Origin of the sequence: Acidovorax sp. SUPP2825 (genome assembly GCF_030158995.1) — a bacterium.
GTDB lineage: Bacteria > Pseudomonadota > Gammaproteobacteria > Burkholderiales > Burkholderiaceae_C > Paracidovorax.
Map to the genome: position 1 here is coordinate 222,128 of NZ_BQXK01000003.1, position 111,103 is coordinate 333,230.

The window sequence follows — 111,103 nt, forward strand, 5'->3', positions numbered from 1 at the left end:
GGCCGGCAAGGCCTCCATGCACGCCGGCGGGACCCCTTCCGAAGCCCTTGAAGCCGGTTGACCACGCAATGACTTTTTCGCCCCCCTCCCCTGCGCGACTCGGCCGACGTGGCTTCCTGGGCGCCTCCGTGTCCACGGCAGCGACCGTGGCCTGCGCCGCCGCGCCGGCCCTGGCAGCGCCGACGGACCAGCAGCCCCTGGCGCGACACGGCATCCGGCGGACGGTCGGCGTCCTGCTGCCGGAATCGTCGCGCTACCCCACCCTTTCCGCGGAGTTCCTGGCCGGCCTGCAAGTGGGCGCCGAAGCCTCGGAACACCCCCCGCGTTGGCTGCCGCTGCCCTACGGGCGCAGTCCCCAGGCCGCGCTGCGGCAGGCGCGTGACGCCGTCGGATCCGGTGCGGTCGACGCGCTGGCAGGATGGCTGCCGATGCAGTCGGCCCGGGATCTGGTGCCGCTCCTGGAAGCGAACCAGGTGCCTTTTCTGGCCAGCGACACGGGGGCCGACCGGCTGCCCACACGGCTGGCCGCCCGCTCGCCGTGGCTGATTGCGCACACGTTGGGGCTGTGGCAGTCCTGCGCGGTGCTGGGGCAGGAAGCCCCGCGGCGCTGGGGCAGCCGCGCCCTGCTGTGCATGGGCTTTCTGGAAAGCGGCTACGACTTTCCGCATGAATTCCGCCGCGCGTTCGAGGCCGCAGGCGGCACGGTGTCCGCAGTGCACGTCTCCGGCCTGCCCGACGGCTCCGACGAGTTCGCCGGCCTGCGTTCGGCCTGGCATTCCGCCCGCGCCGACTTCGTGGTGGCCCTGTATTCCGGCGCGCAGGCCTTGCGCTTTCAGCGGCAGTGGAGCCAATTGCAGCCGCACAGCCCGCCCCCCGTGGTGGGCACCCTCTTTTCGCAAGGGCCGGCGGACGCTGTCCAGGCGCTGCCGAGAGGCTGGGCCAGCGTGGCCTCCTGGAACGCCGGGTCCGATGCCTGCCGGTCGATCGCCGCCCGTTGCACGCCTCGGGGCGCCGGTTCGCTGACGGACCTGAGCGGCCCGGCCCTGCTCGGCTTCGAGGCCGGGCAGCGCTTCGCGCAGTGGCAGAGCAACGGCGCGGGGGTTGAACAACTGGCCCTCCTGCGTGCGGCCCCGGACAATGGCCCCCGCGGCGCCCAGCCCCACGATCTGGCGAGCGGCGAGCGCAACGGCACCCACTGGCTTCGCGGCGGCACGCCCGCAACGGGCGTTGCCACCGAGCTGGCATGGGCCACGCGCGGCACCCCAGCACCGCTCGGAGCCCCCGGCTGCAGCGGCTGGGCCACCCCTTATCTCGTGACTTAATGGAAGAACATCATGGCTGCAGACCCATTCCTCGGTGAAATCTCCGTGTTCGCAGGCAACTACGCGCCCCGAAACTGGGCTTTCTGCTGGGGCCAGCTGCTGGCGATCTCCAGCAACAGCGCATTGTTCTCGCTGCTGGGCACCACCTACGGCGGCAATGGCCAGACCACCTTCGCGCTGCCCGATCTGCGCGGCCGCATACCGCTGGGCATGGGCCAATTGCCTGGCGGAAGCTTCTACAGCCAGGGGCAGATGGGCGGGCAGGAGAGCGTCACGCTCAACATCAACAACATGCCGATGCACAACCACACCACGACCGTGGCGGTGAACAGCGGCGCGGGCAACTCGGCAGCGCCCAACGGCCGGTATCTGGCCGCTTCCGACCGGCGCGACAACCAATACACCAACCAGGCCCCCGACGGCAACCTGGCCGGCATTACGACGGGGCTGGCCGGAAACAGCGTGCCGCACGAGAACATGCAGCCTTATCTCTCCCTCAACTTCATCATCGCGCTCGTAGGGACCTTTCCGGCGCGAAATTGAGGCACGCCGCGGGGCAGCGCATGCTGGCCCGCCCCACGGTTCGCAATCAATCCACCACGGTCAGCTTGGCCACCGACAGCGCCAGCCATTTGGTGCCATGCCGGGGAAAGTTCACCTGCGCGCGCGCATCGTCGCCGGTGCCCTCCAGCGCCAGCACCTTGCCCTCGCCGAACTTGGTGTGGAACACGCCCAGCCCCACGCGCAGCCCGTGCGACGGAGCGGCCTTCTGCACCGGGACCGGTGGGCTGGCGAACGATTCCGACCTGGATCCGAATCCACCTCTCGCGCTAGATCCATATGCACCGCCAGCTCCTGAATTAGGAGCAAACGTGCCGAACCCCTGCTGCTTGGGCGTGATCCATTTCAACGCGGCTTCGGGCAGTTCGTCGAAGAACCGGCTCTTGATGTTGTAGCGCGTCTGGCCGTGCAGCAGCCGGGTCTGCGAATGGCTCAGGTACAGGCGCTTTCGCGCGCGGGTGATGGCCACGTACATCAGGCGCCGCTCTTCCTCCAGCCCTTCGCGATCGCTCATGGCGTTCTCGTGGGGGAACAGGCCCTCTTCCATGCCGCCGATGAACACGGCGTCGAACTCCAGGCCCTTGGAGGCGTGCACGGTCATGAGCTGCACGGCATCCTGGCCGGCCTGCGCCTGGTTGTCGCCCGCCTCCAGCGCCGCGTGGGTCAGGAAGGCGGCCAGGGGCGAGAGCGTTTCGCCGGTATCGGTGTCCACGATGCCCGCCACGCCGCCGGCCAGCGGCTCGTCCGTCGTGGGCAGCGAGGGGTCCAGGCCCTGGCTCGCCGGGCTTTGCGTGAGCGGCGTGCCGTGCTCGTCCACCGGCAGCGCGATGGCGTCGCGCCCGAAGCCTTCCTGCGTGACGAAGCTCTCGGCCGCGTTCACCAGTTCCTGCAGGTTTTCGATGCGGTCGGCGCCTTCCTTCTCGGAGCGGAAGTGCTCCAGCAAACCGCTCGATTCCAGCATCTGCTCGATGATGCCGCGCAGGGTCATGCCCTGCGTCTGCTCGCGCAGCACGTCGACCAGGGCGACGAAGCTGCCCAGGTTGGCGCCGGCCTTGCCCGGCACCGCGGTGACGGCATCGTGCAGCGAGCAGCCCGCGCTGCGCGCCGCGTCCTGCAGCACCTCGACCGTGCGCGCGCCGATGCCGCGCGGCGGGAAATTGACCACGCGCAGAAAGCTCGTGTCGTCGTGCGGGTTCTCCAGCACGCGCAGGTAGGCCAGCGCGTGCTTGATTTCGGCCCGCTCGAAGAAGCGCAGGCCGCCGTACACGCGGTAAGGCACCGCGGCATTGAACAGGGCCGACTCGATCACCCGGCTCTGCGCATTGCTGCGGTAGAGCACGGCCACTTCCTTGCGCTCGAAGCCGTCGCTGCGCACGAGCTGGCGGATCTCCTCCACCATCCACTGCGCCTCGGCCAGGTCGGTGGTGGCCTCGAACACGCGCACCGGCTCGCCGGGGCCCTGCGTGGTGCGCAGGTTCTTGCCCAGGCGCTTGCTGTTGTGGCTGATGAGGGCGTTGGCCGAATCGAGGATGTTGCTGTAGCTGCGGTAGTTCTGCTCCAGCTTGATCTGGCGCTGCACGTCGAACTCGCGCACGAAGTCGGCCATGTTGCCCACGCGCGCACCGCGGAAGGCATAAATGCTCTGGTCGTCGTCGCCCACGGCGATCACGCTGCCGCGCGCCTGGAACTGGCCGTCCGCCACGTCGCCCGCGAGCTGCTTGAGCCAGGCGTACTGCAGCTTGTTGGTGTCCTGGAACTCATCCACCAGGATGTGCTGGAAGCGCCGCTGGTAATGCGCGCGCACCGGGTCGTTGTCGCGCAGCAGTTCGTAGCTGCGCAGCATCAGTTCGCCGAAATCGACCACGCCCTCGCGCTGGCACTGCTCTTCGTACAGCTGGTACAGCTCGACCTTCTTGCGGGCATCGGCATCGCGTGCGTCCACGTCGCCCGGGCGCAGGCCCTCTTCCTTGCAGCCGCTGATGAAGTACTGCACCTGCTTCGGGGGAAAGCGCTCCTCGTCGATGTTGAACTGCTTGCACAGCCGCTTGACGGCCGAAAGCTGGTCCTGCGTGTCCAGGATCTGGAAGGCCTGCGGCAGCCCGGCCAGCTTGTAGTGCGCCCGCAGCAGGCGGTTGCACAGCCCGTGGAAGGTGCCGATCCACATGCCGCGCACGTTCACCGGCAGCATGGCCGACAGGCGCAGGACCATCTCCTTGGCGGCCTTGTTGGTGAAGGTGACGGCCAGGATGCCGCCGTGCGTGGCATAGCCGTTCTGCAGCAGCCAGGCGATGCGGGTGGTGAGCACCCGGGTCTTGCCCGAGCCCGCGCCCGCAAGGATCAGGGCATGCCCGGCGGGCAGCGTGACCGCGGCCAGTTGCTCGTCGTTCAGGTTCTGCAGCAGGGGCGAGGCGGCATCGGACTGGGGCGCGGGGCCGGCGTCGCCAGCACCGAAAGGCGCTGGCGCGCCGGAAAACAGGTCGTGTGGGAGCATGGCGCCATTGTAGGAACCTCCACCGGCCGCCCTCCGCCGTGGGGCTGCTCGGCGCTACCCCCCGCTGCGCGGCCGGGCCGGGTGCGGCGGCATGCGGCGCAGGCCGTCCACCGCGTCGGCCTCGAAGTCCTTCCACAACGCGTCGCGGCGCTGCAGGGTCTGCGCCACCTCGCCATGCCGCTGCTGCGCCACGGCGGACACCAGCGCGTTGCACAGGAAGAACGCGGCGGTGTAGGAGTCGAACGGGGACGCGTTCGCCGTGCCCACCAGCAGGCTGTGGTGGGCGCAGGCCACGATGGGTGCCGCCGCGCTGTCGGTGATCGCCACCACGGTGCATCCCTGCTGCCGGAAATGCTGCGCGGCCAGCAGCGCGCCGTTGGAATAGCGGCGGATGGTGAACACCAGCAGCACGTCCTGCGGCTCGGTCCACAGCAGCCGGTCCACCGCGAAGGGCGCGCCCGCGCCCAATTCCAGCACCTGCGGCCGGCACATGTTCAGGTGGGTGGTGAGGTAGGAGGACACCGGCACGCTGTTTTTCTCGGCCATCACGAAGACGCGCCCCTGGCAGCCGCTGATGGCCTGCACCACCGCCCCGAACACGCCCATGTCCAGCCCCTGCCGGGTGGCGGTGAGATTGTGCTGGTCGTGCAGCAGCGCATCGTCCACGCACTCGGCCAAGGTGCGGTCGCTCCCGATGGTGGCGCGCGTGCGCTGGGCGGGCGTCTGCAGCAGCACGGTCACCTCGCTGCGGGCTTCGCGGCGCACCTCGGCCAGGCTGGCATAGCCCAGCTTGGCGAACAGCCGCACCACGGTGGAGGCGCTGGTGCCCGCGCGCGCGGCCATGGCGCTGGCCGAGTCGAGCAATCCGTCGGGGTAGTGGCGCTGCAGGTCGTCCGCCAGCGCACGTTCGCTGGCCGTCAGGGTGGGGGCGTGGAGGACGAGCCGTTCGGTCAGGAGCATGGCAGGGATGGAGAAATCGACGGGGATGGGTGAGCGTAATCCAGCGCAGCCCCGCATGGCGAAGCACCGCGAGCACATTGCAATGACTGTTTCATGAATATATGATTATTGAAATATTCATTTCACTCGCGATGCCCATGACCACTACCATCGAAGCCGCCTCCCCTGCCACCGGCCAGGCCTTGCCGCCGGCTGCGCAACCCCTGCTGGCCTGGCTGGCCTCGCAGGAAAGCGCCATGTTCGATCTGCTGCGGCAGGTGGTGGACACCGACAGCGGCAGCGGCCATGTGGAGGGCGTGCAGCAGGTCGCGGCCCTGCTGCGCGGGCGGCTGGAAGCGGCTGGCATCGCGGTGCAGACCCTGCCGCAGCCGGGCTGGGGCGAATGCATGCTGGCCCGCATTCCGGGCAGCGATCCAGCGGCCGCAGGCCACCTGCAGCTCATGGGCCACATGGACACGGTGTTCCCCCTGGGCACGGCCGCCGAGCGCCCCTGGCGGGTGGAAGCCGGCAAGGCCTTCGGGCCCGGCGTGGCGGACATGAAATCCGGCCTGGTCATGAACGTCTTCGTGGCCGAGGCGCTGGCCCGGTTCGGCGGCAACGCCTCGCCCGTGCACCTGTTCTTCTCATGCGACGAAGAAGTGGGCTCGCCCGCCTGCCGCACGGTGATCCGCGAAATCTCCCAGGGCGCGCGCGCCGTGCTCAACGCCGAGCCCGGCCGCATCACGGGCAACGTGGTGGTCGAGCGCAAGGGCTCGTACCGCATCGATTTCGAGGTGCAGGGCGTGGCCGCGCATGCGGGCATCAACCCCGCGCAAGGGGCCAGCGCCATCGAGGCCCTGGCGCGCAAGACGGTGGCCCTGCACGCGCTCAACGGCTGCGAGCCGGGCGTGACGCTCAACGTCGGCTTCATCCAGGGCGGCATGGCCTCCAACGTCGTCGCGCCGCTGGCGCGGGCCCATCTGGACCTGCGCTACACGGCCGAGAACGACCTCGAAGCCGTGCTGGCCCGCATCCGCGCGGTGATCGAAGAAGAATCGCTGCCCCGCACCAGTGGCCGCATCGTGGAGCAGACCGGCACGCTGCCCATGGCCAAAACCCCGGCCGACCTGCTGGCCGCCTACCAGCGCAGCGCGGCGCAGGTTGGCTTCGCGGTCGAGGGCGAATTCACCGGCGGGGCCGCCGACAGCGGCATCACCTCGTCGATGGGCATTCCCTCGCTGTGCGCGCTGGGCCCGGTGGGCGGATACGCCCACAGCGAGCGCGAGTTCTGCGACCTGACCACCTTCGTGCCACGGGCCCAGGCGCTGGCCCTCACCCTGCTCGCGCTGGGCTGACGGCGGGCCAGGCCGCGCCCTGTTTTCACCTTTGTCTCTTTTCATTTGCCATTGCCCCTGCCATGCCTGTTCGCACCGCCCCTTCCTCGCCTGACGCCTGCCACCTGACCCGCCGCCAGATCCTGGCCTCCAGCCTCGGGCTGGGCTTGGCCGGCCTGCCCGCCGTGGCCAGCCACGCGGCAGAGACCTACCCCGCGCGCCCGATCACGCTCGTCGTGCCCTTCCCGCCCGGCGGCTCGGTGGACGTGATGGCGCGGCAATACGCCGAGCCGCTCGGCCGCATCCTGGGCGTGCCCATGGTCATCGACAACAAGCCCGGCGCGGGCGGATCGATCGGCGCGCAGTTCGTGGCCCGCTCCAAGGCCGACGGCTACACGCTCGTGGTCTCGTCGCAAAGCAGCCACCTGGCCAATCCGCTCGTGCAGCCCAATCTGGGCTACGACCCCATCAAGGACTTCGACAACATCGCCATCCTGGGCCGCCAGCCCAACGTGCTCGTCGTGCACCCCAGCCTGCCGGTGAAGACCTTCGCCGAGTTCGTGGCCTACGCCAAGCAGCGCCCGGGCCAGCTCAACTTCTGCAGCGCCGGCGCCGGCAGCATGGGACAGCTCAATGTCGAAATGATGCAGCTGGCCATCGGCACACAGGCCGTTCACGTGCCCTACCGCGGCGGCTCTCCGCTCATCACTGCCGTGCTGGCCAACGAGGTGCAGTTCACGCTCGACAACCTGGTCATCTTCCTGCCGCACATCCAGGCCGGCAAGCTGCGCGCGCTGGCCGTGGCGTCGCCCCAGCGCCTGCCGCAACTGCCCGACGTGCCCACCTTCGCCGAACTGGGCCAGGCCCCGCTCAACCAGACATCGTGGACCGGCATCGCCGCGCCCGCCAACACGCCTCCCGCCATCGTGGCCACGCTGCACAAGGCCATCCGCACGGCAGCCATGGAACCCTCCATGCTGGAGAACCTACGCGGCCGCGGCGTGATCGCGCCGGAAGACATGGCACCGGCCGGCTTCGAGAAGATGATGGCCGAGCGCCTGGTGGCCTACGGCGACGTGGTGCGCCGCGCCAACGTCAAGCCCGATTAGGCCGCACACCCGGCCTCCCGCCCCACCCCGCTTCGGGGCCGGGGCCCCACATGCACGGGCGGCTCCCAAGCCGTGCGCATCTGTGGGAACATGGCGCGCAACACCACTGCCGCTGCTCCGCTGCCCATGCGCCCACCCCTTCACTCCCTGACCGCCCTGGCCTTGCTGGCCACCTTCGGCGGCGCCCCGCTGCTGGCCCAGGCCCAGGCGTCCTGTTCCAGCGACGGCGTGGCGCAGCCCGTGGCGCTGTACGAGCGCTTCATCAACGCCGACTGCGAATCGTGCTGGGCCGGGCCGCCTGCGCACGCACCCGGCGCCAGCGCACTGGTGCTCGACTGGATCGTGCCCGGCGGGCTGGCAGACGATGCCCCCCTGTCCGCCGCCGCCACGCGCGACGCCCTGCAGCGCCTGCAGGACCTCGGCCGCGGCGTGCCGCCATTTTCAGACACCCACACCGCCGAGGTGCAGCCCCTGCCCGGCCGGCTGCGCGTGGCCAACGGCCTGGCGATGAACGACTACCTCGGCACGGGCATCGCCTTCCAGCCCGCGCCCCGCAATCTGCTGCCGGCTGGCCGCTACGCGTACACGCTGGTGCTGGTGGAGCGGGTGCCCGCGGGCACCGCAGGGACGCCGGTCGAACGGTATGTGGTTCGAAATGCCCTCCAGGGCAATTGGAACGCCGGCATTCCGCTATCGAAAAAGGAGCAATCCGCCTGGATCGACAACCGCTCCATGCGCACCCCGGAAGGCACCGACGCCGAGCGCCTGTTCGTCGCCGGCTGGCTGCAGGATGCGCAGGGCCGCATCGTGGCCGCGGCGCAGTCCCGCTGCGCAGCAGGGTCTTGAGCGGCGGGTAGAATCAGTCACCGGGCCCAAGTTTCTTGACGCCCGGTTTTTTTGTGCCTGCGCACAGCAGGGTCCGGTGCCGTCCATTGCGGCGGCACCCGCAGAGCCGGTCAGCAAGCCAAGCGCCCACCGTGGCGGAAATCCTTCCGCCGCGTCCTTCAATGGAGCTTGGAAATCTGATGGAAATCTTCGACTACGACAACGTCCTGCTGCTGCCGCGCAAATGCCGCGTGGAAAGCCGCTCCGAGTGCGATGCCAGCGTGACGCTGGGCCAGCGCAGCTTCCGCCTGCCCGTGGTGCCGGCCAACATGAAAACGGTGGTGGACGAGAAAATCTGCCGCTGGATGGCGCAGAACGGCTACTTCTACGTCATGCACCGCTTCGATCTGGACAACGTGCAGTTCGTGCGCGACATGCATGCGGCGGGATGCTTCGCCTCCATCTCGCTGGGCGTGAAGCAGCCCGACTACGACACCGTGGACCAACTGGCCGCCGCCGGCCTCGTGCCCGAGTACGTCACCATCGACATCGCTCACGGCCACGCCGACACGGTCAAGAACATGATCGGCTACCTCAAGGACAAGCTGCCCGGCGCGTTCGTCATCGCCGGCAACGTCGGCACGCCCGAGGCCATCATCGACCTGGAAAACTGGGGCGCCGATGCGACCAAGGTGGGCATTGGCCCGGGCAAGGTGTGCATCACCAAGCTCAAGACCGGCTTCGGCACCGGGGGCTGGCAGCTGTCGGCGCTCAAATGGTGCGCGCGCGTCGCGACCCGGCCCATCATCGCGGACGGGGGCATCCGCGACCATGGCGACATCGCCAAGAGCATCCGCTTCGGCGCGACCATGGTCATGATCGGCTCGCTGTTCGCCGGCCATGAAGAGTCCCCGGGCCAGACGGTGGAGGTGGACGGCGCGCTGTTCAAGGAGTACTACGGCTCGGCCAGCGACTTCAACAAGGGCGAGTACAAGCACGTGGAGGGCAAGCGCATCCTCGAGCCCATCAAGGGCACGCTGGCCAGCACGCTGGTGGAGATGGAGCAGGACGTGCAAAGCTCGATCAGTTACTCTGGCGGCCGCAAGCTCATGGACATCCGCAAGGTGAACTACGTGATCCTGGGTGGCGACAACGCAGGCGAGCATCTGCTCATGTGAAAGACCGCCGGACGGCCGGCGATCAGCACGTGATGACGGCAATTTTTTCTGCGGGACTTGCAGACGCCTCAAATCTTGGTGCATAATTCGAGGCTCTGCAGCAATGCAGACAACTTTTCAAAAGTGGGTTCTTAGCTCAGTTGGTAGAGCAGCGGACTCTTAATCCGTAGGTCGAGTGTTCGAGTCACTCAGGACCCACCACTTATACAAGCCGCAAGGCAAAAAAAGCCGACGCTATCAAACATAGCGCCGGCTTTTTGCATTTCCGCCGCCGCTTCGTGGAAAGCACCCAGCACCTCTGCATTCCATGCACGCCACGGCGTCCTGTCGGGCAATCCCTCCGGCAGTGGGCGCGTTCTGCCTACAGCCGCCGCTGCTGTGTGCACCTTAGGTTCATGTCTTCCCCCCCTTCTTTTTTTCAGGAGACCGACATGAACCAAGCCGCAGGTGTACAACCCGATCGCATCGACGTCAACGACGCCGCCCTCGTCACCCAATGGGCCGACAAGCTCGCAGTGAGCGAACTGCAACTGAAAGAGGCCGTGCAAGCCGTCGGCGACAAGGCGGCTGATGTGGAAATGCACCTCAAGGGTTCACGCAGCATCACCAACGATGACCGCGTGGAACAGCTCGGCGCTGACCGCTGAACCCCGCCGATCGCCCTCCATGACCCAAAAGACCCTGGCCGATCTGGCCGAGAAGATGCGCGACATCGACATCGCCATGCTGTCCACCCACACCGACGGCGGCACCATTGCCGGCCGGCCGATTAGCAACAACCGCGAGGTCGATTACGACGGCACGTCGTGCTATTTCACCTGGGAGCAATCCCGCATGGTGGCCGACATCGAACGTGCGCCCCAGGTATCGCTCGCCTTCCAGGGCGCCAAGGCCTTCCTGGTGGCCGTGCAGGGGAACGCCGAACTAGTGCGCGACCGGGCCGCCTTCGCCGAGCACTGGACGCCCGACCTGGACCAGTGGTTCAAGGACGGCATCAACACCCAGGGGCTCGTGATGATCCGGGTGAAAGCCTCCCGCATCCACTACTGGGATGGCGAAGACGGCGGCGACATCACCGTCTGACGCCATTGCGCCATCACTTGGCGCACCCGGGCGGTTCTGCACACGCAGGGCGCGTGCACCAGCCCATCAGCGTGCAGGCCCTGGCGGGCATCAGCCCCCGTCGCCCGCCGTGCCGGTGATCGGCAGCACGATGCCGGTGATGTAGCTGGAGCACACGGGCGAGGCCAGGAACACGTAGGCCGGCGAAATCTCTTCCGGCTGCGCGGGCCGACCCAACTGGGTCTTGCTGCCGAATTCGGCGATGCCCTCTTCGCTGCGGTCCGCCGGATTCAGCGGTGTCCACACGGGGCCGGGCGCCACGGCGTTGACGCGGATGCCTTGCTCGGCCAGGTTGCTGGCCAGCGCTTTGGTGAACGCATGGATCGCGCCTTTGGTGGCGGAATAGTCCAGCAGTTCCTTGCTGCCGCGCAGCCCGGTGACCGAGCCGGTGTTGATGATCGCGGCCCCGCGCTGGAGGTGCGGCAGCGCCGCCTGGGCCATGTGGAAATAGCCATAGACGTTGGTCTTGAAGGTTTCGTCGAAGCGCTCCTCAGTCAGGTCCGCCAGGGATTCGGCATGCTCCTGGAAGGCCGCGTTGTTGACCAGCACATCCAGTTTGCCGAACGCCGACACCGTCTTGCGCACGGCCCGCTGGCAGAAGGCCGCACTCTTCACATCGCCCGGAATCAGGATGCAGCGGCGCCCTTCCTGCTCGACATGCTGGCGCGTGGCCTCGGCATCTTCGTGTTCGTTGAGATAGACGATGGCCACGTCGGCGCCTTCACGGGCAAAGAGGACGGCCACCGCCCGGCCGATGCCGGAATCGCCGCCCGTGATGATGGCGGAGAAACCGTCGAGCTTGCCACTGCCCCGGTATTGGGGCGCCTCGAACTGCGGCGCCAGTTCCATGTCGGCCTCGCGCCCCGGCTTTTCCAGGTGCTGCTGCGGCATGGGCGGCACGGGGGCTGCACGGCCGGCGCCGGGGGCGGCGGTCTTGGCGGCAGCGCCCTTCTTGGCTGGGGCGGCGGATCGAGAGGGTTTGGCCTGGTCCTTCGCGTCCTGCTCGCGCTGGATTCGCACCTGCTTGCGTGCGACCGCTTCGGTGTCCGGGCTCTCCGCCGTGCCGGCGTTGCCCCGGGCTTTGGTGGCACCGGGTGTGCCGTTGCGGGTCTTGGCTTTGGAGGAGGGAGAGGTGGGCATGAAAGACTCCTGAGGGAATGGCGGACCGTGGCACGGCGCGCCCGCTGAAGGGCGGGCCGGCCGACGAAGACGCCCAAGGCTGCGTGCGCAGCGCAGGCGGTCGCGTCGGAAAACGCGCCGTCCGAATGCAAGAGGTCCCTCGGGGACGGGCTTGCGATCGACGGGGTGCCCGCTTCGGGGGGCGCACCAGCGCCTGGACCCAGCGCTGTGAAGGCCGGGAAAGCACGCGGCGATAATGCAGCGCACATGCCTGCCCTGCGCCACGTCCGCTTCCTCGCCCGCCTGATCCTGGCGTGGTTCGTGGCGTCGCTCGGCGTGGCGGTGGCCGCACCACTGGTGCATCCGCAGCGCATCGAATGGGTGTGTTCGGTGGGTGGCGAGCCGCGGTGGGTGGTGACCGGCGTGGGCGAAGATGCCGCCGTGCCTGCGCACCACGGCCTGGAGTGTCCGCTGTGCCTGCCGACGGTCCTGCCGCCGCCCTCGACCCATGCGGGCGCGCATGCCCAGGCGCTGCCGACGCACCTTCCCGCGCCCCTCTACCGCGCTCCGCCGACCACGCTGGCCGGTGCGCCCTTTCCCCCTCGGGCACCGCCGCTGGCGGCATGAACACCGGGCCGGTCCCCAGCGCGCTGACCGGCCCGTCGCCTTGCCCCCGCCCCCGTTAACGGACCGCTGCGGGCATTGGCCTTCTGCGCAGCCCCGCGCAGGCCGTTGATCCGTTTTCCGCATTCAAGGAGCTTTCATGCCCAAGACCCCCTTTTCCGCTTTCGCCATCGCCATGGCCCTTCTGACGGCCACGGCCGCCCATGCCCAAGTCACCGTGCAGGACGCCTGGGTGCGCGCCTCGGTGCCGAACCAGAAGGCCACCGGCGCCTTCATGCGGCTCAATGCCGCGAAGAGCACGCGCCTGGTATCGGTCAGCTCGCCCGCCGCGCCGCTGGCGGAAATCCACGAGATGAAGATGGAAGGCGACGTGATGAAGATGCGCGAGGTGACCGCGATCGACCTGCCCGCGGGCAAGGCCGTGGACCTCAAGCCCGGCGGCTACCACGTCATGCTGATGGACCTGACCAAGCCCGTGAAGGAAGGCGACACGGTGCCGCTCACGCTGGTCTTCGAGGGCCAGGACGGCAAGCGCGAGTCCCTGGAGGTGAAGGCCCAGGCGCGCGCGGTGAGCGCCAGCCAGACACCGGCGGCCCACGGCGACCACAAGCACTGATCTGGCGAGCGGCATGGCGTGCAGTGCGCAGCACGCCATGCCTTTTTGGGCCGCCCGCTCGGCCAAGGCGCGGGCCAGGGCCGCGGACCGGCACAATACCGCGCTCCCCCACGATGCCGCCCCACCCCTTGCCTACCGCCTTGCGCCCTTCCCACCCCTTTCGATCGCCCGCTGTGCGGTGGTGCCTGCTGGCCTGGTGGATGGCGGGCGCCGCGCACGCGGGCATCCGCATCGCCGACGACCGGCAGCAGACCGTGGAGTTGCCACGGCCGGCCGCTCGCATCGTGTCGCTGCAGCCCTCGCTCACCGAGACGATTTGCGCCCTGGGCGCCTGCGATCGCCTCGTCGGCGTGGACCGGCACTCCAACTGGCCCGAGTCGGTGCGCCAGCTGCCGCAGGTGGGCAGCCTGGCGGACGCGCACGTGGAGCGCATCATCGCGCTGCGGCCCGATCTGGTGCTGGTGCGCCCGCGCAACCGCGTGGTCGAGCGGCTGGAGGGCCTGGGCATCAAGGTACTGGCGCTGGACGCCAAAACGCATGCGGACATGCGGCGCAACATGGAGGCGGTGGCACAGGCCATCGGCAAGCCGGGGGCGGGCGAAGCGCTGTGGCACCGCACCGACGTGCGGCTGGACGAAGCCCGCGCCCGGGTCCCGGCCGCATGGCAGGGCCGGCGCGTGTACTTCGAACTGCACGGCGGCTCGGCGGCGGCGAGCGAGGCCTCATTCATCGGCGAAACGCTGGCCCGCCTGGGACTGCGCAACGTGGTGCCCGGCAGCCTGGGCGCGTTTCCCAAGCTGGGCCCGGAATATGCGGTGCGCGCCGAGCCCGATCTGCTCATCACCAACGAAGGCCGCGGCACGCCGCCGATCGCCGCGCGCCCGGGCTGGGGCACCATGGAGGCGGTGCAGCGCGGTCGGTTCTGCCGCATCGCCGAATCGCACTTCGACGTGATGGTGCGGCCGGGTCCGCGCATTGACGAGGCGGCGCGGGAAATCCTGGATTGCCTGGCATCGGTGGACCGGCGCTCCACGCCGCCGTGAGGGCCGTGGCGGCAGCGATGATACGGACATGCAGGGGTGCTATTAAAAATATAGCGGTATGCCCTAGTATCAATTGTCCTCCAGGCCATTTTGGCACTGAGAACGACGCTGATTCAGCGGTGGCTCACCTTTCCATAGCGGCTGGAAGGTCCTCCACGCCATCCGCCCTCCAATAGCGCGCCTGCCACCACTGCGCCAGCCGCTCGGCCCGGTGCAAGGGCACGCGGGCCACGTCGAAGTCCACCACGCAGGCCTCGCGCGCCACCGCCGGCCGGCCCGGCTGCTCGCGCGTGCGGGCGTCGGTGAGCAGCCAGAGCCACCCCTGCCGGTCGCGCGCGCCCTGCAGCACCTGGGCCGCCCGGTCCACTGCGCCGTGCAGCGGCGTGCCGCCCCCGCCGCCGATGGGCGATACCCAGCCGTCGCTCCAGGCGGGTGCGCGCTGGGGCGGCACGCGCAACTGCACGCCGCCGCCACCGAAGCACAGCAGCGCCACGTCGTCGCGGTGACGGTAGGCCTCGCCCATCAACGCCAGCAGCACGCCCTTGGCGCGCGCCAGGGCACCGCTCGCCACCATGGAGGCCGAGCAGTCCAGCACGAAGCAATGCAGCCGCCCGGTGCGGGCCTGTGCGGGCTGGTGCCGCAGGTGCTCCCGCCGCAGTTGGGCGTCCGCACCCCGCGCCATGAAGGTGCGCGGCCAGTCCCAGGGCCCCGGCTCGCCCCCGCGCAGGTCAGGCGTTGCATCGCCCCGCCCCCGTTCTCCCTGGCGCGCCGCGGCACGCCCGGGGTGGGGGCTCAGGCTTTTTTTGGTGCGCTGTCCTGCCCGCCGCGCGGCACCAGCGGCCGCACGGGTTTGAAAGCCTGGGTGCCCACGGGCTCGGGGGGCAAGGCGCCCCAGTCCGCAGCCCCGGTGGAAAGGGCGCCGCCGCTGTCGGCAGGGCCATCTCCCTCGCTCCCATCCCCTGGTGTGGCGCTTTCGCTCGGGTGGCCCTCCCGCTGCGTGCCCGGGGGCTTCCCCGCGCTTGGCCCCGGGGCCGGCAGGGGCGGTGGCGGCAACTCGGCATCCGCATGGCGGCGGTGCGCGAGCACCAGTTCCGCGACCGGCGCCACATGGCAGGCCTCCACGGCGGGGGCGCCCTCCCAAGCGGCCAACGCGCGGGCGGCGCGCAGCATCACGATGTCCGCGCGCAGCCCGTCCACGCGGGCGGCGATGCAGCGCTCGCCGACATCGGCCAGCACCGCATCCGGCCACGGCAACGCGCCGGGCTGGGCGATGCGCTCGCGCGCCGCGCGCAGGCGCTGCGACAGGTCGGCCTGGGCGTCGGCAAAGCGCGCGCGAAAGCCTTCCGGGTCCATGTCGAACGCCAGGCGCGAGCGCACGATGGCCTGTCGCTCGGCCGGCTCCACCACGTTCGCCAGGCGCACGCAAAGGCCCAGCCGGTCCAGCAGCTGCGGGCGCAACTGGCCCTCTTCCGGATTCATGGTGCCCACGAGCACGAAGCGCGCGGCGTGGCGGTGCGAGATGCCGTCGCGCTCCACCACGTTGACGCCGCTGGCGGCCGCGTCCAGCAGCACGTCGACCAGCGCATCGGGCAGCAGGTTGATCTCGTCCACGTAGAGCACGCCGCCGTGCGCGCGCGCCAGCAGGCCGGGCGCAAAGCGCACCGCGTTGCCGGCCATGGCCTGTTCCAGGTCCAGCGTGCCGGCCAGGTGTTCCAGCGATGCGCCCAGCGGCAGCGTGACGAAGGGCGCGCCTTCGATCAGCTCGGCCAGGGCGCGCGCGGCGGTCGATTTGGCCGTGCCGCGCGGGCCTTCGATCAGCACGCCCCCCAGTTGCGGATCGATGGCGGCGAGCAGCAGCGCCTGGCGCAGTTGCGGCTGGCCGGCAACGGCGGCGAAGGGAAAAAGCGCGGGCAGGGAAGGAGTGGCGTCTTGCATGCGGAGGGGTGGGGAAGGCGATGTCAGCGCCGATCGCGGCCTTGGCCATGCGGTCCGGCTGGCAGGAGCGGTGTTGTGGGCCGTGTTGCGGCCTGTTGCGCAGATCGGGGTGCGTGGGGTGTCATCCGCGGGCGCCCTCCTGCGCTTGCTCGTGCTCCAGCAGCAGGTCTTGCAGCGCCTGGCGGTAGTCGCCCGGCGCCTGCCACAGACCGCGCTGCATGGCCTCCAAAAGGCGCTCGAGCATGTCGCGCAAGGCGGCGGGATTGTGGGTGCGCACGAAGTCGCGCGTGCCAGCGTCCAGCACATAGGCATCGGCCACCAGCGCGTAGTGGTGGTCGCTCACCTGGCGCGTGGTGGCATCGAAGCCGAACAGGTAGTCCACCGTGGCTGCCATTTCGAAGGCGCCCTTGTAGCCGTGGCGCTTGGCGCCGTCGATCCACTTGGGGTTGGTGACGCGCGCACGCACCACCCGGCCGATCTCTTCTTTCAGGGTGCGGATGCGGGGCGCCTGCGGGTTGGCATGGTCGCCGTGGTACAGGGCGGGCTGCCGGCCCGACAGGTGCCGCACGGCGGCGGCCATGCCGCCCTGGAACTGGTAGTAGTCGCTGGAGTCGAGCAGGTCGTGTTCGCGGCTGTCCTGGTTCTGCGCCACCACATCCAGGCCCTGCAGCCGGCGCGCGAGCGCATCGCCCGCGGGCTCGCCCGCGGCGTCCTGCCCGTAGGCATGGGCGCTCCAGCCCACGTAGGCGCGGGCCAGGTCGCCGTCGTCCTGCCAGTCGCCGGTCTGGAACAGGCCGTTCAGGCCCGAGCCGTAATGGCCGGGCGGTGCGCCGAACACGCGCCAGCCGGCCTGGCGGCGTGCAGCGGCCGCGTCAACGCCCCGCTGCTGCAGCGCGGCGCATTCTTCGAGGATGCGGGCGCGGATGGGGTTTTCCTCGGCGTCCTCGGCCTCCAGCGCCGCCACGGCCTGCACGGCCGCATCGAACATCTGCACCGTGCCGGGGAAGGCATCGCGGAAAAAGCCGGAGATGCGCAGGGTGACGTCGATGCGCGGGCGGCCCAGCCCCACGCGCGGCACCACCTCGAAATCGACCACGCGCTGGCTGCCCGCCGCCCAGCGGGGCCGCACGCCGATCAGCGCGAAGGCCTGGGCGATGTCGTCGCCGCCCGTGCGCATGGTGGCCGTGCCCCAGACCGACAGGCCCAGCGTGCGCGGGTACTCGCCGTGCTCCTGCAGGTAGCGCTCCATGATGCGCTGGGCGGACTGCTGGCCCAACTCCCAGGCGGTGCGGGTAGGAATGGCGCGCGTGTCCAGGGTGTAGAAGTTGCGCCCCGTGGGCAGCACGTCGGGCCGGCCGCGCGACGGCGAGCCGCTCGGGCCCGGCGGCACGAACAGCCCGCGCAGGCCGCGCAGCAACTGCCCCAGTTCTTGGCCACCGCAGGCGTCCAGCGCGGGCGCCAGCGTGCCCTGCACCCGCGCCAGCACGGCCTGGGTGCGCGGCCAGCCTGCGGCCGGCGCGCCGTCCTCCAGCAGTTGCTGGGCGAGCAGTTCCAGCCGCTCCCGCGTGTCGCCGTGGTGCCGCCAGGGGCTGGCGTCCACTGCCTGCAGCGCTTGGGGCCGCGGGCCCTGCCAGGGCTGCGCCGCCTCGATCTGCAGCGGGTCGAAGGGATCGCCGGGCAGCAGGTCGTCGGCCAGGGCCTGCAGCAGCCCGGCCTGCTCGCCCTGCCCGTCGCCGGCCGGGTAGCGGGCCAGCGCCAGCAGCGTGTCGCGCCGCTGGCGACCGGTCGGCGAAGCGCCGAAGACATGCAGGCCGTCGCGGATCTGCGTTTCCTTCAGCTCGCACAGGTAGGCGTCGATTCGCGCGAGGATGGCATCGTCGTCCGGCGCGCTGCCGGCCGAAGCGGCCAGATCCAGCTCTTCGAGCAGATGCTGGCGGCGCACCGCATCCAGGATCTGCCGGCGCAGCAGCGTGGCGCGGCGCGCATCCACCAGCAGCGCGTCGTAGTACTCGTCCACCAGGCGCTCCAGGTCCTGCAGCGGGCCGTGGTTTTCGGCGCGGGTGAGCGGCGGCATGAGGTGGTCGATGATGACCGCCTGGCTGCGGCGCTTGGCCTGCGCGCCCTCGCCCGGGTCGTTCACGATGAAGGGGTACAGGTGAGGCAGCGGCCCCAGGATCGCATCGGGCCAGCACGCCTGCGACAGCGCCAGGCTCTTGCCCGGCAGCCATTCGAGGTTGCCGTGCTTGCCCACGTGCACCACCGCGTCGATGGCAAACACGTCGCGCAGCCAGAAGTAAAAGGCCAGGTAGCCGTGCGGCGGCACCAGCTCGGCATCGTGGTAGCTCGCATAGTCCTGCGCACCGGCATTGCCCTGCCCTGGCGCCGCCCCATTGGCGCGCGCCGGCTGGATGCCGATGAACACATTCCCCAGCCGCAGGCCCGCGATCATGAAGCGGCCCTGGCGCAGCAGCGGGTCGGCCTCGGGCAGGCCCCAGCGGTCGTGGATGGCTTGTGCCATGCCTTCCGGCAACGCGTCCAGCCGCGCGCGATAGTCGGCCATGGCGTAGCTCTGCCAGGCGGGACGCAGCGGCCACTGCGCGGGGTCGTTCGCAATGCCCTGCTGCAATACGCGCATGAGCGCATCGCCATCAGCCGGCACGCCCGCGGCGTCGCCCAGGGCATAACCCTCGGCACGCAGGCGCTGCAGGATGCCGATCACCGACGCGGGCGTGTCCAGGCCCACGCCGCTGCCCAGGCGCCCCTCGCTGCCGGGGTAGTTGGCCAGCACCAGCGCCAGCCGTTTGTCCGGGTTGGGAAGGCCCCGCAGCCGGCACCAGCGCTGGGCCAGTGCAGCGACGAACGCCACCCGATCGGGTTCGGGCTGGTAGGCCACCACGTCGGCCTGCGTGAAGGCGCAGCGGTGCGACAGCCCCTTGAAGCTGATGGCGCGCGTGACGATGCGCCCGTCCATCTCGGGCAGCACCACCTGCATGGCGATGTCGCGCGGGCGCAGGCCCTGGCTGTCCGCCCACCAGTCCTCGCGGTTTCCGCCGCTGGCAATCACCTGCAGCACCGGCGCATCGCCCGCGAGCGCGGCCCCCTCCTCCAGCGCCGCGAAGGCCGTGGTGTTCAGCACAAGCTGCACCGCATGCTGGCGGCACAGGTCCTGCAGGGTGGACAGGCACAGCGGGTCCTTGAGCGAATCGAGCGCCACCGGCAAGGGGTTGAGCCCCTGCCCGGCCAGCGCCAGTGCCAGCGCGTCGAACGCCGCGGTGTTGCCCGCCATGAGGTGCGAGCGGTAGAACACCAGCGCCACCACCGGCGCGCCCGGCGCCCAGGCCGCGCGCAGATCGTCGATGCCGGGCACGGTGTGCCCCGCCGGACGTGCCACGCCCAGCGCCGGCGGCACATGCACGGCGGCCTGCGGCAGGCTGCGCGGCGGCAGCGGCGCATCGCCATGGTCCAGCCCGTGGAAGGCCACCGCGCGCAGGAACTGCAGCGCATTGCCAGCGCCGCCGGCGCGCAGGTACTGCCACAGCCCATGGCACACCGAAGGGGGCAGCGTGCTGCGCTCCACCAGGTGCGGGTCCTCCTGCAGGTCGCCCGAGAACATGGCCAGTCGCTGCCCCTGCCGGCGCGCGAGCGCGCCGATCTGCTGGATGCCGTAGGGCCAGGCCGATTCGGAACCCAGGTGGTCCACGATCACCACGCGCGCGTGGCGCAACACCTCGTCCAGGTACAGGTCCAGCGACGCGGGCTGGCGCAGGTACAGCAGGTTGGCCACCCGCACCGAGGGAAAGCCCGGCTGCGTGCGCGCCAATTCGGCACAGGCGGCCGAAAGCAGCGCGAGCGTGGTGTCGGCCGAACTGAGCACGACGATGTCCGCCGGGCTCTGGTCCAGGCGGGTGATGACGGTCTCGTCCTCGACGAAGCCGCCCGGGCGGGTGCTCAGCAGGTGCATGCGGGCGGGCCGGGCCGGACTATCGCGCCCGCATCAGGCGGCCACGCCGTCGAGCCCGGCACGCAGCGCGGTGGCATCCAGCGCCTGGCCGATGAACACCAGCCGCGTACGGCGGTCCTCGCCCTCGCGCCATGCGCGGTCGAAGTGGTGATCCAGACGCCGGCCCACGCCCTGCAGCAGCCAGCGCATGGGCTTGCCTGGAATGGCGGCGAAGCCCTTCACGCGCAGGATGGCGTGCTGCTCCACGAGGCCCGCCAAGGCGGTCAACAGGCGGTCGCGGTCCACGGCCGGCAGATCGATCACGTGCGCGTCGAACTCGTCGTGGTCGTGGTCTTCTTCGTGGTCATGGTGGCTCTGGCGCTGGTCGATGGAGGCCTCGGACGCCTTGGACAGGCCCAGCAGCACATCCAGCGGCAGGCGGCCCCGCTCGGACTGCACCACCTTCACGGACGAGGGAATCTCCTCGCGCACCAGCGCCTGCACGCGGGCCAGCGCGTCGGCGTCCACCAGATCGGTCTTGTTGAGCACGACCAGGTCCGCGGCGGAGAGTTGGTCCTCGAACAATTCATGCAGCGGCGACTCGTGGTCGAGATTGGGGTCCGCGCGGCGCAGGGCATCCACGGCCTGGGGGTTGGCGGCGAACTGGCCGCTGGCAGCGGCAGGCGTGTCCACCACCGTCACCACCGCATCCACGGTGAACACGTTGGCGATCTCAGGCCACTGGAAGGCCTGCACCAGCGGCTTGGGAAGGGCCAGGCCCGAGGTCTCGATGAGCACCGCATCGATCTGGTCGCGCCGCTCGGCCAGCAGCTTCATCACCGGGAAAAACTCTTCCTGCACCGTGCAGCACATGCAACCGTTGGCCAGTTCGTAGAGCGCGCCTTCGCGCTCGTTGCCCGCGTCGTCGCAGCCGATGCCGCAGCCCTTGAGGATCTCGCCGTCGATGCCGAGTTCGCCGAACTCGTTGACGATCACCGCGATGCGGCGGCCGTCGGCGTTGTCGAGGATGTGGCGCAGCAGCGTGGTCTTGCCGCTGCCCAGGAAGCCGGTGACGATGGTGGCGGGAATCTTGGACGTTTGCATATCGGTTCTTTCGGTGCCGCAGACGGCGTGACTGCGGAATTATCCGGGAACCCGCCGAGCCGTCTCCCGCGGGACAGGCGGCGCGGCCTGCACACCTCCCAAAGTGGAGCCTGCACCATAATCGTGACCCTGTGCCCTGCGGCGACGGGGCGTGCTGACAGGCATGCGGACCGCGCTCCCACCCCACGGCGGCACGGCCCTTTCGCCCGTCCCCTGCTCCACACCGAATCCATGAACCCTGAAGCCCACAACATCTGGCGCGCACCGCGCTGGGCCCTGGCCGTCCTGCTGGCGCTGCTGGGCATGCTGGGCCCATTTTCGATCGACACCTACATCCCCGCGTTCTCGGGGATCGCCGCCGCGCTGGGCGCATCGCCGGTGGAGATGCAGCAGACGCTGTCGGCCTACCTGTTCGGCTTCGCCTTCATGACGCTGTTCCACGGGGCGCTGTCGGACAGCTTCGGGCGCAGGCCCGTGGTGCTGTGGGGCATTGCCGTGTTCACCCTGGCGTCGGCCGGCTGCGCCCTGTCGGAGAGCATCGGCCAGCTGGTCATCTTCCGCGCGCTGCAAGGCCTTTCGGCGGGCGCGGGCATCGTGGTGTCGCGCGCGGTGATCCGCGACATGTTCCCGCCCGCCCAGGCGCAGCAGGTGATGAGCCAGGTCACCATCTATTTCGGCGTGGCACCGGCGATCGCGCCCATCATCGGCGGCTGGCTGTTCGTGCACGCGGGGTGGCACAGCGTGTTCTGGTTCCTGACCGGCGTCGGCGCGACGCTCTGGCTGGCCAACTACCGCCTGCTGCCGGAAACGCTGCATGCCGGGCAGCGCCAGCCCTTCAATGCGCGGCACCTGCTGCGAGGCTACTGGGAGCTGGGCTCGAGCCCCCGCTTCCTGCTGCTGGCACTGGCCAGCGGCGTTCCGTTCAACGGCATGTTCCTGTACGTGCTGGCCGCGCCGGCCTTCCTGGGCGACCACCTGGGGCTGGCTCCCACGCATTTCTTCTGGTTCTTCGTGCTGACGATCTCGGGCATCATGGGCGGCGCCTGGCTCAGCGGGCGGCTGGCAGGGCGCATCGCGCCCAAGCGGCAGATCCGCCACGGCTTTCTGATCATGTTCTCGATGTCCATCCTGAACCTGCTGGCGAACTGGCTGTTCAAGGCGCACGTGTCCTGGGCGTTGCTGCCCATCGCCGTGTTCGCGTTCGGCTGGGCGCTCATGGTGCCCGTGGTCACCCTGCTGGTGCTGGACCTGCATCCGGAGCGGCGCGGCATGGCCTCGTCTCTGCAGGCCTTCGTGGGGTCGTCCGCCAACGGCCTGGTGGCGGGGGTCGTCGCGCCGCTGGTCATGCATTCCACGCTGTGGCTGGCCGGGGCCTCACTGGGAATGATGTGCGTGGGGCTGGGTGCCTGGGTTTACCTGCATCACCGCTGGCCGGACGTCGGCCGCACTGCATCGGCGGGCTGACCCGGATCGGGCATGCCCGCCGGGCGCAGCGCGAGCCGCCGGCTCAGTTGCCCCGCCGGCGATCCGTCTCGCGGGCCTGGTAGTAGCGCATCTTCTCGGCGTACATGGCCTGGTCCGCCCGGTTCACCGCGGCCTCTAGCTGGTCGCCCGACGAGGCACTCGACGTTCCCATGGACAGGCTCAACGGCCGGCCGGGATAGAACTGGTTGTTCAGGTCCAGCAGCGAGTTGATGCGTTCCATGAGGGAATGCGCACCGCGTTCATCGGTCGCGGGCATCAGCACGGTGAACTCGTCGCCGCCGATGCGCGCGGCGCATGCAGGCGCATCCACGGCCTTGGCCAGCACCTCGCCCACGCGGCGCAGCATGGCGTCGCCGGCCGCATGGCCTTCTTCGTCGTTGATCGACTTCAGGCCGTTCATGTCGATCACGAGAACGGCCACCGGCCAGGGGCCCTTGCGCGTGAGCCGGTTCAGTTCCTCGACATAGAAGGCCCGGTTGCGCAGCTGGGTCAGCACGTCGTGCTTGCCCAGGTATTCCAGGTACGCCTCTGCCTTCTTGCGCGCGGTGATGTCCACCAGCGACAGCAGCACCATGCTCCAGTCATGCGCATGCTCGGGCAGGATGGCGAATTGCATGTGGATGTTCACGGCATCGCCGGAGAGGGAGTAGTTCACCACCTCGCGCTGCTGGAAAAGCCTGCCGTCCCACAGGTCCAGCAACTGCTCCGCAAAGGACTCCTGCATTTCCCCGCGGAACACCTTGCCGATCTGGTGCAGCAGCATCTCCTTGGAGTCGGCCCCGAACATCGACAGGGTTTCCTGATTGACATCGATCACGCGGATTTCGTGCATGCACCGCACCACGAATTCGGGGTGCACCTTGAGGAAGGTCTTGAAATCGCGGATGCCCTGCGAACGCACGTCATCCAGCAGCCGCTTGACCGCGCTGAAGTCCTCCACCCACAGCGACACCGGCGAATTCTCGAAGAGACCGCGCGCATACAGTTCGCTCTCCTTCAGGGCACGGCTTGCCTGGTGCTGCGCAGTGTTGTCCTCCAGGGACACCAGCACGCGGCTCCAGTCGTCCTCATGCCCGGGCAGGATGCGTCCGCGGATCTGCACGTCGAGCCGGCGGCCATCGAGCGTGTAGTTGACCGCCTGGTTGGAAAACTCGGTCGCCCCGGACCACAGCTGCAGGATCTCGGGCAAGGCCTGCTCGTGCATGTCGTCGCGAAAGATCTGTCCGAGAGAGGCCTCCAGCGTGGCCTGGTCCGGCGCGGAGAACAACTCCAGCGTCCGCTGGTTCACCTTGATGACCTTCAGGCAATGGCTGTACTGCCGCAGGCAGGAGGGGTCGTTTCGGACGTGCTCGGTGATGTCTTGCACCCCTTCGCTGCGCCAGCGGGCAAAGAGTTGCTTGAGCGCGCTGTAGTCCTCCAGCCAGAGCGAAACGGGCGCAAGGTCGAACATGTGTTCGAAGTCCGCGTCCGAGGACGAGGGCAAAGAAGACGGCATCTGGAACCTCCAATCAAGCGGACGATTGTCGGGCACACGCCGACGGTACCGTTCCATCGTGTGGTCCGCCCATAAAAAAAGCCAACCCCGAAGGGTTGGCTTTTGCAGTCAGCGGCAGTCCGCGCGCCGATCAGCGGGCAGGGCGTGCAGGGCGCTTGCGTGCATCGTGCGGCACGAAAGGCTTGCCGCCGCCGGCTCCGGGCTTCGCGAACGCCGGCTTGCGGGGAGCGAATTCGCCACGGGGGGCGAAATCACCACGCGGAGCGAAGTCGCCGCGCGGAGCGCCGCCTTCGTTGCGGCCACCGCCGAAGCCATTGCCACGGGCTGCGTCGCCGAAGCCGGGCTTGCGGCCATAGCCATCGCCATCGCGGCGGGCACCGCCGCCGAAGCCGCGGTCATCGCGCGGAGCGGCATGGCCGCCAGCACCTTGGTAGCCGCCACCAGCAGCACGGGGAGCGGGAGCGCCACGGCCACCGAAACCGCTGCGGTCGTTGCCCGCAAAGCCGCCACCGAAACCGCCACGGCCTGCGCCGGCCGGCTTGCGATCGCGCGAGAAGCCGTCACGGCTCTCGTAGCCACCCTGGCGGCCACGGCCACCGAACTCGGGACGGGCCTGCGGCGCGCGTTGCTGCGGCTCCAGGCCAGGCACCACTTCCGACTTGAACTGCTGCTTGCTGTAGCCTTCGATGTCGAAGATCTTGCGGCGATCGCGGAACTCGGCGAACGTCACCGCCAGGCCATCGCGGCCTGCACGGCCGGTGCGGCCGATGCGATGGGTGTAATCCTCAGCCTTCATCGGCAGGCCGTAGTTGAACACGTGCGTGATCGTGGGCACGTCGATGCCGCGGGCAGCGACGTCGGTGGCCACCAGCACCTGCACCTGGCCGCTGCGCAGCGCCATCAGGCGGCGGTTGCGAAGGCCCTGGCTCAGGGCGCCATGCAGCGCCACGGCCGAGAAGCCTTCCTGCTGCAGGTCGTTGGCCAAGCCGTCGCATTCGACTTGCGTGCTGGCGAACACGATGGCCTGGTTGATCGTCGTGTCACGCAGCCAGTGGTCCAGCAGCTTGCGCTTGTGCTGGGCGTTGTCGGCCCAGAACAGCACCTGCTTGATGTTGGCGTGCTTTTCCTGCGGGGAGTCGATCTGGATCTTCTTCACCGAAGCGCCGTTGTCGTGCATCACACGCATGGCCAGTTGCTGGATGCGCGGTGCGAACGTGGCACTGAACATCATGGTCTGCTGGCGCTGGGCGGTCAGCTGGTTCAGTTCGGCCAGATCGTCCGAGAAGCCGAGATCGAGCATGCGGTCGGCTTCGTCCACCACCAGGAACTGCACCTGGTCGAGCTTGATCTGCATCGAGCGTTGCAGGTCCAGCAGGCGACCGGGCGTGGCCACCACGAGGTTGGCGTTCTGCAGCTTGGCGATCTGCAGCTGGTACGGAATGCCGCCCACCACATTGGCCACGCGCAGGCCGCGGCAATGCTTGACCAGTTCGATGGCGTCATGGGCCACTTGCTGGGCCAGTTCGCGGGTGGGGCACAGGATCAGGGCGCCAGGGGCGGCAGCCTTGAAATTGCGGGGGTTGGTCGGGTCCTTGCGCTTGCGCTTGGGAGCCGGCTCGCCACGGGCCAGGGCTTCGGCAACGGAACGGTCGAACTCGTCGCGAGCGGCGGCATCGGCTTCGGCCTGCTGGCGGATCAGCGTGTGCAGCACGGGCAGCAGGAACGCGGCGGTCTTGCCGCTGCCGGTCTGGCTCGAAACCATCAGGTCGATGAACTGGCTGGACTCATCGCCCGAGCCCATGGCCAGGGGAATGGCACGCTCCTGAACACCGGTGGGCTGGGTGTAGCCCAGGTCGGCCACGGCCTGCACCAGCTCGGGGGCCAGGCCCAGACGCACGAAGCCGTTGGGCAACGCGGGTGCCGCGTCTTCCGCCACGGCGGCGGATTCAGTGGATTCGATGGATTCGCCGGTTTCGATCGCGGACGATTCCAGCGTTTCAACGGCCATGGAAGATTCAGCAGGCGCGAATTCGCCCTGCACTTGCAAAGTGTCGGTCATATTTTTCTCACACGAAGACGGCCGCAGGCGTGGCCTGCGGAGGCTTCGTCAATGGTTAAAAAACATCAACCATCAAACGAAACCAGCGCCAGCATGTTGCTGGGCAGGTGGGCATTAGCGCGGGATCCAGGCTGAAGGGTTCAGCAGGCCGCAGGCCCAGTGTGTGAAGGGAGATGCACAAACTGCGCGATATTTCCGCGCAGCCGGCGATTATTGCACGGCTGGGGTTTTCCCGCAATGCAATCGGTTAAATAACGCGTTAGAGCCGCCCTGCCCGAATCGAACGATCCGCGTGCGTTGCAGCCCCGCAATGAGCGCCCCCAGCGCTCACAGCGCCAGCAGGTGGGTGCGGTAGTGAGCGAGTTCGTTGATCGACTCGTGCACATCCGCCAGGGCGGTGTGCCGCTGCGCCTTCTTGAAGGTGGTATAGGCCTCGGGCTTCCAGCGCTTGGCCAGTTCTTTGAGGGTGCTGACATCCAGGTTGCGGTAGTGGAAAAACGTTTCCAGCCGCGGCATGTACCGGACCAGAAAACGGCGGTCCTGCCCGATGCTGTTGCCGCACATGGGCGCCGTGCCCTTCGGCACATAGCGCGAGAGGAATTCGATGATCTGTTGCTCTGCCTCGGCTTCGGTCACCGTGGATGCGCGCACCTTGTCGATCAGGCCGCTGCGGCCGTGCGTGCCCTTGTTCCATGCGTCCATTCCGTTGAGCAGCGCATCCGACTGGTGAATGGCGAACACGGGGCCCTCCACACGAGGGCTGAGGGTCGGTCCCGTGACCACGACAGCGATCTCCAGCAGGCGGTCGGTTTCCGGGTTCAAACCGGTCATTTCGCAGTCAAGCCAGACGAGGTTCTGGTCGGATTTGGGTAGCACAGGCACAGTGGGGTTGGCGATATCGGACATGGCCGGCATTGTCGCCGATGGCCTAAACTCGCCGGACATGCCCACCCCTGCCCCTTCCGCGCTGCTCGCGCCCTCCACCCTTCTCACCCTGCTGTTCGCCGCCTTTCTGGTGGCGGGGCTCGCACTCCGGTTCTGGCTGGCATCGCGCCAGATCCGCCATGTGGCCCGGCACCGCGACGCCGTGCCTGCCGCGTTCGCCAACCGCATACCACTCACAGCCCACCAGAAAGCGGCCGACTACACCATCACCAAGGCCCGCTTCGGCCTGCTGGAGATGGCACTGGGCGCCGCGGTGCTGCTGGGCTGGACCCTGCTGGGCGGACTGGATGCACTGAACCAGTTCCTGCTCGATGCACTGGGTGGCGGCATGGTGCAGCAATTGGCGCTGCTGGCTGTCTTCGCGGCCATCAGCGGGTTGATCGACCTTCCCGCCACGCTCTATCAGACCTTCGTGATCGAACAACGCTTTGGCTTCAACCAGATGACGGCGCGCCTGTGGCTGGCAGACCTGGCCAAGTCCACCTTGATGGGCGCGGCCATCGGCCTGCCCATCGCGGCATTGATCCTGTGGCTCATGGGCGCGGCCGGGCCCCTGTGGTGGCTGTGGGCCTGGGGCGCGTGGATGGGATTCAACCTGCTGCTCATGGTGGTCTATCCGATCTTCATCGCGCCGCTGTTCAACCAATTTCAGCCGCTGGAAGACGAATCCCTCAAGGCCCGCGTCACGGCCCTCATGCAGCGTTGCGGCTTTGCAGCCAAAGGGCTTTTCGTGATGGACGGCAGCCGCCGCAGCGCCCATGCCAACGCCTATTTCACGGGGTTCGGCGCAGCCAAACGCGTGGTGTTCTACGACACCCTGCTGCGCCAGCTGTCCCCTGGCGAAGTCGAGGCGGTGCTGGCCCATGAGCTGGGGCATTTCAAGCACCGCCACATCGTCAAGCGCATCGTGAGCCTTTTCGCGCTGAGCCTCGCGGGCTTTGCGCTGCTGGGCTGGCTTTCCACGCAGGGCTGGTTCTACACGGGGCTGGGCGTGCTGCCCAACCTGTCGCTGGAAGGCGTGGCCGGCTCTGCGCCCAACGATGCCCTGGCGCTGCTGTTGTTTTTGCTGGCGGTGCCGGTGTTCACCTTCTTCATTTCCCCGTTGTTTGCGCAGCTGTCGCGCCGCCACGAGTTCGAGGCCGATGCTTATGCCGTGGCCCAGACCAACGGCAGCGACCTCGCCACGGCCCTGCTGAAACTTTACGAAGACAATGCCTCCACCCTCACGCCCGACCCGCTGTACGTGAAGTTCTATTACTCGCATCCGCCGGCCACCGAACGGCTGGCGCGCATGCCCAACCTGGCCCCGACACCATGACTTCGATGCTCAAGAAAAAAGACTGGTCCACGCAGACGCGACGTGCTTTGACGGCGACGGAAATCGTCGCCAAGCTGGCCGACCTCGACGGCTGGAAACTGACAGGCGACGGCGCAGATGTGGCCATCGAAAAGACCTACCGCTTCGCCAACTACTACGAGACCATCTCGTTCGTGAACGCCGTGGCCTTCGTCGCCAACGCGCAGGACCATCACCCGGACCTGTCGGTGCACTACAACCGCTGCGTGGTGCGACTGAATACGCACGACGTGAATGGCATCTCGGCGACCGACATCGAATGCGCATCGCGCTTCGATGGCCTGCTCGCCGCATGACCACACCCCTTCCCCGCCATGGCTGAGCGCAGCGCCCTTTTCGACGGCATCGTGGTGGCCAGCCACGGCCGCCATTGCCTGGTGGAGTCGCCCGACGGCCAGCGCCGCATTTGCCATCCCCGCGGAAAAAAGAGCCAGGCCGTGGTGGGCGATCACGTCCTTTGGCAGGCCGCGCCAGCCGGCCAGGGAGACGAAGGCACCATCGAGAAGGTCAAGGAGCGCCGCAACCTGTTCTACCGGCAGGACGAAATCCGCACCAAATCCTTTGCCGCCAACCTGGACCAGGTGCTGATCCTGATCGCCGCCGAACCCGTGTTCTCGGAGAGCCAACTGGCCCGTGCGCTGATCGCTGCGGAAGCAGAGCGCATCACGCCGATCATCGCGTTGAACAAAAGCGATCTGGTCGAGCCCTTCGCCCGCGCGTGGGAGCGGTTGCTACCCTACCGCCACATGGGCGGCAGCGCGGCGGACGGCCACCACTACGGCGTGATGCCGCTGTCGCTGTCCGAATCGGGCGAGGTGGACAAGGCCGCACTGATGGAGCGCCTGTCGGGCAAGACCACGCTGGTGCTCGGCCCGTCGGGCTCGGGCAAGAGCACGCTCATCAACCTGCTGGTGCCGGGCGCCACGGCGCTCACGGGCGAGATCTCCCAAGCGCTCAATTCCGGCAAGCACACCACCACCACCACGACCTGGTACTGGGTGGACGCCGAACGCCGCACCGCCCTGATCGACTCGCCGGGCTTCCAGGAATTCGGCCTGCACCACATCGGACCGGCCGATCTGCCGCGCTACATGCCCGACATCGGCCTGCATGCCCAGGGATGCAAGTTCTACAACTGCACGCACCTACACGAGCCCGGCTGCGCGGTCATGGCGCAGGTGGACGGATTGCAAGGCGAATCACGCACCGGCGCAGATTCCATCAGCGCGAATCGCTATCAGATTTATAGCAACCTGTTTGCCGAGTTGAGCGAGCACCGGCATTGGTGATGGGACGGAACGGCGGCGCTCAGTCCCGGCACTCGACGTACCACCCCAGATAGTCGCTCCAGGCCGGCTCGTGCTCGGCCTCCAGCACGGGGGGGGCCATGCCCGGCACCGCTTCGGCAGCGCGCCGCGCGGCCTCCAGGGCGTGGTCGGCGCTGGTCACGTAGCAATGCACCGTGCGGGTGCCACCGCGCAGCACGATGTGGCTGCAGATGCCTTGCTGGTACATGGTGGCCGCATTGACCCAGGCGTCCTCGAAATCCTGCGCCTGCTGCAGCGCGGACTTGTCCTGCGCCGGCAGGCTGGCCTGCACGCGCCAGCCGAAATCCGCGCGGGACACCAAGGCGTTGGCGCTCAGATTGACCTGCACCATGATGGGATCGCCTTGGGCATCCCGCCCCTCCAGCGCGGCCCAGCGCACCGGCTCGGGCGGATAGACCGCCGAGCGGCCCAGGGTCTCACGCCAGAAGGTGTCGATGCGCGAAACGCTGTCATCGAGCGACGCGGGCTCCCAGTCCTCGAAGCCCGCGTCGTCGCTGAGCCCATCCGTGTCGAATTCCACCACCCCGACCTTCACCGAAAAATCGTACTCGCCCAGCATGTGGTCGAGCAAGATGAACGCCATGTGGCGGGCATGGTCCTGCAGATCCATGGGCACGGGCTTGGAAAACGACAGCGCCAATGCGATGCGTCCATCGATCTGGCCCACGCGCACCAGCAGCTCATGGGTGGCCAGATCGAATCCGTCCATGCGCATGCCGAAGCCACCGGGCATCCGCTGGCGGAAGGCCTCCACCCGCCATGGCAACTGCGCCGGTGCCTGTGCGGTCAACGCTTGCACATCGGCAAACCGCTCGGCACTCCCGTGGGCCGTGAAAACCAGCCGGGCCAGGCCTTCCACGGGCCCCTCCTTGCCCGCGCCGGCCACCTCCACCGTGACCCCGGGAACGCAAGGCTCCAGCAGGGCATTGAGGCGCTCCATGAACGGAACGGACTCCAGGCCCTGCAGATCGGCCCGTTCGCCCAGGACCGCAGCCCAGAAGCGGTCCGCGGCGGCGGACATCTCCTGCGTGGAAGGCTCGCGGGATGGAGATTCAGTTCGGTTCATGGACAGTCCTGGTGGCACCGGCTCGGGGGCAGGGCATCGGTAACGAACAAGGCCGCGTCAAAGGCGGAGCGACTTCGCCGTGAAACTTCAAGAAGAGACCGGGCTCAGCCCAGCAACCGGGCCAGGGTCAGCAGGGCGAGCAGCAGCATCCATACCACCACCGAGCGCCAGACCAGGCCGACCACGCTGCGCAAATGCCCCACTTCGGGCTCCCGCCCCGGCGTGACGTCGCTGCTTGCGGCCTCGATGTCGCCATCGAAGCCGGCGGGCGAGAGCGGGTCCACCCGCGCCCGCAAAGCCTCACCGCCCAGGCGCACGTTGATGGCGCCGGACGTGGCCGCCAGCACGACGCCATCGTTGTCGTTGGGAAAGCGCTGCGCATGGAAGCGCCAGCCATCGATGGCCTCTTCGAAACTGCCCACCACGGCGAAGCTGAGGGCCGTCAGGCGGGCAGGCAACCAGTCGATCACGGTCCAGGACCGCGCCGAGGCACGCTGCAACGATGCACTGGCCGGATGCGGGCTGCCGGCCTTCCAGTAGCGCGAGACGAATTCAGCCAGCCGGTAAAGCACCGCACCGGTCGGGCCGAGCCCCAACGCGGCCAACACCGAGAAACAGGCGAGCACGCCGAACACGTGGCGGTGCGCAGCGATGACGGAATACTCGACCACGTGCCGCACGATCTCGCTGCGGGGCAGTTGGCCCACGTCCACCTGCTGCCAAGCCGCGAGCCGGGCCCGCGCGCTGTCTTCGTCGCGCTCTTCCAGCGCATCTCGGATATTGGTGAAATGGTGGCTGAACTGCCGGAACCCGAGGGTGACGTAAAGCACCGCGACATTCCAGACCACCGCCGCCGGCCAGCCCACGCCGTAGAACAGCAGCCAGTGCACCGCCAGCACCGCGAGCGAAGGCACCAGCACGGCGAGCGCCCATGCCACCCACCCGTGGTGGGCCTTGCCCGCATCGAAGTTGCGGCTGATCGACAGCGCCCAGGCGCGAACGCCCGCATGGATGGGGTTGCTGCGCGCCAGCGGGCGTGCCTGCTCGATCAGCAACGCGAACAGGATGGCAAAGAAACTCATGGTGGGCAATGATAGCGGCCCGGTTCGGTGCCCAGCCGTCATCGCCACCGGAAAGATCGCCCGATGTCAGGCCAGCATGAAACGGTAGAAATTGCGCAGCATGCCCGCTGTCGCGCCCCAGATGAAGTGCGTCTTGCCGGCGGCATCCTCATAGGGCATGGAAAACCATTCGCGGGTGACCCCTTCCCATTCGAACGCATGGCGCCGGTGGTGCGACGGATCGAGCAGGTAGTCCAGCGGGACCTCGAACACGTCCGCCACTTCGTAGGCATTGGGATTCAGCGTGCAATCGGGCTCCACCAGAGCGACCACCGGGGTGATGCTGAACCCGGTGCCCGTCCTGTAGGTGGCCAGCTCCCCCAGCACCTCCACATACCGCCCCTCCAGGCCGACCTCCTCCCAGGCCTCGCGCAGCGCCGTGGCGGCAGGGTTGGCATCTTCCGGATCGGCGCTGCCGCCGGGAAAGGCCACCTGGCCGGAGTGCGTGGACAGGTGCACGGTGCGCTCGGTGAGCAGCACCGTCGCGCGTTCGCGCATCACGATCGGGATCAGCACGGCGGCATGGCGCAGCGGCCGGTCGGTGAAGTCACGCTCATGCACGACCTCAGGCACCCACTCCGGCGCCGAGTCGAAGCGCAGCCGCAGCGCTTGCGCCGTTTGCGCCGCAGCGGGAACGCGGGGGAGATGAGCATCCACCCCCAGCACGGGCACGCGACGCGGGTCGAACTGCGGCAGCGAGGACAGCGGAGCGATCACCGAAGGCATGGAAGGTGAAGGGGGCGAAGAATCTGGCGGCGTCATGGAGTGGGCCTGATCGGCCAAGCGGCCAAAGAAAAAGCCGCTACGGCTTGCGCTGTAGCGGCTTCGAGGCAGTGCGCAAGGCGCCTTATGCGGCTGCGACCGGCGCGGCCTTGACACGCGAGGGCAGCTTTTCCTTGATACGTGCCGACTTGCCGCTGCGTTCACGCAGGTAGTACAGCTTGGCACGGCGCACATCGCCACGGCGCTTGACTTCGATGTTGGCGATCAGGGGGCTGTACGTCTGGAACGTACGCTCCACGCCTTCGCCGCTGGAGATCTTGCGCACCGTGAAGCCGCTGTTCAGGCCGCGATTGCGCTTGGCAATCACCACGCCTTCGTAGGCCTGCACGCGCTTGCGGGTACCTTCCACCACGTTCACGCTCACGATGACCGTGTCGCCAGGGGCGAATTCGGGAATGGTCTTGTTCAAGCGGGCGATTTCTTCCTGCTCGAGAGTCTGGATCAGATTCATGTTTGCATCCAACGATCATGTCCGCGCCAAGATTGGCAAGCGTCGGGATTGACGTGGGGTGCTTTCGCAGCAAAGGCGAAAGCGGCCGGCCAGAGGATCGAAAAGCCCGCGATTATAGCAAGTTGCCGTTCTTTGCCAAAACGGCCTCGTCCGCCTTGCCCAAAAGCCCCTGTGCGCGCGCCGCGTCGATGAGCTCGGGACGGTGCTGCGCGGTGATCGACAGGCGCTGATCCCGGCGCCAGCGCTCGATCTGCACATGGTGGCCGGAGAGCAGCGGCGCAGGAACCCGCAGGCCGTTCCACTCTTCGGGCCGGGTGTAGTGGGGGCAGTCGAGCAAGCCGTCGAGCGCCTCGTTGAAGCTGTCGAACTGGTGGCTCCCCTCATCGTTCAGCACGCCCGGCTGCAGGCGTGCCACGGCATCCAGCAGGGCCATGGCCGGAATCTCGCCGCCCGACAGAACGAAATCGCCCAGGCTGAGCTGCATCTGCACATGCGCGTCGATGAAGCGCTGGTCGATGCCCTCATACCGCCCGCACAGCAAAATGGCGCCCGCACTCCCGGACCAGCGGGTCACGCCCGCATGATCGAGCACCTGCCCGGTCGGCGAAAACAGCACCACCGGGGCCGTCTGCCCCGCCGCCTCGGCCCGGTCGGCCCGGATGGCCGCCAGGCACCGCGACAAGGGCTCGGCCATCATCACCATGCCGGGGCCGCCCCCGAAGGGCCGATCGTCCACCCGGCGGTAGTTGCCTTCGGCGTGATCGCGCGGGTTCCACAGCCGCACCTCGACCTGGCCCGACGCATACGCGCGCCGCGTCACCCCGCTGGCCAGAAACGGCGCGAACAGCTCGGGAAACAGGGTGATGACGTCGAAACGCATGGGCAGAGGGGGCCAGGGCCGCCGAAGGAATGGCGACGCGGCCCGTCCTTCAATCGGTCGGTCGATCCATCAGTAGTCGGGTTGCCAATCGACCGTGATGCGGCGCTCGGCCAGCTCCACCTTGTCGACGAAGGCCGAGACGAAGGGAATCATGCGCTCCTGCGCCTTGCCCTCGTGTTCGTAGGCCAGCACCAGCGTGGTCTGCGGGCCGGTGGAGAGCAGCTCACGCACCGTGCCGAGGTCCACGCCCTCGCGGTTGACGACCGCCAAGCCGATCAGGTCGACCCAATAGTACTCGTCCTCGGCGGCGGTCGGAAAGCTCGAGCGGGGCACGAAGATGCGCGCGCCGCGCAGCGCCTCGGCCGCATCGCGGTCGTCCACGCCCTGGGCGGTGGCGACCACCGTATCGGAATGTTCTCGCGCCTGCTTCACCGCCAGCACCACCGTGCCTTCGAAAAAGCTCTTGGCGCCTTTTTCGCTGGGCTGCAGAAACCAGCGCTTGGAGGAAAACAGCGCTTCCGGATCGGCGCTGTAAGGCAGCACCTTGAACCAGCCCTTCACACCCCAGGCATCGGCAATGCGGCCGATCTCCACCGCATCGGAAGGCAATTCGGCAGGCTCAAGAACGGGCAGATTGGGCATGGTGTGCAACGGGGTTTCGGAAATGAAAAAAGGCGGGGCCCGTCAGAAAAAACCAACGGAACCCGCCTTTTGTCCGGAGGACGCGGATCAGGCAGCCTTCTTGGCGGCCTGCTTGATCAGACGGTCCACGGTGGGCGACGACTGGGCGCCGACGCTCTTCCAGTAGGTCAGACGGTCTTGCGCAATGCGCAGGCCTTCTTCGCTTTCCTTGGCCGTGGGGTTGTAGAAACCCAGGCGCTCGATGAATCGGCCATCGCGGCGCACACGCTTGTCGGCCACGACGATGTTGAAAAACGGACGACCTTTGGAGCCGCCGCGGGAGAGTCGAATAACGACCATAATGAATCCTTCGGGTGGTCGCAGCGTAAAGCTGCATGGTTTTTTGCTGCGTTTGAGACACGCGACATGGCCACCCGGCCAGCGACACGCTGCAAAGCCCGCGATTATAGCCACTTCACCCCACATGCCTACCATCCGCGACAGCCGCAGCGAAGATATCGCTGCCATCACCGCCATTTACCAACACCACGTCCTGCACGGCACCGGCACCTTCGAGGTGGACCCACCGACCGAAACCGACATGGCCGCCCGCCGCGCCGACGTGCTGGCCCGGGGCCTGCCCTACATCGTGGCGGAAAAGGAAGGCCAGGTTCTCGGCTTCGCCTACGCCAACTGGTTCAAGCCCCGCCCGGCCTACCGCTTCTCGGCGGAAGACTCCATCTATGTCGCCGACACCGCCCGGGGCATGGGATTGGGCCGCAAGCTGCTCGATGCGCTGGCGCAGCAGGCGGAGGCGGCGGGGGTGCGCAAGCTGCTCGCGGTGATCGGCGATTCCGCCAACGCCGGCTCCATCGGAGTGCACCGCGCTGCCGGCTTCACCGAGATCGGCGTGATGCGCTCGGTGGGCTGGAAGTTCGGCGCCTGGCGCGACATCGTGCTGATGGAAAAGACCCTGGGCGCGGGCGACACCACGTCGCCGGAATGAACGACCTGCCATGAAGAACAAGACCGTCGCCGCCTGGCTGGCCTTCGTCGGCGGGCCCCTGGGGCTGCACCGCTTCTATCTGCACGGCCTGTCGGACATGCTGGGCTGGCTCCTGCCCATTCCCACGGCGCTGGGCATCTACGGCATCCAGCGCGTGCAGGCGATGGGGCAGGACGACCACGCCAGCTGGCTGCTCATCCCGCTGCTGGGCTTCACCATCGCGGGCTGCGCGCTGCGCGCCATCCTCTACGGACTGATGACGCCCGAGCAATGGAACGCCCGCTTCAACCCGGCCGCGGCACCGGACGCCGCTCCGGGTCGCACGCACTGGTTCACGATCTTCGCCATCGCCCTGTCGCTCCTGGTGGGCACCGCGGTGCTGATGGCCAGCCTGGCCTTCAGCTTCCAGCGCTACTTCGAATACCAGATCGAAGAGGCCCGCAAGATCTCCCAGTGACGGCATTGGGCACCAAATATGCCCAACGCCCTAGAAAATCATGCGGCGGTAGCTATTAAAACAATAGCATCCCACCCCTGAATCGCGATCAGTAGAGCTGCAGGCTGACCCAGTAGGCGATGGCCGCCACGAACGCGCTGGCCGGAATCGTCAGGATCCACGCCCAGACGATGTTGCCCGCCACGCCCCAGCGCACGGCGCTGGCGCGCTGGGTGGAGCCCACGCCCACGATGGCGCCCGTGATGGTGTGGGTGGTCGACACCGGAATGCCCAGCGCCGTGGCGACGAACAGCGTCATCGCCCCGCCCGTCTCGGCACAAAAGCCGCCCACGGGCTTGAGCTTGGTGATTCTCTGGCCCATGGTCTTGACGATGCGCCAGCCGCCGAACATGGTGCCCAGCCCGATGGCCAGGTAGCACGACACGATGGTCCAGGTGGGCGGCGAGGCGTCGGATGCCGACGCGTAGCCCGTGGCGATCAGCAGCAGCCAGATGATGCCGATGGTCTTTTGCGCATCGTTGCCGCCATGGCCCAGGCTGTATGCGCCCGCGGACAGCAGCTGCAGCCGGCGGAACCACTTGTCCACCTTGTTCGGGCGCGCGCGGCGGAAGATCCACGCCACCGCCACCATCATCAGCGAGCCCAGCAGAAAGCCGAGCAGCGGCGAGACGAAGATGAACGCCACCGTCTTCAGGATGCCGGCCGAGATCAGCGCCCCCGCGCCCGCCTTGGCGATGACCGCGCCCACGATGCCACCGATCAGCGCATGCGACGAGCTGCTCGGAATGCCGTAGTACCAGGTGATGACGTTCCAGGTGATGGCGCCCACCAGGGCCCCGAAGATCACGTGCGTGTCCACCACGCCGGGCTGCACGATGCCCTTGCCGATGGTGGCGGCCACGCTCAGGTGGAAGATGAAGATGGCGATGACGTTGAAGAACGCGGCGAAGAGGACGGCCTGCGTCGGCTTGAGCACCCCGGTGGAGACCACGGTGGCAATCGAGTTGGCGGCGTCGTGAAACCCGTTCATGAAGTCGAACAGGATGGCCAGCGCCACCAGCAGCATCACGACCCACAGGGCGGTTTGGACGGTTTCCATGCGTAGAGAGCGTGTATTTCTTCTGGCAGGCCGGGATCAGGAGTTCTCGAGGATGATGCCTTCGATGTGGTTCGCCACGTCTTCGCACTTGTCGGTGATCGTCTCGAGCAGTTCGTAGATCGCCTTGAGCTTGAGCACCTCGCGCACGTCGGGCTCTTCGCGGAACAGTTTGCTCATGGCGCTGCGCATCACGCGGTCGGCGTCGCCCTCCAGGCGGTCGATTTCCTCGCAGGTCTTGAGCGCGGCTTCGGCCACGGCCGGGTCGGCGATCTTTTCCAGCAGCTTGACCGCGTCGCGCACGCGTTCGCAGCACTTGAGGCTGATGTCGGTCAGGCGGGTGATCTCTTCGGTCATGTGGCGCACGTCGTACAGCGCCATGGTTTCGGCCGAGTCCTGGATCAGATCGGCCACGTCGTCCATCGTGTTGATGAGCGAATGGATCTGTTCGCGGTCGATGGGGGTGATGAAGGTCTTGTGCAGCGAGCGGTTGACCTCGTGGGTCACGCGGTCGGCGGCGCGCTCCGCGTTGTCCACATCCTGGTTGTACTTGTCGCGCAGGTGGGGATCGTTGTAGTTGGCCACCAACTGCGAAAACGCGCGGGCGGCCTCGACGATGCGGTCAGCATGCTGATTGAACATCTCGAAAAAATTGCCCTCGCGGGGCAACAGCTTTCCAAAAAACATGCGGACTCCTGAACAGACGGACCCATCGCCCACGGTCGCCACGGATGTGACAGGACGATGACACTTTTGCGAAAGGCGCGAGTTTAACCGCGCCGTTTGCATGCACTCCGGCCCATCGTGTGCCGACGGGCGGCGGCGGGCGTGTCAGGCAACTCCTACAAACATCGCGCCGCGCTGCCCACATGACCCTGGCGAGGCGCGGCTTACATTGAATCGGCAGTCTTTGATCCGCCCTCTTTCAGACGCTCAGACGCAACCGCCTCTTTCATCGCCATGCCAAAGGATTTCCCCATGAAACACACGCTTCGCGTTCTTCCGTGCGTTCTCGCGCTTGCGTTCGGTGCCGTCACCGCCCACGCGCAGACGGCCAATCGCGCCTCCAACCGCGACTCGTTCATTCCCAGCACGCAGCAAGGCTACGTCGGCCTGAGCGGCGGCCAGTCCAAATACGATCTGCGCAGCGGCACGGGCGGCTTCGCGTTCGACGACAACGACACCGCCTGGAAAATCTACACCGGCGGCTATTTCAACCAGAACTTCGGCATCGAGTTCGGCTACCTGAACTTCGGCAACGCCACCCGCGTGGGCGGCGAGACCAAGGCGCAGGGCCTGAACCTCAGCCTGGTCGGCCGCCTGCCGCTCAGCGAGCAGTTCGACGTGTTCGGCAAGGTCGGTACCACTTACGGCCGCACCAAGACCTCGGGCAACCCCGGCTTCGGCGTGACGACCGGCGACGATAACGGCTTCGGGCTGTCGTATGGCGCCGGCGTACGTTGGGCGTTCAACCCGCAGTGGGCGGCCGTGGTCGAATGGGAGCGCCACCGCCTGAATTTCGCCGATGGCAAGTCCGATGTGGACATGACCACGGTAGGCGTGCAGTACCGCTACTGAGCGCGCGGGGACGCACGCGTCCCCCAACGAAAAGGGCCCTTCGCAGGGCCCTTTTTTCGTGCGCTTCACGCGCTTTCATCCCGATCCATGCGCCGGCCTTCATGCGCCGGTTGGCGGTGCGTGGAGGCAGCGGTGGAGGGGGCTCACTCGCCCAGGTAGGCGGCGCGTACGCGCGGATCGCTCAGCAGTTGCTGGCCGGGGCCCGTCATGGTGATGAGGCCCGACTCCATCACGTAGCCCCGGTCGGCCAGTGCCAGCGCGCGGCTGGCGTTCTGCTCCACCAGCACGATGGTCACGCCCAGGGCGTACACGTCGCGCACCACCTCGAAGATCTTGTCCACCATGATGGGCGACAGGCCCATGGAGGGCTCGTCCAGCAGCAGCACCTTGGGCTGGCTCATCAGCGCGCGGCCCATGGCCAGCATCTGCTGTTCGCCGCCCGACATGGTGCCGGCCAGTTGGTCCTTGCGCTCGCGCAGGCGCGGGAAGATGGTGAACATCTTCTCGATGTCGGCCGCGATGCCGGCCTTGTCGTTGCGGATGTAGGCGCCCATCTGCAGGTTCTCGGTGATGGTCATGCGCGCGAACACGCCACGGCCTTCCGGCACCATCACGAGGCCCTTCTTCACCAGGTCCCAGGCGCCCTGCCCCCGGATGCTCTTGCCCAGGTACTCGATGTCGCCATCGGCGAACGGCAGCGTGCCCGTGATGGCCTTCATGGTGGTCGTCTTGCCGGCGCCGTTGGAGCCGATCAGCGATACCAGCTCTCCCTCGCGCACCTCGAAGTCCACACCCTTCACGGCCTGGATACCGCCGTATGCCACCTTCAGGCCCGAGACCTTGAGCAACACGTTGTTGGATTTTTCGGCCATTCTCAATGTCCTCCGGTGCCCAGGTAGGCCTCAATCACTTTTTCGTTCTTCTGCACGGTGGCAGGCGTGCCTTCGGCGATCTGCTTGCCGTAGTCGAGCACCGTGACGCGGTCGCACAGGCCCATCACCAGCTTGACGTCGTGCTCGATGAGCAAGATGGTGCGGTTGTCGTTGCGGATGCGGTCGATCAGTTCGCGCAGCTGCACCTTCTCGGTCGCGTTCATGCCGGCGGCCGGCTCGTCGAGCGCGATCAGCTGCGGGTCGGTGGCCAGGGCGCGGGCGATCTCCAGGCGGCGCTGGTCGCCGTAGCTCAGGGTGCGCGCCTTGTAGTCGGCGAACTTGCCGATGCCCACGTAGTCGAGCAGTTCCTGCGCCCGGCGGGCGATCGCGGCCTCTTCTTCCTTGAAGCCCTTGGTGCGCAACACGGCGCCCAGCAGCCCCGACTTGGTGCGGATGTGCCGCCCCACCATCACGTTCTCCAGCGCCGTCATTTCGGCGAAGAGGCGGATGTTCTGGAACGTGCGGGCGATGCCCGCCTTGGCCACTTCATGCACGGCCGTGGGCTGGTAGGGCTTGCCTGCCAGCTCGAAGCTGCCGCTGTCGGGCGTGTAAAGACCGGTGATCACGTTGAAGAACGTGGTCTTGCCGGCGCCGTTGGGACCGATCAGGCCGTAGACCTGACCCCGTTCAATGGTGATGCCGACGTCGGACAGGGCTTGCAAGCCGCCGAAGCGCTTGGAAATGCCGGCGACCTTCAGCACCACATCGTTGGATTTCTCTGCCATTTCTAACTTTCAGTGCTGTTCAGGTCTTTTGCGTCAGGCTCTTGCCATGGTCGGGCGCAGGCCACAGGCCGCGGGGACGCAGCAGCATGATGATGATCATGGCCAGCGCGATCAGCAGCTGGCGCAGGATGGCGGAGTCGAGGCGGCCGTCCGTCATGGCCTGCAGCGGACCGGCCACGTAGCGCAGCACTTCCGGCAGGGCCGACAGGAGCACGGCCCCCAGGATCACGCCGGGGATGTGGCCGATGCCGCCCAGCACCACCATGGCGACGATCATGACCGACTCCATCAGGCTGAACGATTCGGGCGACACGAAGCCCTGGAAGGCACCGAACATGGCGCCGGACACGCCGCCGAACGAAGCGCCCATGCCGAAGGCCAGCAGCTTCATGTTGCGGGTATTGATGCCCATGGCCTTGGCGGCGATCTCGTCTTCGCGGATGGCCATCCAGGCGCGGCCGATGCGCGAGTCCTGCAGGCGATAGCAGATGATGACGCTCAGCACCACCAGCACCAGGAACAGGTAGTAATACAGCGTGACCGACGAGATGTCGAACCCGAACACCTCCAGGCGCTTGCCCAGGTCGAGCCCGAACACCTTCACCGAATCGATCTGCCCGATGCCCTTGGGGCCGTTGGTCAGGTTGACGGGGTGGTCCAGGTTGTTCAGGAAGATGCGGATGATCTCGCCGAAGCCCAGCGTCACGATGGCCAGGTAGTCCCCGCGCAGCTTGAGCGTGGGGGCCCCGAGCACCGCCCCGAAGATCGCGGCCACCAGCGCCGCGAGCGGTATGACCAGCCACAGCGAAGTGTGCAGCCCGTTGGGGAACATGGCCGCGAACGACGCGAAGGTCTCCGAAAGGTGCGGCGATGCCATCAGCGCGAACAGGTAGGCGCCCACGGCGTAGAACGCCACGTAACCCAGGTCCAGCAGGCCGGCGTAGCCCACCACGATGTTCAGGCCCAGGGCCAGCAGCACGTAGAGCAGCGCCAGGTCGGCGATGCGCACCCAGGCGTTGCCGAAGTACTGCAGCATGAAAGGAAGCAGCAGCAGCGCGATGCCGCCGACGATCCACTGTGCGGTTTTGTTTTGCTTCATGACAATGGGTTCCTCAGGCGCGATCGGCCACACGCTCGCCCAGCAGGCCCGAGGGGCGCAGCGTGAGGATGATGATGAGCACGATGAATGCAAAGATGTCGGTGTAGTGGCTGCCCAGCAGGCCGCCTGTGAGGGTGCCGATATATCCCGAGCCGATGGCCTCGATCAGGCCCAGCAGGATGCCGCCCACCACCGCGCCGGCCAGGTTGCCGATGCCGCCGAACACCGCGGCCGTGAAGGCCTTGAGGCCCGGCAGGAAGCCCATGGTGTGCTGCGCGGTGCCGTAGTTGGAGGCATACATGATGCCGGCGATGGCCGCCAGGATGGCGCCGATGATGAAGGTCGCCGAGATCACCATGTCGGGCTTCACGCCCATGAGGGAGGCCACGCGGGGGTTTTCCGCGGTGGCGCGCATGGCGCGGCCGAGCTTGGTGTAGTTCACCAGATACACCAGCGAAGCCAGTGCGATCACCGTCACGCTCAGGATCAGCACCTGGGTGGAGGTGATCACAGCACCGCCGACCTGGAACGGGGTCGTGGGCAGCAGGGTGGGATACGGCTTGTAGTTGGGCTTCCAGATGATCATGGCCAGCGTCTGCAGCAGGATCGACATCCCGATGGCGGTGATCAGGGGCGCCAGGCGCGGACTGCTGCGCAGCGGCTTGTAGGCGACCTTCTCGATGACGAAGTTCAGCGCCGCGGCGACGATGCAGGCGATCAGGGTGGCCAGAAGAAGGATGATCCAGCCCGGAGCCCCGGGCATGGCCTCTTGCATCAGGCCAATGCAACTCCAACTGGTGAGAGCGCCGATCATCAGCACTTCCCCATGGGCAAAATTAATCAGCTGAATAATGCCGTACACCATCGTGTAGCCCAAGGCTATCAAGGCGTACATGCTGCCGAGAACCAGACCGTTGATGATCTGCTGCAGCAAGATGTCCATAAAAAAAGTCCTTCGTGTTTGTAACGCGCGCACTTCGCAAGCCAAGATCGGCAGTGCCTTGTGAGCCCCCAATGCCACCTAGCAAAAAACCCGCCAGGAGCAAAGCTGTGCGGGTTTGGTGGACGGGATTGTAGCCAGTCGAAACCGTGCGTCTTTAGCACGTTTGGCGGGGTTTTCCCTTGGACTCGCGCGCCATCAGCGGGGCGACGTCACCATTAGTCGGCGTGATGCAGCCGTGGGATTGACCTCCGTGGCTTATACGGTTCAGCAGCCGCCAACCACCCCGCCGAGGGGGCTTCCGGTGGGCCAGGCGGTGACGCAGTCGGGCGAAGGATCGGGGGCGCGCAGCCTCGCTGCGCCCTCCCCTTCCCCTCAATCCTTGGCCGCGTCCTGGTCCAGCTGGCGCAACTGGGCCAGCTTGTCGGCGATCTTGGCCTCCAGCCCGCGGGGCACCGGCTGGTACCACCCGGGCTCGGGCATGTCCTCGGGCAGGTAGGTCTCGCCCGCCGCGTAGCCGCCGGGCTCGTCGTGGGCATAGCGGTAGGCCTTGCCGTGGCCCAGTTCCTTCATCAGCTTGGTGGGCGCGTTGCGCAGGTGGTTGGGCACCTCGCGCGACTTGTCCTTCTTGATGAACGCCTTGGCCTGGTTGTAGGCCATGTAGCCGGCGTTGCTCTTGGGCGCCACCGCCAGGTAGATCACGGCCTGGGCCAGCGCCAGTTCGCCCTCGGGCGAGCCCAGGCGCTCGTAGGTGAGCGCCGCGTCGTTGGCGATCTGCATGGCGCGGGGATCGGCCAGGCCGATGTCCTCCCAGGCCATGCGCACGATGCGGCGCGCGAGGTATTTCGCATCCGCACCGCCGTCCAGCATGCGGCTGAGCCAGTACAGCGCCGCGTCGGGGTGCGATCCACGCACGGATTTGTGCAGCGCCGAGATTTGGTCGTAGAAGTTGTCGCCGCCCTTGTCGAAGCGGCGCGCGTTGAGGGTGAGCGCGCTCTCCAGGAAAGCGGCGTCCACCTGCTGCACCCCGGCGGCGCGCGCGGCGGTGTCGGTCTGCTCGACCAGGTTGAGCAGGCGCCGCGCATCACCGTCGGCATAGCCCACGAGCGTGTCCACCGCCGCATCGTCCAGCTGCAGGTGGGTGAGCACCTTGTCCTGCGCCCGGCGCACGAGTTGCTTCAGCTCGTCGTCGGTGAGCGCCTGCAGCACATACACCTGGGCACGCGAGAGCAGCGCCGAATTGACTTCGAACGACGGGTTCTCGGTGGTCGCGCCCACGAAGGTCACCAGGCCCGACTCCACGAACGGCAGCAGGCCGTCCTGCTGGCTCTTGTTGAAGCGGTGGATCTCGTCCACGAACAGGATGGTCTTCTTGCCCAGCGCCAGGTTGTGCTCGGCCTGCTCCATCGAGGCGCGGATTTCCTTCACGCCCGAGAACACCGCCGACAGGGCGATGAACTCATAGCCGAACGCGCTCGCCGTGAGCCGCGCCAGCGTGGTCTTGCCCACGCCGGGCGGGCCCCAGAGGATCATCGAATGCGGCTTGCCCGACTCGAACGCCAGCCGCAGCGGCCGGCCTGCACCGATCAGGTGCGACTGGCCGATGACCTCGTCCAGGCTGGCCGGGCGCAGGGCCTCGGCGAGCGGCGCGGTGGGGGCGGAGGAAAAGAGATCGGCCATGGGCTTGGGGGTCAATGGGTAGGCTCAGTGAAGAAGTGAACGCGATGGGGCTAAAGACCAAGGGCCACCGGCGGCGGGCCGGGCGCGGGGTTACGCGGGAGGAAGCTCGGCAAGGCAGGCGGCATGGCCCCCGACGCCCGATTATTCTCCGTCCCCTCTTCGGGCGCGTCGTCCCCATGGGCATGCGGGAATTTCCCGCACAATGCCGCGGCGCCCGTTTCGATTCGAAAACCCAAGGAGGAGACCCCCATGTCCATCGCTACCAATGCCGTCGTCGCCCTGATCGCCCTGCTCCACGTCTACATCCTGGTGCTGGAGATGTTCCTTTGGGACAAGCCCGCCGGCCTGCGCGCCTTCGGGCAGAGCGCCGAACGGGCCGCCGCCACCAAGGTGCTGGCCGCCAACCAGGGGCTGTACAACGGCTTTCTCGCGGCGGGCCTGTTCTGGGGCCTGTGGCTGGGCGGCGCCGGCCTGGGCGTGAAGGTGTTCTTCCTGCTGTGCGTGCTGGTGGCCGGCGTGTTCGGCGCCGCCACGGCGTCCCGCAAGATCCTGTTCATCCAGGCCATTCCGGCCGCCGTGGGCCTGGCCCTCGTGCTGCTGGCCTGATCCGGTGCGCTGCGGCGCCAGGGTGCAGGCCATGCATCAAAATGCCCGCCAGCACAATAAGTACTAGGGCATTACGCTACAAATACGATAGCAAAAAGACTTTTAGCCGGTCACTGCTTGACCACGTCCGCGCCTGCTGGCGGCTTGAAGTCGAACGTCGAGGCCGGCAGCGAGGCGCTCGACTGCACGTTGGTGAAGCGGATGGCCGAGCGCTGGCCGAAGCTGTCCAGGATGTCGAGCGCCGCGAGCCGTTCGCCCTGGAAGCCCACGCGCACGCTCTTGAGTTGCCCGTCCTTGGCCTTCGGCGTGGCCAGCACCCACTGCAGTCCGTCCTGCTCAGGCTGCGACTCCAGAGCGAAGTCGGCGCGCAGCGCCTGCAGGTCGGGCGCCGAGGCCAGCAGCGCTGCCGGCGTGGTGCCCAGGGCCTGGGCCTGCGCGCGCTGGGTGACCTGGTTCAGGTCGGCGTCGTAGAGCCACAGCGTCTTGCCGTCGGCCACGATGGTCTGCTCGAACGGCTTTTGGTAGGTGAAGCGAAAGCGCCCGGGGCGCTGGAATTCGAAGGTGCCGCTGGACGTCTTGGTGCGCGCCGCCTCGCCGTCCTTCGGGGGAGCGGTGACGGTCTGCGTGAAATCGGCACGGCCGGCGGCCGCACCCTTCATGAAGGACTCGAGGCTTTTGAGGCCGTCGGCGCTGGCGCACTGGGCAGCGGCCGCGATCAGGGCGGTGAGGATGATTTTTTTCATGGGTTCTCGGTATCTGAGGCCGGATGCCGGCTTTTCCAGGGCCGCCGGCTCATTCGCCGCCGCCGCGGGCAGGCACCAGCACTTCGCGCTGGCCGCTGGTGGTGAGGCCGCTCACGAGGCCCGCCTTCTCCATGTCTTCGAGCAGGCGGGCGGAGCGGTTGTAGCCGATGCGCAGCTTGCGCTGCACATACGAAATGCTGGCCTTGCGGTCCTTGAGCACCACTTCCACGGCCTGGTCGTACATGGGGTCCTTCTCGCCGCTGCCTCCGTCCCCGTCGCCCAGCGGGCCGTCGTCGCCATCGACCGTGCCGCCCTCCAGCACGCCCTCGATGTAGTCGGGCTCGCCCTGGCTCTTGAGGTAGCTCACCACGCGGTGCACCTCTTCGTCGGACACGAAGGCGCCGTGCACGCGCACCGGCAGGCCGGTGCCGCTGGCCATGTAGAGCATGTCGCCCATGCCCAGCAGGGCCTCGGCACCCATCTGGTCCAGGATGGTACGGCTGTCGATCTTGCTGCTCACCTGGAAGGCGATGCGCGTCGGGATGTTGGCCTTGATCAGCCCGGTGATCACGTCCACGCTGGGGCGCTGCGTGGCCAGGATGAGGTGGATGCCGGCCGCGCGCGCCTTTTGCGCCAGGCGGGCGATCAGCTCTTCGATCTTCTTGCCCACCACCATCATCAGGTCAGCCAGCTCGTCGATCACCACCACGATGTGCGGCAGGCGCTGCAGCGGCTCGGGCTCTTCGGGCGTGAGGCTGAACGGGTTGTAGATGAACTCCTCGCGCGCCTTGGCCTCGTCGATCTTCACGTTGTAGCCGGCCAGGTTGCGCACGCCCAGCTTGCTCATGAGCTTGTAGCGGCGCTCCATCTCGGCCACGCACCAGTTCAGGCCATGGGCGGCCTGCTTCATGTCGGTGACCACGGGCGCCAGCAGGTGCGGAATGCCTTCGTACACCGACATTTCCAGCATCTTGGGGTCGATCATCAGCAGGCGCACATCGCGCGCCTCGGCCTTGTAGAGCAGCGAGAGGATCATGGCGTTGATCCCCACCGACTTGCCCGAGCCGGTGGTGCCGGCCACCAGCACGTGCGGCATCTTGGCCAGGTCGGCCACCACGGGGTTGCCCACGATGTCCTTGCCCAGGCCCATGGTGAGCATGCTCTTGCCCTCGTGGTAGACGTGCGATCCGAGGATCTCGGACAGCCGGATCGACTGCCGCTTGGCGTTGGGCAGCTCCAGCGCCATGAAGTTCTTGCCCGGGATCGTCTCGATCACGCGGATGGAGACCAGCGACAGCGAGCGCGCCAGGTCCTTGGCCAGACCGACGATCTGCGAGCCTTTCACGCCGGTGGCCGGCTCGATCTCGTAGCGGGTGATGACCGGGCCCGGCATGGCGGCGACCACGCGCACTTCCACGCCGAAATCCTTGAGCTTCTTCTCGATGAGGCGGCTGGTCATCTCCAGGGTCTCGGGCGAGACCGTCTCCTGGCGCTGCGCAGGCGGGCCGTCCAGCAGATCGACCTGCGGCAGGCGGCTGTCGGGCATGTCGGTGAACAGGGGCTTTTGGCGCTCCTTCACCACGCGGGCGCTCTGGGGCACGTCGGACAGCACCGGCTCGATGATCTGCACCGGCTGCGGATGGTGCTGCTCGACCTCGTGGCGTTCCTCCAGCACCACCTCTTCGCGTTCGCGCGCGGCGCGCTTGCCCACGGCCACGTCCTTGGCCTTCTCGCGCTTGGCCCGGCCCAGCTGCACCAGCGCATCGATGCGCCCGCCCAGCCGCTCGGCCACGTGGCCCCAGGAGAAGCGGAACACCAGCGCCGCGCCCAGCACCACCAGGATCACGCCCACCAGGCCCGAGCCGGTGAACCCCAGCCACTTCACGCCCGCAGGCCCGGTGAGGTAGCCGATCGCACCGCCCGCATGGCCGGGCAGCAGGGACTCCAGCCGGTACAGGCGCGACCACTCCAGCCCGGTGCTGGCCGCCATCAACACAATGAGGCCGCCCCAGAACATCGCGCGCCGCACCATCGGGCTGTGCGCATTGGCGCCGGCGTCTTCGCCGCCCCGCATCCAGCGCGCCAGGGAAGACAGCCAGGCCCGCACCGCCGCGGCCACGCACCACCAGACCGAAAAGCCCAGCGCGAAATAGCTGCTGTCGGCCAGCCAGGCACCGAAGCGGCCGGCCCAGTTGGTCATCAGCCGGCCGTCGCCCACGCCCGAGGTGGACCAGGCGGCGTCCTGCCCCGAATAGGTCGCCAACGCCAGCAGCCAGAAAACCAGGGCCACGAGACCGAGCACCAGGCTGATCTCGTGGCCGAAACGTGCGGCCCCGCTGCGGGGCGGCGACTTGCCTGCGGAGGCATTGAGGGTATTGAGGGAGTAGGTCATAAACGTGCGCGGCCAAGCTTACCCCATGCGCATTGCGCGGTTTTTGCGCCGGTCGCGGCGCCGAGCGCCCCGGTGGAGCGCCCGGCTTTTCATCGCTTCTTACAATGGGCGCGATTGAAAAAGCGGCGCCATCCACCGGTGGCGGCGGGTTGATACTCCGCGGCTGCGGTCCCATCTGCCCATTCAGCCCGGCCGCGGGCGCATACAAACATTTACCTTCCTTCCATGTCCAACACGCAACACGCCAAAGTCCTGATCCTCGGCTCCGGCCCCGCCGGCTACACCGCCGCCGTGTACGCAGCGCGCGCCAACCTGAGCCCCGTGCTCATCACGGGCATCGCCCAGGGCGGCCAGCTGATGACCACGACGGAAGTGGACAACTGGCCGGCGGACGTGCACGGCGTGCAGGGCCCCGACCTGATGCAGCGCTTCCTGGAGCATGCCGAGCGCTTCAAGACGCAGATCGTGTTCGATCACATCAACCAGGTGGACTTCAGCCAGCGACCGTTCACGCTCAAGGGCGACAGCGGCACCTACACCTGCGACGCGCTCATCCTGGCGACCGGCGCCTCGGCCAAGTACCTGGGCCTGCCGTCCGAGGAGGCCTTCATGGGCCGCGGCGTGTCGGGCTGCGCCACCTGCGACGGCTTCTTCTATCGCGAGCAGGACGTGTGCGTGGTCGGCGGCGGCAACACCGCCGTGGAAGAGGCGCTGTACCTGTCCAACATCGCCCGCAAGGTCACGCTGGTGCACCGCCGCGACCGGTTCAAGGCCGAGCCCATCCTGGTGGACAAGCTCAACGAGAAGGTGGCGGCCGGCAAGATCGAATTGAAGTTGTTCCACACGCTGGACGAGGTGCTGGGCAACGACGGCGGCGTGACGGGCATCCGCGTCAAGAGCACGGTGGACGGCCGCACCGAGGACATCGCGCTGCAGGGCTGCTTCATCGCCATCGGCCACTCGCCCAATACCGCCATCTTCGAAGGCCAGTTGACCATGGAGAACGGCTACATCGTCACGCAGGGCGGCCTCAAGGGCTTCGCCACGCAGACCAGCGTGCCGGGCATCTTCGCCGCAGGCGATGTGCAGGACCATGTGTACCGCCAGGCCATCACCAGCGCGGGCACGGGCTGCATGGCCGCGCTGGATGCGCAGCGCTTTCTCGAGCAGGATGGCGTCATCTGAACAAAGCGGGCTATAATCCGCGGCTTTGCTGAAATTGGGCGGGCTTTGCGCTATCCTGGACACGGCAATCGGGTTACCGCCACCCTGAACTGGCGAGGTGAGGCCGACGGCAGGCCTTGCGATCCAAAGCGTTCTTCGCTGGCGGATCCGCAAGGCACCCGCTCGAAGGCCGTTGAAAACATTGGAGTGTCCTCATGGCACGCGTATGTGAAGTCACGGGCAAGGGCCCGATGGTCGGGAACAATGTTTCCCACGCCAACAACAAAACCAAGCGCCGGTTCCTGCCGAACCTGCAATACCGCCGTTTCTGGGTCGAGAGCGAAAACCGCTGGGTGCGCCTGCGCATCTCCAACGCCGGCCTGCGTTTGATCGACAAGAACGGTATTGACTCCGTGCTCGCAGACCTGCGTGCACGTGGCCAAGCTTAAGGAGAAGCACCATGGCAAGCAAAGGCGGACGCGACAAGATCAAGCTGGAATCCACTGCGGGTACCGGCCACTTCTACACCACCACCAAGAACAAGAAGACGATGCCCGAGAAGATGCTGATCATGAAATTTGATCCAAAAGCTCGCAAGCACGTCGAATACAAGGAAATGAAGCTGAAGTAATTCAGCCTCAGGCCCCTTCAGAAACCGCCCGGCACCCCGGGCGGTTTTTTTATGCCCGCCGCGCCGTGCATGTTCGCTGGCCGGTGTGTTGCTTATCGGCGCCTGCCCCGGCAGCGGGCGCGTCAGGCCGCGCGGCGCAGTGCCGGCTCGGCGCGCTGCTGGGCCATGAGCGTGCCCAGCGTGCGGTAGGCCTCCTCCACCTCGGGCGTGAACGGCATGCCGCAGCTCAGGCGCAGGAAGTTCTCGTAGCGCCCGGTGTTGGAGAACATCGGGCCCGGCGCGATGCGGATGCCGCACTGCAGGGCCTGGTCGTACAGGCGCGTGGTGGAAATGTCGGGGGGCAGCTCCAGCCACAGGCTGATCCCGCCCGGCGGCAGGCTCAGCCGCGTGCCCACCGGAAAGTACCGCGCCACCGCGCGCGCCGAATGCTCCCGCTGCACACGCAACTGGGTGCGCATGCGGCGCATGTGGCGCTCGTACGCTGGTGAGTCCACGCTGCGCGCGGCCAGCAACTGGGACCAGGTCTGCATGTTGCGCGTGCGGGCGAACTTGAGCATCTGCACCCGGGCCTGCCAGCGCCCGGCGCTCATCCAGCCCTGGCGCAGGCCGGGGGCAAAGCTCTTGCTGAGCGAGGCGCAATAGATCACCTGCCCGGCATCGCCCACCTTGTCCCAGGCCTTGGCGGGCCGCAGCGCGCGGGGCGACTCGACGAATTCGCGGTAGATGTCGTCCTCGACGAGCGCCAGCCCGTATTCCACGCACAGCGCCACCAGGCGCTCCTTGTGCGCATCGGGCATCACGCTGCCCTGCGGCATCTGCAGGTGGGGCACCACCACCACGCCCTTCAAGCGCGGCTCGTTGCGCGCCGCCAGTTCCAGCGCCTCCAGCGAAATACCGGTGTGCGGGCTGCAGGGAATCTCCAGCGCCTTCAGGCCGCGCACCTGGATGGCCTGCAGGATGCCGAAGAACGTCGGCGACTCCACCGCGATCACGTCGCCCGGGTCGGCGATGGCATCCAGCGCCAGGGTGACCGCCTCCGAGTTGCCATGGGTGGCGCTGATGTCGGAAGGCGCCAGGCACACCCCGAACGTGAGCGCATGGCGGGCCATCGCCTGCTGGAACTCCACGTGGGTGGTGGGCGCCGAGGGCCCGTAGACGAGGATGTCGGGCTGCTCGCGCAGCAGGCTTTGCGCCAGCCGGTTCAGCGCGCGGGCATCGAACAGGCTGGGCGCCGGCATGGCGCTGCCCAGGTCCAGCGGCACCGGGCCGGCGCGGCGCGCCTTTTCCAGGAACATGGAGATGCGCTCGTTGATGCCGGCGAACACGCTCGGGTCGTCCGGCAGCGGCTCCAGCAATTCGGGCTCGCGCGCGCCGGGCAGCGCCATGCCGCCGGGCTCGCGCACGAAGTAGCCCACGCGCTCGCGGGCCTCCACGCTGCCCTGGGATTCGAGGTGCCGCAGCACCTGCAGCGCGGTCGTCAGGCTCACCTGGTGGCGCTGGCACAGTTCGCGCACCGACGGCATGCGCATGCCCGGCTGCAAACTGCCGGCGGCGATCGCCTGCTCGTACAGGGCCGCCAGCTGGCGGTACAGGGGGGTGGTCTCTCGGGAATCGGCAGGGCGGGACATGACAGGCATCGGAAGAACCCGCGCGCCAGGCCCCGCGCGCGGCAAGCGGGAATTCCATCATGCCCCGGCACGGTGCACCGGAACAGATACAGGATGGAACATGGCGAACCATAACAGCCCCCTGCCGATCGCGGCTGTTCTACCTGCCGCCGGTGGCGCTTGTACCTGCCCCAAAAGGCCGGCTTTTCTTACGCTGGAGCCCTCATCCGAAGGAGTCCGCCATGACGCAAGCCCCCCGCCCGACCGCCACTGCCACCACCGCCGCCACCCCTGCCCTGCGCCTTGTTCTGGACATCGCGCCGGGGCGGTATGTGCTGGCCTGCCTGCCCCCGGCCAGCACGCTCCGGGCGCTGGAGGGCGACATCGCCCTGGGCTTCGGCCCGCTGGTCTGCGGGCAGGTGCTGCATGTGGGCCAGCAGACGCTGGTGGCCGGGCAGGCACTCACCCAGGACGGCGGTGCGCCCACCACCTGGGTGCGCCTGGGCAACCCGGGCCGCCGGCCGGTGCGCGCTGTCCTGATCGAAGCGGTGCCGCAGCCCGGCGCCCTGGCGCAGGCCTGGGCATGGATGAAGACCCGGTGGCACGCTGCCGCGGCCAGCGGAGCGCGGGCGTCCGGCGAGGTCGGCGCAGCGCATTGAGCGCAACCGACACGGGTCGGCCCCGGGACGCCGAAGCGTTGCCGACCCGGCAGTCCGTGAGGGTCAGACCTGCGCCGCGCGCAGCCGCAGCGAAAACTCGCGCAGGGCCGCCACGCCGCTTTCCTCGGCGCGGTGGCACCAGGCCTGCAGGTCGGCCGTGAGCTGCTCGCGCGACTGTGAGGTGTTCAGCCACAGCTGGCGCAGTTCTTCGCGCATGGTCATCATCTTGTCGAGCACCGGATGGGCGGCACGGGCCTGGGCCAGGTGAGGCTTGGCGCGGGCGGGCACCTTCTCGGCATCGCGGTGGGCCCAGCGGCGGGCAGCGCGCAGCACGGAGACGTCGCCCTTGCGGGCCTTGAGCGCCGCCAGCTCCTCGCGGCAGGCCTGGCGCACGCCACGGGCGTAGCCGGCCATCACTTCGTAGCGGTTGGCGATGAGCGCCTCCAGCGTGTGCTCGTCGGCCACCGGCTTCACGGCGCCAAGGCGCAGCTTGGGCGGCACCTTCTTGACGGTGGCCCAGCCGACGGCGCGCATCAGGGAGATGTACATCCAGCCGATGTCGAATTCATAGGGCTTGACTGAGAACTTGGCCGCGGTCGGATAGGTGTGGTGATTGTTGTGCAGCTCTTCGCCGCCGATCACCACGCCCCAGGGCACGAGGTTGGTGCTGGCGTCCTGCGCCTCGAAGTTGCGGTAGCCCCAGAAGTGGCCGATGCCGTTGACCACGCCGGCCGCCCAGAAGGGAATCCACAGCATCTGCACGGCCCACACCGTGGCACCCAGGCCGCCGAACAGCACCAGGTTGATGATGAGCATGAGGCCCACGCCCTGCCAGGCGAACCGGCTGTACACGTTGCGCTCCACCCAGTCGTCGGGCGTGCCGTGGCCGAACTTGCGCACCGTCTCGGCATTGTTCGCCTCGGCACGATACAGCTCGGCGCCGCGCCACATCACGGTGTCCAGGCCCCGGGTCTGCGGGCTGTGGGGGTCTTCCTCGGTCTCGCACTTGGCGTGGTGCTTGCGGTGGATCGCCACCCACTCGCGGGTCACCATGCCGGTGCCCAGCCACAGCCAGAAGCGGAAGAAGTGCGAGGGCACCGCGCCCAGCTCCACCGAGCGGTGCGCCTGTGCGCGGTGCAGAAAGATGGTCACCGCCGCGATGGTGATGTGCGTGGTGAACAGCGTGTACAGCACCACCTGCCACCACGACAGGTTCCACAGGCCGGAGCCCAGCCAGTCGATGGCGGCGTTCAGAACAGCCCAGTCGGGTAAAAGCATAGGGAGCCTTCGCTAGCGAACAAAGTGAATGCCGCCCCTTTCGGGGGCAACTGAATGATTTTAGGGGACGATGCAGGCACGAAGCCGCGCATACCCGCAACACCGCCGGTGTCTTGCGGGGGTGCGCGGCACGGCTTTCAGGGCTTGCGCGTCCACACGGCGGCAAAAAAACCGTCGGTCTGGTGCAGATGGGGCCAAAGGCGCAGATAACCAGTGCCCGACTCCGTTCCGCTGCACAGCGCGCCGGCCTGCTCGACCTTGAGCTGGGTGAGCAGTTCGCCCGCATCGGCCGGCACGAAGTCGGGGTGCGCGGCACCGAAAGCCTCGGCGATGGCCTCGTTCTCCTCGGGCAGCACGCTGCAGGTGGCGTACACCAGCCGGCCACCCGGCTTGAGCAGGCGCGCTGCGCTGGCGAGGATGGCCGTCTGCTTGGCCACCAGTTCCTGCACCGCCTGGGGGCTCTGGCGCCACTTCAGGTCGGGGTTGCGGCGCAGCGTGCCCAGGCCGGAGCACGGTGCGTCCACCAGCACGCGGTCGATCTTGCCGGCCAGGCGCTTGATGCGGTCGTCGCGCTCGTGCGCGATGGCGGCGGGGTGCACGTTCGACAGGCCGCTGCGGGCCAACCGGGGCTTGAGCGCGTCGAGCCGGTGGGCCGACACGTCGAAGGCATAGAGGCGCCCGGTATTGCGCATGGCCGCGCCGATGGCCAGCGTCTTGCCGCCGGCGCCCGCGCAAAAGTCGACCACCATCTCGCCGCGCTTGGCATCGAGCAGCAGCGCGAGCAACTGCGAGCCTTCGTCCTGCACCTCGACGGCGCCGCGCGTGAAGGCATCGAGCTTGGTGAGCGCGGGCTTGCCGTCCACGCGCAGGCCCCAGGGGGAGTACGGGGTGGGCCGGGCCGCAATGCCGGCCTTGGCCAGTTCCTTTTGCACATCGGCCCGCTTTTCCTGCAGCGCGTTCACGCGCAGATCGAGCGGCGCGCTCTGCGAGAGGCTGTCCACCAGGGGCCAGAAGCCATCGCCCAGCTGGCTCTTGAGCGGCGCCACCAGCCACTCGGGCAGGTTGTGGCGGTGGCGGTCCATGAGGTCGTCGGCCGGCACGGCATCGCATTGGTCGAGCCAGTTCTTTTCCTGATCGTTCAGGGCGCCGCGCAGGAAGTCGCGCGCACCGGAGGCATTGCCTGCGCCTGCGCGGCGGGCCTGCTCGTCCTGGCTGTGCGCGAAGCCGAGGATGGCCAGGCGCCGCTCCTTGGGGCCGCTGCCCGAACGGGCGAGCTGCTCGAACAGCAGCTTCTTGCGCAGCACCGTGTAGGCGGTCTCGGCGAGGGTGGCGCGCTCACGCGGGCCCAGGGAGCGGTTGTCACGGAAAAAACGGGACACCACCGCGTCGGCGGGGTGTTCGAGGGTCAAGGTCAGCCTGACGAGTTCAGCGCAGGCGTCCAGAAGGGCTTTGGGGTGCATCGCCCGATTGTCCCACTGGCGCCGCCCCGGCCTGCCGGGGCCCTCGCCGGTGCTATCTCGACAGCACCGGCGCGAAGGCCGAGCGCTCGATCTCCTGCAGCGTGGGCGACTCCCCCGCCCACAGCACGAGCGCCGGCCCGGGCAGGCTGAGGTTTCGCTCCAGCCAGCGGCACAGCCGGTAGCGGTCCTCATCGTCCATGGCCGGCAGGAGCACGAAGACGAGGTAGGCCCGCCGCTGCAGAAACTCCCGCAGGGCCTTGCACACGATCCAGCATTTCGCCACCGGGCGGCAGCGGGCCAGTTCGGACTGCACCTCGCTCAGTTCGAACGGCGAGAGATCGTGCCGCGCCACCCGGCTGAAGTACGGCGGAGTGGACAGCTCCTCCCACGCCCGCTCCTCGGCTTCGCTCGCCAGGCGCTGCCGCTCGCGCCAGTGCTTGAGGCCCTCGGCGTCGTATTCCAGGCCCGGGCGCGTCGTCTCCAGTTCGGCGACGGCGGCATTGGCCGCCCACCAGCGCCGGGCCGGCGCCGCATCCCACAGCCGCGCTAGAACGGCCAGGCGGGCCTCCCGGTCGGGGGCCGGCAGGCAGCGGGCCAGCCCCTGCAGCGCGCCGGCGTGCTCGCTGCTGCGCTGCAGGGCCGCCTCGTACAGGGGGCGCACATCGGCGGCGGGGTCCAGGTGGCGCAGCAGCGTGGCCCATTCCACGGTTTCGTCGGCGTTGTTGCGGGCCGCGCTGGCTTTCAGCGCCTCGGCCCGTTCGCGCACCCGGGTCAGCCAGGCGTGGTGTTCCTTCCAGCCCGTGGCGTTTTCCTGGCACCACAGGCGGTCGAAATGGTCGATCCAGCGCTGCGGATCGCGGCCCAGCAACGACAGGGCGCCGCGGCGCGATCCCTCGGGCAGGACGGGCCGCGCACCGGTGAGCGCCTCGACCCGGTCGCGCAGCACCGGGTGGGTGTCGTCCACGCCGCTGATGCGCCGCACGGCCTGGCGCAGCGCCTCCTGGGCGAAGCCGGCCTCGACCGGCATCGCCAGTAGGCGGCGCAGGGCGCCGTAGGGGCCCGCAGGCAGCGGGTGGGCGGCTGCCGTGCGCCAGTGCCCGGGCCAGAACTCGTCCGCCAGCCAGGCCGCCTTGATCTCGATCTCGGCCAGCGCAGCGGCCGCCACGTCGGGGCCCAGCAACCGGCCGGCGATGCGGTCCGCCTCGTATTCGTCCTGGCGCGCCAGGGCGAACGTCCGCGCGGCGAAGCGCGGGAAGTACCAACGCAGGAAGGCCTGCGTGGCCGCCGCCACCGGCCCGCTGCCGTCGCGCAGGCCCTCGTGCAGGCGCAGCCAGCCCAGCCGCGTGCGGTAGATCCAGGCGGTGAATTGGCCGTGGCCGCCGCGCAGGTGGCCGTATTCGTGCGCCAGCACGGCCATCAGGCGCGGCTTGTCCAGCGCCATGACGAGCGGCAGGCCGATGGTGAGGTGGTTGACCGCGCCGCCGAACAGGCCCCAGCGCGGCGTCTGCCGGATGCTGGCGTTGAAGTCGCCGTCCAGGTACACGCCATGCAGCGCCGGGCCCTTGACCTTGGTGCGGATGCGCTCCAGCGCCTCGAACAGGCCGGGCGCATCGGCCGCCATGATGGGCAGGCCATCGGGCGCATCGATGCGCACCCAGAGCGCGCGCAGGCAGGTCCACAGCAGGCCGCCCGCCCCGAGCACCACCCACACGTAGGCCACGCGAAAGCGGCCATGCACGAGTTGCGGCAGCACCCAGGCCAGCAGCCCCGCCGACAGCAGCAGGCAACCCACCACCCAGGCGTACCCCAGGGCCGCGAAAGCGGCGACACTGCGCCGGTAAGCGCTGGAGTCTTCAGCGCTCGCGTGCTCGCTCATGCGCACCATGTGCACGAAATCTGCCTGGTCCATGTCCCGCCATCCCCCGTTTGCCAATCCGCCATCGTATCCATGACCGACGACCTTCCCGACCTGCGCCCCACCCCGCCCGGCCTCTATCGCCACTACAAGGGCCTTCTGTACGAGGTGATCGACACCGCGCGCCACAGCGAGACACTGGAGCCCATGACGCTGTACCGCGCGCTCTACGGCGAGCGCGGGCTGTGGGTGCGGCACGCCGCGATGTTCGAGGAAACCGTGGTGATCGACGGACGGGAGCAGCCGCGCTTTCAGCGGGTGCAGGCATCGCCGGAAGCCGCGCCCGCGGCCAAGCCATAAAAGGGCCAAATGCCCTAGATCCGATTGCCTTGATAGCTATTATTTTTATAGCAAATTAATTCTAATCCGTTGCGATACGCCAGCTTCGGATGGACCACGGCATATTCGTGCGGCAAAGCAAATTCCACTGCGCCAGGAACACCATCCTGTTTCATCCTCTGGCCTGTGCCAGTCGAAGCAAAGGCCTGGCCCGTGAAATTTTCCAAACTGCTGCCGCACTCCCGTCCCACCCCGAACGCGGCCCCGTCGACCTCGCCCGGGAAAGCATCGGGTACGGCGCCCAAAGCCAGCAGCAGCAGCAGCAGCCACGGCGGTGGCGGCCTGCTGTCCGGCCTGGTGGGGCGCCATTCCAGGCCGCAGACAGCGCCCCGGCCGCGCCAGCCCCTGGACGGCACTGCCAGCCAGCGGGCGTCCGACGTGGCCTCCGCCATCCGCTACATGAACGTGAGCGCCGGATCGGCTTTTACCGCCCCAATCCCCCGCCCCGCAGCGGAGCCACCGGCGGCGCAAGCCCCTTCCGGGACGCACCCGGAGATCCAGCAGGAGCCGCCGCCCGCAGCGCAGTCCGTACCGGATTCGGCACACGCCGAGGAGATCCAGGGCGGCGACGGCCCCGAGGTGCAAGCCGCGATGGCCCGACTGCAAGGCCGGACCCTGTTCACCATTGCCGAGGAGCCCGAGTTGGAGGCCCAAGCGACGAGGGTCACCCTGCAGGATCTGTTCGATGACGAGGACCATGCGACGGCAAAGGCCCAGGCCCAGGCCCAGGCCAAGGCGCAGGCCAGTTTGCCGGCGGCGGCCACCACCGCGCCGGCGCATGCCCCCTCCGGAGGAATCGCGCAGCGGCTGCGCCATTTCTTCCAACGGGCCTGACCGGAGCGCGGGCGACGCGGGCCATCCCCTGCCGGGCATCTGCCAGGGCGATTCGATGCGCCGACGTGCCAGCGCCAGGAGGTTGATTGCCTCCGTAGCTATTGTTTTTATAGCGAACGCATTGCCTGGCCGGCCTCGCCCCCGCGCGGCAGGGTGACGGTGGCGACCAGCCCGCCGCCCGGCGCATTGCACAGCTGCAGGCTGCCGCCGTGGCGCTGCGCGATGTCGTGCGCGATCGACAGCCCCAGGCCCACGCCGCCGCTGTGCCGGTTGCGCGAGCCCTCCACGCGGTAGAAGGGCTGCATCACCCGGTCCAGCTCCTGCTCGGGCAGGCCGGGCCCGTGGTCGCGCACGGCGATGCGCACCGCGGCGCCATCGCCGCTCAGCGTGATCTCGGCGCCGCCGCCGTAGCGCACGGCGTTGCCGACCAAGTTGCCGATGCAGCGGCGCAGCGCGCCCACCCGCGCCGGCATCGGCCGCGCGCTGCCCTGCAGCGTGACGGCGTGGCCGCAGTCCTGCGCGTCGTCCACCAGGCTCTGCAGCAGCGCCCCGATGTCCAGCGGCGCCACCGGCTCGGCATGGGCCACGCCGCGCAGGTGGTCGAGCGTGGCGGTGATCATGGCGTCCATCTCGCCGATGTCGCGGCAAAAGCGTTCGCGCTCGCCGTCGTCGTGCAGGGTTTCGGCGCGCAGCCGCAGCCGGGTGAGCGGCGTGCGCAGGTCGTGCGAAACGGCGGCCACGAAGCCGTCGCGCTCGGCCAGTTGCTGGCGGATGCGCGCCTGCATCTGGTTGAAGACGCGGCTGGCCTCGCGGCATTCGGCGGGGCCGTCTTCGGGCAGCGGCGGGCCGTGCAGATCGCCGCCCAGGTCGCGCGCGGCGCGGGCCAGCCGGTGGATGGGCTGGGACAGCCAGCGCGCGCCCCACCAGGCCGCAAGCATGAGGGCCAGCAGCCGCACCCCGATGTCCAGCGCGAGGCCCGCGTGCAGGAAGCCGGGGCGGCGTTCGCGCGAGGGGCCGCTGGATTCGGGCGGCCGGGCGGGTGGCGGGCGCCGCGCGGCATCGCCGTCCATGGCGGCCTCCGGTGGTGGTGGCGGGCCCATGCCGGCCGGGCGCAGCTCGAACATCAGCGTGAGGGCCAGCACGTGGCTGGCCGTGACGGCCACGAACAGCAGCAGCGCCAGCCGGCCGAACAGGGTGTCCGGCAGCCATCGCCGCCACCCTGTGCGCGCGGGCGCCGTCGGCGCCGTGGTCGCGGCCTGCGTCACTGCGCCCTGCCCGCCAGCCCCTGCACGGTCTGGGTGTGGAACAGGTAGCCCACGCCGCGCACCGTGCGGATGAAGGCGGGTGCGCGCGGGTCGTCCGACAGCTTGTGGCGCAGGCGCGAGACCAGCAGGTCGATGCTGCGCTCGAACGAATCCATGGTGCGGCCACGCGCATGCTCCATGAGCTGGTCGCGGCTGCACACGCGCCGCGGCATGCGCAGGAAGGTGCACAGCAGGCGGTATTCGGCGTTGGTGAGCGGCACGGTGACGCCGGAGGGCGAGACGAGATGGCGCTCCACGCTGTGCAGCGCCCAGCCGTCGAAGCGCACCACGTCGTCCGGCACCGCGGGCGCGGCGGCGGGACGGCCCGCCGCGCGCCGCAGCACGTTCTGGATGCGCGCGACCAGCTCGCGCGGCTCGAAGGGCTTGCTCATGTAGTCGTCGGCGCCCATTTCCAGCCCGAGCACGCAGTCGTACGGATTGGCGCGCGCAGTGAGCATGATGATGGGCACGGCCGAGCGCTCGCGCAGCTCGCGCGCCAGGGTGATGCCGTCGGTGCCGGGCAGCATGATGTCCAGCACGACGAGGTCCATGGCCTGCGCGGCCATGCGCTCGCGCAGGGTCTGCGCATCGCGCGCCGCATGGGTGGCATAGCCGAAGCGGGCGAGGTACTGCGTCAGCAGCGCGGTGATGTCGTCGTCGTCATCGACCACCAGGATGTGTTGCATGGGAGCGGGCGGAAAAGCGGGTTGCCGCCCCAGTGTACGCAGCGCCCGCGCGGCGTTGCGCGGGAACTGGCCGGCTTTTTCCCCGCTGTTCGCGCTTTGGCGAACCCTTTCGTACCAAGCCCGATACAAACGGGACAAACCGCCGTTACCGGCGCTTCCAAGAATGGGCTGCAGGCTGCTGCCAGTGCGCGCGCCCCGCTCCCGGGACGCACGACGGCGCGGCAGCCGCCAACCCTTGGAACGAAAGGAACGATGATGACGACCATCAGTAGTGTCGGCAGCGCGTGGTCCAGTGCGAGCGTCCAGCGGGCTTCGCGCCCCGGGCCTTCGCCGGAGCGCCTGTTCGGAAAATTGGATGCCGATGGCAGCGGCGGCGTGGACGGCACCGAGCTGCAGGGGCTGCTGGACAAGGTGGCGAAGAAAAGCGGTGTGGACAGCAGCACCAGCGCTTCGGACCTGATCCAGAAGTACGACAGCGACGAGCAGCGACGAGCTGTCCAAGACGCTGGAGAGCGTGCTGCCGCAGCGCTCCACCATGGACTTCGCCCAGTCGCGCAGCGACGCCGGCAGCGGCGCCACCGGCCAGGCCGGCGACGACCTGTTCGGCAAGGTGGACAGCGACGGTGACGGCAAGGTGAGCCAGGACGAACTGCAGTTCCTGCTGGAGAAAGTCTCCGGCGGCACGGCCAGCGCCACCGGCACCAGCAGCGACGAACTGTTCGGCCAGCTGGATGCGGACGGCGACGGCAGCCTGTCGCAGGCGGAGTTCGATGCCGGCCGGCCCTCGGGCCAGGGCGGCGCGGGCGGACCGCAGGCGGGCGGCATGCCGCCCCCGCCGCCCGGCGGACCGGGTGGCCCGGGCGGGCCAGGTGGAGCGGGGGGCGCCGGCAGCGCGAGCGCATCGTCCGGCAGCACCACCTACGACGTGCTGGATACGAACGAAGACGGTGTCGTGTCGGCCTCGGAACTGGCGGCAGCCAGCACCGACGACACGTCCGGCAGCACGACGGATGCGGTCACCGCGCTGTTCAATGCCATCGACACCGACGGCGACAAGCAGCTCAGCGCCAGCGAGTCGTCATCGTTCATCGACCAGTTGACGCAGTGGGCGACGGCCAATGCCACCAACACGGCCAGCAGCAGCAGCAGCGGTACCGGCCAGGACGACGGCACCGCCTCCCGCAGCGGCCAGCGGCTGGACCTGGCCCAGCTGGCCGAACAGGCACGCCGGCAATATGCGGCGGCCGCCAGCGCGTGGACCACCAGCAGCAACGCCAGCACCTTGAGCGCCCTGGCCTGAGAGGGCCGCCGGCCGCGCCCGCAGGCACCGGGCGCCCGGCCCCTGGTTTTGCCGGTCCACGCAGTGCTGCACAGCCCGTCAGTGGACGAGCTGCATGGACCGGCGCCCTGCGCCGCTGGCCTTCGGGCCAAAAGCGGCTCCAGCACAATATCTTCTAAGGCATATCGCTATATTTTTTATAGCAAAAGCATCGACACGCCCACGCTGCCGCCGTTCGGTGACCCAGGAAAAGACCCTGGCCGTATCAAATGGATACAACGGAATGGCCGGATGCTGCGTACACACTCACTGTCGTTCCTTCAGTGAAGCCATTGATGTCCCCCAACCAGAAACCCGACGCTCCCGCCGACGCCACGCCCCCGGCCCCCGATCCGTCCCAGGGCGCCCCCCTGCCCTTCAACGAGGCGCAGCGCCTGGAGGCCCTGGACAAGCTGCGGGTGCTCGACACCAACCCCGAGCAGGCCTTCGACGACCTGACCATGCTGGCGTCGGCGGTGTGCCAGACGCCGATCGCGCTGATTTCACTCATCGATGCGGAGCGCCAGTGGTTCAAGTCGCGCACCGGCATCGACACGCCCGAGACACCGCGCGAGCTGGCCTTCTGCGCCCATGCCATCCTGCAGCCCGACTACGTCTTCGAGGTGCCCGATGCGCACCTGGACCCGCGTTTTGCCGGCAACCCGCTGGTCACCGGCGAGCCGGGCATCCGCTTTTATGCCGGCGCGCCGCTGGTGACCTCGGACGGCATGCCCATCGGCACCGTCTGCGTGATCGACCGCGAGCCCCGCACCCTGACGGACGCCGAGCGCCGCGCCCTCGAATCGCTGGCCCGCCAGGTGGTGACCCAGCTGGAGCTGCGCCAGGCCATGGCCGGCCTCGAACTGGAGAGCATGACCGACGGGCTCACCGGGCTGTGGAACCGGCGCTGCCTGGACCGCCAGCTGCGCACCAGCTGGGACGAAGGCAAGCGGGCCGGACAGCCGCTGAGCCTGGTGATGGTGGACCTGGACCACTTCAAAAGCGTCAACGACGACCTGGGCCATCCGGCCGGGGACGCCATCCTGCAGCATGCGGCCGAGGTGGTCCGCAGCCACGTGCGGGCGGGCGATTTCGTGGCCCGCTTCGGCGGCGAGGAGTTCTGCGTGGTGCTGCCCCAGACGCACGCCACCGGCGCCCGCCTCGTGGCCGAGAAGCTGCATGCGGCATTGAATGCCAGCAACTGGCCGCACCGGCCGGTCACCGCCAGCTTCGGGGTGGCCACGGCGGGGTTCGAGGAGGTGAGCGATCCCCACGCGCTGCTGGCGCGTGCCGACCGGGCGCTCTACGTGGCCAAGGATTCGGGACGCAACCGGGTCTGCGTGTTCGACGGCTGGTCCTGAGCGGGGGCTGCCGCCCGGCGGTCCGGATCAGCCCAGCCGGTGCAGCAGTTTGAGCACGGCGCGGGGGTAGATGGCGTGTTCCTGCGCCAGCACGCGCGCGGCCAGCACCGGCGCGGTGTCGCCGGGCAGTACCGGCACCACGCCCTGGGCGAGGATGGGGCCGCAATCGAGTTCGGCCGTCACCTCGTGCACGGTGGCGCCGGCCACCTCGCAGCCCGCATCGATGGCGCGCTGGTGCGTGTGCAGCCCCGGAAAGGCGGGCAGCAGCGAGGGATGGATGTTGACCAGCCGCCCGGCGTAGCGCGCCACGAACGCAGGCGTCAGGATGCGCATGAACCCCGCCAGCACCACCAGCGCCGGCGCATGGGCATCGATGCGCTCGGCCAGCGCCGCATCGAAGGCCTCGCGCGAATCGAACGCCCGGTGGTCCAGCGAATCCGTGGCGATCCCTTCGGCCCGGGCCCAGGCCAGGCCCGCGGCGTCGGCCTTGTTGCTCAGCACGGCCACCACCCGGGCGCCGTGGCGGCCGGCCCAATCCTGCTGGCGCGAAGCATTCACGATGGCTGCCATGTTGGAGCCGCTGCCGGAGATCAAAATCACGATGTTCTTCATTGCCGGAAATTATCCCCCGCCATGCCCTTCGATCCCCGCACCCGCCCCCTGTCGCCCACCGAGGCCCGCGTGCTCGCCACGCTGATGGAAAAGGCCCGCACCGTGCCCGACAGCTACCCCCTCACGCTCAACGGCGTGCTGACCGGCTGCAACCAAAAGAGCAGCCGCGACCCGGTGATGCAGCTGACCGAGTCCCAAGCCCAGGAGGCGCTCGATTCGCTGCGCCTGCGCACGCTGGCGGTCGAGATCGGCGGCAACCGGGCGACGAAGTTCGAGCACAACTTCCCGCGCGGCATCGGCGTGCCCGACCAGTCGGCGGTGCTGCTGGCCCTGCTGATGCTGCGCGGACCGCAAACCGCGGGCGAGCTGCGCATCAACTCCGAACGCTGGCACCGGTTCGCCGACATCTCCTCGGTGGAGGCCTTCCTGGACGAGCTGCAGTCGCGCAGCGAAGAAAAAGGCGGCCCGCTGGTGGTGCAGCTGCCGCGCGCGCCCGGCGCCCGCGAGCAGCGCTGGGCCCACCTGCTGTGCGGCCCGGTCGATGCGAGCCAGTACGCCGCCGGTGCCTCGGCCGCCGAGGCCCTCGCCGCCCAGGGACTGGCCCCGCGCGTGGCCGCGCTGGAGGCCGAAGTGGCCCAGTTGCGCGCCACGGTGCAGCGCCTGTGCCAGGAACTGGGGCTGGAGGCAGCGCAGCCGCAAGGCGCTGCGCCCGTGTCGCCGCCCGGACAGGAGTAAAAAGCACGACCGTGCTACAACCGGCGGATCGGCTCGAACCGGCAGCCCCAGGAGACACACCGCATGGATCTCGCATTCACCCCCGAAGAACAGGCCTTTCGCGAAACGATTCGCGCCTGGGTCAAAGAGCATCTCCCCCCGGAGATTTCCCACAAGGTGCACAACGCCCTGCGCCTGACACGGGGCGACATGCAGGGCTGGGCCAAGATCCTGGGCAAGAAGGGCTGGCTGGGCTTCGGCTGGCCCAAGGAGTTCGGCGGCCCGGGCTGGACTGCCGTGCAAAAGCACCTGTTCGAAGAGGAATGTGCCCTGGCCGGCGCGCCGCGCATCATCCCCTTCGGCCCGGTGATGGTGGCGCCCGTCATCATGGCCTTCGGCAATGCCGAACAGCAAAAGCGCTTCCTGCCCGGCATCGCCAGCGGCGAGGTGTGGTGGAGCCAGGGCTACAGCGAGCCCGGCGCGGGCTCGGACCTGGCCTCGGTCAAGACGCGCGCCGAGCGCGTGGGCGACCATTACGTGGTCAACGGCCAGAAGACCTGGACCACTCTGGGCCAGTACGGCGACTGGATGTTCAACCTCGTGCGCACCAGCACGGAAGGCAAGCCGCAGACCGGCATCTCGTTCCTGCTGCTCGACATGAAGTCGCCCGGCGTCACCGTGCGGCCCATCAAGCTGCTGGACGGCGAGTGCGAGGTCAACGAGGTCTTCTTCGACAACGTGAAGGTGCCCGCCGAGAACCTGATCGGCGAAGAGAACAAGGGCTGGACCTACGCCAAGCACCTGCTGAGCCACGAGCGCACCAACATCGCCGATGTGAACCGCAGCAAGCGCGAGCTGGAGCGCCTCAAGCGCATCGCCCGTGCCGAGGGGCTGTACGACGACCTGCGCTTTCGCGACCAGATCGCCCTGCTGGAGGTGGACATCGTCGCACTGGAAATGCTGGTGCTGCGGGTGCTGTCGGCCGAAAAGTCGGGCAAGAACTCGCTGGACATCGCGGGCCTGCTCAAGATCCGCGGCAGCGAGATCCAGCAGCGCTACGCCGAACTGATGATGCTGGCCGCCGGCCCCTTCAGCCTGCCCTTCATCGAAGAGGCGATGGAGGCCGGCTGGCAGGGCGATGCGGGCGCCGGCGCGCTGGGCGGCTTCCCGGGCGGCGAGGTGGCCAACGCCCCGCTGGCCGCGAACTACTTCAACCTGCGAAAGACCACCATCTACGGCGGCTCCAACGAGGTGCAGCGCAACATCGTCGCCCAGACCGTTCTGGGCTGAACCCCACCCCTCCCGCCAGGGCGAGAACTTCGCCAGGAGTGAAAAAAATGGACTTTGATTTCTCGGACGACCAGCAATCGCTGCGCGACGCGGTGCGCCGCTGGGTGGACAAGGGCTACACCTTCGAGCGCCGCCGCGGCATCGTGGCCGCCGGCGGCTTCGACCGCGCGGCCTACAACGAACTGGCCGAGCTGGGCCTCACGGCCCTGACCGTGCCCGAGGCGCACGGCGGCCTGGGCCAGGGCCCGGTGGACGCCATGGTGGCCCTGGAGGAACTGGGCCGGGGCATCGTGCTGGAGCCGCTCGCCCAGGCCTTCATCGCCAGCAGCGTGCTGGGCCAGTACGCGCCCGAAGCCGTGCAGGCCGACTGGCTGCCGCGCATCGCCAGCGGCGAGGCCCTGGTCGTGCTGGCGCAGCAGGAGCGCAAAGCCCGCTACCGCCTCGACGTGTGCGAAGCCACGGCGACAGCGGCGCCATCAGGCCATGCGCTGACCGGTATCAAGAGCATCGTCCCGGCCGGAGATCAGGCCGATGCCTTCTTGGTGCCCGCTCAGTGGGAGGGCGCGATCGCCCTCTTCCTGGTCGAACGCAGCGCCCCGGGCGTCACCACGCGCGGCTACGTCACGCAGGACGGCAGCCGCGCGGCCGAGGTGCAGCTGGCCGACGCACCCGCCACCCTCGTCACCACCGACGGGCTGGACGCTCTGGCCCTGGCGGTGGACACCGGCATCGCCGGCGTGTGCGCCGAGGCCGTTGGCGTGATGGACCAGGCCGTGTCGCTCACCGTGGACTACATGAACCAGCGCAAGCAGTTCGGCGTGGTGATCGCCAGCTTCCAGGCCCTGCGCCACCGCGTGGCCGACATGAAGATGCAGCTGGAGCTGGCGCGCTCGATGAGCTACTACGCCAGCCTCAAGCTCAACGCACCGGCGGACGAGCGCCGCCGCGCCATCGCCCGCGCCAAGGTGCAGCTGGGCCAGTCGATGCGCTTCGTGGGCCAGCAGTCGGTGCAACTGCACGGTGGCATCGGCGTGACCGACGAATACATCGGCAGCCACTACTTCAAGACGCTCACGCAGCTGGAGATGACCTACGGCGACACGCTGCACCACCTGGGCGAGGTATCGGCGCGCATGCAGGACACGGCAGGTGTCTTCGCCTGACGGGGCGGGCCTGGCGCAGTAGGCTATTCGGACAGCACCTCGAAGGCGAGGAACTGGCTGATCTGCGTGTCGTTGAAGTTGTTGTCGGACACCATCACCAGGCTGCGGTGGCCGTTGGCCAGACGCGGCCCCCAGGCCATGCCCTCGATGTTGTCCAGCGTGCGCAGGCCCAGCGTGTTCAGGTTGAGCACCAGGCGCTTGCGCACTGCGGTAAAGCCGCCCGAGGCCAGCGAGGCGATGCCGCTCACGTCGGTCGCATCCCGGGTGTCGATCTCGTACAGGCGGATGTACATGCGGTACAGGTCGTCGCTGCCCTGCACGCCCGAGCGCTCCAGCACCAGGAAGCGGTGGTCGTCCACCGCCAGCATTTCCGACACGCCGTTGTCCGCGTTCTTGCCGGTGCCCGGCACCGCCTGGATGGGATCGACCGGATAGGCCATCTGGCGCAGCAGCGCACCGCTGCGGCTGTACTGCAGCAGGCGTGAATACGCGCCCGCCGTGGGCGTGGGCACCGGCCCATCCTGATAGAGAGGCGCCTCCATGGCGGCCCACAGCGATGCGCCGTCGGCCGAGAAGCTGAGTCCCTCCAGCGTGAGGTTGTTGCGCGCGCCGGTCGCCTGCGTGGGCGACATGCGGTAAGCCGCAGGCCAGGGCAGCGCGCCCAGGGCCCGGCCGCTGGCATCGGCATGCATCACGAACGGGTCCAGGCCCAGGCTGCGATCGCCCTCGCTGGTCCACCACAGGCTGCCATCGCGCGGATCGATGCGGATCGCCTCCGGATCGGGCACGGGGCTCGTCGCCGTGGAGGCCGTGCGCGCGGGGTACACGCTGCCGTCCGCCTGGCGCAACGGCATGGTGCCCAGGAACTGCACGGGCGCGAATGTGGATGGGTCGAACTGCAGGCGCGCGGTATAGAAGCGCGCGGGGTTCTTGTCCGAGCGGTCGTCGCTGACCAGCACCCAGGTGTCGCGCGCAGCGTCGTAGTCGATGCCCGAGAGCCCGCCCACCAGTGTGCCGCCCACCTGCAGCGTGTTCGGCACGGTCTGCTCGCCGATCAGGCGCACGCTGATGTCGCGGGCACCGCCGTCGCTGCCCCCACAGGCGGCAAGGCACACGGAGAGGATGGCAGCGCAGGCAAGGGGTCTGAACATGGACGGCTCTTCGGACAAGGTGGATGGCAGGGATGGACAGCGCCGGACCTTAGCGGGCCTGCATGACAAGTTGATGGCGCTCGCGGCCCGGCATTTTGCGGGGAAATTTCACACATTCCAAAAGGTGGAATTTCGCTATAGTGGCCGCCCCAACAACAGTTCCGGAGGTTTTCCCGCCATGCGCACCTTGATCCGACAGATTGCCGCCATCCCCCTGATGGCCCTCGTGGCCACCAGCGCCTGGAGCCACGGACCGGGCCACGGCCCTGGCGGGGGCAGCGGCGCCCCACCGCGCGAAGTCGTCGGCTACTTCACCTCGTGGGGCATCTACGCGCGCAACTTCAAGGTCAAGGACCTGGTCGCCCAGGGCGGCGTTCCGGCGGTGACCACCATCAACTACGCGTTCGGCAACGTGCAGCCCGCGCAGGCCGGCGGCACCGGCCCGGTGGTCTGCCAGCTGGGCGATGCCTATGCCGATGTGGAGCGCGCCTGGGCCGCCGAAGAGAGCGTGGACGGCCAGGCGGTCGATTCCAGCCAGCCGCTGCGCGGCAACTTCCAGCAGCTGCTCGCACTCAAGCGGGCCTACCCCGGCACCAAGGTCCTGATCGCGCTGGGCGGCTGGAATGGGTCGAAATGGTTCTCCGACGCTGCGCTCACCGCCGAATCCCGCAGCGCGCTGGTCACCTCCTGCATCGACCTGTTCATCAAGGGCCGGACCGACGGCAGCACCGCGGGCAACGGGCCGGCCGCCGGCGTATTCGACGGCATCGACATCGACTGGGAATACCCAGCTGCGGAAGGCGCCGAGGGCAACACCGTGCGGCCCGAAGACACCCGCAACTTCACGCTGCTGCTGCAGGAGTTTCGCCGCCAGCTTGATGCGATCGATCCGCAGCTGCGCCTGACCATCGCCGCGCCGGCCGGCCCGCAGACCGCCGCCAAGATCGAACTGGCCGAGGTGTCCCGGTCGCTCGACTTCATCAACGTGATGGCGTATGACCTGCACGGCGCCTGGGAAAGCACCACCAACCACCAGGCCGCGCTCGCGCCGAACCCGAATGACCCGGCCCGCGCGCAGAAACTCTCGGTGGTCGAGACCGTGGGCCGATACCTGCAGGCGGGCGTGCCCGCGCAAAAGATCGTCGTCGGGGCGCCGCTGTATTCGCGCGGCTGGACGGGGGTGACCAACGCCCAGCGCGGCCTGTACCAGGCGGCCACGGGCATTCCCGCCGGCACGTACGAGGCGGGCATCGAGGACTACCAGACCCTCCAGGCCAAGCCGGGCTTCACCCGCTACTGGGATGCCCATGCGCGCTCGGCCTGGCTGTTCGACGGCACCACGTTCTGGACCTTCGACGATGCGCAGACCCTGCGCGAGAAGGCGCGTTTCGTGAAGCTGGCCCGCCTGCGCGGCATGATGTTCTGGGAGCTGTCGGGCGACGGCGGCGAGCTGGTGCGCGCCGTGGGCGACGAACTCTCGCGCTGAACGTTCGCAGATCGCCAAAGGTGGAAGGCCGCTGCCGCCCGTCGGGTCGCAGCGGCCTTTTTTCAGGCCCGGGCCGGCCCCGCGCAGGCGTGGTGCAACGCCCTCGTCGCAGCGCGGCCAATGCACGAACAGGGCCCGCAGCGAATCCGGGATAATCGTCCACCCATCCTGAAGGCGCCGAGCATGCGCGCCTCCCCCTATTTGCCCCTCCCGACATGAGCGCAACACCCCTCGCAGACCCCAACCGCCAACACCTTGAAACCGCCAGGACGCAGATCGCCCAGGGCGAACTCCAGAAGGCCGCGCTGACGCTGAACAAGGCCCAGCAGCAGTCCCCCAACGATCCGCGCGTGTTCATGCTGGCGGGCCTGATGGCGGAGAAGGCCGGCAACCTGCCCAAGGCGTTCGAGGCGCTGCGCCATGCCGTGGCGATCTCGCCGGACTGGGGCCCTGGCCTGCTGGAGCTGGCCCTGCTGCTGGCGCGCCAGAACCAGTTCGACGAAGCGGTGAGCACCGCGGAAAAGGTCGCCCTGATCGAGCCCAACAACTTGGTGGTGCTGGCCGGCGTGATCGACGTCGCGCACCGCGCGGGCCACCTGGACATGGCCGTGCGCCACCTGCGCCGCGGGCTGGAACTCGTGCCGGGCGATGCGCAACTGCGCCGCCAGCTGGCGCGCGACCTGAGCGGCCGGGGCGCGCACGCCGAATCCGTCGAACTGTGGAGCGGCCTGATCGCCGAGAACCCGGCCGACACCGAATCGCTGCTCGGCCGCGTGAAGGCGCACCTCGCCGCGGGCACGCCCGCCCGTGCCGTCGCCGACACCACCACGCTGCTGGAACTGGCCCCTGGCGACTCGGTCTATGCCTACTACGCCGCGCTGGCCCATGGCGTGACGCCGAAGCACCAGCCGCCGGAGTTGAACCGCGGCCTCTTCGACAGCCTGGCCGAGATGTACGACCAGCACATGGTGCGCGGCCTGCGCTACCAGCTGCCCAAGCGCGTGGCGGACAAGATCCTCGAACGCTTTCCGGACAAGAAGCTCAACCTGCTGGACCTGGGCTGCGGCACGGGCCTGCTCGGCGTGTGCCTGGGCCGGCTGGACGGCTTTTTGATCGGCGTGGACATCTCGATGAAGATGATCGAGCAGGCCGGCCGCCACAACGTGTACGACCGTTTCCACCACGTCAACCTGCTCGACGCGCTGCAGGAAACGCCCGACGCCATCTACGACGTGCTGGCCGCGCTGGACGTGTTCATCTACACCGGCGACCTCACCGAAACCGTTCCCAACGCCCTGCGCATCCTGGTGCCCCAGGGCGAGCTGATCTTCTCGTGCGAGACCTCGGACGAAGCGGGCCCGGACATGGTGCTGCAGCCCAGCGGCCGCTATGCCCACAAACGCAGCCATGTGGTGGCGCTGTGCAAGGCGGCGGGCTTCGAGACCGTGGAGGTGGAAGACACCGTGCTGCGCTACGAGAACAACGCGCCCGTGCAGGGCTTCATCGTCACGGCGCGCAAGGCGGTCTGACGGCGGGGCGCCCACGGCGCCCCCAAAGAAAAAGCGCGGCCGTTGCCGCGCTTTTTTCATGCCCTCGTGCGCGGGGTCAGAACCCCAGCGCGTGCGGCAGCCAGGTCGAGATGGCCGGCACGAAAGTCAGCAGGATCAGCACCGCCAGGTGCGCCAGCAGGAAGGGCGGCAGCTCCCGCGTGAGGGCCGCCAGCGGCACCTTGGTGGCCACCGAGGTCACGAACAGCAGCCCGCCCACGGGCGGCGTGATCATGCCCAGGGTGAGGTTGACGATCACCACCATCGCGAAGTGGATCGGATCGATGCCCAGCGCCGCCGAGATGGGCGCCAGGATCGGCACGAGGATCATCACGCCCGGCAGCGGCTCCATGAAGATGCCGAACAGCAGCAGCAGGATGTTCACCGCGATCAGGAAGGTGACGGGCGACAGGTTCCACCCCACGATGGTCTCCGCCAGTTGCTGGGGAATGCCTTCGATCGTCAGCACCCAGGCGAACGCGGCCGACGCTGCCACCACCAGCAGCACCGATGCGGTCAGCAAGGCCGAGCGCGCGGCGATGTGGGGCAGCGCCTTCCACTCCAGCGTGCGGTAGATCCATTTGCCGCAGATGAGCGCATAGAACACCGCCACCACCGACGCCTCGGTGGGCGTGAAGATCCCGAAGCGGATGCCCACCAGGATCAGCACGACCAGCATCAGCGCCGGGATGGCGCGGATGCTGTTGGACAGCATCTCCGCCCGGCTCGGCCGCGGCTCGCGCGAGCGGTAGTCGCGGCGCACGCACACGCGCCAGTTGACGAGCGCCATGGCCGCGGCGATCAGCAGCCCGGGCGCGAAGCCGGCGATGAAGAGCGCGCCCACCGACACCTGCTCGTCCTGCAGCGCATAGATGATCATGATGATCGAGGGCGGAATGATGGGGCCCACGATGGCGGTGCTGGCGGTGAGCGCCGCCGCGTAGGCACGCGAATACCCGGCCTTGTCCATCATCTTCACCATCATGGAGCCGGGCCCCGCCGCATCGGCCAGGGCCGAGCCTGAGATGCCCGAGAACAGCGTGAGCGACAGGATGTTGGCATGCCCCAGCCCGCCGCGCAGGTGGCCCACGAACTGCGCCGCGAAGCGCAGCAGCACCACGGTGAGCGCGCCGCCGGACATGATCTCGGCCGCGAGGATGAAGAACGGCACCGCCATCAGCGGGAAGCTGTCGATGCCGGTGAACATCTCCTTGAACACGATCAGCTGCGGATAGCGCCCGCCAACGAACACCGCGATCGCAGCCGACATGGCCAGCGCGAATGCGACGGGAAAGCCCAGCGCCATCAGGACGATGGCGGAAACGAAGAGGGTGATGGCCATGGGTCAGGTCCTTCGGAACATCACAGCGACGCGGCGGACTCGGCGTCCATCTCGTCGGACTCGACATAGTGCCCATCCCGTACATAGCCCCGGGCCATGAACAGCAGGTGCACGAACAACAGCAGGAAGCCCACCGGCATCGCCGAATAGATCCAGGCGAACGCGATGTCGGTGGCCGGCGTGGTCTGGAACCGCGTGGCCCACACGTACTGCACCGAGAACCACGCCATCACCAGGAAGAACACGCCCAGCCCCGCCACGATCAGCCCGCGCAGCCAGCGCGCGCTAGTCTGCCCCAGCGTGTGGTGCAGGTTGTCGATGGCCACGTGCCCGCCGAAGCGCAGCACCAGTCCGGCCCCGAGGAACGTGCCCCAGATCATCAGGTGCCGGGCTACCTCCTCCGCCCAGACGATGGAATCGCCCGTGGTGTAGCGCAGCACCACGTTGGCGAAGACGATGCAGGCCATGGCCAGCAGCAAGATGATGAGCAGCCAGCGGTTGCAGGCCACCAGCGCGCGCTCGAATCGGTTCAGCATGAGAGGGAGGGCACCTGCCGGTGCCAATCTATCGGTCGGTCGATCACAAAGGAAAAAGCCCGGCCAGGCCGGGCAGAGGAAAAGCGCACGCCGGACAGGCTCCGGACGCGCCGGCCACCATCACTTCGTGCCGGTGATCTGGTCCAGCGTCTTCTGGCCGAACTTGGTGGCGTATTGCTTGTAGGCGGGCTCCAGGGCCTTCTGGAAGGCCGCCTTGTCGACCGACTCCACGACCTGCATGCCGGCCGCCTTGACGTCGGCCAGGCCCTTTTGCTCCACGTCGTCCACGAACTTGCGCGAGGCCGCTGCACCCGCCTTGGCACCCTGGGTGAAGCTGGCCTTCTGCGCATCGCTGAGGCTCGACCAGAGGTTGGGCGACACGATCAGCGCCATGGGCGCATAGACGTGGCCGGTCAGCGAGAGGTATTTCTGCACCTGCGGCAGCTTGGCGGAAACGATCACCGACATCGGGTTTTCCTGCCCGTCAATGGTGCCCTGCTGCAGCGCGCCGATCACCTCGGGCCAGGACATGGGCGTGGGCGAGGCGCCCAGCGTGCGGAAGGCCGTGATGTGCACGGGGTTCTCGGTCACGCGGATCTTGAGGCCCTTGAGGTCTGCCGGCGTGCTCACCGGGTGCTTGTTGTTGGTCAGGTGGCGAAAGCCCTGCTCGCCCCAGGCCAGGGCGATCAGGCCCCGGCCCTTGAACTTGCCCAGCAGGTCCTGGCCGAACGGGCCGTCCAGCACCGCGCGGGCGTGGGCCGTGTCGCGGAACAGGAAGGGAATGTCCACCACGCCCACATCGGGCACGAAGTTGCTGAGGGCGCCGGTGGAGACGATCACCGCCTCCACGGTGCCCAGCTGCAGTCCTTCGATCAGCTCGCGCTCGCCACCCAGGGCACTGGAGGGGAACTGCTTGAACTTGAAGGCGCCGTTGGTGCCTTTCTCGACCGTGTCGGCCCAGGCCTGGGCGGCCGCGCCGTAGTGCGAGTTGATCGCCAGCGCATAGCCGACCTTGATTTCCTTGGCCTGCTGGGCGAACACGGGAAGAATGGGCAAGCCGGCAACGGCGGCGGCCAGCAACAGGCGGCGGGAAGCAATGCGCATGGAAACGGTCCGATCTTGGCCCCCAGGGGGCGTTGTGACAAAGGAGGCAGGATTATTCCCGCAGCCCCGGCCCCCGGCCCTCGGGGAAAGTACCTGCGCAGGCGCTTTTTTTCGATCAGTCCAGCAGGCGGGACGATTTGGGCACGTGCGCCATCAAAAACTCCATCTGGTCCGCCAGGATGCGGCGGTTGCGCAGGATGAAGTCCTCCCACAGGCTGGGCACGTAGGGCGCATAGAGCAGCGGCATGTGCGCCTGCTCGGGCGTGCGCGGGCCCTTGCGGTGGTTGCAGGGGCGGCAGGCCGTGACCACGTTCATCCAGTGGTCCACGCCCTGGCGCGCATAGGGCACGATGTGCTCGCGCGTGAGGTCTTCTTCGTGGAAGTGCCCGCCGCAATACGCGCAGACGTTGCGGTCGCGGGCGAAGAGCTTGCCGTTGGTCAGGCTGGGCTTGAGGTTGAACGGGTTGATGGACGGCACGCCCTTGGTGCCGATGATGCTGTTGACGCCGATGACCGACTGCTCGCCCGTCACGGCGTTGTGGCCGCCGCGGAACCGGGCGATCTGCGCGCCGGATTCCCAGCGCACCTCGCCCGCGGCATAGTGAATGACCGCCTGTTCCAGCGAAATCCACGATTGGGGTAGCCCCTGGGCCGACAACTTCAAGACCTTCACAACTCGCCTCCTGGAACAACGATGCACACAAGGATTCGGAACGCTGATGTCTCATGGGCGGCGTGCCAAGGCCGGCCTGTGGCTCACAATATACTCCGTTCATGACAAATTGGCGTCCAGCGCTTGATACACCTGCGCACGGCGCTATCAAAAGTAAAGCACTCCGATGAAGATCTTTCGAGGCTTCCATCACCCCGACATTGCATCGGCCTGCGCTCTCACCATCGGCAATTTCGACGGCGTGCACCGTGGGCACCAGGCCATGCTGGCGCTGCTAAACAACGAGGCGGCCCACCGCGGCGTGCCCAGCTGCGTGCTGACGTTCGAGCCCCACCCGCGCGACTACTTCGCCGGCGCCCGCCAGCGCCCCGAACTGGCCCCCGCCCGCATCGGCACCCTGCGCGACAAGCTGGACGAACTGCGCCGCTGCGGCGTGCAGCAGACCGTGGTGCTGCCCTTCAACGAACGGCTGGCCAGCCAGCCGCCGCAGATGTTCATCGAGGACGTGCTGGTGCGCGGCCTGGGCGCGCGCTACGTGCTGGTGGGCGACGACTTCCGCTTCGGCGCGCAGCGCGCGGGCGACTACGCCATGCTGGACGGCGCCGGACGCAGCCAGGGCTTCGAAGTGGCCCGCATGAACAGCTACGAGGTGCACGGCCTGCGGGTATCGAGCTCGGCCGTGCGCGAGGCCCTGGCCGCCGGCCGCATGGAAGACGCCGCGCGGCTGCTGGGCCGGCCCTATGCCATCTCGGGCCACGTGGTGCACGGGCGCAAGCTCGGCCGTGAGTTGGGCGCCAGCCGCGAAGGCGCCGGCGACGGCTTTCGCACGCTCAACCTGCGTTTTTCCCACTGGAAGCCCGCTGCGGGCGGCATCTTCGTGGTGCGGGTGCACGGCTTGGCCGCCGAGCCCCTGCCGGGCGTGGCCAACCTGGGCGTGCGCCCGTCGCTCGATCCCCGGGACGTGAACGGCGGCCGCGTGCTGCTGGAGACGCACTGCCTGGACTGGCCCCGCGATCTGGGGGCCGAAGGGGCGTACGGTAAAATCGTCCGCGTGGAACTCCTGCACAAACTGCACGACGAGCTGAAATACGACAGCTTCGACGCCCTCACCCGCGGCATCGCCAGGGACTGCGATGACGCGCGGGCGTATTTCTCCGCCTCCACGCACGCCGAGACCCGTCGCCAGACCACGCGCGACCGAATTTGACGGTCCCCGTGCCGCAGCGCAGCCCTGCGGCCCCGTCCGCCCCCTCATCTTCTTTCTCTTCCTGCGTTCCAGGCCATGGCCCGGAACGGCCCGCTCCTTAGGTCTTGCCATGTCCGAGAACACGAACGCCACCCCCACCCCTTCCACCGGCACGGACTACCGCGCCACGCTCAACCTGCCCGACACCGCCTTCCCGATGCGCGGCGACCTGCCCAAGCGCGAGCCGGGCTGGGTGAAGGAATGGGACGAAAAAGGCATCTACAAGAAGCTGCGCGACGCCCGCTGCGGCGCACCGAAGTTCATCCTGCACGACGGCCCGCCCTACGCCAACGGCCAGATCCATATGGGCCATGCGGTGAACAAGATCCTGAAGGACATGATCACCAAGGCGCGCCAGCTCGAAGGCTTCGACGCGCTGTATGTGCCGGGCTGGGACTGCCACGGCCTGCCGATCGAGAACGCCATCGAGAAAAAGCACGGCCGCAACCTGAGCCGCGACGACATGCAGGCCAAGAGCCGCGCCTATGCCACCGAGCAGATCGCCCAGCAGATGGGCGACTTCCAGCGCCTGGGCGTGCTGGGTGAATGGGACAACCCCTACAAGACGATGAACTTCGCCAACGAAGCGGGCGAAATCCGGGCGTTCAAGCGCGTGATGGAGCGCGGCTTCGTGTACCGGGGCCTGAAGCCCGTGTACTGGTGCTTCGACTGCGGCTCGTCGCTGGCCGAGTTCGAGATCGAGTACCAGGACAAGAAGAGCACCACGCTGGACGTGGCCTTCAAGGCGCACGAGCCCGCGAAGCTGGCCGCTGCCTTCGGATTGAGCGCTTTGCAGAAAGATGCCTTCGTGGTGATCTGGACCACCACCGCCTGGACCATCCCCGCCAACCAGGCGCTGAACCTGAACCCCGAAATCACCTATGCGCTGGTGGACACCGAGCGCGGCCTGCTGGTGCTGGCCGAATCGCTGGTGGAAGACTGCATGGCACGCTACGGCCTCACCGGCCAGGTGCTCGCCACGGCGCTGGGCGAAAAGCTCGGCGGGCTGGAGTTCGAACACCCGCTCTACGACGTCGATGCCGGCTACCGGCGCCTGTCGCCCGTGTACCTGGCCGACTACGCCACGGCCGACGACGGCACCGGCATCGTGCACTCCTCCCCCGCCTACGGCCTGGAGGACTTCAACTCCTGCCGCGCGCACGGCCTGGCGCTGGACGACATCCTGAACCCCGTGCAGGGCAACGGCACCTACGCGGCCGACTTCCCCCTGTTCGGCGGCCAGCACATCTGGAAGGCCGTGCCGGTCGTCATCGAGGCGCTGCGCAACGCTGGCCGCCTGATGGCCACCAAGGACATCACCCACAGCTACCCGCACTGCTGGCGCCACAAGACCCCGGTGATCTACCGAGCCGCCGCGCAATGGTTCATCCGCATGGACGAAGGCGAAGGCGTATTCACCAAGGACAAGGCGCCCAAGACCTTGCGCCAGACGGCGTTGGAGGCCATCGAGCACACCAGTTTCTACCCCGAGAACGGCAAGGCCCGCCTGCACGACATGATCGCCAACCGGCCCGACTGGTGCATCTCGCGCCAGCGCAGCTGGGGTGTGCCGATCCCGTTCTTCCTGCACAAGGACTCGGGCGAGCTGCATCCGCGCACCATGGAGATCATGGACCAGTCGGCCGATATCGTCGAAAAGGGCGGCATCGAGGCCTGGAGCCGCGTGACGCCCGAAGACATCCTGGGTGCCGAGGATGCGGCCTGCTACACCAAGAGCACCGACATCCTGGAAGTGTGGTTCGATTCCGGCTCCACCTTCTTCCACGTGCTGCGCGGCACGCACCCGAACGTGCACCACGACACCGGCCCCGAGGCAGACCTGTACCTCGAAGGCCACGACCAGCACCGCGGCTGGTTCCACAGCTCGCTGCTGCTGGCGAGCGCCCTGGAGGGCCGCGCGCCCTACAAGGGCCTGCTGACCCACGGCTTCACCGTGGACAGCCAGGGCCGCAAGATGAGCAAGTCGCTGGGCAACGGCATCGACCCGCAGGAGATCAACAAGAAGCTCGGCGCCGAGATCATCCGCCTGTGGGTGGCCGCCAGCGACTACTCGGGCGACATCGCCGGCGACGACAAGATCCTGGCGCGCGTGGTGGACGCCTACCGCCGCATCCGCAACACGCTGCGCTTCCTGCTGGCCAACGTGAGCGACTTCGATCCGAAGACCGACGCCGTGCCGTTCGACCAGATGCTGGAGATCGACCGCTATGCGCTCACGCGGGCCGCCGAATTCCAAGCCGAAGTGCTGGCTCACTACCAGGTGTACGAGTTCCACCCCGTGGTGGCCAAGCTGCAGCTGTACTGCTCGGAAGACCTGGGCGGCTTCTACCTCGACGTGCTCAAGGACCGCCTGTACACCACGGCGCCCAAGAGCCTGGCGCGCCGCAGCGCCCAGACCGCGCTCTACCAGATCACGCACGCCATGCTGCGCTGGATGGCGCCCTTCCTGTCGTTCACGGCGGAAGAGGCGTGGAAGGTGTTCGGCACCTCCGAATCGATCTTCCTGGAAACCTATGGCGCCATCGCGGGCGCCGACGAAGGGCTGCTGGCCAAGTGGGCCCGCCTGCGCGCCATCCGCGATGCGGTGAACAAGGAAATCGAAGCGCTGCGCGCGGCCGGCCAGGTGGGCTCGTCTCTGCAGGCCACGGTCACCCTGACCGCCGCCCCCGAAGACCATGCGCTGCTCGCCAGCCTGGGCGACGACCTGAAGTTCGTCTTCATCACGTCCGCGATCGAACTGGTGGCGGGCGATGCGCTGCGGATCAGTGTGCAGGCCAGTACAGACACCAAGTGCGAGCGCTGCTGGCACTACCGCAGCGATGTGGGCCAGGACCCGGCCCACCCGACGTTGTGCGGCCGCTGCACTAGCAACCTGTACGGCGCCGGCGAAGCGCGGGAGCACGCGTGATGGCCCGCAGCAGCTATTCGTCTTCATCCTCCGCGGGCGGCAAGATGTGGCCCTGGCTCGTCTGGGCACTGTTGATCCTGATCGCAGACCAGTTCACCAAGACGTTGATCCTGGGCTACTACCGGCTGGGCGATGCCACCTACATCACCGGCTTCTTCAACATCGTGCGTGCGCACAACACGGGCGCGGCCTTCTCCTTCCTGGCGGATGCGGGCGGCTGGCAGCGCTGGGTGTTCACGGGCATCGGCGTGGCGGCCACGCTGTTCATCGTGTGGCAGTTGCGCGCCCATCCCGGGCAGAAGCTGTTTTGCTTCGCGCTGTCCAGCATCCTGGGCGGCGCCGTGGGCAACGTGGTGGACCGCATGATGCACGGCTACGTGGTGGACTTTCTGGACTTCCACGCGCGGGGCTGGCACTTTCCGGCCTTCAACCTGGCGGACTCGGCCATCACGGTGGGAGCGGCCTGCCTGATCCTGGATGAGTTGCTGCGGGTGAAGCGCTCGTCCTGAAGACCGGGCGCCGACAGCGCGCCCTGCCCGGCAGCACGCCGGCTGCGCCGAGCGTCAGGCGCCTTTGCCTTTATCACGCAGTCGCCTGGCGGCATCCAGCAACCCGGGCACTTCCTGCGTTGCGCTCCGTATGCCTGCGCCAGCATCCATCTGCCGCGCGACGCCCACGGCCAGCACCTCATTGAGCAGAGCGCGCTGGGTCCGGCGCAGGTTGGGATTCATGGCCCGCACTTCACGAGGAACGCGGGCCTTGGCAACATCAACGGGGACCTGGAGCTTGAGTTGAACTCGCCGCTCGAACCCCCGTCCCACCACCGCCATGGAAGGAAAGACAGTGTGTGGCGCGTAGCGCATCGTGGGCCCGACCTCGCGCAAGCCCTGGTCGAAACGGGCCAGCAGAGATGGCGAGTTCTCAGTCAAAGCCGTCTCCATTTCTGCCCTGTCTTTCAAGCCCGAGGCATGGCCGTACTCCAGGCTCAGGGTGAAGTCACCAGCGTAACCTCCCCATTGGCTGTCAGCAGAAAAGACTGCGGGTCCGCGCAGCCAAGGGTCCAATACCATGTGGTAATCCGGCCCACGCCCGTCCCTCAGCTCTGCCCAGTCGTGGTCGATCCACTGCGACTTCACGAGGTAAATGAACTCCCCCTTGTCGGTGCCTGAGCTGGCTTCTTTCAACAGAGGGACATGCAGCATGATGGTCAAGGCAGCGAACTCTGCGCAATTGCCGGCCCGGGCCAAAATTCCCCCGGCAGCGTAGGCCACAACTCGCGGCAGCCCGTGCGCCACCAGCATGTTCTTCACAAGCCGGCCCGCTTCGACCCTCCTAGAACTTTCGTGACCGAATTGCGCAATGTCGTCTTTGACGTTGCCACGACCGCTCGGCAACAGCGCGCGGACCTGCTCGACCGTGGCGGTGGCGTTGCGCAAGCGCGTGAGGTCAGGCCCTTCCACATGCCGGCCATCGATGGCCCGGGCCATGACATAGCCGCGCAACTGCCGGTCCACTGCGGAGGACAGGGTTTGGCGGGGGCGAAGCAGGCCTTCTTCCATTACGGCGATACCAGCAGCTTTACGCGAATGCAGTCCGTGGACAGCTACCTCGCAGCCGCGGGCGGGGTCTTTACCAGTGGAAGGGGATCCGACACCCGGCCTGGGCGCCAGCACGGCAGGCGGACCGCCCCGGGATGAAAGCGGTGACACCATAAGTCGGCTCCTTGATTCTGGCGCCCGGTTTTGAAAGGGAAAGGCCGCAGGCGCCGGACCAGGGCATGCGGCCTTCGACCATCCGAATCCGCCTCATGCGGAACACGAACACGCAGGTTAAGCACGACATCGCCCTTCCTCCATGCGTGCTGCGAAGACACCCGTTGGCGTACGAACCCGCGGACTTTGCTCCCACCGCGCGCGACTGTCATCACGCCGTCACGCCGCCCCGCTCCAATGCCATGAAATCGATTACATGGCCTTTTGCAGCCCCATCCCATTCCCATGAGCATCCAGGACGTCGCCCGCGAAGCCGGGGTTTCGGTCGCCACCGTGTCCCGCGCGTTCAATCTGCCGGACAAGGTCACCCCCGCCACGCGCGGCCTCGTGCTCGGCGTGGCCGAGCGCCTGGGCTACGCGCCCAACGCCAGCGCCCGCACCTTGCGCACGCAGCGCAGCCGCGTCATCGGGGTAGTGCTGCCCACGCTGCTCAATCCCGTGTTCGCGGAATGCCTCGAAGGCATCGCGCGCGCCGCGGCGCTGGCGGGCTATGCCATCCTGCCGTTCACCACCGACTACGCGATCGCGCAGGAAGAGCGCGCCGTGAATCTGCTGCTGGCAGGCGACGTGGACGGCATGATCCTCGTCGTCTCGCAGCCAGAGTCCTCCGCAGCGCTCGCGCGCCTGGCGGCGGCCGCCCTGCCCTACGTGCTGGCCTACAACCGGCACCCCGGCCACCCCTGCGTCTCGGTGGACAGCGAAGGCGCCGTGGCCGACTTGGTGGCACGGCTGGTGGCCCTGGGGCACCGGCGCATCGCCATGGTGAGCGGCCAGTTGGCCGCCTCGGACCGCGCACAGCAGCGCTGTCGCGGCTTTCGACGCGGCATGGCCGCTGCCGGGCTCGCGCAGGCGCCGGTGATCGAAGTGCCTTTCGTGGAAACCGCGGTGGAGGACGTGGCGCAGTGGCTGCGCGGGGCCGAGCGCCCGACCGCCCTGGTCTGCTCCAACGACCTGATTGCGATCCGCTGTCTGCGGGCCGCCCACCAGGCGGGCCTCGCCGTGCCGCGCGATCTCAGCGTGGTGGGCTTCGACGGCATCGCGCTGGGGCAGGACCTGACCCCCGTGCTGAGCACCGTGGCCCAGCCCAATGCCGACATCGGCCGCTGCAGCGTGGAACTGCTGATCCAGGCCATGGCCGCCGATGCGCCGCTGACGCCACAGGCCAGCCTGACGCTGCCCCATCGCTTCCATGCCGGCGAATCCTGTGCAGGCGCCTGACCGACAGATCCCGCAACCCACTCTCCCCCAACCCATCCTTTCCTTCGTTCTGCTTTTCTGGAGCCCCCGATGAAACACACCTTGCAAACCCTGATCCGCACCACCGTGCTGGCCTTCGGCCTGGCCTCCGGCGCCGCCGCGATGGCGCAAACCGCCATTTGCTACAACTGCCCGCCCGAATGGGCCGACTGGGGCAGCCAGCTCAAGGCCATCAAGGCGCGCACGGGCGTGACCGTGCCGCCGGACAACAAGAACTCCGGCCAGGCCCTTGCCCAGATGGTGGCCGAGCGCGCAAGCCCCGTGGCCGACGTGACCTACCTCGGCGTGACGTTCGCCATCCAGGCGCAGAAAGACGGCGTGGTGGGCACCTACCAGCCCGCCGGCTGGAAGGACATTCCGGAAGGCCTCAAGGACCCGGCGGGCCACTGGTTCACCATCCACTCGGGCACGCTCGGCTTCATGGTGAACGTCGATGCGCTCAAGGGCAAGCCGGTGCCCAAATCGTGGGCCGACCTGCTCAAGCCCGACTACAAGGGCCTGATCGGCTACCTCGACCCGGCCTCGGCCTTCGTGGGCTACGTGGGCGCGGTGGCGGTCAACCAGGCCCGCGGCGGCTCCATGGACAACTTCGCCCCCGGCATCGACTACTTCAAGGCACTGCAGAAGAACGAGCCCATCGTGCCCAAGCAGACGGCCTACGCCCGCGTGCTGTCGGGTGAGATCGCCATCTTGCTGGACTACGACTTCAACGCCTACCGCGCCAAGTACAAGGACCAGGCCAACGTGCAGTTCGTCATCCCTGCGGAAGGCACCGTGGTCGTGCCTTACGTGATGAGCCTGGTGGCCAATGCCCCGCATGCGGCAGATGCCAGGAAGGTGCTGGACTTCGTGCTGTCCGACGAAGGCCAGGCGCTATGGGCCAACGCCTACCTGCGCCCGGTGCGCGCCAATGCCATGCCCAAGGAAGTGCAGGCCCGCTTCCTGCCGGCCAGCGACTACGCGCGCGCCAAGACCGTGGACTACGGCCGCATGGCGGCTGCGCAAAAGGCGTTCTCCGACCGTTATCTGAAGGAAGTGCAGTAACGCCATGGGCCACGGTGGTTCCGCTCCCTCGCGCCCGGTGCTGCTGGCGTGCGCCGCGCCTGCCGTGGCGTTCTTCGCGGCGTTCTGGCTGCTGCCCGTCGCCCTGCTGCTGGCCCTGCCGGCGGCCAAGGGCTGGGAGACCTACTTCGCGGTGCTGACCCATGCGCGCTATCTGCAGAGCCTGCTGCAGACGCTGGGACTGTCGCTCGCCGTCACGCTGGCCACGCTGGTGCTGGGTGCGCTGGTGGGCATCACGCTCGCGCGCCAGCGCTTTCATGGCCGTGCGCTGCTGCTGTCGCTGCTGACGCTGCCGCTGTCGTTCCCCGGCGTGATCGTGGGCTTTTTCATGATCCTGCTGGGCGGGCGGCAGGGGCTGGTGGCCGACCTGTCGGAGGCGCTGGGCGCCGGCCGCACCACGTTCGCCTATGGGCTCACCGGCCTGTTCCTGGCGTATCTGTATTTCTCGCTGCCGCGGGCCATCGCCACCTACACGGCGGCGGCCGGCAGCATGGATGCGCAGCTGGAAGAAGCGGCCCGCTCCCTTGGCGCCTCGCGCTGGCGCGTGGCACGCGATGTGTGGGTGCCCGAACTGGCGGCCACGACGCTGGCCTGCGGCGCGATCGTCTTCGCCACGGCCATGGGCGCGTTCGGCACGGCGTTCACGCTGTCGGCCAAGTTCGAGGTGCTGCCCATCACCATCTACAACGAGTTCACCAACTATGCCAACTTCGCGCTGGCGGCCAGCCTGTCGATCACGCTCGGGCTGATCACCTGGATGGTGCTGTGGGTGTCGCGCCGCGTGTCCGGCACCACCGCTTTCTGAAGGAGCCGAAACCATGCGAAACGCAAGACAGGCCCCGGCGCTGCTGGCGCTGACCGCCCTGGTCGCGCTGTTCATGATCGCGCCCATCGCCCTCTCGGTGGTGGCCGGGCTGGTCAACAACTACAGCGTGGGCCTGAAAAGCGGGCTCACGCTGCGCTGGCTGGGCGAGGTGTGGGAGAACTACGGCGGCACGGTGGGCTGGTCCCTGGTGCTGGCGCTGCTGTGCGTGCTGGGCAACCTGTTGCTGGGCGTGCCCTGCGCCTATGCCCTGGCGCGCAGCCGCTCACGCTGGGCCCGGCTGTTCGAAGAACTGCTCACCCTGCCCGTCGCCGTGCCGGGCCTGGCCAGCGCGCTGGCGCTCATCCTCGCCTACGGGCAGCTTTCGGGCTTTCGCCAGAGCTTCGCCTTCATCCTGGTGGGGCACATGGTTTTCACGCTGCCCTTCATGGTGCGCACCGTGGGATCGGCATTCCAGAAGAACGAACTGCGCTCTCTCGAAGAGGCCGCGCGCTCGCTGGGCGCCAGCTTCGCGCAGCGCTTTCTGGGCGTGCTGGTGCCGGCCGTGTTGCCAGCCATCGTGGCGGGCAGCCTGATGGTGTTCACGCTCTCGGTGGGCGAATTCAATCTCACCTGGATGCTGCACACCCCGCTCACCCGCACGCTGCCCGTGGGGCTGGCCGACAGCTATGCCTCGATGCGCATCGAAATCGGCTCGGCCTACACGCTGGTCTTTCTGATCGTCATTCTTCCCGTGCTGTGGGGCCTGCAGGCCATCGGCACCTTCATCGAGAAACACCATGGAACTTGAACGCACGCGCGTGGACGTGGTCCAGTGCGCCAAAACCTATGCCGACGGCACCCGCGGCCTGCAGTCCACCGACCTGACCGTGGAGCCCGGTGAGGTGATGGCGCTGCTCGGACCGTCGGGCTGCGGCAAGACCACACTGCTGCGCCTGATCGCCGGGCTGGAGGCCCCTGATGCGGGCAGCCGCATCGCTTTCGGGAGCACCGACGTGACCCGCATGCCGATCGAACAGCGCGGCGTGGGCATGGTGTTCCAGCACTACGCGCTCTTTCCGCAAATGACGGTACAGGCCAACATCGGCTATGGCCTCAAGATCCGCGGGGTGGCCGAAAGCGAGCGCCGCCGCACCGTGGGCGAACTCGTCGATCTGGTGCGCCTGGGCGGCCTGGAGAAAAAACGCCCGGCCGAACTCTCCGGTGGCCAGCGCCAGCGGGTGGCCCTGGCCCGGGCCGTGGCCGCGCGCCCGCGCGTGCTGCTGCTGGACGAGCCGCTCACCGCGTTGGATGCCAAGCTCAAGGAATCGCTGCGCGACGAACTGGCAGACCTGCTGCGCCGCCTGCACATCACGGCGATCCACGTCACCCACGACCAGCAGGAAGCCCTTGCCATTGCTGACCGCCTGGCCGTGATGCATGCCGGCCGCATCGTGCAGGTGGGCGACGGCGAGGCGCTCTACCGCACGCCCAGCCACCCGTTCGTGGCCACGTTCCTGGGCCGGGTGAACCGCATCGTGCCGGCCGTGGACCCCAGCGCAGCGCGGGGACTGCCGCACCTCACGGCGCTGCAGGCCTGCGACGCCCTTTCGGCTTCGGCCGACGCGCTGCTCGTGCGCCCCGAGGACGTCGAGGTGGGGCCGACCCTGCCCGACTGGGGCAGCGCCGCCGTGACGCGCCGCAGCTTCCTGGGCGACCGCGTGCAGCTCACGCTGGCCGTTTCGGGGCATGCGCCCCTCCTGGCCGATGTGCACCGCGACCATCCCGCGCGCGAAGGCGAGCGGGTAGGCTTTCGGATCGCCACGCACCGCCTGCTGTCCGCCACCGAAAGCCTCAGCGCATGACCCGCATGAACACCACCACCCTGCTCCTGCAGCTCTCCGACCTGCACATCCGCGAGCCCGGCCGGCTGGCCTATGGCCGGCTGGACACCGCCCCCTACCTGCGCCAGGCCGTGGACACGGTGCTGCGCATGCCCCAGCGCCCGGATGCCGTCGTGGTCACCGGCGACCTGACCGACTTCGGCCGGCCGGCGGAATACGGCCACCTGCGCGAACTGCTGGCGCCGCTCGGGGCCATGCCGCTCTACCTGCTGCCCGGCAACCACGACGACCGCGAGCAGCTGCGCGCCAGCTTTCCCGAGCACGCCTACCTGGGCGAAGAAGGCTTCGTGCAATACAGCGTGCCGGTGGGCGGGCTGCAGCTCATCGCGCTCGATACCGTGGTGCCCGGCGCCAGCGAAGGCGGCCTGTGCGAAGCACGGCTCGACTGGCTGGAGCGCCAACTGGAAGCGCACCGCGGCAGGCCCGTGGTGATCGCCATGCACCACCCGCCGTTTCGCACGCTCATCGGCCACATGGACGCCATCGGCCTGCTGGAAGGCGCCGAAGCGCTGGAGGCCATCGTGGCGCGGTACGCCAACGTGGAGCGGGTGGTCTGCGGCCACCTGCACCGCGCCATCCAGGTGCGCTTCGGCGGCACGCTGGCAGCAACCGTGCCATCGCCTGCGCACCAGGTGTGCCTGGACCTGGCGCCCGACGCCGCCTCGGCCTGGACGCTGGAGCCGCCGGGCTTTGCGGTGCATGCGCTGCCGCAGGACGGGCGGCTGGTCAGCCACATCGCGGCCAGCGGGACATATCCCGGGCCGTATCCGTTCCATGAGGCGGGGCAACTCATCGATTGAGGATCTCGTCCATCCAAACCCATTTGCCGCGATGGGGCCCGCTCGGCACGGCTTCGCTCATCGGCTCCTCGGAAAAATCTCTGCCATGGAGTAGTCCTCGATCTTGGTCAGATGCTCCACACCGTTGCGCATGCGGGCTTTGATGTCGCTGATCGATGCCGCGAGTTCATTGAATTTCGCTCCAGGGTCCATGGCCGCGGCATCGCGCCACTGCTTGAGCTGCCGAGGATCCAGCCGGGCGCTCACCGTTTCGTCGGCCAGTCGTTCCACCAGATCGCCATGGCCTTGAAGCAGTTCATCTTTAGTCGCCAGCACCTGCTCCAGGTTTTGGATCTTTCTGCCCATCGCCTGGACGTTTTCGAGGAGCTCCAGCACGCCACTGACGTGATATCTCATGTTCATGGTGCGGAGCGACAACAGGGCCTGCGCCGTTTCGTGGCGCTTTTCGTCTGCCGCGCTCTGTGCCAGCGCGGCGGTTGACTCGGCAGCCGCCGTGCTGGCAACGTGTGTGGGGGAAGCCGGGGCGGAGCCCTCGGTCGAAGAAGCGCTGGACACCGGCTGGGTTGATGCGATCACGTCACCGGCACGGGGGCTGGCAGCCGATTTCGGAGATTCCGACTGGGTGGACGCCACGTTCGCCTCCACGTCGATCTGCACACTTTCATTCGCTTCCGTTGCAGCATCTGTTTCTGCTTCCGTGTGCGTTTCCAGATCCGCGTCCCAATCCGACCGCGCGTCCATGAAGACGTCCGTATCGGAGTCAGCGTCCGATTCAGGTTCTACCTCCAGCCGCGCATGCGCCTCGCGCGCCGCAGCCTCCGCTGTCTGGAACACCGCTTCCAGGTTCACCGATGCAGCCTGCACCCATTTTTTGTAGCTCTCCGGCGTCGCGCTCCCGTCCAAGCCGTTCATCTGCTTGCGCATTTCCGATTGAAAACGCAGCGAATCGGCTTTGAGGCTCGCCATGCTTTGCAGACGCTTGATCCGGATCTGCATTGCCGCCGGGTTTTCGGCCACTGACTTTTCTGGTTGGCCGACATACCCCTGCATCCTCAGAATCCCTGCGGCTGCGAGGTCGCGCCATGCGTCGGTATTTTCCACGGGCGGAGGGCCCGAGCGGCCTGTAGAGGCGACGGCGACAGCCTTGGCCTTGCCGGCACGCGCCTCGGCAAGCGCCGCCGCACGGGTCGCCGAGGCTGACGCAGCGGTGCCGGATACGGCCGGTTCGCGGTGACGCGCCCCGGCTGGTCGGGAAAGTTTCGGCGGAGGGGGACGGCGGGTGGGCGGCGGCCCCGAATCCTCGGGTTTGGTTTGCAGGGCCAGCGCTCTGCCCTGCAAGCCCAGTGTCGCTGCGGACATGGAAGTGGACCTGCGTTGCGGTGCGCCCTCCTGGATGCGCTCCTCAACGGAACGGGCAACGCGCGGCGGCGACGTGACTCCTGTGAACTGGACCATGGCTTCTCCCTTGAATGCTTGAGTGGAAGGGCCGAGGGTAGAAACGGGCCTTACCCGCCGCTCCGCATCACCCGAAGCCCTTGCCCGGCACGCGAAACCCGGACCACCCCGTGCCACCCAGGCCACCCGGCACAGCGGTCCGACCCGCCCAGGCCCGTGGTTGCTGGCCGGCTGCTATGGATTCAGGAGTATGCTGTCACTCCCGGAACGGCAGGCAGGCCAGGAGCCCTGAGCACCGCCCCCGGGTGAAGCATCCGATCCCTTTCATGAAGCACCTGTTGAATCTGCTGGCCGCCGTGGCACTGCTGGTCTGGGGCACCCACCTGGTGCGCACGGGCGTGCTGCGTGTGTTCGGCGCCAACCTGCGCACCATGCTCGCCCGCAGCATGGGCAACCGCTTCACGGCAGCGCTGTCGGGCATCGGCGTGACGGCCCTGGTGCAGTCCAGCACGGCCACCTCGCTCATGACCTCGTCGTTCGTGGGCCAGGGGCTCATCACCCTCCCCGCCGCGCTGGCGGTGATGCGCGGGGCCGACGTGGGAACCGCCCTCATGTCGGTGCTGTTCTCCACCGACCTGTCGTGGCTGTCCCCCCTCTTCATCTTCGTGGGTGTGGTGCTGTTCATCACCCGCCAGTCCAGCTCGGCCGGGCGCGTGGGGCGCGTGCTCATCGGGCTGGGGCTGATGCTGCTGGCGCTCGAAATGGTGGTGCAGGCCAGCGGCCCCATGCTGGCCTCGCCCATCATCAAGGCCATGCTCGGCTCGCTCAACAGCGACATCGTGATGGAGATCGTCATGGGCGCGGTGCTGGCCGTGATCGCGTACTCCAGCCTGGCCATCGTGCTGCTCATCTCGGCCATGGCGGCCTCGCACGTGGTGCCGCTGGACGTGGCCCTGGGCCTGGTGCTGGGTGCCAACCTGGGCAGCGGCCTGCTGGCCGTGCTGACCACGGCCAAATCGGCCGTGGAGGTGCGGCAGGTCACCGTGGGCAACCTCGTCTTCAAGCTGATGGGCGTGGCGCTGGTGGCCCCGTTCGCGGGGCTGTGGCTGCGCTACGTGCAGCCCCACATGCCGGGCACGGCACAGGGGGTGGTGCTGTTCCATCTGGGCTTCAACGTGGTCATCAGCCTGGGGTTCATCGCCTTCACGCAATGGGTGGCCACCTGGGTGACCCGGCTGCTGCCCAAGCCCGTGGGCGCGCAGAGCCTGCGGCCGCACCACCTGGACCCGTCGGCCCTGTCCACCCCGTCGCTGGCCATTTCCTGCGCCGCCCGCGAGGCGCTGCACCAGGCCGACGTGGTCGAGACCATGCTGCTGGGCGTGCTCGATGTGATCAAGAAAAATGATGTGCAACTGGCCGAACGCCTGCGCAAGATGGACGACGAGGTGGACGAGCTGTATTCGTCCATCAAGTACTACCTGACCAAGATCTCCCGCGAGGCGCTGGGCGAGGACGAAAGCCGGCGCTGGACCGACATCATCAGCTTCACCATCAACATGGAGCAGATCGGCGACATCATCGAACGCGTGCTGCTGGACATCGAAGACAAGAAGATCAAAAAGGGCCGCCAGTTCTCCGACGCCGGCATGGCCGAGATCACGGAGCTGCACGAGCGCCTGATCAACAACCTGCGCCTGGGAATGAGCGTGTTCCTCAACGGCACGGTGCGCGACGCGCAGAAGCTGCTCGAAGAAAAAGCGCGCTTTCGCGACCTGGAGCGCGCCTACGCCGCCACCCACCTGGTGCGCCTGGCGGACAAGACGGTGCAGAGCATGGAAACCAGCTCGCTTCACATCGACCTGATCAGCGAACTCAAGCGCATCAACTCGCACATCTGCTCGATCGCCTATCCCATCCTGGACTCGGCCGGTGCCCTGGCGCCCAACCGCCTGCGCTCGGCCACCGGCGCGGCGCAGGACGCCACGATCGGAAAATGACGGGCTCGCCGCCCACGCATGTGCCCCTTGCGATTGCCGCGCCATTGCTGCAGCCAGACCCCTTGCCGAAAGCCCCGCCTGTGACCTCCCCTGCCCTGCCCGACCGCGCCCTCGAACCCGACGTCGTCATTTATCACAACCCGGAATGCGGCACCTCGCGCAACGTGCTGGCGATGATCCGTGCGAGCGGCATCGAGCCGCATGTGGTCGAGTACCTGAAGACCCCGCCTTCGCGTGCCATGCTGGCATGGCTGGTCACGCGGGCAGGCGTGCCGGCGCGCGACATGCTGCGCGAGAAGCACCCGCTGCATGCGGAACTGGGACTCGCCGATCCGGCCCTGGACGACACCCGGCTGCTCGATGCCATGGCCGCCCACCCCGCACTCATCAACCGCCCCATCGTGGTATCGCCGCGGGGCGTGCGCCTGTGCCGGCCCGCCGAACGGGTGGCGGATCTTCTGCCCGCCCGCTAGCAAAGCGGTGGGCCAGGTGCCCGCCCGTGCGCCCATCGGATGGGGTCAGTCCATCTGCTCGACGATCAGGGTCGCGCCCGCCCCGCCGTCCAAGGTCACCGAGCCCAACATCCCATAGAACTGGGCCTGCAAGGTGGAGCCCGCGATCAGCGTCACGATGGTCTCGCCGAGATACCGGTTCGTCGACGTGCTGGGCACCTCGGTCAAGGCGGGATAGGAGGCGCCATTGATCAGCACCCGGGCGCTCGCCAGGGTGGCGGCGGTGGTGCGCATGGCGTATTTCACGCGGTAGCGGCCCGTGGTGGGCACCGTGAAGACGTCGCTGGAACCATTGGCGAGAAAGCCACCGCCGAGGTTCTGCGCCTGCGGCATCGGCACATTGGTGCCCCCCAGCAGAACGGCGATGGTGGAGCCTGCCGTGTTGTGCGCAGCCATCGACACCGCACTCACTGCCCCGCCAGTGCCCGCAGGGCCGGTGGCCCCGGTCGCACCCGCCGTGCCGGTGGCGCCCGCCGCACCGGTCGGGCCCTGAAGGCCTTGCGGGCCCGCCGGACCGGTGGCGCCGGCCAATCCGATGGGCCCCGTCGCGCCGGTCGCGCCCGATGACCCGGTTGCGCCGGTCGCTCCCTGCGCGCCCGTGGCACCTGTCGCTCCGCCAGCCCCGGCCGGACCGGTCGCGCCGGTGGGCCCCGCCAAGGCCGAAGCAGCGGCCGGGGAACAACTCCCCAGGCGGCCCGAAGCGCCGTCGAAACATGCCAGTTGGCCCTGCTGCGGCGAGGCAGGCAGCGCAGGCAACAGGACCGCGCCATCGGACTGCACCCGAAGGCGCTCATCGGTGCCGCCACTGCTGCGCACGCTGAAGCCGCCGCCAGGGGGCAGCGTGATGCTGACATCGGCGGCATTCGCCGCGGCGAAATGCAAAGAAGCCGTACAGGCGATCAACGCCGCGATGGCATGGCGGCGATGCCGCGGGCAAGAGGAAATCGTGTGCATGGCGCAACCCGTTCTGATTTTTTGAGAAACGATTTCTTTGCCGGATGCCCCTTCCCGAACCGGGACACAGGGCGTGCAACGACGTTCGGGTCGCGGCAAAGACTCGGGGCCGCTGTCCGGAAAACCGCCTGCGTCTTCCGCTCCTGGTGCATGGCTCGACGCCTGCAGCACCTCTCACCCCTCTTACGAAATTTAACAGGCGAATCCGCCCCATGCCAAGGCACCCGCATGGCTTTTTTTTCGATTTCCACAGGGCACAGCGCCACGGCTGAGCGATGTGAGGGGCGCTTCAGCCCAGGTGTCACGCAACGTGACAAAGGACCCTGCGCACGGCCCCATGCTCCCTCGGCCTACAGGGCGGCGGGACCGCCCAAGGCACTCTGGGCGCTCTTATCTGCATCAGGAGATCTCATGGAAATTCACATCAATACGGGCAATGGCATGGACAACCGCGAGAGCCTGGAACGCTGGGCGGACGCCGAAATCCGCAAGAATTTGTCGCGGTTCAACGAGGGCGTGCGACGCGTCGAGGTGCACCTGTCGGATGTCAACCATGACCGGGGCGGCGCAGACGACAAGCGCTGCGTGATCGAAGCGCTGGTGCCCCAGCATGCGCCTGTCGTTGCCACCCACAACGCACCCACGGTGGACGAAGCCTTCCGCGGCGCCGAAGCCAAGTTGCAGCGCGCACTGGACAGCGCCCTCGGCAAGCTCAAGGACCAGCGCGATCGCACCTCGATCCGCACGCAGCCGGAATTGCTGCAGCCTTGATCGAGCACAGTCGGCGCTCGCCGACCGCCCGGGCCAGCCCTGCCAGGGCCTGCCCGGCCTGTATTTCCGTCCCAGGAGACACGATGAACACCCCCAAGCACCCCCACGGCGATGACGAGCCGGAAATCACCCAGGAAGACAGCGTGCCGGTGGACGACACAGACCCCGAGGGCGAAGCCATGATGAAGGAGGTCCGCAACGACCGCCTGAAGGTGCCGCCCGGCGAAGAAAAGGAATAAGGCCGGTGCCCGCCACCCGGGCCCGCCCGCGCGGCGATGAGCGCCGCAGCGCGTTCAATTGCGGTAACGGTCCTGCCAACGGCGGTCCACACCGTCCATGAACACGCACAAGTCTTGCACCTCTTGCGGCGGGCAACGGGCGGCATGCTGCAGGGCCTTGTCAAGGAAGGCGATGCGCTTGAGCTCGATCGATGCGCTTTGCATCAGCGGGCCGGAGTGCCGCGCATCGGCTTGCGGCCAGCGCGCGACCCGGTGGGCATCATGGCGCTGCAACAGCGTCTGCCCTTTGCGGTTCAAGGGATCCGATGGGTTCATCGGGCTCCGGGCCAGATAGGCCAGCACCTCGTTGCGGGACTGGGCGTGCTTCATGAATGGCAGACCGACCCAGTCCGCTGCGTCCAGGGCATAGTGCCCCAGAAGGCCCGTCCGCGGCGCCTGCGGCGGCACGGCAGGATCGGCCGGCGCAAGGTGCCGGTCTTGCGCAACGGCGCTCGCACCGCGCTTGCCGGCGTCCCGCCGAAGCCGCGAGGAAGAATCGGCATCGGATTCTGAATCCGAAGATGCCACGCCGTCACCATCGCTTTCTCTGCCGAAGCTCTCTTCGTCGCTGGAGTATTCGGCCGGCTGCAGCAACTCGGCCTCGACCGGCACCGCGGCGAACGGCAGCGGCGCGCCGCGCAGGCGCTGGTCATGCAGGGCGTCGATGGAGGCATCTTTGTGGCACTTCAGGGCCATCGAAAGGGCAAAGATCCTGCAGGAACGCAGGCTCTTTTGCGCCGGCACGTCCGCAAGCAGCAAAGGCCAATCGTCCGGCAGGTGCAGATGGCTCGCCATCTCGGCGGCCGTGATGAGTGGCTCGGCGTTCCCCGCCAAGGACGGGCTCAGGTGCACGATGGATCCGCGGCGGCCGGGCTGCCCCGGCAACCCGTCAATCCGCACGTCCAGCGCAAGGTTGTGGGTCGAGTTGTCCAGGACGACCCGCCAGCGCCCCGGAGTTGCGGCCTCCATGAATTGCGTCCACTCCGAGGAGCCAAAGCCTTCGTTGTCGGGCACCACGCCCCGGTCGTCGGGCTCGTTGACGTGCGCATAGACCAGGCGCAGTTGTGGGTCCTCCGCATTGAGCGCAGCCACCATGGCCGGCATGGCCAGCTTGTCGAGCTTGCGGATGGCATCGGGCTCCTCGTCCGGGCTGGCGCCCTCGTCGTGCAGGTCGGCAGCCACCGCGCGCAGTTCTCTCAACCAATCGACCACCTGGCGCCTCTGCACGGCAGCCGTGTCGCCTTCCGGCAGGGCGACACGGGGAGCCGGGGGAAGGGCTAGCCTCATGGGCAGACACAGGCCGCCTGGGGAGACCGACGGGGTGGGCACGCTGGGGCGGTCGGGCACGGGCGCCAGCAGGCGGGCTTCGGGCTCGATGCCCATGCGCGACAGGGCGGACGCATTGTCAAGCAATGGCGCATCCGCATGGGCTCTCACCCAGCGCCACAGGGCAGTGCGGGCGGGCGTCATCGGCAGCGCAGGCCCGGAACGCCGCGGCGGCAGAGGCGGACCGGCCTGCCCCGGCAGGGACGAGGGACCGGTCAGGCGCGGTCGTTGCGCGGGGCGTTGATCCGCGGAAGTCGCGGCTTCCTGCGCAGTGGCGGGACGGGGCCGGCGGGACGATGAAGGAACAGAAGGAACAGAAGGAACGGGGCTGGGCATGGGGTCGGGGGAGGAGGGACGCCCCCCGGCCATCGGCGGGCACAGGGCAAGATGGCACGCCTCTGGCGCCATCGCGCCCACCCGCGCGAACCGGCTTCGCGCCAAGCGAAGCGGGGGTGCGCCGTCTCTGCCAGCCACCCGGCCCCGCAACGCCCTCCATCAGCCCCCTTCCGTCGCCCCTACGGAACCCGCGGCGTCTCGGCCGCGCGGGCCGCTGCCGCATGGGCAGCGATGCGATCTGCGGGGGCGAGCCCCTCGGGCCGGCGGGCATAACGCTGTGCGAGCACCGCGCACACCATGAGCTGCAACTGGTGGAACACCATCAGCGGCAGCACGATGGCCCCCACCGCGTGCGAGGCGAACAGCACCTTGGCCATGGGCACGCCGCTCGCCAGGCTTTTCTTGGAGCCGCAGAACACCACCGTGATCTCGTCCTCTTTCGAAAACCCGAACCGCCGGCTGATCCAGGTCGTGGCCGCCAGCGCGATGGCCAGAATCACCGCGCACACGACCAGCAGCCCGGCCAGCGCCGGCAGTGGAATCTGCCGCCACAGCCCCTCGATCACGGCCGCGCTGAAGGCCGTATAGACCACCAGCAGGATCGAGCCCTGGTCCACGAACTTGAGCACCGCGGCACGGCGCTGCACGAAGCCGCTGATCCACGGGCGCAGCAGATGGCCCGACAGGAAGGGAACGAACAATTGCAGCGTGATGCGCCCGATGCTGGCCAGCAGATCGTGCGTGCCCCCACCCGCTGCGCCGCCCGCGCCATGCGCCATGGGAACGCCCGGCAGCAGCCAGCCCACCAGCAGCGGCGTGATCACGATGCCCAGCAGCGTCGAGCCCGAGGCCGCGCACACGGCGGCAGGCATGTTGCCGCGCGCCATGGCGGTGAAGGCGATGGCCGACTGCACGGTCGCCGGCAGCACGCACAGGAAGAGCACGCCCAGGTACAGCTCGGGCGTGACCAGCGGCTGCAGCACCGGCCGCAGCGCCCAGCCGATGAGCGGAAAGAGCACGAAGGTGGAGGCCACCACCACGAGGTGCAGGCGCCAGTGCGACAGGCCGGCCACGATGGCCTCCCGCGACAGCTTGGCACCGTGCAGGAAGAACAGCAGCGCCACCGCGGCCAGCGTGGCCTGCTCGAAGCCCTGGGCCACCCGCCCCCAGGCAGGCAGCAGGCTGGCCAGCGCTACGGTGGCGAGCAGCGCGAGGGTGAAATTGTCGGGAAGGAAGCGGGAGCGGGCCATGGAACACTGAACCTTTGCAATCGGATGGCCGCCATTAGGCCCGGCGCGCGATCCAAAGAGAAATGGATTTATCTGATGGTTTTATGATGGGAAATCATGAATGTCACGCTGCGCCAGCTCCATGTCTTTCGCGCGGTCGCCGCCACGCGCCATTTCAGCCGCGCGGGCGAACAGATCGGCCTGACGCAACCCGCGGTCAGCCGCTGCATCACCGAACTGGAGGCGCAACTGGGCCTGCAGCTGCTCAACCGCACCACGCGCGAGGTCGAGCTGACCGAGGCGGGCCGCAGCCTCGCCGCCCGCCTGGAGCGCGTGCTGGAAGACCTGGACGCGGTGCTGCTGGACGTGCGCGGCATGGCGTCCGAACGGCGGGGCCGGGTGCGCGTGGCCAGCAGCCCCACGCTTTCGGCCCACCTCATGCCCGACTGCATCGCCCGCTGCCAGCGCGAGATTCCGGGCCTGCAGATCGTGCTGCTGGACCGCATCCAGAACGACGTGCTGGCGAGCGTGCTGTCGGGCGAGGTGGATTTCGGCGTGGTGATCGATCCTGGCGAGCGCGAAGCACTCACCTGCGAGTCCATCCTCACCGAGCCCTTTTGCGTGGCCTGCCCGCCCAGCCATCCCCTGGCGCGCAGGCGCAGCGTGCGCTGGACCGATCTGGCGGGCGAGCCGCTGGTTTTGCTCGACCATGCCTCGGGCAGCCGGCGCCTCATCGACCAGGCGTTGTCCGCCCAGGGCGTGGCCGCCACCGTGGCGCAGGAGGTCGGCCACCCGACCACGATCTTCCGCATGCTGGCCGCGGGCCTGGGCATCACCGTGGTGCCCACGCTGGCATTGCCGCCAGAGGGCCTGCCCGGGGTGGCCGTGCGCCCGCTGCGCCCGCGCGTGGACCGCGAAATCGTGCTCGTCCACCGCCTCAACCGGGCGCTGGCGCCGGTGGCCCAGGCCGCGTGGGACTTGGTGCGGACGGTGGCTCAGGAGCGGCAGACAAGAAGTCCGACCCGTGCAGAGCCAAGGCACTCGACCGAAGCGACGTCATAAGACTTGCATCGCCAAGCCTTCGAAACCCGCTCTCAGCGGCTTGCGCCAGCGCCCTAACGCTGAGGCGCCGGCCCAGCGTTGTAATCGCGGTTCTGGATCGGCGCGCTGCGTCCAAGAACACGACCGCTCGGTGGCGCGGCAGCGTCGGCAGACGCACTGCTTTGGGCGTGCGCGCCAGGGTTCACCCTGTGCTGATAAAACTCCTTCGCATCGGGCGTGTCGAACATCATGGTTTGCATGTCGGGGTCGAAAGACTCCTGACGCGTGAAGCTCGAGGACGGAGAAGACACAGAGGCTGGCGGTTTTTCCGTTTTCGGTTTGGGCGTGTAGCTGCCTTGTGCATAGACACCGCCCTGCGCGGCCGCTTGCGCCATCAACTGTTGGTGCCGCTGCTCCTTGACGCTGAGTGGGCGGGCCGAAGACGACTCCCCACCGATCCGCGTGCGGGGGCGAGCACCATGCTCCGACGCAGTGGCGCCCGATTGGGCACGAGACGCGGGCATTCCCGACAGAGCGGAATGCGAATGGCGCGAGGTCTTTTCTGAAGAGCTTCCAGAGGCCTTTTTGTCCCCGTCTTTGGGCTGTGCTTGCGCATCGGATGGCTTGCGCCCGATGCCTAATTTGCTGAGGCCGAACATGGAGTGCTTCCCTCGAGTGAGAACATGGGTTCACTTTAGTCCCGCAGTCTGCCCGCGCAGACCATGATGCGAAGCAGGATTTCAATGAACGCAGCGCTCCGGGATCACCAGCCGTAGAACCCCGCCAACACCAGCGCCGCCTCCGGCGTGAATTCGCCCCGCGCCAGCCGCGCATGCACCTCGGCGGCGGGCAGCAGTTCGAACCGCTCCACCTCGCCGTCCTGGTTCTCTGGCACCAGGCCCTCGGGCACGGTGGCGTGGAACCAGTCGATGCGCTCGACCATGTAGCCCACGCCTTCGCCATCGCTGCTGGGTCGGGCGAAGTCCACGTGGCCGGCGTGCGCCACGGAGTGCAGCGCGCCGATGCGCAGGCCCGCCTCTTCCCAGGTTTCCCGCTCCAGGGCGGTGTCCAGCGTGTCGGCGGCGCTCACCATGCCGCCCATGAGCGTGTCCCACCGGCCGGGGTGGGTGGGTTTGTCGAAGGCGCGCTGCTGCACCCACGCGCGGCCGTCGGGCGCACTGGCCACCAGGTGCACGGCCTGGGTGGCGAGCCCCAAGGGGCGCACCGCGGCGCGCTCCACGGTGCCGACGCGCTCGCCGGCGGCGTTGCACACGGCGAGCTGCTCGTCGCGCCAGGCCCCGCAGCGGCCGGCCTGGCGCAGCGCCTGCGCCAGGGCCGCCAGGGCGGCGGTCGCGTCGCCCGCCGGGGCATCGAGGTGCCATGCAGGCGCACCGAGATGCTCCTTTTTTAATAGCAACCAAGGCAAAGAATCTCCCGGCGTGAGGGCGATTTCATCCAAAACGCCCTCGGCGACCGAGCCCACGGCATGCCCGGCGACCAGAAACGGCAGGCGCGGCGCGGCGGGGGGCTGCTGCGCCTGGCGGCGCGCGGCGGGCACCCAGCCCGGCACGGGTTGCCCGCTCATTCGAGGGTGAGGATGGTGCAGCCCGTGGTCTTGCGGGCCTCCAGGTCGCGGTGCGCCTGCTGCACGTCGCGCAGGGGGTGGCGCTGCTCGATGTGGATCTTGACTGCGCCGCTTTGCACCACCGCGAACAGGTCGTCCGCCATGGCCTGCGTGGCCTCGCGCGTGGCGATGTGGGTGAAGAGCGTCTGCCGCGTGACGTACAGCGACCCCTTGGCGCCCAGCACGCCCGGCGGGAACGCCGGCGCAGGGCCCGAGGCATTGCCGAAGGTGGCCATGAGGCCGAAGGGACGCAGGCAGTCGAGCGACTTCTCCCAGGTGTCCTTGCCCACGGAGTCGTACACCACCTTCACGCCCTTGCCGCCGGTGATGTCCTTCACGCGCGCGGCGAAGTCCTCGGTGCGGTAGTTGATGGCGTGCGCCGCGCCGTTGGCGAGCGCGAGGCGGCATTTTTCGTCGCTGCCGGCCGTGCCGATGAGCTGCAGGCCCAGGGCCTTGGCCCACTGGCAGGCGATCAGGCCCACGCCGCCGGCGGCCGCGTGAAAGAGCACGTGGTCGCCGGGCTGCAGGCCCTCGGCGGGCAGCGTCTTCTTGAGCAGGTACTGCGCCGTGAGGCCCTTGAGCATCATGGCCGCGCCGGTCTCGAAGCCGATGGCGTCGGGGAGCTTGCAGACGGTCTTGGCGGGCATCACGCGCACTTCGGAGTAGCTGCCGGGCGGGTTGCTGGCGTAGGCCGCGCGGTCGCCGGCCTTCAGGTGCGTGACGCCCTCGCCCACGGCTTCGACGATGCCTGCGCCCTCCATGCCGATGGTGGCCGGCATGGGCAGCGGGTACAGGCCCGTGCGGTGGTACACGTCGATGAAGTTCAGGCCCACCGCATGGTGGCGGATGCGGATCTCGCCCGGGCCGGGGTCGCCGACGGCCACATCGACGACATGGAGTTCTTCGGGGCCGCCATGCTGGCGGATCTGGACGGCAAGGCTCATGGGGAACACTCCTGCAAGCTGAGAAGGGGGAAGGAACGAGAGAACGAAAAGCGGGCGACCGGCTGACGGAAAGCGGGTGAATCCTGCCATGTTTTGCCGCGGCCTGCCGGGGCGAGGCGCTACAGTCCTCGCCCATGACGCAACGACTCACCCCGGGCATGATCGCCCTGCTGGCCACCGCGCCGCTGCTGTGGGCCGGCAACGCAGTGGTGGGCCGGCTGGTCCACACGCTGGTGCCGCCCGTCACGCTGAACTTCATGCGCTGGGCGCTGGCGTTCCTGGTGCTGCTGCCGCTGGCGTTCCGCGTGCTGGGGCCGCAAAGCCCGCTGTGGCCGCACTGGCGGCGCTATGCGGCGCTCGGGCTGCTGGGCATCGGCTGCTACAACGCGCTGCAGTACATGGCGCTGCAGACCTCCACGCCGCTGAACGTGACGCTCGTGGGCTCCAGCCTGCCGCTGTGGATGCTGACGGTGGGCGCGCTGTGCTTCGGCGCGCCCGTGCGGCGCCCGCAACTCATCGGCGCGGTGCTGTCCATGGCCGGGGTGCTGCTGGTGCTGAGCCGGGGCGAGTGGGGCCAGTTGCTTGCGCTGCGCCTGGTGCCCGGCGATCTGTTCATGGTGCTGGCGACGATCTCCTGGGCGTTCTACAGCTGGCTGCTGTCGCGCACGCACGAGCCGGCCACGGTGCGCTCGGACTGGGCGGCGTTCCTGATGGCGCAGATGGTGTTCGGCCTGGCCTGGTCGGGCGCCTTCGCCAGCGGCGAATGGGCGCTGGGCCACACGCACATCGAATGGGGCTGGCCGCTGGCCGCGGCGCTGGCCTTCATCGCGCTCGGGCCGGCCATCCTGGCCTACCGATGCTGGGGCGTGGGCGTGCAGCGCGCGGGCCCGGCGGTGGCGGGGTTCTTCATCAACCTCACGCCGCTCTTCGCCGCCGTGATGTCGGCGATGTTCCTGGGCGAGACGCCGCGCCCCTACCACGCGGCGGCGTTCCTGCTGATCGTGGGCGGCATCGTCGCCTCATCCCGGCCCCACAAGGCCTGACCGGCCATCCGAGGCAAAACGGCCTCCAGCGCAATCGATACTAGGGCATAACGCTATTAAAAATATAGCAATCCAGCAGTCCGCCTGTGGGCCGGGTCGCTGACGCGGCCGGCCCGAAGCACAGGCGCGGCTGGTTTAGAGCGGCTCAGAGCGGCCCGGGCAGGGGCGCGCTCGGCGCGGCGGTGCCGGCAAAGCGCTCCACCAGTTCCTCGACCGGCAGGGGGCGTGCGAAGAGGTAGCCCTGGTACAGGTCGCAGCCGTGCAGCGCCAGGAAGTCCTTTTGCTCGGCGGTCTCCACGCCTTCGGCGATCACCTGCAGCTCCAGGTTGCGCGCCATGCCGATGATGGTCTGCACGATCACGTCGTCGGTGGGGCGCACGCCCAGGTTGCGCACGAACGACTGGTCGATCTTGAGCTGGTGCAGCGGCAGCCGCGTGAGGTAGGCCAGCGACGAATAGCCGGTGCCGAAATCGTCCACCGAGAACCGCACGCCCTTGGTGCGCAGCAGGTGCATCTTGGCGACCGAGTCTTCCACGTTGTCCAGCACCAGCGATTCGGTCAGTTCCAGCTCCAGCAGGTGCGGGCGGATGCCGGTCTCCTGGATCACCTCGACCACGCCCGAGACGAAGTCGGGGTGGCGGAACTGCCGCGCGCTCACGTTCACCGAGACGTGCACGTTGCGCAGGCGCGCGTCGCGCTGCCACTCGGCCAGCTGCTCGCAGGCCGTGCGCAGCACCCACATGCCGATGGGCACGATCAGTTCGCTCTCCTCGGCCACCGCGATGAAGTGGCCGGGGGCCACCAGGCCGCGCTCGGGGTGCTGCCAGCGCAGCAGCGCCTCCACGCCCACCATGGTGCCGGGCAAGGTGAACTGCGGCTGGTAGTGCAGCACGAACTGGCCCTGCTGGATGGCGACCTGCAGGTCCACTTCGAGCTGCGCGCGCTGGGTGATGACCACCTGCATCTGCGGATCGAAGAAGCACAGGCCGTGGCCGCGCCGGGCCTTGACCTGGTACATGGCGATGTCGGCCTGCTTGAGCAGCTCGGCCGCCGACTGCCGCGAGTCGCCGAACACGGTTGCGCCGATGCTGCAATTGCTGTGGTGCGTCTGCGCCCGCAACTGGTAGGGCTTGCTGAGCGCCAGCAGGATCTTCTCGCCGATGCGCCGCGCCAGCGTGGCGGCCTCCTGCGGGTCGCGCGCCAGGTCGCACAGCATGACCACGAACTCGTCGCCGCCCAGCCGCGCCACGGTGTCGGTGGTGCGCACGCAATCCTTCAGGCGCACCGCCACCTGCTGCAGCAGCAGGTCGCCCACTTCGTGGCCCTGCGTGTCGTTGAGGGTCTTGAAATGGTCCAGGTCGAGGAACAGCAGCGCCCCCAGCTCCCGCGAGCGCGCCGCCGTGGCGGCAGCCTGGTTGAGCCGGTCCAGCAGCAGGCGCCGGTTGGGCAGGCCGGTCAGCAGGTCGTAGAAGGCGAGGTTCTCGATCTCGGCGCTGGCCAGGCGCAGGTCGGTCACGTCGTGGTAGGAGATCATCAGGCCGCCCTCGGGCGTGGCGCGCTCGGTGATCTGGATGAAGTGGCCGTTGGGCAGCATCTGCTCGTGCGTGCCCTGCGGGTGGCGCTGCAGGGCCAGGCGCTGGTCGACCCATTCGCGGCGCTGCCGCTCGCTGGCATCGGGCAGGTGGTGCAGCACCGTCGCCTCCAGCAGCGCGCGGAACGGCAAGCCATTGGTCATCACGCCGCGCAGCCAGGGAAACATGTCCTCGAAGCGGCGGTTCCACTGCAGCACTTCCAGGTCGCGGCCCAGCAGCACGAAGCCGGTGACCATGGAGCCCAGCGCCTGGTCGAGCGTGGACTTGGAGCTGGCCAGCGCCATGCGCGCGCGGTTCATGCGCGTGAGGTAGGCGATGGTGAACAGGCCCGCCACGGCCACGGTCACGCCGAAGAACAAGGCCACGAGCACGATGGCCGTGCGCTCGCTGCGCCAGGCCGACAGCGCCGCCGCTTCGGGCAGGCTGGCCGAGATCCAGAAATCCGGGTACAGGATGGGCCGCGCCACCACCAGCGACGACACGCCGGTGATGCGCGCGCCCTGGCCCCAGGCGCTGATGGGCACGCCGACCTCGCTCAGCGGATGCACCCGCGCACGGTGGCGCGCATCGCCCCGGCCCGAGAACCCCAGCAGCATCTGCCCCTGCCCGCGCTCCAGCGTGACCTCCAGCCCGGAAATGTCCACCGCCTGCGTGAGCACCGACACCAGCATGCTGGTGGGCACCTGGGCCACGGCGATCAAACGCTCGCCGTTCAGGGCGCGCACGTGGCGGGCCACGTACAGCACGCGCTCGGAACTGGCGAAGCTGATGGTCGGCACGCTGATCGCCAGCGTGGGCACGGGCTGGCCCATGACTTCTTCGAAGAAGCCCGAGGGCAGCTCCATCCCCACGCGCCCGCCGGCCGTGTCCGAGGAGGCGACCACCTTGCGCTGCCCGTCCAGCAGGGCCACGTAGCGCACCATGAGGTTCTGGCGCGCGGCCGCGCGCAGCAGCTGGCTCACCACGCCGGGATCGCGGGATTCGTGCACCTGCTCGCGCATCGCCATCAGGTCGGCGGTGCTGGCCAGCAGCACATCCAGGCCGAGCAGCGACCGGTTGACCGCGGCCTCGGCGCCGGTGGCAAAGCGCGTGACCTGCGCCTCGCTCTCGGCCAGGGCGGCATGCCGCGTGCTCCACACCAGCCATGCGGCCGCCCCGGCCAGGGCCAGCAGAAACACGGCCACGACACTGCCGACGGCGATGCGGATGCGCCTGGAAATGGACAGCATCACGGGGCCCGGGGGGCGGTGATGCCGCGCGCAGGGCCGACGGTGCGGTTCCAGAGGTCCACGCAGGCGGGGCCGCAGCGCCGCTGCCAGTTCGCCAGCACGGTGGTGCGCAGGATCTCCACGCGCCGCGCATCGTCGGCCGCCGACACCGGCACCACCACCATGGACCCCTTGGCGCCCTTCACGCAGGTGGGCCGGCCCGTGTTGCACGCGAGCCCCTCGGTCGTCTCGCGCTCGGCATCGGCCCAGATGGCGGCCTCCAGGCGGGGCACCTCGCGCTGCAGCAGGGTGCGCAGGTCGGGGGGCAGCGAGTTCCACACATCGCGGTTGGCCCCGAAGATCGACAGGCCCCAGGTGAGCGGCATGGGATAGACGTACTGGGTCACCTCGTACAGCCCCATGGTGTTGCCCGACATGGTGCCGGTCACGGCGCATTCGCTGTCGCCGGCCTTGAGGCTGGCCACCATCTGGCCGAAGCCCGTGTGCACCGGAATGCCGCCCACCGCGCTGATGAAGTCCGCCTGCGAGGCCGAGGCCACGCGGATGCGCCGGCCGGACAGGTCGGCCAGGCCCGTCATGGCGTTCTTGCAGAAGATCACCTGGGCCGGATAGACGTAGATGGCCAGCATCTCCATGTTGCGCTCCTGGCGCAGCGACGCCTCCAGATACGGGCGAAACGCGGCGACCGTGGTGCGCAGGCTGGCGATGTCGGGACTGAGGCCCGGCAGATCGGGCGCCGTGTACTGCGGGTACTGCGCGGTCAGGGAGCTCATCAGCACGGTGCCGAAGGGCACGACGCCCAGCTCGACCAGTCGCAGCATCTCCATGCCCGGCACGCCCGCGCGATCGAACGGCACGATGGTGGACGAGAACCGGCCATTGCTGAGCCGGGCGAGTTCCTGCGTCCAGAACGGCGCCTCGCGCTGCGTGTACTGCGACAGGGCGCCCAGGCTGCCCACCACGCGCAGCATGAACGGCGCGGGGGTCGGGGCCGGGGTGGATGCGCCCGGTCCGCCGGCGCCGGCGGCCGGGGGGCTCTGGGCGTGCCCTGCCAGGGGAGCGCAGCAGAGCCAGGCCAGTGCCAGTCGGCACAGTGCGCGGGTCAGGAAAAGGTGTTGCATGAAGGAACGCCGTGGTTCTTGTTGCCGTGTCGCCGCCAGAGATTTCTCCCTCCCCGGCTTTTGTACCATCTTGCTGCGATTTGACCAATGGGCAGCGACCCAGGAGCGATCCGTTTGACAACACCCGCGCGCCCGGCACGGCGCGCCACCGGATACCCCGCGGCCGGCCGCCGCCGGCACGCGTTCACCGACCCGCGGTTCAGAGCCAGCCCGCCCGCCGGAAGCGGTAGTACAGGTAGCCGCACACGCTCAGGATGAGCACCAGCGCCGCCGGATAGCCGTAGGTCCACTTCAGCTCGGGCATGCCCTCGAAGTTCATGCCCCAGATGCCGGCGAACGCGGTGCAGACCGCGAAGATGCTGGCCCAGGCCGCCAGGCGCTTGGTGATCTCGTTCTCCTCGATCGTCACCATGGACAGGTTCACCTGGATGGCCGTGCCGATGGTGTCGCGCATGGCGTCGATCGAGCCGTTGATGCGGCTCAGGTGGTCGAGCACGTCCCGGAAATAATCCTGCGAGCCCATGCACACCTGGGGCACGCGCCCGCCGTGCAGCTTGCCCACCCCCTCCATCAGCGGCGCCACCGCCCGCTTGAGCACCATGGCGTGGCGCTTGAGTTCGTAAAGGCGCTGGATGTTGTTGTGCGGCGCGCCCTTGGTGAAGATCTGCTGCTCGATCTGCTCCAGCTCCACCTCCAGCGCGTCGATCACCGGAAAGTAGCGGTCCACCACCGCGTCCAGCAGGGCATACAGCACGAAGCCCGACCCGGTGCGCAGCAGTTCGGGCTGGCGCTCGCAGCGCTCGCGCACGCCCAGGAACCCGAGCTTGCTGCGGTTGCGCACCGACAGCACGTAGTTGCTGCCCACGAACACATCGACCTCGCCCACGTTGATGCCGCCCTGCTCCGGGTCGGGCTCGACCAGGTGCAGCACGGCGAACAGCGAATTGCCGTATTCCTCGATCTTGGGGCGCTGGTGGCCGTGCTGGGCGTCCTCCACGGCGAGTTCGTGCAGGCCGAACTCCTGCTGCATCTCTGCGAGCTCCTGCGGCGTGGCATCGGCCAGGGCCACCCAGACGAAGCAGCCCGGCAGGGAGACGTAATCGCTGATGTGGTCGACCGAGATATCGGCCAGCTTGGCACCGTTTTGGTAGGCAACGCAATTGATCAGCATGGGGCAATTCAGGACGACGGCAACGCCCTGGATCTTGCCATGCCGGCGTTACGTTTCGGCGCTCCCGAGGTCCCGGGGCGGCAGCGGCAAAAAAGCCTGCAGCCGCACGTCGTAGTCCCAGCGCGTCAGCCGGTGGCGCGCCGGCAGCGCCTCGGTGCCGGACCGCTCGGGCGCCGGGTGCTCCAGCGTCACCAGGCTGTTGGGCGCATGGGCGCGCAGGCGCACCGACACGGCCGTGCCCGCCCGGGCCGCCCACAGGCCGGGCAGCACCTCGGCCAGGCCCGGTTCGTGTGCATGGCCGGACAGCAGCAGCTGTGCACCCGCCTCCCGCCAGCGCGCCAGGGCCTCGCCCGCGCGGTGGGGCCGGTGCTCGGTGTCGCTCGTGGGGTGCACCACCAGCGGGTGGTGCGTGACCACGATGCGCCAGCGGTCGCGCGGGGCCGCGGCCAGGCGCTGCGCCACCGCGTCGATCTGGGCATGCGACAGGCTGCCGCGCTCGTGCCGCCAGGGGCGCGTGGTGTTCACCCCCACGGCCAGGAAGCCGTCCACGTCGCACACGGGCTCCAGGTCGCGCCCCCACCAGCGCTCGTAGCGGCGGTAGGCCCGGCCCAGCCGCTCCCACCAGGCGAAAAGCGGCACGTCGTGGTTGCCGGGCATGACCAGCAGGCGCGGCACACCCAGCCCGGCGATGAACGCGTGCGCCTGCTCGAACTGCTCGGCCGTGGCGCGCTGCGTGAGATCGCCCGACACCACCAGCAGCGACACGTCCAGCGTCTTGACCAGCCGGGCAACGGCCGCGCACACGCGCGGATCGTGCGCACCGAAGTGCAGGTCCGACAGGTGCATGAGAACGCTCATGGGCGGCCTTCGGGGCGGGCGGCTCAGCCGGCCGCCAGGCCGGGCACGGCCACCGGGGCGCCCTCCGGGACGGCGGCCGGGGGCGGATCGGCCACCGGCACGGCGCCCTCGGCGGCAGGATCGTCGTCTCGTGCCGTGGCGGTGGGCGCCACCAGCCACAGCGGGCGCTCTTCCACCCGAAAACGCAGCGGCGGTGCCATCCATTCGCGCTCGCCGTCGAAGGCCACCTTCACGCGGTGCGGCCGCCAGGTGGGCTCCACCACCATCTCGGCGCAGGCCAGGCTGATGACGGCCTCATCGCGCGCCAGTTGGCCCACGGCGGCATTCCACACGGTGCGCGCGGTGGCAGCGCGGCCCTGGGGCTTGAGCAGCAGCACCGCCAGGCGGTCGCCGTCGGCCACGTCCTGGGCCTGCGGAATGCCCAGGCGTTCCAGTTGCAGGGGGTTGTTGCCGACGAACAGCGTGGAGGCGAAGAACTCTTCGCGCGTGGGATCGGCCACCCGGTGCTGGCGCAGCGCCACGCGCCAGCGGCGCGCCGAGGCCGGACGGAAGAAGCTCCACACCGCCGACACGATGGCCACCCAGCGCGAGCGGCCGAAGCGGCGCGAGGCCAGCTCGCGCTCCTCCAGCAGGCGCGGGTACAGCCCCACGCTGGCGTTGACGAGGAACATGCGTTCGTTGACGAAGCCCACGCTCACCGGCCGTGCATCACCCGAGTCCATGGCGGCCAGGATGTCGTTGGCCGCCTGCTCGGGGTCGAGCGACAGGCTCTGCTCGCGCGCGAAATAATTGAAGGTGCCCACCGGAATGACGCCCATGCGCACCTGGTGCTTCCAGGCGGCGGTGGCCACCGCGTTGATGGTGCCGTCCCCGCCCGCGGCCACCACCAGGCCGCCGTCGGCCTGGGCGGCGAGCGCAGCCTCTTCGGCCGCCTGGACGATGCCGGCGCGCTGCGCGGGCACGTGCCACTGCACGGCGTTGCTTTGCAGGGGCGCCAGGCCCTCGAGGCGGGCTCGCAGCTGGCCATGGTCGGCACCGGGCCGGTGGGGCACCACCAGATGGATCGGGCCACGGCCCTTTGGCATGGACGCTGGCAGGTCGTTGGATGGCATGTCGGGAAGGCTTTCGAGGGGAGTATCACCCTGCGCAGGGCTGGATCCGATCGGGCTCGGGGGGCGGTGCCCGCACCGCGGGACGCCCGATTCTGCACATGGCCCGGGCAGGGGGGCATCGGCAGGCAGGCGCACCCCTTGTCAGCCATGGCCGACACGCCAAGGCGCCGCCCTCAAACCCCGACGGATCGCCAGGAAATGGGATTGGCCGCCCGCCACGCGCCTGCCACCATTGCCGCCCTGGTCCACTCCCTTGCTGCGCGATCCATGCCACTGCCCCGCTGCCATCCCTGCCCTGCCCGCCCTGCGCAGCCACGCCCGAACCCGCGGCCCGCCTCGCCGGAGGCCCGCGCATGATGGACGTCCAGGCCATGGCCCTGTGGGCCGGATCGCACCCCCTGACCGTCTGGACCGGGGGCTTGGTCATCGCGCTGGTGGCCGCCGCTGCGGCCTGGGCGGCCAACGGGCCGCTGCACACGCACGGGGCCCGGTGGGTCGCCCCCTGGGCCGAGCGCTGGGGCGCGCCGCAAAACGCCGGCGCGCGGCTGCTGGCCACCCTGTGCGTGGCTGCCCTGCTGCTGCTGGCGTGCGCGCAGGCGCTGGCCGCCATCGCCGCGGAATGGGCCGCGCCCACCGCGTGGGCCCTGTTCGACGACACCCTGGCCGCCACGCTGCGCGCCACCGCCAGCGTGGCCACGCTCACCCTGTTCGCGAACCTGACCCATGCCGGCGACACCGCCGTGCTGACGGTGCTGGCCGTGGCGGTGGCCGCCGCCCTCTGGCTGCGCCGCTACCGCCTGCTGGCCCTGGGCTGGACGGCGGCACTGGCTGGCAACGGGCTGCTCACGCGCGGCTTCAAGCACACCTTCGAACGCGTGCGACCGGTGCACACGCACGAGATCGCCGTGGCCGACGGTTTCAGCTTTCCGAGCGGGCACAGCAGCAGCTCGCTGGTGGCCTACGGCATGCTGGCCTATCTGGCGCTGCGCCTGCTGCCAGCGCGCTGGCACCTGCCGGCCGTGCTGCTGGCGGTGGCCACCGTGTTCACCGTGGGCTGGAGCCGCGTGGTGCTGCAGGTGCACTTTGCCAGCGACGTGCTCGCCGGCTGGCTCACCGGCGGGGCATGGCTCGTGTGCTGCGTGATGATGATGTCGGGCATCGGCCACTGGCGGCGCTCCCGCGCCGCGCCTGTGGCCTGAGAACGTGTTCCATGTCTTTTTGGAGTCGCGCCAAAAGGCATTGAACACGTTCTGAGGGCCTCAGCCCGCCGCACGCCCCGCGCGGTCCGCCGCCAGAGACCAGCCGAACACCGCCAGCCCGCCCAGCGCCAGCAGCACGCCCACCCAGCCGGTGGAGGTCCAGCCCAGCCCGGCCGTGATCGCCACGCCGCCCAGCCAGGCGCCCAGCGCGTTGGCGCAATTGAAGGCCGAGTGGTTGAGGGCCGCGGCCAGGGTCTGCGCCTCGCCGGCCACGTCCATCAGCCGGATCTGCAGCGCCGGGCCGATGGCGACGACCGTGCCCAGCAGGAACGTCGCCGCGGCCGCCGTGACCACATGGTGCGCCGCGAACACGAAGCCGCCCAGCACCACGATGGACCACAGCAGCAGCCCGCCGATCGTGCGCATCAGCGACTTGTCCGCCAGGCGGGCGCCCACCAGGTTGCCCGCCACCATGCCCGCGCCGAACAATGCCAGCACCAGCGGCACGCCGGCCAGCGGCAACCCGGCCACCTCGGTCAGCGTGGGCTTGATGTAGCTGAACACCGAGAACATGCCACCGAAGCCGATCGCCCCGATGCCCAGCGTGAGCCACACCTGCTTGCGCCGCAGGGCGCCCAGCTCGCGCCAGGGGCTGGCGCCTTCGGCCGGCGGCTGGTAGGGCACGCCCCGGCGCACCATGGCCATGGCCGCCACCGCGATCAGCCCCACGAAGACGAACGCCGCGCGCCAGCCGAACACCTGCCCCAACCATGCCGCGATGGGCACCCCCAGCAGGGTGGCCCCGGTCAGCCCCAGCATCACCAGCCCCACCGCGTGGGCGCGCCGCCCCGGTGGCGCGAGCGACGCCGCCACCAGCGCCGCGACGCCGAAATACGTGCCGTGCGGCAGCCCCGTCACGAAGCGCAGCACGTTCAGCGACAGGTATCCGGGCGCCATCGCCGAGGCGAAATTTCCGAGCGCATACACCCCCATCAACGCGATCAGCAACGCCCGCCGTCCCCAGCCCGCAGCCAGCACGGCCAGCACCGGCGCACCGATCACCACGCCCAGCGCGTAGGCGCTGATGACATGGCCCGCCTGCGGAATGCTCACGCCGATGTCGCGCGCCACTTCGGGCAGCAGGCCCATGATGACGAACTCGCCGGTGCCGATGGAAAACCCGCCCAGGCCCAGCGCCAGCACGGCGCGCAGCAGCGTGCGGTCGTCCCTGGCGGGGGCGGCGGGAGAAGGTGTGGCCGCCAGGGCGTCGGGGGATGGGGAGGGAATGGAAGGCGTGGTCATGGAGAAATGGCCGGCGGGGCGGATCAGGGTTAACCCGCAGGCCGGAGACCATATCACGCCGCGCCGCGCTCCGCAGGTCGGGGGACATCCCCCACGCCCCGCTATGCTGCGGCTGCATCGGTCTGCCCCTCCGGTGAGCCGCCTTGCATCCATCCCCTCCAAGGAGCCCCCATGAACGACCAACCCTGGCACGGCGTGCGCGTGCTGGCCTTCGACATCTTCGGCACCGTGGTGGACTGGCACGGCAGCATCGTGCGCGAGGTGCAGGCCCTCTACCCGCACGTGGACGCCGACGCCTTCGCGCTGGCCTGGCGCGAGGGGTACCAGCCCGCCATGCAGCGCGTGCGAAGCGGCGAACTGGGCTGGACCCGCATCGACGAGCTTCACCGCCTGATCCTGGACGGCCTGCTGCCCCGCTTCGGCCTGCAGCACCTGACCGAGCCCGAGCGCCAGCACCTGAACCGCGTGTGGCACCGGCTCGACCCCTGGCCCGACAGCGTGGAGGGCCTGCAGCGCCTGAAGCGCCGCTATACGATCACCACGCTCTCCAACGGCAACATCGGCCTGCTGACGAACATGGCCAAGCGGGCCGGCCTGCCCTGGGACTGCATCCTGAGCGCCGAGGTGTTCCGTGCGTACAAGCCCGATCCCTCGGTGTACCTGGGCGTGGCCCGCACGTTCGACCTGGTGCCGGGGCAGGTGATGATGGTCGCGGCCCACCACGAGGACTTGGCGGCGGCGCGGGAATGCGGGCTGCGGACGGCCTACATCGAGCGGCCATGGGAGTTCGGGAGGGCCAGGCCGAAGGACGTGTCACCGCAGGCAGGAAACGACTGGCATGCGGAGAGTCTGGTAGGGCTGGCGGAGCGACTGGGCGCGTAAGCCGGCACTCGAGGCGCCAGCATCGCACGTGGGACGGCGGCAGGTAAGCTCGCCGTATAACCACAGTGCCGAGGGATGGATGACCGAACAAACGTTGATGTGTCGACGCGACGGCTGCAGCAAGCCCGTCGAAATATCCGATCCAGGCCCGATGCGCCGGTTCATCCTCCAACTCCAGCAGTTGTACCGGGCCTCGACGCTGGCCGGTGACAACGCGGCGCAGTATTGGGCCGACATCGCGGTGAACTCCAGAAGCCCTTGGGCTCCATTGGCACACGTCCCCGGCGCCGTCGCGGTGCTATGGACACCCGAAATAGCACCAACCACCGCACTCACGCTCGGAACGGCAGGTTATGGCTTCGCCGCTCTGCCCAAGAACCTGATTCACTTCACTACGACAGCCGGTGCTGCAGGGATAGCACGCACCGGAGTGATCCGAGCCAGCGCTCTCCCCCGTCATGGCATCTATGGCCCAGGTGTCTATATGGCGCGCATCGGGCGCCCCATCAATCTGATCGTGGCAGCGCAGGCCCGGGTTCCGATCATGCTGGCCACGCCAGCGGGCACGGCACGTATTCTCCCTTACCTGGTGTAGGTGAGATGGGGACTCAACGGCGTTAAGGTCACCCGATGAGCAAACGGAAGCCCTCCGACTATCTTCAAACGGCAACGATCTGGTTTGCCTGGGCCTGCTGGGCCATCGCCTACTGGCAATCGAGTTGGTGGTGGGTGGCGGGGTCCATGGTTCCTTATCTTCTTTCGCAGAGTTTCGGCCACCTTTTGGACCAAGACAAAGACGGCGGATGAATTGCCAGGCCGCAGCCTCTTCGGGATTTCCGAATGCTCAACCCGCCACCATCCCCTGCACGAACCGCCGCACGCGCGCATCGAACTCCGCGCTGGTCGCGGTGAACTCCACCCCCGCCAGCACCTGATCGCCCGCCGGCTTGAGGGTGACCACGCGGGCGTACACGTCGCGGGCGGGGTAGTGCACCAGCGGCAGGTCGAAGGCCAGGCGCAGCTCGCCATGCAACGGCACGGTGCCGTTCAGCTCCAGCAGCGCGCCGTGGTAGCCCATGTCGCGCAGGATGCAGGGCACGGCATGGGGCATGACCATGCCGTCCTGCACCAGTT

105 protein-coding genes and 1 tRNA gene (2 of these 106 cut by a window edge) are annotated in these 111,103 nt (G+C 68.5%); 53 read left to right on the forward strand and 53 right to left on the reverse strand.

Annotated features, from left to right (window positions below; genetic code table 11):
* The 3 genes in view from AVAK2825_RS05820 to AVAK2825_RS05830 are tightly spaced (at most 12 nt apart) and all read left to right on the forward strand, a layout consistent with a single transcriptional unit that may run on beyond the window.
* Positions 1-61, forward strand: partial view of a sulfotransferase family protein gene (locus AVAK2825_RS05820; protein WP_284395052.1) — the 3' portion only. The gene continues 989 nt to the left of window position 1, outside the view; the window shows 61 of its 1,050 coding nt (coding positions 990-1,050); its start codon lies off the left edge, out of view; it ends in the stop codon at positions 59-61.
* 7 nt (positions 62-68) lie between these two features.
* Entirely contained in the window at positions 69-1,322 is a 1,254-nt protein-coding gene (locus AVAK2825_RS05825; protein WP_284395053.1) for an ABC transporter substrate-binding protein, read from the forward strand.
* A 12-nt stretch (positions 1,323-1,334) separates the two neighbouring features.
* Complete coding sequence (locus tag AVAK2825_RS05830) at positions 1,335-1,865, forward strand: phage tail protein (protein ID WP_272564558.1); 531 nt, start codon at positions 1,335-1,337, stop codon at positions 1,863-1,865.
* A 46-nt stretch (positions 1,866-1,911) separates the two neighbouring features.
* Here the strand turns inward: AVAK2825_RS05830 and AVAK2825_RS05835 are convergent, their stop codons facing one another.
* Positions 1,912-4,374 carry a UvrD-helicase domain-containing protein gene (locus AVAK2825_RS05835; protein WP_284395056.1) on the reverse strand — a complete coding sequence of 821 codons (2,463 nt, stop codon included), beginning with the start codon at positions 4,372-4,374 and terminating at the stop codon, positions 1,912-1,914.
* Between the two features lie 54 nt (positions 4,375-4,428).
* Positions 4,429-5,334, reverse strand: a complete 906-nt coding sequence (locus AVAK2825_RS05840; RefSeq protein WP_272564560.1) for a MurR/RpiR family transcriptional regulator — start codon at positions 5,332-5,334, stop codon at positions 4,429-4,431.
* A 137-nt stretch (positions 5,335-5,471) separates the two neighbouring features.
* Between AVAK2825_RS05840 and AVAK2825_RS05845 the strand changes: the two genes are divergently transcribed.
* The 7 genes from AVAK2825_RS05845 (at position 5,472) to AVAK2825_RS05875 (ending at position 10,842) form a co-directional block, all read left to right on the forward strand.
* Positions 5,472-6,668 (forward strand): M20 family metallopeptidase, encoded by a 1,197-nt coding sequence (locus AVAK2825_RS05845; protein ID WP_284395061.1) that lies wholly within the window; start codon positions 5,472-5,474, stop codon positions 6,666-6,668.
* A gap of 62 nt (positions 6,669-6,730) precedes the next feature.
* Positions 6,731-7,756 (forward strand): Bug family tripartite tricarboxylate transporter substrate binding protein, encoded by a 1,026-nt coding sequence (locus AVAK2825_RS05850; RefSeq protein WP_284395063.1) that lies wholly within the window; start codon positions 6,731-6,733, stop codon positions 7,754-7,756.
* Between the two features lie 126 nt (positions 7,757-7,882).
* Positions 7,883-8,602 (forward strand): hypothetical protein, encoded by a 720-nt coding sequence (locus AVAK2825_RS05855; RefSeq protein ID WP_284395065.1) that lies wholly within the window; start codon positions 7,883-7,885, stop codon positions 8,600-8,602.
* 179 nt (positions 8,603-8,781) lie between these two features.
* A complete protein-coding gene (locus AVAK2825_RS05860) occupies positions 8,782-9,759 on the forward strand; it encodes a GMP reductase (protein WP_284395067.1) in 978 nt (325 codons plus the stop codon).
* 125 nt (positions 9,760-9,884) lie between these two features.
* Positions 9,885-9,960: transfer RNA gene (locus AVAK2825_RS05865), tRNA-Lys, on the forward strand.
* A 230-nt stretch (positions 9,961-10,190) separates the two neighbouring features.
* Entirely contained in the window at positions 10,191-10,406 is a 216-nt protein-coding gene (locus AVAK2825_RS05870) for a DUF3606 domain-containing protein (protein ID WP_272564590.1), read from the forward strand.
* A 19-nt stretch (positions 10,407-10,425) separates the two neighbouring features.
* Positions 10,426-10,842, forward strand: a complete 417-nt coding sequence (locus tag AVAK2825_RS05875) for a pyridoxamine 5'-phosphate oxidase family protein (protein ID WP_284395071.1) — start codon at positions 10,426-10,428, stop codon at positions 10,840-10,842.
* 90 nt (positions 10,843-10,932) lie between these two features.
* Here the strand turns inward: AVAK2825_RS05875 and AVAK2825_RS05880 are convergent, their stop codons facing one another.
* Positions 10,933-12,021 carry an SDR family oxidoreductase gene (locus AVAK2825_RS05880; RefSeq protein WP_284395075.1) on the reverse strand — a complete coding sequence of 363 codons (1,089 nt, stop codon included), beginning with the start codon at positions 12,019-12,021 and terminating at the stop codon, positions 10,933-10,935.
* A gap of 246 nt (positions 12,022-12,267) precedes the next feature.
* Here AVAK2825_RS05880 and AVAK2825_RS05885 point away from each other — a divergent pair, with 246 nt between their 5' ends.
* The 3 genes from AVAK2825_RS05885 (at position 12,268) to AVAK2825_RS05895 (ending at position 14,283) form a co-directional block, all read left to right on the forward strand.
* Positions 12,268-12,627 (forward strand): hypothetical protein, encoded by a 360-nt coding sequence (locus AVAK2825_RS05885; RefSeq protein ID WP_284395077.1) that lies wholly within the window; start codon positions 12,268-12,270, stop codon positions 12,625-12,627.
* 136 nt (positions 12,628-12,763) lie between these two features.
* Complete coding sequence (locus AVAK2825_RS05890; RefSeq protein WP_284395078.1) at positions 12,764-13,240, forward strand: copper chaperone PCu(A)C; 477 nt, start codon at positions 12,764-12,766, stop codon at positions 13,238-13,240.
* A 140-nt stretch (positions 13,241-13,380) separates the two neighbouring features.
* Positions 13,381-14,283 (forward strand): ABC transporter substrate-binding protein, encoded by a 903-nt coding sequence (locus tag AVAK2825_RS05895; protein WP_349817159.1) that lies wholly within the window; start codon positions 13,381-13,383, stop codon positions 14,281-14,283.
* A 124-nt stretch (positions 14,284-14,407) separates the two neighbouring features.
* Here AVAK2825_RS05895 and AVAK2825_RS05900 read toward each other — a convergent pair whose 3' ends face one another.
* From AVAK2825_RS05900 to cobW, 4 genes are all read right to left on the reverse strand, one after another.
* Entirely contained in the window at positions 14,408-14,965 is a 558-nt protein-coding gene (locus AVAK2825_RS05900) for a vWA domain-containing protein (RefSeq protein ID WP_284395080.1), read from the reverse strand.
* Positions 14,966-15,075: 110 nt separating this feature from the next.
* Positions 15,076-16,218 carry a magnesium chelatase ATPase subunit I gene (locus AVAK2825_RS05905; protein WP_284395082.1) on the reverse strand — a complete coding sequence of 381 codons (1,143 nt, stop codon included), beginning with the start codon at positions 16,216-16,218 and terminating at the stop codon, positions 15,076-15,078.
* A 121-nt stretch (positions 16,219-16,339) separates the two neighbouring features.
* Positions 16,340-20,179 (reverse strand): cobaltochelatase subunit CobN, encoded by a 3,840-nt coding sequence (gene cobN / locus AVAK2825_RS05910; protein WP_284395084.1) that lies wholly within the window; start codon positions 20,177-20,179, stop codon positions 16,340-16,342.
* A gap of 33 nt (positions 20,180-20,212) precedes the next feature.
* On the reverse strand, positions 20,213-21,262 hold the full coding sequence (cobW, locus tag AVAK2825_RS05915; protein ID WP_284395086.1) for a cobalamin biosynthesis protein CobW: 1,050 nt from the start codon (positions 21,260-21,262) through the stop codon (positions 20,213-20,215).
* A 231-nt stretch (positions 21,263-21,493) separates the two neighbouring features.
* On the opposite strand from cobW, the gene AVAK2825_RS05920 reads away from it, so the two are divergent.
* Positions 21,494-22,726 (forward strand): multidrug effflux MFS transporter, encoded by a 1,233-nt coding sequence (locus AVAK2825_RS05920; protein ID WP_284395088.1) that lies wholly within the window; start codon positions 21,494-21,496, stop codon positions 22,724-22,726.
* 43 nt (positions 22,727-22,769) lie between these two features.
* Here the strand turns inward: AVAK2825_RS05920 and AVAK2825_RS05925 are convergent, their stop codons facing one another.
* The 3 genes from AVAK2825_RS05925 to orn all read right to left on the reverse strand — a co-directional run bounded on the left by AVAK2825_RS05925 (position 22,770) and on the right by orn (position 27,207).
* The gene (locus tag AVAK2825_RS05925) at positions 22,770-24,242 is read right to left on the reverse strand and encodes a sensor domain-containing diguanylate cyclase (RefSeq protein ID WP_284395090.1); all 1,473 of its coding nucleotides are present in this window, start codon (positions 24,240-24,242) and stop codon (positions 22,770-22,772) included.
* 130 nt (positions 24,243-24,372) lie between these two features.
* Positions 24,373-26,301: a DEAD/DEAH box helicase gene (locus AVAK2825_RS05930; RefSeq protein WP_284395092.1), complete on the reverse strand. Its 1,929-nt coding sequence runs from the start codon at positions 26,299-26,301 to the stop codon at positions 24,373-24,375.
* Between the two features lie 327 nt (positions 26,302-26,628).
* Positions 26,629-27,207 (reverse strand): oligoribonuclease, encoded by a 579-nt coding sequence (gene orn, locus AVAK2825_RS05935; RefSeq protein WP_284395094.1) that lies wholly within the window; start codon positions 27,205-27,207, stop codon positions 26,629-26,631.
* Between the two features lie 37 nt (positions 27,208-27,244).
* On the opposite strand from orn, the gene AVAK2825_RS05940 reads away from it, so the two are divergent.
* The 3 genes from AVAK2825_RS05940 to rsgA are packed head-to-tail and all read left to right on the forward strand — an operon-like array spanning position 27,245 to position 29,892.
* A complete protein-coding gene (locus tag AVAK2825_RS05940; protein WP_284395096.1) occupies positions 27,245-28,564 on the forward strand; it encodes a M48 family metallopeptidase in 1,320 nt (439 codons plus the stop codon).
* The gene (locus tag AVAK2825_RS05945) at positions 28,561-28,899 is read left to right on the forward strand and encodes a 4a-hydroxytetrahydrobiopterin dehydratase (RefSeq protein ID WP_284395098.1); all 339 of its coding nucleotides are present in this window, start codon (positions 28,561-28,563) and stop codon (positions 28,897-28,899) included. The genes AVAK2825_RS05940 and AVAK2825_RS05945 overlap by 4 nt, the downstream gene beginning before the upstream one ends.
* An 18-nt stretch (positions 28,900-28,917) precedes the next feature.
* A complete protein-coding gene (gene rsgA, locus AVAK2825_RS05950) occupies positions 28,918-29,892 on the forward strand; it encodes a ribosome small subunit-dependent GTPase A (RefSeq protein WP_284395100.1) in 975 nt (324 codons plus the stop codon).
* 19 nt (positions 29,893-29,911) lie between these two features.
* Here the strand turns inward: rsgA and AVAK2825_RS05955 are convergent, their stop codons facing one another.
* From AVAK2825_RS05955 to rpsP, 7 genes are all read right to left on the reverse strand, one after another.
* Positions 29,912-30,997 (reverse strand): hypothetical protein, encoded by a 1,086-nt coding sequence (locus AVAK2825_RS05955; RefSeq protein WP_284395102.1) that lies wholly within the window; start codon positions 30,995-30,997, stop codon positions 29,912-29,914.
* Positions 30,998-31,101: 104 nt separating this feature from the next.
* Positions 31,102-32,079 (reverse strand): CobD/CbiB family protein, encoded by a 978-nt coding sequence (locus AVAK2825_RS05960; RefSeq protein WP_284395104.1) that lies wholly within the window; start codon positions 32,077-32,079, stop codon positions 31,102-31,104.
* 66 nt (positions 32,080-32,145) lie between these two features.
* Positions 32,146-32,844, reverse strand: a complete 699-nt coding sequence (locus AVAK2825_RS05965) for a CoA pyrophosphatase (RefSeq protein WP_284395107.1) — start codon at positions 32,842-32,844, stop codon at positions 32,146-32,148.
* Positions 32,845-32,965: 121 nt separating this feature from the next.
* A complete protein-coding gene (rplS, locus tag AVAK2825_RS05970; RefSeq protein WP_272548681.1) occupies positions 32,966-33,352 on the reverse strand; it encodes a 50S ribosomal protein L19 in 387 nt (128 codons plus the stop codon).
* A 112-nt stretch (positions 33,353-33,464) separates the two neighbouring features.
* Entirely contained in the window at positions 33,465-34,232 is a 768-nt protein-coding gene (trmD, locus tag AVAK2825_RS05975) for a tRNA (guanosine(37)-N1)-methyltransferase TrmD (protein ID WP_284395109.1), read from the reverse strand.
* 69 nt (positions 34,233-34,301) lie between these two features.
* Positions 34,302-34,874, reverse strand: coding sequence for a ribosome maturation factor RimM (gene rimM / locus AVAK2825_RS05980; protein ID WP_284395110.1), 573 nt, complete (start codon positions 34,872-34,874; stop codon positions 34,302-34,304).
* Between the two features lie 87 nt (positions 34,875-34,961).
* Positions 34,962-35,213 carry a 30S ribosomal protein S16 gene (gene rpsP, locus AVAK2825_RS05985; RefSeq protein ID WP_272564613.1) on the reverse strand — a complete coding sequence of 84 codons (252 nt, stop codon included), beginning with the start codon at positions 35,211-35,213 and terminating at the stop codon, positions 34,962-34,964.
* A gap of 124 nt (positions 35,214-35,337) precedes the next feature.
* Between rpsP and AVAK2825_RS05990 the strand changes: the two genes are divergently transcribed.
* Both AVAK2825_RS05990 and AVAK2825_RS05995 read left to right on the forward strand, forming a co-directional pair.
* Positions 35,338-35,859, forward strand: a complete 522-nt coding sequence (locus AVAK2825_RS05990) for a GNAT family N-acetyltransferase (RefSeq protein ID WP_284395113.1) — start codon at positions 35,338-35,340, stop codon at positions 35,857-35,859.
* Positions 35,860-35,869: 10 nt separating this feature from the next.
* Entirely contained in the window at positions 35,870-36,316 is a 447-nt protein-coding gene (locus AVAK2825_RS05995) for a TM2 domain-containing protein (protein ID WP_284395115.1), read from the forward strand.
* A gap of 88 nt (positions 36,317-36,404) precedes the next feature.
* Here the strand turns inward: AVAK2825_RS05995 and AVAK2825_RS06000 are convergent, their stop codons facing one another.
* Together AVAK2825_RS06000 and AVAK2825_RS06005 are read right to left on the reverse strand one after the other, a co-directional pair.
* The gene (locus AVAK2825_RS06000; RefSeq protein WP_272564616.1) at positions 36,405-37,415 is read right to left on the reverse strand and encodes an inorganic phosphate transporter; all 1,011 of its coding nucleotides are present in this window, start codon (positions 37,413-37,415) and stop codon (positions 36,405-36,407) included.
* Between the two features lie 36 nt (positions 37,416-37,451).
* Entirely contained in the window at positions 37,452-38,099 is a 648-nt protein-coding gene (locus AVAK2825_RS06005; protein ID WP_092740846.1) for a DUF47 domain-containing protein, read from the reverse strand.
* Between the two features lie 291 nt (positions 38,100-38,390).
* Between AVAK2825_RS06005 and AVAK2825_RS06010 the strand changes: the two genes are divergently transcribed.
* Positions 38,391-38,990, forward strand: a complete 600-nt coding sequence (locus AVAK2825_RS06010; RefSeq protein WP_284395121.1) for an outer membrane beta-barrel protein — start codon at positions 38,391-38,393, stop codon at positions 38,988-38,990.
* Positions 38,991-39,133: 143 nt separating this feature from the next.
* Here the strand turns inward: AVAK2825_RS06010 and AVAK2825_RS06015 are convergent, their stop codons facing one another.
* The 5 genes from AVAK2825_RS06015 to AVAK2825_RS06035 all read right to left on the reverse strand — a co-directional run bounded on the left by AVAK2825_RS06015 (position 39,134) and on the right by AVAK2825_RS06035 (position 44,366).
* Positions 39,134-39,862 carry an ABC transporter ATP-binding protein gene (locus AVAK2825_RS06015; RefSeq protein ID WP_272564618.1) on the reverse strand — a complete coding sequence of 243 codons (729 nt, stop codon included), beginning with the start codon at positions 39,860-39,862 and terminating at the stop codon, positions 39,134-39,136.
* A gap of 2 nt (positions 39,863-39,864) precedes the next feature.
* Complete coding sequence (locus AVAK2825_RS06020; protein WP_272548690.1) at positions 39,865-40,647, reverse strand: ABC transporter ATP-binding protein; 783 nt, start codon at positions 40,645-40,647, stop codon at positions 39,865-39,867.
* Between the two features lie 19 nt (positions 40,648-40,666).
* Positions 40,667-41,746 carry an ABC transporter permease subunit gene (locus AVAK2825_RS06025; protein WP_272564620.1) on the reverse strand — a complete coding sequence of 360 codons (1,080 nt, stop codon included), beginning with the start codon at positions 41,744-41,746 and terminating at the stop codon, positions 40,667-40,669.
* A gap of 13 nt (positions 41,747-41,759) precedes the next feature.
* A complete protein-coding gene (locus AVAK2825_RS06030) occupies positions 41,760-42,689 on the reverse strand; it encodes a branched-chain amino acid ABC transporter permease (protein WP_284395128.1) in 930 nt (309 codons plus the stop codon).
* Positions 42,690-43,061: 372 nt separating this feature from the next.
* Positions 43,062-44,366 carry a replication-associated recombination protein A gene (locus AVAK2825_RS06035; RefSeq protein WP_284395130.1) on the reverse strand — a complete coding sequence of 435 codons (1,305 nt, stop codon included), beginning with the start codon at positions 44,364-44,366 and terminating at the stop codon, positions 43,062-43,064.
* A 249-nt stretch (positions 44,367-44,615) separates the two neighbouring features.
* Between AVAK2825_RS06035 and AVAK2825_RS06040 the strand changes: the two genes are divergently transcribed.
* Positions 44,616-44,972 carry a DUF1304 domain-containing protein gene (locus AVAK2825_RS06040; RefSeq protein ID WP_284395131.1) on the forward strand — a complete coding sequence of 119 codons (357 nt, stop codon included), beginning with the start codon at positions 44,616-44,618 and terminating at the stop codon, positions 44,970-44,972.
* Between the two features lie 110 nt (positions 44,973-45,082).
* Here AVAK2825_RS06040 and lolA read toward each other — a convergent pair whose 3' ends face one another.
* Positions 45,083-45,715 carry an outer membrane lipoprotein periplasmic chaperone LolA gene (gene lolA / locus AVAK2825_RS06045; RefSeq protein WP_272564623.1) on the reverse strand — a complete coding sequence of 211 codons (633 nt, stop codon included), beginning with the start codon at positions 45,713-45,715 and terminating at the stop codon, positions 45,083-45,085.
* Positions 45,716-45,764: 49 nt separating this feature from the next.
* The gene (locus AVAK2825_RS06050) at positions 45,765-48,107 is read right to left on the reverse strand and encodes a DNA translocase FtsK (RefSeq protein WP_284395135.1); all 2,343 of its coding nucleotides are present in this window, start codon (positions 48,105-48,107) and stop codon (positions 45,765-45,767) included.
* Between the two features lie 225 nt (positions 48,108-48,332).
* Here AVAK2825_RS06050 and trxB point away from each other — a divergent pair, with 225 nt between their 5' ends.
* From trxB to rpmG, 3 genes are all read left to right on the forward strand, one after another.
* Positions 48,333-49,292: a thioredoxin-disulfide reductase gene (trxB, locus tag AVAK2825_RS06055; protein WP_272564625.1), complete on the forward strand. Its 960-nt coding sequence runs from the start codon at positions 48,333-48,335 to the stop codon at positions 49,290-49,292.
* 194 nt (positions 49,293-49,486) lie between these two features.
* Complete coding sequence (gene rpmB / locus AVAK2825_RS06060; protein WP_087496789.1) at positions 49,487-49,720, forward strand: 50S ribosomal protein L28; 234 nt, start codon at positions 49,487-49,489, stop codon at positions 49,718-49,720.
* 11 nt (positions 49,721-49,731) lie between these two features.
* Positions 49,732-49,902 (forward strand): 50S ribosomal protein L33, encoded by a 171-nt coding sequence (gene rpmG / locus AVAK2825_RS06065; RefSeq protein ID WP_008904999.1) that lies wholly within the window; start codon positions 49,732-49,734, stop codon positions 49,900-49,902.
* A 122-nt stretch (positions 49,903-50,024) separates the two neighbouring features.
* Here rpmG and AVAK2825_RS06070 read toward each other — a convergent pair whose 3' ends face one another.
* Positions 50,025-51,530, reverse strand: coding sequence for an aminotransferase-like domain-containing protein (locus AVAK2825_RS06070; RefSeq protein ID WP_502870490.1), 1,506 nt, complete (start codon positions 51,528-51,530; stop codon positions 50,025-50,027).
* Between the two features lie 221 nt (positions 51,531-51,751).
* Between AVAK2825_RS06070 and AVAK2825_RS06075 the strand changes: the two genes are divergently transcribed.
* On the forward strand, positions 51,752-52,168 hold the full coding sequence (locus AVAK2825_RS06075; protein ID WP_284395188.1) for a hypothetical protein: 417 nt from the start codon (positions 51,752-51,754) through the stop codon (positions 52,166-52,168).
* A gap of 63 nt (positions 52,169-52,231) precedes the next feature.
* On the opposite strand, the gene AVAK2825_RS06080 is transcribed toward AVAK2825_RS06075, so the two are convergent.
* From AVAK2825_RS06080 to AVAK2825_RS06090, 3 genes are all read right to left on the reverse strand, one after another.
* Positions 52,232-53,446, reverse strand: a complete 1,215-nt coding sequence (locus AVAK2825_RS06080; protein WP_284395190.1) for a DesA family fatty acid desaturase — start codon at positions 53,444-53,446, stop codon at positions 52,232-52,234.
* A gap of 137 nt (positions 53,447-53,583) precedes the next feature.
* On the reverse strand, positions 53,584-54,906 hold the full coding sequence (locus AVAK2825_RS06085) for an RsmB/NOP family class I SAM-dependent RNA methyltransferase (RefSeq protein WP_284395192.1): 1,323 nt from the start codon (positions 54,904-54,906) through the stop codon (positions 53,584-53,586).
* Positions 54,907-54,958: 52 nt separating this feature from the next.
* Positions 54,959-56,815 carry a M48 family metallopeptidase gene (locus AVAK2825_RS06090; RefSeq protein ID WP_284395194.1) on the reverse strand — a complete coding sequence of 619 codons (1,857 nt, stop codon included), beginning with the start codon at positions 56,813-56,815 and terminating at the stop codon, positions 54,959-54,961.
* A gap of 39 nt (positions 56,816-56,854) precedes the next feature.
* Between AVAK2825_RS06090 and AVAK2825_RS06095 the strand changes: the two genes are divergently transcribed.
* Both AVAK2825_RS06095 and AVAK2825_RS06100 read left to right on the forward strand, forming a co-directional pair.
* Positions 56,855-57,121 (forward strand): DUF1653 domain-containing protein, encoded by a 267-nt coding sequence (locus tag AVAK2825_RS06095; RefSeq protein WP_284395196.1) that lies wholly within the window; start codon positions 56,855-56,857, stop codon positions 57,119-57,121.
* Positions 57,122-57,313: 192 nt separating this feature from the next.
* Positions 57,314-57,994: a hypothetical protein gene (locus AVAK2825_RS06100; protein WP_284395198.1), complete on the forward strand. Its 681-nt coding sequence runs from the start codon at positions 57,314-57,316 to the stop codon at positions 57,992-57,994.
* A gap of 107 nt (positions 57,995-58,101) precedes the next feature.
* Here AVAK2825_RS06100 and AVAK2825_RS06105 read toward each other — a convergent pair whose 3' ends face one another.
* Together AVAK2825_RS06105 and AVAK2825_RS06110 are read right to left on the reverse strand one after the other, a co-directional pair.
* Positions 58,102-59,259: an ATP-binding protein gene (locus tag AVAK2825_RS06105; RefSeq protein WP_284395199.1), complete on the reverse strand. Its 1,158-nt coding sequence runs from the start codon at positions 59,257-59,259 to the stop codon at positions 58,102-58,104.
* Complete coding sequence (locus AVAK2825_RS06110) at positions 59,256-59,984, reverse strand: response regulator (protein ID WP_284395201.1); 729 nt, start codon at positions 59,982-59,984, stop codon at positions 59,256-59,258. The genes AVAK2825_RS06105 and AVAK2825_RS06110 overlap by 4 nt, the downstream gene beginning before the upstream one ends.
* A gap of 514 nt (positions 59,985-60,498) precedes the next feature.
* Between AVAK2825_RS06110 and AVAK2825_RS06115 the strand changes: the two genes are divergently transcribed.
* Together AVAK2825_RS06115 and AVAK2825_RS06120 are read left to right on the forward strand one after the other, a co-directional pair.
* Positions 60,499-61,284: an EF-hand domain-containing protein gene (locus tag AVAK2825_RS06115; RefSeq protein ID WP_284395203.1), complete on the forward strand. Its 786-nt coding sequence runs from the start codon at positions 60,499-60,501 to the stop codon at positions 61,282-61,284.
* Between the two features lie 314 nt (positions 61,285-61,598).
* Entirely contained in the window at positions 61,599-62,663 is a 1,065-nt protein-coding gene (locus AVAK2825_RS06120) for a sensor domain-containing diguanylate cyclase (RefSeq protein ID WP_284395204.1), read from the forward strand.
* A 27-nt stretch (positions 62,664-62,690) separates the two neighbouring features.
* Here the strand turns inward: AVAK2825_RS06120 and purN are convergent, their stop codons facing one another.
* Positions 62,691-63,275 carry a phosphoribosylglycinamide formyltransferase gene (gene purN, locus AVAK2825_RS06125; protein ID WP_272564637.1) on the reverse strand — a complete coding sequence of 195 codons (585 nt, stop codon included), beginning with the start codon at positions 63,273-63,275 and terminating at the stop codon, positions 62,691-62,693.
* A gap of 21 nt (positions 63,276-63,296) precedes the next feature.
* On the opposite strand from purN, the gene AVAK2825_RS06130 reads away from it, so the two are divergent.
* From AVAK2825_RS06130 to AVAK2825_RS06140, 3 genes are all read left to right on the forward strand, one after another.
* Positions 63,297-64,010 carry a YceH family protein gene (locus AVAK2825_RS06130; RefSeq protein ID WP_284395208.1) on the forward strand — a complete coding sequence of 238 codons (714 nt, stop codon included), beginning with the start codon at positions 63,297-63,299 and terminating at the stop codon, positions 64,008-64,010.
* 63 nt (positions 64,011-64,073) lie between these two features.
* A complete protein-coding gene (locus AVAK2825_RS06135; RefSeq protein ID WP_272548712.1) occupies positions 64,074-65,279 on the forward strand; it encodes an acyl-CoA dehydrogenase family protein in 1,206 nt (401 codons plus the stop codon).
* 47 nt (positions 65,280-65,326) lie between these two features.
* Positions 65,327-66,442 (forward strand): acyl-CoA dehydrogenase family protein, encoded by a 1,116-nt coding sequence (locus AVAK2825_RS06140; RefSeq protein WP_284395211.1) that lies wholly within the window; start codon positions 65,327-65,329, stop codon positions 66,440-66,442.
* Positions 66,443-66,465: 23 nt separating this feature from the next.
* On the opposite strand, the gene AVAK2825_RS06145 is transcribed toward AVAK2825_RS06140, so the two are convergent.
* Complete coding sequence (locus AVAK2825_RS06145) at positions 66,466-67,593, reverse strand: esterase-like activity of phytase family protein (RefSeq protein WP_284395212.1); 1,128 nt, start codon at positions 67,591-67,593, stop codon at positions 66,466-66,468.
* Between the two features lie 178 nt (positions 67,594-67,771).
* On the opposite strand from AVAK2825_RS06145, the gene AVAK2825_RS06150 reads away from it, so the two are divergent.
* Positions 67,772-69,079: a glycoside hydrolase family 18 protein gene (locus tag AVAK2825_RS06150; RefSeq protein WP_284395214.1), complete on the forward strand. Its 1,308-nt coding sequence runs from the start codon at positions 67,772-67,774 to the stop codon at positions 69,077-69,079.
* 215 nt (positions 69,080-69,294) lie between these two features.
* On the forward strand, positions 69,295-70,608 hold the full coding sequence (locus tag AVAK2825_RS06155) for a tetratricopeptide repeat protein (protein WP_284395216.1): 1,314 nt from the start codon (positions 69,295-69,297) through the stop codon (positions 70,606-70,608).
* Positions 70,609-70,684: 76 nt separating this feature from the next.
* Here AVAK2825_RS06155 and AVAK2825_RS06160 read toward each other — a convergent pair whose 3' ends face one another.
* From AVAK2825_RS06160 to AVAK2825_RS06175, 4 genes are all read right to left on the reverse strand, one after another.
* Positions 70,685-71,968, reverse strand: a complete 1,284-nt coding sequence (locus tag AVAK2825_RS06160; RefSeq protein ID WP_272564644.1) for a TRAP transporter large permease — start codon at positions 71,966-71,968, stop codon at positions 70,685-70,687.
* A gap of 20 nt (positions 71,969-71,988) precedes the next feature.
* Positions 71,989-72,504 (reverse strand): TRAP transporter small permease, encoded by a 516-nt coding sequence (locus tag AVAK2825_RS06165; RefSeq protein ID WP_284395219.1) that lies wholly within the window; start codon positions 72,502-72,504, stop codon positions 71,989-71,991.
* 120 nt (positions 72,505-72,624) lie between these two features.
* Complete coding sequence (locus tag AVAK2825_RS06170; protein WP_284395221.1) at positions 72,625-73,608, reverse strand: TRAP transporter substrate-binding protein; 984 nt, start codon at positions 73,606-73,608, stop codon at positions 72,625-72,627.
* Positions 73,609-73,723: 115 nt separating this feature from the next.
* Complete coding sequence (locus AVAK2825_RS06175) at positions 73,724-74,281, reverse strand: HNH endonuclease (protein WP_284395223.1); 558 nt, start codon at positions 74,279-74,281, stop codon at positions 73,724-73,726.
* A 166-nt stretch (positions 74,282-74,447) separates the two neighbouring features.
* Between AVAK2825_RS06175 and AVAK2825_RS06180 the strand changes: the two genes are divergently transcribed.
* The 3 genes from AVAK2825_RS06180 (at position 74,448) to lspA (ending at position 78,965) form a co-directional block, all read left to right on the forward strand.
* The gene (locus AVAK2825_RS06180; RefSeq protein WP_284395224.1) at positions 74,448-75,488 is read left to right on the forward strand and encodes a bifunctional riboflavin kinase/FAD synthetase; all 1,041 of its coding nucleotides are present in this window, start codon (positions 74,448-74,450) and stop codon (positions 75,486-75,488) included.
* A gap of 109 nt (positions 75,489-75,597) precedes the next feature.
* The gene (ileS, locus tag AVAK2825_RS06185; RefSeq protein ID WP_284395226.1) at positions 75,598-78,456 is read left to right on the forward strand and encodes an isoleucine--tRNA ligase; all 2,859 of its coding nucleotides are present in this window, start codon (positions 75,598-75,600) and stop codon (positions 78,454-78,456) included.
* A complete protein-coding gene (lspA, locus tag AVAK2825_RS06190) occupies positions 78,456-78,965 on the forward strand; it encodes a signal peptidase II (protein WP_272564652.1) in 510 nt (169 codons plus the stop codon). The genes ileS and lspA overlap by 1 nt, the downstream gene beginning before the upstream one ends.
* Positions 78,966-79,019: 54 nt before the next feature.
* Here the strand turns inward: lspA and AVAK2825_RS06195 are convergent, their stop codons facing one another.
* Positions 79,020-80,015, reverse strand: a complete 996-nt coding sequence (locus AVAK2825_RS06195; protein ID WP_284395228.1) for a hypothetical protein — start codon at positions 80,013-80,015, stop codon at positions 79,020-79,022.
* A gap of 438 nt (positions 80,016-80,453) precedes the next feature.
* Here AVAK2825_RS06195 and AVAK2825_RS06200 point away from each other — a divergent pair, with 438 nt between their 5' ends.
* The 6 genes from AVAK2825_RS06200 (at position 80,454) to AVAK2825_RS06230 (ending at position 86,053) form a co-directional block, all read left to right on the forward strand.
* Positions 80,454-81,446: a LacI family DNA-binding transcriptional regulator gene (locus tag AVAK2825_RS06200; protein WP_284395230.1), complete on the forward strand. Its 993-nt coding sequence runs from the start codon at positions 80,454-80,456 to the stop codon at positions 81,444-81,446.
* Between the two features lie 69 nt (positions 81,447-81,515).
* Entirely contained in the window at positions 81,516-82,529 is a 1,014-nt protein-coding gene (locus AVAK2825_RS06205) for an ABC transporter substrate-binding protein (RefSeq protein ID WP_272564655.1), read from the forward strand.
* A 4-nt stretch (positions 82,530-82,533) separates the two neighbouring features.
* Positions 82,534-83,352: an ABC transporter permease gene (locus AVAK2825_RS06210; RefSeq protein WP_284395232.1), complete on the forward strand. Its 819-nt coding sequence runs from the start codon at positions 82,534-82,536 to the stop codon at positions 83,350-83,352.
* 13 nt (positions 83,353-83,365) lie between these two features.
* A complete protein-coding gene (locus tag AVAK2825_RS06215; protein WP_284395235.1) occupies positions 83,366-84,160 on the forward strand; it encodes an ABC transporter permease in 795 nt (264 codons plus the stop codon).
* Entirely contained in the window at positions 84,150-85,214 is a 1,065-nt protein-coding gene (locus AVAK2825_RS24785) for an ABC transporter ATP-binding protein (protein ID WP_349817160.1), read from the forward strand. Before AVAK2825_RS06215 ends, AVAK2825_RS24785 begins: the two co-directional genes overlap by 11 nt.
* Positions 85,211-86,053: a phosphodiesterase gene (locus AVAK2825_RS06230; RefSeq protein WP_284395237.1), complete on the forward strand. Its 843-nt coding sequence runs from the start codon at positions 85,211-85,213 to the stop codon at positions 86,051-86,053. The genes AVAK2825_RS24785 and AVAK2825_RS06230 overlap by 4 nt, the downstream gene beginning before the upstream one ends.
* Before the next feature lie 57 nt (positions 86,054-86,110).
* On the opposite strand, the gene AVAK2825_RS06235 is transcribed toward AVAK2825_RS06230, so the two are convergent.
* Positions 86,111-87,508: a hypothetical protein gene (locus AVAK2825_RS06235; RefSeq protein WP_284395239.1), complete on the reverse strand. Its 1,398-nt coding sequence runs from the start codon at positions 87,506-87,508 to the stop codon at positions 86,111-86,113.
* A 266-nt stretch (positions 87,509-87,774) separates the two neighbouring features.
* On the opposite strand from AVAK2825_RS06235, the gene AVAK2825_RS06240 reads away from it, so the two are divergent.
* On the forward strand, positions 87,775-89,445 hold the full coding sequence (locus AVAK2825_RS06240; RefSeq protein WP_284395241.1) for a Na/Pi cotransporter family protein: 1,671 nt from the start codon (positions 87,775-87,777) through the stop codon (positions 89,443-89,445).
* 80 nt (positions 89,446-89,525) lie between these two features.
* On the forward strand, positions 89,526-89,918 hold the full coding sequence (arsC, locus tag AVAK2825_RS06245; protein ID WP_349816844.1) for an arsenate reductase (glutaredoxin): 393 nt from the start codon (positions 89,526-89,528) through the stop codon (positions 89,916-89,918).
* Between the two features lie 45 nt (positions 89,919-89,963).
* Here the strand turns inward: arsC and AVAK2825_RS06250 are convergent, their stop codons facing one another.
* The gene (locus AVAK2825_RS06250; protein ID WP_284395243.1) at positions 89,964-90,911 is read right to left on the reverse strand and encodes a BclA C-terminal domain-containing protein; all 948 of its coding nucleotides are present in this window, start codon (positions 90,909-90,911) and stop codon (positions 89,964-89,966) included.
* A 411-nt stretch (positions 90,912-91,322) separates the two neighbouring features.
* Here AVAK2825_RS06250 and AVAK2825_RS06255 point away from each other — a divergent pair, with 411 nt between their 5' ends.
* Together AVAK2825_RS06255 and AVAK2825_RS06260 are read left to right on the forward strand one after the other, a co-directional pair.
* Positions 91,323-91,682, forward strand: coding sequence for an HPF/RaiA family ribosome-associated protein (locus AVAK2825_RS06255; RefSeq protein WP_284395245.1), 360 nt, complete (start codon positions 91,323-91,325; stop codon positions 91,680-91,682).
* 83 nt (positions 91,683-91,765) lie between these two features.
* Positions 91,766-91,921: a hypothetical protein gene (locus AVAK2825_RS06260; protein WP_284395247.1), complete on the forward strand. Its 156-nt coding sequence runs from the start codon at positions 91,766-91,768 to the stop codon at positions 91,919-91,921.
* 54 nt (positions 91,922-91,975) lie between these two features.
* On the opposite strand, the gene AVAK2825_RS06265 is transcribed toward AVAK2825_RS06260, so the two are convergent.
* Positions 91,976-93,142 (reverse strand): YopJ family acetyltransferase, encoded by a 1,167-nt coding sequence (locus tag AVAK2825_RS06265; protein ID WP_284395249.1) that lies wholly within the window; start codon positions 93,140-93,142, stop codon positions 91,976-91,978.
* Positions 93,143-93,801: 659 nt separating this feature from the next.
* A complete protein-coding gene (locus tag AVAK2825_RS06270; RefSeq protein ID WP_284395251.1) occupies positions 93,802-94,872 on the reverse strand; it encodes a bile acid:sodium symporter family protein in 1,071 nt (356 codons plus the stop codon).
* A 96-nt stretch (positions 94,873-94,968) separates the two neighbouring features.
* Here AVAK2825_RS06270 and AVAK2825_RS06275 point away from each other — a divergent pair, with 96 nt between their 5' ends.
* Entirely contained in the window at positions 94,969-95,913 is a 945-nt protein-coding gene (locus AVAK2825_RS06275) for a LysR family transcriptional regulator (RefSeq protein ID WP_284395253.1), read from the forward strand.
* Between the two features lie 53 nt (positions 95,914-95,966).
* Here the strand turns inward: AVAK2825_RS06275 and AVAK2825_RS06280 are convergent, their stop codons facing one another.
* From AVAK2825_RS06280 to AVAK2825_RS06290, 3 genes are all read right to left on the reverse strand, one after another.
* The gene (locus tag AVAK2825_RS06280) at positions 95,967-96,551 is read right to left on the reverse strand and encodes a hypothetical protein (protein WP_284395255.1); all 585 of its coding nucleotides are present in this window, start codon (positions 96,549-96,551) and stop codon (positions 95,967-95,969) included.
* Positions 96,552-96,655: 104 nt separating this feature from the next.
* Positions 96,656-97,477, reverse strand: a complete 822-nt coding sequence (locus AVAK2825_RS06285; protein ID WP_284395257.1) for an NUDIX hydrolase — start codon at positions 97,475-97,477, stop codon at positions 96,656-96,658.
* Entirely contained in the window at positions 97,474-98,460 is a 987-nt protein-coding gene (locus AVAK2825_RS06290) for a quinone oxidoreductase family protein (RefSeq protein WP_284395259.1), read from the reverse strand. The genes AVAK2825_RS06285 and AVAK2825_RS06290 overlap by 4 nt, the downstream gene beginning before the upstream one ends.
* A gap of 134 nt (positions 98,461-98,594) precedes the next feature.
* On the opposite strand from AVAK2825_RS06290, the gene AVAK2825_RS06295 reads away from it, so the two are divergent.
* Complete coding sequence (locus tag AVAK2825_RS06295) at positions 98,595-99,503, forward strand: DMT family transporter (RefSeq protein WP_284395261.1); 909 nt, start codon at positions 98,595-98,597, stop codon at positions 99,501-99,503.
* 145 nt (positions 99,504-99,648) lie between these two features.
* On the opposite strand, the gene AVAK2825_RS06300 is transcribed toward AVAK2825_RS06295, so the two are convergent.
* The 5 genes from AVAK2825_RS06300 to AVAK2825_RS06320 form a co-directional block, all read right to left on the reverse strand.
* Positions 99,649-102,324, reverse strand: coding sequence for a bifunctional diguanylate cyclase/phosphodiesterase (locus AVAK2825_RS06300; RefSeq protein WP_284395263.1), 2,676 nt, complete (start codon positions 102,322-102,324; stop codon positions 99,649-99,651).
* On the reverse strand, positions 102,324-103,445 hold the full coding sequence (locus AVAK2825_RS06305; protein ID WP_502870491.1) for a TRAP transporter substrate-binding protein: 1,122 nt from the start codon (positions 103,443-103,445) through the stop codon (positions 102,324-102,326). Before AVAK2825_RS06305 ends, AVAK2825_RS06300 begins: the two co-directional genes overlap by 1 nt.
* A gap of 199 nt (positions 103,446-103,644) precedes the next feature.
* Positions 103,645-104,616, reverse strand: coding sequence for a magnesium/cobalt transporter CorA (gene corA, locus AVAK2825_RS06310; RefSeq protein ID WP_284395265.1), 972 nt, complete (start codon positions 104,614-104,616; stop codon positions 103,645-103,647).
* Positions 104,617-104,664: 48 nt separating this feature from the next.
* Entirely contained in the window at positions 104,665-105,474 is an 810-nt protein-coding gene (locus tag AVAK2825_RS06315; RefSeq protein WP_284395267.1) for a metallophosphoesterase family protein, read from the reverse strand.
* A gap of 23 nt (positions 105,475-105,497) precedes the next feature.
* Positions 105,498-106,586 carry a diacylglycerol/lipid kinase family protein gene (locus AVAK2825_RS06320; RefSeq protein WP_284395269.1) on the reverse strand — a complete coding sequence of 363 codons (1,089 nt, stop codon included), beginning with the start codon at positions 106,584-106,586 and terminating at the stop codon, positions 105,498-105,500.
* A 353-nt stretch (positions 106,587-106,939) separates the two neighbouring features.
* Here AVAK2825_RS06320 and AVAK2825_RS06325 point away from each other — a divergent pair, with 353 nt between their 5' ends.
* Positions 106,940-107,785 (forward strand): phosphatase PAP2 family protein, encoded by an 846-nt coding sequence (locus tag AVAK2825_RS06325; protein WP_284395271.1) that lies wholly within the window; start codon positions 106,940-106,942, stop codon positions 107,783-107,785.
* Between the two features lie 60 nt (positions 107,786-107,845).
* Here AVAK2825_RS06325 and AVAK2825_RS06330 read toward each other — a convergent pair whose 3' ends face one another.
* On the reverse strand, positions 107,846-109,087 hold the full coding sequence (locus AVAK2825_RS06330; protein ID WP_284395273.1) for an MFS transporter: 1,242 nt from the start codon (positions 109,085-109,087) through the stop codon (positions 107,846-107,848).
* A gap of 171 nt (positions 109,088-109,258) precedes the next feature.
* Between AVAK2825_RS06330 and AVAK2825_RS06335 the strand changes: the two genes are divergently transcribed.
* The 3 genes from AVAK2825_RS06335 to AVAK2825_RS06345 all read left to right on the forward strand — a co-directional run bounded on the left by AVAK2825_RS06335 (position 109,259) and on the right by AVAK2825_RS06345 (position 110,776).
* Entirely contained in the window at positions 109,259-109,969 is a 711-nt protein-coding gene (locus tag AVAK2825_RS06335; RefSeq protein ID WP_284395274.1) for a haloacid dehalogenase type II, read from the forward strand.
* 79 nt (positions 109,970-110,048) lie between these two features.
* Positions 110,049-110,564, forward strand: a complete 516-nt coding sequence (locus AVAK2825_RS06340; protein ID WP_284395276.1) for a hypothetical protein — start codon at positions 110,049-110,051, stop codon at positions 110,562-110,564.
* Between the two features lie 35 nt (positions 110,565-110,599).
* A complete protein-coding gene (locus AVAK2825_RS06345) occupies positions 110,600-110,776 on the forward strand; it encodes a hypothetical protein (RefSeq protein WP_284395278.1) in 177 nt (58 codons plus the stop codon).
* A 37-nt stretch (positions 110,777-110,813) separates the two neighbouring features.
* Here the strand turns inward: AVAK2825_RS06345 and AVAK2825_RS06350 are convergent, their stop codons facing one another.
* Positions 110,814-111,103 carry the 3' portion of an adenylate/guanylate cyclase domain-containing protein gene (locus tag AVAK2825_RS06350; protein ID WP_284395281.1) on the reverse strand. Its footprint extends 706 nt past the window's final position, so 290 of the gene's 996 nt are visible here — the last part of the coding sequence; its start codon lies beyond the right edge, outside the window; it ends in the stop codon at positions 110,814-110,816.

Bases quoted from the DNA above. Each gene is read 5' to 3' on its own strand.
- cobW (WP_284395086.1), bottom strand. From the start codon at position 21,262: ATGCAAACGTCCAAGATTCCCGCCACCATCGTCACCGGCTTCCTGGGC.
- orn (WP_284395094.1), bottom strand. From the start codon at position 27,207: ATGTCCGATATCGCCAACCCCACTGTGCCTGTGCTACCCAAATCCGAC.
- AVAK2825_RS06145 (WP_284395212.1), bottom strand. From the start codon at position 67,593: ATGTTCAGACCCCTTGCCTGCGCTGCCATCCTCTCCGTGTGCCTTGCC.
- cobN (WP_284395084.1), bottom strand. From the start codon at position 20,179: ATGCACCTGCTGAGCACCCGCCCGGGCGGCTTCGTCGAGGACGAGACC.
- ileS (WP_284395226.1), top strand. From the start codon at position 75,598: ATGTCCGAGAACACGAACGCCACCCCCACCCCTTCCACCGGCACGGAC.
- AVAK2825_RS06070 (WP_502870490.1), bottom strand. From the start codon at position 51,530: ATGTCCCGCCCTGCCGATTCCCGAGAGACCACCCCCCTGTACCGCCAG.
- AVAK2825_RS06285 (WP_284395257.1), bottom strand. From the start codon at position 97,477: ATGAGCGGGCAACCCGTGCCGGGCTGGGTGCCCGCCGCGCGCCGCCAG.
- AVAK2825_RS06345 (WP_284395278.1), top strand. From the start codon at position 110,600: ATGAGCAAACGGAAGCCCTCCGACTATCTTCAAACGGCAACGATCTGG.
- AVAK2825_RS06010 (WP_284395121.1), top strand. From the start codon at position 38,391: ATGAAACACACGCTTCGCGTTCTTCCGTGCGTTCTCGCGCTTGCGTTC.
- AVAK2825_RS06130 (WP_284395208.1), top strand. From the start codon at position 63,297: ATGCCCTTCGATCCCCGCACCCGCCCCCTGTCGCCCACCGAGGCCCGC.
- AVAK2825_RS06325 (WP_284395271.1), top strand. From the start codon at position 106,940: ATGATGGACGTCCAGGCCATGGCCCTGTGGGCCGGATCGCACCCCCTG.
- AVAK2825_RS05875 (WP_284395071.1), top strand. From the start codon at position 10,426: ATGACCCAAAAGACCCTGGCCGATCTGGCCGAGAAGATGCGCGACATC.
- AVAK2825_RS06150 (WP_284395214.1), top strand. From the start codon at position 67,772: ATGCGCACCTTGATCCGACAGATTGCCGCCATCCCCCTGATGGCCCTC.
- AVAK2825_RS05945 (WP_284395098.1), top strand. From the start codon at position 28,561: ATGACTTCGATGCTCAAGAAAAAAGACTGGTCCACGCAGACGCGACGT.
- AVAK2825_RS06120 (WP_284395204.1), top strand. From the start codon at position 61,599: ATGTCCCCCAACCAGAAACCCGACGCTCCCGCCGACGCCACGCCCCCG.
- AVAK2825_RS05870 (WP_272564590.1), top strand. From the start codon at position 10,191: ATGAACCAAGCCGCAGGTGTACAACCCGATCGCATCGACGTCAACGAC.
- AVAK2825_RS05990 (WP_284395113.1), top strand. From the start codon at position 35,338: ATGCCTACCATCCGCGACAGCCGCAGCGAAGATATCGCTGCCATCACC.
- AVAK2825_RS05900 (WP_284395080.1), bottom strand. From the start codon at position 14,965: ATGGCGCGGGGTGCGGACGCCCAACTGCGGCGGGAGCACCTGCGGCAC.
- AVAK2825_RS06075 (WP_284395188.1), top strand. From the start codon at position 51,752: ATGACGCAAGCCCCCCGCCCGACCGCCACTGCCACCACCGCCGCCACC.
- purN (WP_272564637.1), bottom strand. From the start codon at position 63,275: ATGAAGAACATCGTGATTTTGATCTCCGGCAGCGGCTCCAACATGGCA.
- AVAK2825_RS05845 (WP_284395061.1), top strand. From the start codon at position 5,472: ATGACCACTACCATCGAAGCCGCCTCCCCTGCCACCGGCCAGGCCTTG.
- AVAK2825_RS06275 (WP_284395253.1), top strand. From the start codon at position 94,969: ATGAATGTCACGCTGCGCCAGCTCCATGTCTTTCGCGCGGTCGCCGCC.
- lspA (WP_272564652.1), top strand. From the start codon at position 78,456: ATGGCCCGCAGCAGCTATTCGTCTTCATCCTCCGCGGGCGGCAAGATG.
- rpsP (WP_272564613.1), bottom strand. From the start codon at position 35,213: ATGGTCGTTATTCGACTCTCCCGCGGCGGCTCCAAAGGTCGTCCGTTT.
- AVAK2825_RS06235 (WP_284395239.1), bottom strand. From the start codon at position 87,508: ATGGTCCAGTTCACAGGAGTCACGTCGCCGCCGCGCGTTGCCCGTTCC.
- AVAK2825_RS06260 (WP_284395247.1), top strand. From the start codon at position 91,766: ATGAACACCCCCAAGCACCCCCACGGCGATGACGAGCCGGAAATCACC.
- AVAK2825_RS05940 (WP_284395096.1), top strand. From the start codon at position 27,245: ATGCCCACCCCTGCCCCTTCCGCGCTGCTCGCGCCCTCCACCCTTCTC.
- AVAK2825_RS05885 (WP_284395077.1), top strand. From the start codon at position 12,268: ATGCCTGCCCTGCGCCACGTCCGCTTCCTCGCCCGCCTGATCCTGGCG.
- rplS (WP_272548681.1), bottom strand. From the start codon at position 33,352: ATGAATCTGATCCAGACTCTCGAGCAGGAAGAAATCGCCCGCTTGAAC.
- AVAK2825_RS06000 (WP_272564616.1), bottom strand. From the start codon at position 37,415: ATGGAAACCGTCCAAACCGCCCTGTGGGTCGTGATGCTGCTGGTGGCG.
- AVAK2825_RS06270 (WP_284395251.1), bottom strand. From the start codon at position 94,872: ATGGCCCGCTCCCGCTTCCTTCCCGACAATTTCACCCTCGCGCTGCTC.
- AVAK2825_RS06035 (WP_284395130.1), bottom strand. From the start codon at position 44,366: ATGGCCGATCTCTTTTCCTCCGCCCCCACCGCGCCGCTCGCCGAGGCC.
- AVAK2825_RS06165 (WP_284395219.1), bottom strand. From the start codon at position 72,504: ATGCTGAACCGATTCGAGCGCGCGCTGGTGGCCTGCAACCGCTGGCTG.
- AVAK2825_RS06250 (WP_284395243.1), bottom strand. From the start codon at position 90,911: ATGCACACGATTTCCTCTTGCCCGCGGCATCGCCGCCATGCCATCGCG.
- AVAK2825_RS06170 (WP_284395221.1), bottom strand. From the start codon at position 73,608: ATGCGCATTGCTTCCCGCCGCCTGTTGCTGGCCGCCGCCGTTGCCGGC.
- trxB (WP_272564625.1), top strand. From the start codon at position 48,333: ATGTCCAACACGCAACACGCCAAAGTCCTGATCCTCGGCTCCGGCCCC.
- AVAK2825_RS06200 (WP_284395230.1), top strand. From the start codon at position 80,454: ATGAGCATCCAGGACGTCGCCCGCGAAGCCGGGGTTTCGGTCGCCACC.
- AVAK2825_RS06135 (WP_272548712.1), top strand. From the start codon at position 64,074: ATGGATCTCGCATTCACCCCCGAAGAACAGGCCTTTCGCGAAACGATT.
- AVAK2825_RS06015 (WP_272564618.1), bottom strand. From the start codon at position 39,862: ATGGCCGAAAAATCCAACAACGTGTTGCTCAAGGTCTCGGGCCTGAAG.
- AVAK2825_RS06335 (WP_284395274.1), top strand. From the start codon at position 109,259: ATGAACGACCAACCCTGGCACGGCGTGCGCGTGCTGGCCTTCGACATC.
- AVAK2825_RS06295 (WP_284395261.1), top strand. From the start codon at position 98,595: ATGACGCAACGACTCACCCCGGGCATGATCGCCCTGCTGGCCACCGCG.
- AVAK2825_RS05840 (WP_272564560.1), bottom strand. From the start codon at position 5,334: ATGCTCCTGACCGAACGGCTCGTCCTCCACGCCCCCACCCTGACGGCC.
- AVAK2825_RS06215 (WP_284395235.1), top strand. From the start codon at position 83,366: ATGCGAAACGCAAGACAGGCCCCGGCGCTGCTGGCGCTGACCGCCCTG.
- rimM (WP_284395110.1), bottom strand. From the start codon at position 34,874: ATGCCCAATCTGCCCGTTCTTGAGCCTGCCGAATTGCCTTCCGATGCG.
- AVAK2825_RS06280 (WP_284395255.1), bottom strand. From the start codon at position 96,551: ATGTTCGGCCTCAGCAAATTAGGCATCGGGCGCAAGCCATCCGATGCG.
- corA (WP_284395265.1), bottom strand. From the start codon at position 104,616: ATGCTGATCAATTGCGTTGCCTACCAAAACGGTGCCAAGCTGGCCGAT.
- AVAK2825_RS06095 (WP_284395196.1), top strand. From the start codon at position 56,855: ATGACCGACGACCTTCCCGACCTGCGCCCCACCCCGCCCGGCCTCTAT.
- AVAK2825_RS06195 (WP_284395228.1), bottom strand. From the start codon at position 80,015: ATGGAAGAAGGCCTGCTTCGCCCCCGCCAAACCCTGTCCTCCGCAGTG.
- AVAK2825_RS05830 (WP_272564558.1), top strand. From the start codon at position 1,335: ATGGCTGCAGACCCATTCCTCGGTGAAATCTCCGTGTTCGCAGGCAAC.
- AVAK2825_RS05850 (WP_284395063.1), top strand. From the start codon at position 6,731: ATGCCTGTTCGCACCGCCCCTTCCTCGCCTGACGCCTGCCACCTGACC.
- rpmB (WP_087496789.1), top strand. From the start codon at position 49,487: ATGGCACGCGTATGTGAAGTCACGGGCAAGGGCCCGATGGTCGGGAAC.
- AVAK2825_RS24785 (WP_349817160.1), top strand. From the start codon at position 84,150: ATGGAACTTGAACGCACGCGCGTGGACGTGGTCCAGTGCGCCAAAACC.
- AVAK2825_RS06255 (WP_284395245.1), top strand. From the start codon at position 91,323: ATGGAAATTCACATCAATACGGGCAATGGCATGGACAACCGCGAGAGC.
- AVAK2825_RS06340 (WP_284395276.1), top strand. From the start codon at position 110,049: ATGACCGAACAAACGTTGATGTGTCGACGCGACGGCTGCAGCAAGCCC.
- AVAK2825_RS05890 (WP_284395078.1), top strand. From the start codon at position 12,764: ATGCCCAAGACCCCCTTTTCCGCTTTCGCCATCGCCATGGCCCTTCTG.
- AVAK2825_RS06050 (WP_284395135.1), bottom strand. From the start codon at position 48,107: ATGACCTACTCCCTCAATACCCTCAATGCCTCCGCAGGCAAGTCGCCG.
- AVAK2825_RS05995 (WP_284395115.1), top strand. From the start codon at position 35,870: ATGAAGAACAAGACCGTCGCCGCCTGGCTGGCCTTCGTCGGCGGGCCC.
- AVAK2825_RS06305 (WP_502870491.1), bottom strand. From the start codon at position 103,445: ATGCAACACCTTTTCCTGACCCGCGCACTGTGCCGACTGGCACTGGCC.
- AVAK2825_RS05930 (WP_284395092.1), bottom strand. From the start codon at position 26,301: ATGACCGACACTTTGCAAGTGCAGGGCGAATTCGCGCCTGCTGAATCT.
- AVAK2825_RS05825 (WP_284395053.1), top strand. From the start codon at position 69: ATGACTTTTTCGCCCCCCTCCCCTGCGCGACTCGGCCGACGTGGCTTC.
- AVAK2825_RS06140 (WP_284395211.1), top strand. From the start codon at position 65,327: ATGGACTTTGATTTCTCGGACGACCAGCAATCGCTGCGCGACGCGGTG.
- AVAK2825_RS06090 (WP_284395194.1), bottom strand. From the start codon at position 56,815: ATGGACCAGGCAGATTTCGTGCACATGGTGCGCATGAGCGAGCACGCG.
- AVAK2825_RS05960 (WP_284395104.1), bottom strand. From the start codon at position 32,079: ATGAGTTTCTTTGCCATCCTGTTCGCGTTGCTGATCGAGCAGGCACGC.
- rpmG (WP_008904999.1), top strand. From the start codon at position 49,732: ATGGCAAGCAAAGGCGGACGCGACAAGATCAAGCTGGAATCCACTGCG.
- AVAK2825_RS05905 (WP_284395082.1), bottom strand. From the start codon at position 16,218: ATGCAAGACGCCACTCCTTCCCTGCCCGCGCTTTTTCCCTTCGCCGCC.
- AVAK2825_RS06240 (WP_284395241.1), top strand. From the start codon at position 87,775: ATGAAGCACCTGTTGAATCTGCTGGCCGCCGTGGCACTGCTGGTCTGG.
- AVAK2825_RS06320 (WP_284395269.1), bottom strand. From the start codon at position 106,586: ATGCCATCCAACGACCTGCCAGCGTCCATGCCAAAGGGCCGTGGCCCG.
- AVAK2825_RS06330 (WP_284395273.1), bottom strand. From the start codon at position 109,087: ATGACCACGCCTTCCATTCCCTCCCCATCCCCCGACGCCCTGGCGGCC.
- AVAK2825_RS05880 (WP_284395075.1), bottom strand. From the start codon at position 12,021: ATGCCCACCTCTCCCTCCTCCAAAGCCAAGACCCGCAACGGCACACCC.
- AVAK2825_RS05860 (WP_284395067.1), top strand. From the start codon at position 8,782: ATGGAAATCTTCGACTACGACAACGTCCTGCTGCTGCCGCGCAAATGC.
- AVAK2825_RS05855 (WP_284395065.1), top strand. From the start codon at position 7,883: ATGCGCCCACCCCTTCACTCCCTGACCGCCCTGGCCTTGCTGGCCACC.
- AVAK2825_RS06300 (WP_284395263.1), bottom strand. From the start codon at position 102,324: ATGCTGTCCATTTCCAGGCGCATCCGCATCGCCGTCGGCAGTGTCGTG.
- AVAK2825_RS06155 (WP_284395216.1), top strand. From the start codon at position 69,295: ATGAGCGCAACACCCCTCGCAGACCCCAACCGCCAACACCTTGAAACC.
- AVAK2825_RS06180 (WP_284395224.1), top strand. From the start codon at position 74,448: ATGAAGATCTTTCGAGGCTTCCATCACCCCGACATTGCATCGGCCTGC.
- trmD (WP_284395109.1), bottom strand. From the start codon at position 34,232: ATGCGTTTCGACGTCATCACCCTGTTTCCCGAGCTGTTCGCGCCGTTT.
- AVAK2825_RS05835 (WP_284395056.1), bottom strand. From the start codon at position 4,374: ATGCTCCCACACGACCTGTTTTCCGGCGCGCCAGCGCCTTTCGGTGCT.
- AVAK2825_RS06210 (WP_284395232.1), top strand. From the start codon at position 82,534: ATGGGCCACGGTGGTTCCGCTCCCTCGCGCCCGGTGCTGCTGGCGTGC.
- AVAK2825_RS05965 (WP_284395107.1), bottom strand. From the start codon at position 32,844: ATGCCTTCGGTGATCGCTCCGCTGTCCTCGCTGCCGCAGTTCGACCCG.
- AVAK2825_RS06315 (WP_284395267.1), bottom strand. From the start codon at position 105,474: ATGAGCGTTCTCATGCACCTGTCGGACCTGCACTTCGGTGCGCACGAT.
- AVAK2825_RS06085 (WP_284395192.1), bottom strand. From the start codon at position 54,906: ATGCACCCCAAAGCCCTTCTGGACGCCTGCGCTGAACTCGTCAGGCTG.
- AVAK2825_RS05920 (WP_284395088.1), top strand. From the start codon at position 21,494: ATGAACCCTGAAGCCCACAACATCTGGCGCGCACCGCGCTGGGCCCTG.
- AVAK2825_RS06020 (WP_272548690.1), bottom strand. From the start codon at position 40,647: ATGGCAGAGAAATCCAACGATGTGGTGCTGAAGGTCGCCGGCATTTCC.
- AVAK2825_RS05925 (WP_284395090.1), bottom strand. From the start codon at position 24,242: ATGCCGTCTTCTTTGCCCTCGTCCTCGGACGCGGACTTCGAACACATG.
- AVAK2825_RS06025 (WP_272564620.1), bottom strand. From the start codon at position 41,746: ATGAAGCAAAACAAAACCGCACAGTGGATCGTCGGCGGCATCGCGCTG.
- AVAK2825_RS06230 (WP_284395237.1), top strand. From the start codon at position 85,211: ATGACCCGCATGAACACCACCACCCTGCTCCTGCAGCTCTCCGACCTG.
- AVAK2825_RS06030 (WP_284395128.1), bottom strand. From the start codon at position 42,689: ATGGACATCTTGCTGCAGCAGATCATCAACGGTCTGGTTCTCGGCAGC.
- AVAK2825_RS06005 (WP_092740846.1), bottom strand. From the start codon at position 38,099: ATGTTTTTTGGAAAGCTGTTGCCCCGCGAGGGCAATTTTTTCGAGATG.
- rsgA (WP_284395100.1), top strand. From the start codon at position 28,918: ATGGCTGAGCGCAGCGCCCTTTTCGACGGCATCGTGGTGGCCAGCCAC.
- AVAK2825_RS05955 (WP_284395102.1), bottom strand. From the start codon at position 30,997: ATGAACCGAACTGAATCTCCATCCCGCGAGCCTTCCACGCAGGAGATG.
- lolA (WP_272564623.1), bottom strand. From the start codon at position 45,715: ATGAAAAAAATCATCCTCACCGCCCTGATCGCGGCCGCTGCCCAGTGC.
- AVAK2825_RS06290 (WP_284395259.1), bottom strand. From the start codon at position 98,460: ATGAGCCTTGCCGTCCAGATCCGCCAGCATGGCGGCCCCGAAGAACTC.
- AVAK2825_RS06160 (WP_272564644.1), bottom strand. From the start codon at position 71,968: ATGGCCATCACCCTCTTCGTTTCCGCCATCGTCCTGATGGCGCTGGGC.
- AVAK2825_RS06110 (WP_284395201.1), bottom strand. From the start codon at position 59,984: ATGCAACACATCCTGGTGGTCGATGACGACGACGACATCACCGCGCTG.
- AVAK2825_RS06080 (WP_284395190.1), bottom strand. From the start codon at position 53,446: ATGCTTTTACCCGACTGGGCTGTTCTGAACGCCGCCATCGACTGGCTG.
- AVAK2825_RS06040 (WP_284395131.1), top strand. From the start codon at position 44,616: ATGTCCATCGCTACCAATGCCGTCGTCGCCCTGATCGCCCTGCTCCAC.
- AVAK2825_RS06205 (WP_272564655.1), top strand. From the start codon at position 81,516: ATGAAACACACCTTGCAAACCCTGATCCGCACCACCGTGCTGGCCTTC.